This window comes from Collinsella aerofaciens, from assembly GCF_040926405.1.
Taxonomy (GTDB): Bacteria; Actinomycetota; Coriobacteriia; order Coriobacteriales; family Coriobacteriaceae; genus Collinsella.
Window position 1 is genome coordinate 49,485 of record NZ_JBCOIG010000002.1, and the last position, 115,343, is coordinate 164,827.

Here is a 115,343-nt window from a genome sequence, read left to right on the forward strand (position 1 = left end):
GGATAGAAGAGTGCTCGTCGAGCGTGCTTACCGCAAAGAGACCGCACACGTACAAGCCCAGACCGACCGCCGTGGGGCCCTCGCAGCCAACGCGGTCCGAAACCGTACCCGAAAGCGGCCCGATAAAGGCATTCACCATCGGCAGCGCCAAAAAGAGCAATCCGGAAATGTCGGAACCAAAGCCGTGGGCGTCCTGAAAATAGAACGGCAGGATAAACTCGGATGCGCCAATACCAACGAACACGATGAGCATGCAGGCAAGGTTGATGGTGAAGGCCGAATTTGCCAAGCAGCGACGAGTAGCCTCAATCAAGGACATGGGGCGCTCGCCGGCCTCCGGCTTAACATGCGGCAGCGTGTAGAGCCCCACGATAAACGAGATTATGCCAATAGGCAGGTTGATGAGGAAGATACTCTCCCAGGGAAAGCTTGCCACCAGCATGCCGCCGAGCACGGGGCCACACATCATGCCGAGGGCCACAAAGGTCGCGAGAATACCCATGGCACGGCCTCGTTCGCGCGCCGGAAACGACTCGGTGATGATACCCATGTTGTTAGCCATGGCCGCCGCGCAACCGATGCCCTGAACAATGCGTGCCAGGATAAGAACCTCGAGCGAGGCCGAAAGGCCGCACAGCAGCGAACCGACCGAAAAGACGATGACGCCCAGCTGGAACACATTCACCTTGCCACGCACGTCGCCCAGACGGCCAAACGGCAACATAGCCACGCATGTCGCAAGCAGGTACACCGAACTCACCAGCTGAATGCGATCGAGGCCCACGCCCAGCTCCTTTTGCATCACGGGCAGCGCCACGGTCACGACGGTCGAATCCAGACACACCATAAACGTCATGATGAGCACGGTAAACAGAATCGCCCACTTGTTCTTGCCATGGGTGTCGCCCTCTAGGGCAATGTGCTCGCGGCGCAGCTGCTCTGCGGTTTTCTCCATATCCATCCTTTCGAGTGGCGCAACGCAAAAACGGGGCCCCAATCGCCTGCAAACTGCCGCGATTGGGGTCCCGCCTACGGAATCGGAACGAAAGGTCGCCGAAGCTTTCTGCCAGCATCGGCGCCTTGTACGGAGCTAGCCTAGCACTGCTCGAGTGCCTGCTCAAGGTCGGCAATCAAGTCGGCCGTGTCCTCGAGGCCGCACGACAGGCGCACCATGTCGGCGGAGATGCCACAGGCGATGAGCTCCTCATCGTTCATCTGGCGATGTGTGGCATTAGCGGGATGCAGGCAGCAAGTGCGGGCGTCGGCCACGTGCGTGGCGATCTGGGCGAGCTTGAGGCTCTTCATAAAGGCCTCGGCCGCCGCGCGACCACCGTTAAAGCCAAAGCTCACAACGCCGCAGGTACCGTTGGGCATGTATTTCTGAGCGATGTCGTAGTACTTATCGCCCTCCAGGCCCGGATAGCTCACGAAGCGTACCTTGGGATGACTCTGCAGGAACTTGGCAACGGCCAGGCCGTTCTCGCAATGACGCGGCATGCGCACATGCAGGCTCTCGAGCGAGCTGTTCAAGAAGAAGGCCGCCTGAGGGTTCTGCATGGGGCCGAGGTCGCGCATGAGCTGAGCGGTTGCCTTGGTAATGAAGGCGCCCTCACGACCGAACTTCTCGGCATAGGTCACGCCGTGGTAGCTCTCGTCGGGCGTGGTGAGACCCGGGAACTTGTCCGCATGGGCCATCCAGTCAAACTGGCCGTGGTCGACGATCACGCCGCCCAGGTAGGCAGCATGTCCATCCATGTACTTGGTGGTGGAGTGCGTAACGATGTCGGCGCCCCACTCAAAGGGGCGGCACATCACGGGCGTCGGGAAGGTGTTATCGACCATCAGCGGCACGCCGTGGTCATGCGCGGCCTTGGCAAAGCGCTCAATATCGAGCACGGCAAGGGCGGGATTGGCGATCGTCTCGCCAAAGACGAGCTTGGTATTGGGCTCAAAGGCTGCCTCGAGCTCCTCGTCGGTGCAGTCGGGGGCAACGAACGTGCAGGTCAGACCCATGCGCTCCATAGTATGGGCGAGCAGGTTGTAGGTACCGCCATAGATGGCAGAGCTCGCGACCACGTGATCGCCGGCACCGGCCACGTTAAAGATCGCGAGGAAGTTCGCAGCCATGCCCGAGCTCGTGAGCATCGCAGCGGTGCCGCCCTCCATCTCGCAGATCTTGGCGGCAACCAGATCGCACGTGGGGTTCTGCAGACGGCTGTAGAAGTAACCAGACTCCTCCAGGTCAAACAGCTTGCCCATGTGCTCCGACGTGTCGTATTTCCACGTGGTGGACTGGTAAATGGGCACCTGGCGCGGCTCGGCATCTCCCGGGTGATAGCCGCCCTGAACACATGTAGTACCGATGGTCTGCTCGCTCATATCTAGCTCCCTTGCCTGGGTTACGTTTTATCCGGTTCACGATACCGCTACCCCGCACCCCTCACAACCCATCCCCAAGGTAGGTTAAGGGACAAATTGATCAGGGGTATTTATCTCAAGCCTTGGGCATTTGTTCGATAGATAAAAACGAGGCATACATGAAGCTCTCGATGATTACATGCCCCGTCACGGGTACCATAGGCGGGTACACCGTGAACAAGGAGACAACGATGAAGCAAATCGATACGGCCCAGCTCGACATCAACGCCTGTCAGGCTCAGGCTGCCGAATACCACGCCCGTGGCTTTAACTGCGCCCAGGCCGTCGCCTGCACGCTCGCACCTGCCGTCGGGCTCGACCCCCAGACCGCCTTTACCCTCACCGAGGGATTTGGCGCCGGCATGGGCGGCATGACCGAAACCTGCGGCGCCATCTCGGGCGCCGTGGCCATCATGGGCTTTGTGATGAGCGACGGCATGGAAAACCCCAAGACCAAAGGCCAGACCTACAAACTGTCGCGCGAAATCGCCAAGCGTTTTGGCGAGAAGAACACGACGACCGTCTGCGGCACGCTCAAGGGCATCGGATCGGACAAGGGTCCGCTTCGCAGCTGCCCCGGCTGCATCGACGATGCCGTCGAAATCGCCTGTGATGTACTAAAGCAGCTCGCCGAGTAAACGGCAGCACAGAAAAACGACGGCCGGCGCGCTTGGGATCCATCCAAAAGCACGCCGGCCGTCGCCGTTAGAACTCGGCAAATACGGGAGCACCGACCTCGATCTCCTCGCGCCCCGCCATAAGCTCGCGCATCCTGGCGCAAAAAGACTCCTGCTCCCCCGCCTTAAACACCAAGTGAAGTGTCACGGCATCCGCGTAATCGGCATCCGAAACCTTGGCACCCGAATCCTGCGCCAAGCGAAGCACCTGCTCATACTGCGGATAGGCCACATGCACGTCAACAGGCACGACGCTCGTCATCTCGACGATCTGCCCGGCCTCCCGAGCCGCGGCCACCGCCGCTTGCGTCGCCGCGGTATAGGCGCGTACCAAGCCACCAGGCCCCAACAGCGTGCCACCAAAATAGCGCGTCACTACGCAGCAAACATTTTTGAGCCCCGCGCCGCGCAACACCTCGAGCGTCGGCATACCGCTCGTGCGGCTCGGCTCACCGTCATCGCTTTGACGCTCGCGTCCATCGACCAAAATCCACGCGGGAACATTGTGTCGAGCGTCGTAATGACGTTTGCGAACGGTCTCGATAAAGGCATTCGCCTCATCCTCGGACTCAATATGGACCAGCTGGGCAATAAACCGGCTCTTGCGGTCCACAAATTCGCCCGAAACCTCAATATTCGATTGCAGAGTAAAATAGCTGTCCAACAAAGCCCCTCAACAAAATAAAGCGCAGCAACAAACAGCCTCAATAATACGGCAAAGACAGCACCGTTGACCTCGCCAACAAGAACGGAAACGCCAATGATACCGTCACCAACAGCGAGAACCCGTCAGCGCGAGCAAGGTGCCTTGAAAGACAAGGGCATTGACCTTATGGTCATGCCCGAAGGCTTGAAAGGCAGATTGCCGCGCTGACGGGTTCGCAGCGTCAACAAAGTGCTGAGTGGGCCGATAAGCCGGGTTCTGTCGTGAACGGTCATTTATCTTGTCTGCACGTTACCGTGCAGTTCCACGCACGCTACCCGAACGCGGACCGGGCCGGCCCATAGCGTTCCTATTCGCGCTTGCTCCGGATGGGGCTTGCCAAGCCGCCGTGTTACCACGACGCTGGTGGTCTCTTACACCACCGTTTCAGCTTTTCCCTTTACGCCTTGCGGCGCAGGTGGGAGTCTTCTTTTCTGCGGCGCTTTCCGTCGGATCACTCCGCCCGGCCGTTAGCCGGCATCCCGCCCTCTGGAGCCCGGACTTTCCTCACGCGTGCTGCAAGCAGCACATCGCGCGACCGTCTGGCCCACTCAGCAGTGCAAGAGTGTAACACACCGTTGCCGCAGGCAATGGCACAACGCAAACGCTCGACACGATAAACCAAGAACCGCCATGCGCTACAATGGTCCTGTCGATGGGCAACGTCGTCAGTCGAGACGCGACCGCGCTCCGCACCCCTCCGTCTACTCGGTGTGTTCCCGCCTCCTCCCCGAGGCGGGATGTCGGCATTTTTCATGCACTGACAACCCAATAGCCTGTGGACAGCCCGGGCAGCATCGCGCACCTCAGCAGCAAATGCAAAAAAGGGACCCGTCCATTGCGGACGGATCCCTTAAAACAAGTGATCGTCAAACCGATTTACTCGGCGTCGGTCTCCTCGTCCTTCTTCTCGGAAGGCAGCGGGGTAACCTCGATCTCGACGCCCAGAGTCTCAGCAGCGGACTTCATGGACAGGGAGATACGACGACGGTCGAGGTCGATCTCCATGACCTTGACCTGAACCTTGTCGCCCACGTGGGTGACCTGAGAAGGCTGATCGACGTGCTTGTTGGCCATCTCGGAGATGTGCACCAGGCCCTCGATGCCCTCGCCCAGATCGACGAAAGCGCCGAACGGGACAAGCTTGGTCACAGTGCCCTCGACGATAGCGCCGACGGGGTACTTCTTGACCAGTGCGCGCCACGGATCCTCGGTGGTCTGCTTGAGACCCAGGGAGATGCGCTCGCGGTTGAGATCGACGTCGAGAACCTCGACCTCGACCTCCTGGCCGACCTTGACAACCTCGGAAGGATGGTTGACGTGGTTCCAGGAGAGCTCGGAAATGTGGATGAGGCCGTCGATACCACCGAGGTCGACGAAGGCGCCGAAGTCGACGATGGAGGAAACGGTGCCCTGGAGACGCATGCCAGACTTGAGCTTGGACAGGATCTCGGAGCGCTCGGCCTTACGGGACTCCTCGAGCACGACGCGACGGGAGAGGACGACGTTGTTGCGGTTGCGGTCCATCTCGATGACGCGGGCCTCGATGCGGGTGCCCATGTAGGAGGTGAGGTCCTTGACGCGACGGAGGTCGACGAGGGAGGCGGGCAGGAAGCCACGCAGGCCGATGTCGAGGATCAGGCCGCCCTTGACAACCTCGATAACCTCGCCCTCGACGTTCTCGCCGGAGTTGAACTTCTCCTCGATGCGGTTCCAAGCACGCTCGTACTCGGCACGCTTCTTGGACAGGACCAGACGACCGTCCTTGTCCTCCTTCTGGAGTACCAGAGCCTCGATGGGATCACCGAGTGCAACGATGTCTGCAGGGTTAGCGTCCTTGCGGATGGACAGCTCGCGGACCGGGATAACGCCCTCGGACTTGAATCCGATGTCAACGAGCACCTCGTCATGCTCGATCTTAACGACAGTGCCGTTAACGAGATCGCCCTCATCAAAGTCGGTAATCGTACCGTCGATGAGGTTGTTCATCTCCTCCTCGTTGACATCGTCAAGAGAGAAAATGGACGAGTTCTGAATCTCACTCAAAGGTGGACCCCTTTCGAACTACGGGGCCCCGATTGCTAGGACCTACAGAAGGGTGCGACAAGCACACAACGTTTAGGAACACTCGGGAGCCGACAGATACTAATGTGACGCTTATGCAATCACGTTCGTATAGGTTACGGGGAAATGAGTTCGATTTCAAGCGTGAACTGCGATTTTTTACTCGTGTGGAGACTTTTTCGTAATCTTATGAACACACGTCTCCGCAACTTGACGATAACCAGCCAGGCATTCGGCTTTGGGGTAAAGTATCCGGAGCCAACGATTCTAGATCGATTTTTCGAGAAAGGTGCCCGCGTGCTCAAAGCAGTCGTTTTCGATATGGACGAAACGCTTCTCAGCATCAACCTCAACGCGTTCATCCTTCGCTATTTTAAGGATGTCTCTTCGATGCTCGCGGATATCGGGCGCCGCAGCCGCGGTGGCACGATGGCGCGCCTCGGCACCATCCTGGTCGACCTCAACGCCAATCGCCGCAGCGGCACGGACAACCGCACCAATCTTGAGTTTTACCAAGAAGAGGTCGAGCGCCGATGCGGGATCTGCCTCTCCGATCCCCTCATCTACGAGGCGTTTACCTACTATGACCGCGAAGTTCTTCCGTACAAGAACGACGATATCATTAACGCCCACGCCATGCCGGGCGCACACGCCGCGCTCCAGGCCGTACAGGACGCAGGGCTGCGCTGCGCGCTCTTTACCAACCCCAGCTTTCCCCAGGGGGCCATCGAGTGCCGCATGGGTTGGGGCGACCTGGCCGACGCCCCCTTTGAACTCGTGACGCACATGGGAAACGCCACCCGCTGCAAGCCCGATGCCACCTACTATCTAGAGCAGCTTCAGGTGATGGGGCTCGAGCCACACGAGGTCCTTATGGTGGGCAACGATCCCAAGCGCGACTTCCCCAGTCCCGCCTGCGGCATTCAAACTGCCTATGTTGGCCAGGGAAAACCCGGCCGAGCCACCTGGCGCGGAACCATGGAAGACTTCGCCCGCGACTTTAACGCCGTAATCGAAGCCTTCTACGAACACCAAGTAGCCGACGAACTGTCGTAGGACCCCTCGCTCCAAACCAAATATCGCCGCAGGTTGAGCACAAGTCAGCGAAAATGCCCCTAAGCGAGCAATGTGCCTTGAAAGAGGAGGGCATAGGCCTTCTGGCCATGCCCGACGATTGAAAGGCAGATTGCCGCTTAGGGGCATTTGCAGCGTCGACTGGTTACGCGGTTTGGTAAAACCGCGTAACTAGCACACCTGGGTTTTGCCGATCATGATGTTGAGGATCTCGATGTCGGTGTCCTTCATGCCCACGCGGCCTACGTAGCCCATACTGGCGATTGTTTGCTCAACGGTATCTTGGATCAGGCCCTCGCCGGCGCGGAAGCCGCGACCCTGCATGGCCATATCATGGCCCAGAATCGCCGCATCGACGGCAGCCGAGATCTTGGCGGCACAGCTCGCCTTGGCGCCGTCGCACACGATGCCGCCCACGTTACCGAGCGTGTTCGAGACGGTCGCGCCAATCTGTTCGCGCGTGCCACCGCACAGCCAGGTAATCGCAGCGCCGGCGCCGCACGCAGCGCAAATAGCACCGCAAAACGCCGAAAGCGCACCAATATAGCTCTTGATATGCACGGCGATAAGATCGGACAGCATCACGGCGCGCACCAGGCGCTCGTGGTCGCAACGCAGGTACTCGGCATACTCCATGACGGGCAATGCGCAGGTAATGCCCTGATTGCCCGAGCCGCACACAATGGCGACCGGCAGCGCGCAACCGTTCATGCGGGCGTCGGACCCGGCGGCCGCACGGGCACGGGCGCGGCAGGCGACGTCATCGGCACGAGCACCCAGCAGCGTACGGCCCACCTCGGCGCCCCAAGCGTGCGCGAGACCCTCGGCACTGATCGCGCCATTCAGCTCAATCTGACGCTCAACGGCAGCGCGGGCGTCCTCAATGTCACCATCCTCGATAAAGTCGATGATGGTCTCGATCGACATGGGCGTGTCGGCGTTATCTGCCGCACGCTCGGCCACCACGCGCTCGGCGCAGGCGGCGCACTCCCCCGCCGACTTACCGCATACCGGAATACCGTCGAGCGTATGGCACGTGACATTAGTGTGGTGATCGGTAATCTCGACGACCGCGGTATGGCCCCCGGCCGTCGCAGTCACCTTGATGTAGAGGTTGGGCACACCCTCGACAAGCGACACATCGCAGTAGTCCGCATCGGCAAGCAGCTCGGCCACGCGGGCGCGGTCCGCGTCATCGACGCTCTCGAGCACCTCGAGCGCGCTCTTGGCGTCGCCGCCCACGGCACCCAGCACGGCCGCGGCCTCAATACCGTGCATACCGCCCGAGTTGGGCACAGTCACGCTCTTGACGTTCTTGATGATGTTGCCCGAGCAGGCAACATCCATATGATCGGGTTCGCAACCGAGCGTCTGGCTCGCCAGCGCCGCTGCATAAGCAACGGCAATGGGCTCGGTGCAGCCGAGTGCACAAACAAGTTCGCGGTTCAAAACATCGCAAAACGCGGCATCACGAAGGGAATCGGCAGGCATAGGTATCTCCTACTTGTATAACGGGCTGGGCTCTCAATAATAATTAGCTCTTTTATTTGATAACAATGCATCAAAAACCGCAACCCAGGTTCCGGTAGACGGCATTCAGGCGCAAACTGACGGCATTCATTCATGAGAAACCGGTCTTGTTGCATGCTAAAGCGTTTGACCAAAAAACGCCCAAGCGTTTACACAAAAGTCGCGCTATCATGCAGTCGAACGCGGTAAAACCTTTAGCAATCTCGCCGCACAGACCAGAGAGGAACTATCCATGAAGATCGGTATCGGTAACGACCACGCCGCCGTCGAGCTCAAGAACATCATCTCCGAGCACCTGAAGGAGCGCGGCTGCGAGGTCGTGAACTTTGGCACCGACACCTCCGAGAGCTTTGACTACCCCATCGCCGGCTACAAGGTGGGTAAGGCCGTTGCCAACGGCGACGTCGATCTAGGCATCCTGATCTGTGGCACCGGCGTCGGTATCAGCCTGGCTGCCAACAAGGTCGAGGGCGTACGCGCCGTCGTGTGCTCCGAGCCCTTCAGCGCCAAGCTCTCCCGCATGCACAACAATACCAACGTGCTCGCTTTTGGCGCCCGCGTCGTGGGCTCCGAGCTCGCCAAGATGATCGTCGACGAGTGGCTCGACGCCGAGTTTGAGGGCGGTCGTCACGAGCGTCGCGTTAACCTCCTCAACGAGATCGATCACACGCGCGCCCTTAAGATCGTCGACGAAGCCTAAACTATTCAGTGCCACAAGCTAACAGCAGGGGCCCGCTCGGAACACATGTCCGAGCGGGCCCCTGCATAGATTTTGGAATAAAAGGGCGCCGCGGATGGAGTTCCGCGGCGCCCAAGCCACACGCTAACAGCTTTAAGGAGTCAAAGCTGGTTTAGCCAAAGAAGCGCTTGATCTCAATCTCGGCGTTCTCCAGGCAGTCGGAGCCGTGGATCACGTTGGCGTTGACATCGACGGCAAAGTCGCCGCGGATGGTACCAGGAGCAGCCTCAAGCGGGTTGGTAGCGCCCATGAGGGTGCGCATCTTAGCAACAGCGGAGAGACCGGAAACGACCATCTTGACGACCGGACCGCTCGTCATAAAGTCGCAGAGACCGCCAAAGAAGGGCTTGTCGGCCAGATGGGCGTAGTGCTCCTCGACGGTAGCGCGCTCGAGCGTGGTCATCTCCATGCGCTCGATGACAAGGCCGCTGCGCTCAATGCGAGCAACGATCTCGCCGATCTTGCGGTCGCGCACGGCGTCGGGCTTAATCATGATGAAGGTCTTCTCGATAGCCATAAAAGTAGCCTTTCAAGTAGGTTCGCGCGTGCCCAAGTCCCATTCCGGCACCCGCCTGGACTGCATCGTAACAGAGTTTTAGCTGCAGTTAAACAAAAAGCTGTTTATTGAAACGTTGCAATTTATTAAAGCGCTCCATATGTGTCACTCCTGTTTCGAAGCCCGATTAGAGTACCATCCGACCGCCCATCAACTGCGCCGAACAGAGCAGGCGGTCGGTTGCCGCCCGCGAACGTATCCCCTTCACAACCTGCCCAAAGGTCCTACAGAAGTTCTCGACAAGCCCCTCCCCCATAGCAACAAAATACGGGCTCCCACATCAGCAGGCGCCCGTAAAGCGAAAACGATTTATCAATACATGGCCAAAACGGCTTCAGCCAAACCTCTACTTTGCCCCGTGACCCATCTCGACGACCTTGGTCAGCGATCCAAACACGCCCTCGTCAGCCACGAGCTGTGCCTCGGCACGCTGCAACTGCACGGCAACGGCGGCAGGAGCGGTGCCGCCCTCGGTCGTGCGCGCGGCGACAATCGACGGGATATCGAGCGCCTCGGTAATGTCGCGCTCAAAGAGCGGGCTTGCCTCCTGGAACACCTCAAACGGCAGGTCCTCAAGATTGCAGCCGCGCTTCTCGCACATCAGGACCAGATGGCCCACCACGGCATGTGCCTCGCGGAACGGCAGGCCACGCTTGGCCAGGTAATCGGCAACATCGGTGGCGGCAAGGTGCCCCACGCCGCACTCGCGCGCCATGGCATCCTCGTTGACGGTCCAAGTCGAAATCATTCCGGCCATAACGGACAGGCACTGCATGAGCGTATGGGCGGTATCGAGCGCGCCCTCCTTGTCCTCCTGCAAGTCCTTGTTATAAGCAAGCGGCAGGCCCTTCATGGTTACCAGCAGCTGCACCAGGTTGCCGTACACGCGACCGCTCTTGCCGCGGATAAGCTCGGCAAAGTCGGGGTTCTTCTTCTGCGGCATGATGGACGAGCCAGTGGAGTACGAGTCGGAAAGCGTGATAAAGCCAAATTCGGAGCTCGACCACAGTACGATCTCCTCGGAAAGACGCGCCAGGTGCATCGCCATGACGGATCCGGCGTAATGCAGATCGAGCAGAAAATCACGGTCGGAAACGGCATCGAGCGAGTTGGGGATCACGCCCGCAAAGCCAAGTTCGGCAGCCGTCATCTGGCGATCGAGCGGATAGCTCGTACCGGCAAGCGCAGCGGCACCCAGCGGGCAGTTGTCGGCAGCATCAAAGGCGGCCTTCAAACGCGTAAAGTCGCGCGCGAACATCCAGGAATACGCCAGCAGGTGATGCGACAGCAGCACGGGCTGAGCATGTTGCATGTGCGTGTAGCCCGGCAGAATCACCTTGTCGTACTTCTTGGCCGCATCCACCAGCACATGGCGCAGCTCAAGATTGGCCTCCATGAGCTCCTTGGCCAGCGCCTTGACGCCCAGGCGCGTATCGGTCGCCACCTGGTCGTTGCGCGAACGCCCAGTATGCAAGCGCTTGCCAGCCTCGCCGATGCGACGCGTCAGCTCGCTCTCGATGGACATATGAATGTCCTCATCGTTGATGTCGAAGGTAAAGTTGCCGGCATCGATATCCTGTTCGATTCCGGTCAGGCCCTTGGCAATCGCCTGCTCGTCCTCGGCACTGATGATGCCCTGGGCGGCCAACATCTTGGCATGCGCCTTAGAGCCGGCGATATCCTGCTTATAGAGATGTTTGTCGACCGGCAGCGACGCGCCAAACTCCTGCGTGACCTCGGCCACGCCCGCCTCAAAACGACCGCCCCAAAGAGCCATGGAACCGTCTCCTTTCTCCAAATACCAAAACAAGCGTCCAAAGCAATGTGCCCTGTCGCTAAAGCGATTTATCAACCGCTAGTTTTACACACTCCCTGCCGCGCGCGGGGCCATGTGGCTAATTTGCAAAGAAGTGACGCACCATGCACTTGGCGCCCAACGTCTCCCTCCGGATGTTGCCCTGCGAACCATCGATCCAGGCCTTCAGGCTCATAGGAACGTCCTCGACCCTTACAGCATCGAACTCGGGCGCGAGGGCAAGCAAAGCATGCGCGATAGCATTGAACATAATGGATACTCCTCATATGTATAGGCACAGAGCCGCCAAATTGATAGAAGGAGCCCCGCCGGACAACCCCGGCGGGGCTCGGACTCAGCCGCAGACGCGGCATCATATATGCGGGCGGAACGTAGGGGCCACCGATGTTAAGAAGTGTCAGCAAGCATAACGAAAGGTAGGGACCCCGTGCGCCCGTTATGTATCACGCGGATGGGCCGCGCGGATACCAAGGGAAGGAGGCGCTAGGCCTGGGCAGCAGCAGAGCTGGGGCCCTGGACCTTTGCCCACGTCTTGAGCGACAGCGTATCGATCTCGATAAAGCCGGCGCTGGCCTTCTCGTCAAACGTGGTGTCGCGGTCGTAGGTAGCCAGGCCGTAGTCGTAGAGGCTGAAGGGACTCTTGCGGCCGACGACATGGCAGTTGCCCTTAAAGAACTTCAGACGGACAGTGCCGGTCACGAACTTCTGGGTATCGGCCATAAAGGCGTCGAGCGCGTTCTTGAGCGGGCTGTACCACTGGCCGTTGTACACGGCGGTGGCCCAATCCTGCTCGAGCTTGATCTTGGTCTTGAGCAGGTCGCCCTCGACGCAGATGTCCTCGAGCGCCTTGTGGGCGGTGATGAGCGTCAGGGCGCCGGGAACCTCATAGCACTCGCGGCTCTTGAGGCCCACCAGACGATCCTCGACCAGGTCAAGACGGCCAAAGCCGTTGTCGCCCGAAATCTTGTTGAGGGCGATGACGATCTCGGAGAGCTTCATCTTCTTGCCGTCGACGGCGACAGGCTTGCCGGCCTCAAACTCGATCTCGGTATAGGTCGGGGTGTCAGGCGTGTCCTCGGGGTTCTTGGTCATAACCCAAGCGTCATCGAGCGGCTCATTCCAAGGGTCCTCCAGGTGACCGCACTCGATGGCGCGACCCCACAGGTTGTCGTCGATGGAGTAGGGGTTGTCGTTGGCACCCTCGGGAACCGGCACGTTGTGGGCGTGGGCATAGGCGACCTCGTCGGGACGGCACTTCAGGTCCCACTCGCGAACCGGGGCGATAACCTTGAGCTCGGGGTCGAGGGCCTTGACGGCGGCCTCAAAACGGACCTGATCGTTACCTTTGCCAGTGCAGCCGTGGGCGACGTAGGTCGCGCCAAACTCGTGGGCGACCTCAACAAGCTTCTTGGCAAGCAGCGGGCGAGACAGGGCGGAGAGCAGCGGATACTTATTCTCGTACATGGAGTTTGCGGCGATGGCTTTGGTCAGGAACTCATCGGAGAACTCGTCGCGCAGGTCGAGCACCTGGCAATCGAGAACGCCCAGGTCGAGCGCCTTCTGCTTCTTGGCATCCAGTCCGGTCTCTTCCTGGCCCACGTTGCCGCAGACGCAAACGACATCGAGATTCTTCTCGTCCTGGAGCCACTTGACACATACGGATGTATCAAGACCACCGGAATATGCGAGAACGACTTTTTCCTTGCTCATGGCTGTTTCCTTTCGCCCTTGGTAGCTAGTTAGAACATCGGTCAGTTGCAAGTCATTTCAAGGTCATATACCGTGCAATATCAGGTTAAATAGCAAAAATCAGCACATACATGCCCTAGAAACATGCAGCAATGTCGTGCTAAAACCCAACGACCTCAAAATGACTCTGTTGAGGCAATTCGCCCCATGCGGACAGAGACGATTGTTATCGTCGTCGGGAAATTGCGCGCTGGCGTCGGATGGCATTGTCTGCAGTAGTGATGATCTTTACGAACTGCATCTGCCTCTCCTTTCACCTATCGCCGGGCGCAATTCTAATATCGTAAACGGTACCTTTTCTTCGGTAAGCGGTTGTTTTTCCGTCTCCGTTTTCGATGGTCGCTATATTACGCTAAAGTGCCCGCGACACAAGCGACAACTTCAAATTTCTGAAAAGTTTTTTCATTACTTTGTGAATGGTGATGCAAACGCGCGCCAATCCTGCGAAAATACGCCCGACTACGAGTTAATGGTTATAACGTCTGAAACAATCTCGAAACGAAAGGCTCGCTTTTATGCAAACTTACGAATCGGACGCCAATATCGGAAACATTAAGCTCATCGCCGTCGACATGGACAAGACGCTGCTGACCGACGAGCGCGTGCTGCCGCAAGGCCTTGACGAACGCCTGGACAAGCTCGCCGAAGCCGGCATCGTATTCTGCCCCGCCAGCGGACGTCCCGCCCCCAAGCTCGAAGAGATGTTCGAGGGCATCAAGAACCGCCTCGCCTTTTGTCCCGACAACGGCGCATGCGTGATCTATCGTGGCAGCTATATCTATAAGAGCGTTATCGACGTGGAGCTGTACCAGCAGGTCTTGAACCGCGCCTCGGAGGATCCTCGCGCCGTCCCCGTCCTGTGCTGCTTCGACGAGTTCTACGTGCTTGCCCGCGACCATCAATACCACGACGAGATCAGCGTCTACTACAACACAATCAACTACGTCGACAGCTTTGAGGGCATTGATATCGAGTCCAACAAGATCTCGATCTTCTTCCCCGCCTATGATGCCGAGCCCGCATTCCGCGAGGACTACAGCCCGGCATTCTCGGACCAACTCTATGTCACCAATGCGGGCCGTGAGTGGATCGACTTTATGAACCTGGGTGTCGACAAGGGCTCTGGCGTCGCGCACCTGTGCGAGCAGCTCGGGATCGATATCGCCGACGCCGCCGCCGTGGGCGACACCTACAACGATATCCCCATGCTGGAGCGTGTCGGACATAGCTTTATCGTGGACAATGCCGAGGAGCATATGAACGCGCATGCTAAGTGGCGCATTCCGAGCAACAACGACGGGGGCGTACTGACGCTCATCGACGCCATCTTGGCGGCTCGTTAATCCATCTCGTCGCCATGCCCGGGGCCGGCCGTTTGATTTTTGCTCGGTCAGGTCCTGGGCTCGCTCGAAGAGCACATTAAGTGCTCTTCGGCTCGTGCGGAATCTACAAAAATCAAACGGCCGGCCCCGGGCATGGCTACGTTGACTTACCTGCCGCCAAGATGGCGTCTTGGCGTCTAGATACTTGGCTGATTATTTGGAATGAAGGGGGCTCCTTGTTGGCAAGGAGCCCCCTTCTGGTTTTGGTTACTTTGGAGTTGTGGGTGTACCCTTACTTGGCGTCGGCCCAGGTTATGCCGGTGCTGGCTTCGGCGATTAGGGGTACGCGGAGGTCTACTACGTGCTCCATGACGTCTTGAACCATGGCGGTCAGGCGTTCGACTTCTTCGACCGGGCACTCAAAGTCCAGTTCGTCGTGTACCTGCAGGATCATGTGGGCGGCAAAGTCCTCTTCTTCCAGACGGCGGCTCACACGGGCCATCGCGATCTTGATGATGTCGGCGGCGGTGCCCTGCATGGGGTGGTTCATGGCCGTGCGCTCGCCAAAGCCGCGGAGTTGCGGGTTTTTGGCCTTGAGCTCCGGAATATGACGACGGCGGCCGTACATGGTCTCGGCGTAGCCCGTCTGCTTGGCACGTGCCACCACGTTGTCGAGGAACGTGCGCACGCCCGGGTAGGCCTCGTAGTAGCGGTCGATCATGTCGCGCGCCTCGGCCATCGAGATATGCAGCGACTGCGACAGGCCATAGGCCTGCTGACCATACACGATGCCAAAGTTCACGGCCTTGGCGCGACTGCGCAAGTCGGGCGTTACCTCGGACACCGGCACGCCAAACACGCGCGCTGCCGTCTCGGCATGGAAGTCCTCGCCCTCGTTAAAGGCGCGCACCAGGTGCTCGTCACCCGAGAGATGCGCCAGCAGACGCAGCTCGATCTGCGAGTAGTCCACCGCCAAAAAGACGCTTCCCTCGCCTGCCGAAAACGCCGTCTTGACGGTACGGCCCAGCTCAGAGCGCGTCGGGATGTTCTGCAGGTTCGGGTCGCTCGAGGACAGACGACCCGTTGCCGTGATGGTCTGGTTGTACGTGGTGTGCACGCGACCGTCACCGCGGCGCAGCGGGCCCAGCGTGTCCAGATAGGTGGACTTGATTTTGGACTTCTCACGCCAATCCAAGATCAGGCGCACGATTTCGTGGTCACGGGCAAGATCGCTCAGCACCTTGGCGTTGGTCGAATAGTAGCCGCGCTTGGTCTTTTTGAGGCCCTTGGTCGGAAGCCCCATAACGTCAAACAGCACGTGCGAGAGCTGCATAGGGCTACCGATGTTAAACGTCTCATCACCCGCCAGGTCGCGAATGCTGCGCTCGACCTCGGTAATCTGGGTCGCCAAGCCCTCGGACAGACTGTGCAGGCGGTCGGGGTCCACGAGCATGCCCGCGCGCTCCATCTTGGCAAGTACCGGAACGAGCGGCATCTCGATGCCATCGAACACGTTGACGGCATTCTCGCGGGCCATGCACTCGCGCAAAGGCGCCACGAGCGCCAGCGTCAGGGCCGCCGTACGGGCGGCAGGCGCCGGAGCGTCCTCACCGGCACCCTCTGCACCGCGCGCCGCAGGCAGCGCCATCTGCAGATAGGTATCGGCCAGATACGCCTCGTCAAACTCGGAGCGGTCGGAATCCAACAGGTAGGCGGCAACCACGGTATCGAAGATGCGCGTGGAATCGACTGCCAGCGGATCCATGAGCTCAAGCTCGGAAGAGTCGATGGGCGAAAGCTCATGCAGCAGTGCTTTCATATCCGGGCTCGCCACGCGGCCCTCCATAAACAGGCGCGCAAGCACGCCGGCGATCACGCCGTGGGCGAAGTTGAAGCCATCGACCGCGGCAGTGGTACCGCCTTCGCCCTCCTCAAGCGCAAGCAGCCCCTTGGACGTCGTCAGCCACAGCGTGCGCGTCAGGCCAAAAAGCGCGCCCTCCTCCTTGTCATCGTCCACCACGGCGGCAATCCACTCGCCTGCCTCGATCGCGCGAGCGATCTCGTCGGCAGCAGCAGCGAGCGCCTCGGCATCGCCAGCGGCAGCACGCATAACGGGGGGAATCTCAAATGTGCTGGCAGCGGCCGCAGCCCCACCCTCGCCACCGATCAATGCCAAGAAACGGTTCTGCATGGCCGTAATGCCGAGTGCGCCCAGTGCCGCGGACAGTTCATCAGCAGAAAACGCCGGGAAGGACGTCGCGTCAAAGTCGAGCTCGACAGGCGCATCGGTGCGAATGGTCGCAACCTTGCGGCTCAGCAGCGCGTCGTCGATGTGAGCACGCAGGTTCTCGCCCATCTTGCCCTTGACCTCGTCAGCATGCGCGATGACCTCGTCCAAGCTGCCGTACTGCGCAATAAGCGCACTCGCCTTTTTGGGACCGATGCCCGGTACGCCGGGAATGTTGTCCGACGTATCGCCCTTCAGGCCGTAAAAATCGGGCACGAGCGCCGGCGTAATGCCGTGATACAGGTCATCCACGCTCTCGGGCGTCATAATCGCTACGTCGGACAGGCCCTTGCGGGTCGAGACCACGTTGACGTGCTCGGTCACAAGCTGATACATGTCGCGGTCGCCGGTCACCAGCAGCATGTCGCAGCCTGCCTCCTCACCCAGGCGCGCCATGGTTCCCAGGATATCGTCGCCTTCCCAGCCCTCGGACTGCAGAATCGGCACGTTGAGCGCCGTGAGCAGCTCCTTGATCATCGGAAACTGCGCGTGCAGATCGGGATCCATGGGCGGGCGCTGCGCCTTATACTGCGGCAGCATCTCCATGCGTACGCGCGGCTTGCCCTTGTCAAACGCCACGACCACACCGTCGGGGTTAAAGGCGTCGATCATCTTGAGAAACATGTTCAGAAAGCCAAAGATCGCGTTGGTGGGGCGACCGTCCGGCGCGTTCATGGTCGGCGGCACGGCGTGGAAGGCGCGATGCATGAGCGAGTTGCCGTCGATAACGGCAAAGGTGCGGCGCTTGTCAGACATATTGAATACCTCGCTTTGGGCTGGGCACGGTTTGCTCACACCAGTTTACACGCTCCCCGCCCCGCGACCACTGTACATCAAGCTCCCCTGCCGCCGCGAGCCCGCGCGTGATACGATGGCTCACGGTACATCAACCAGCACGATCGATCCGAAAGGAGCCTGCGTCATGGAGCGTCCCTGCGCATGGAAAAAGTACACGCCACAGCAAGTCGAGGAGCTCGAGGAGCTTTGCCGCGGCTATAAGCAGTTTTTGAGCGAGAACAAGACCGAGCGCCTGTGCGTCAAGACCGGCATCAAGATGGCCGAGGAGGCGGGATACGTCGACCTGGAGACCGTGATCGCCGAGGGCCGCGAGCTCAAGGCAGGCGACAAGGTGTACGCCGCCAACCACGGCAAGGACCTTATGCTCGTCAACCTGGGCACCGCCCCGCTCGAGCAGGGCTTTAACATCCTGGGCGCCCACGTGGACTCGCCGCGCCTGGACCTTAAGCAGAATCCCGCCTTCGAGGCCGGCGACATGGCCTACCTCGACACGCACTACTACGGCGGCGTCAAGAGCTACCACTGGGTAGCCTCCCCGCTCGCACTCGTGGGCGTCATCTGCAAAAAGGACGGTACCACCGTCGACATCAATATCGGCGACAAGGCGGACGACCCGGTCTTTACCATCTCCGACCTGCTGATCCACCTCTCGAGCGAGCAGATGTCCAAGCCTGCCAAGGACGCCGTCGATGCCGAGATCCTCGACGTGATCGTGGGCGGTCGTCCCGTCAAGTTCGATGGGGACGACAAGGACGCCCCCAAGGAGCCCGTCAAGCAGATGTTCCTGGACATCCTCAAGGAGCAGTACGACGTCGAGGAGGAGGACTTCCTCTCCGCCGAGATCGAGGTCGTGCCCGCCGGCCCCGCCCGCGACATGGGCCTCGACCGCTCCATGATTTTGGGCTATGGCCACGACGATCGCGTCTGCGCCTACCCCTCCATGCTCGCCCAGATCGACGTCGCCAACGTGGAGCGCACGAGCATCACGCTCATCGTCGACAAGGAGGAGATCGGCTCCGTGGGTGCCACCGGTATGACGAGCCGCTTCTTCGAGAACACCGTCGCCGAGATCATGACGCTCGCCGGCGAGGATAGTCCGCTGGCCCTGCGCCGCGCACTCGCCCGCAGCCGCATGCTCTCCTCCGACGTGTCCGCCGGCTTCGACCCGGGCTATGCCGGCAAGTTCGAGACCAAGAACGCGGCCTTTATGGGTCGCGGCCTGTGCTTTAACAAGTACACGGGCAGCCGCGGCAAGGGCGGCTCCAACGACGCCGATGCCGAGTACGTGGCCCTCGTCCGCGACATCATGGACGAGGCCGGCGTGGACTTCCAGACCTGTGAGCTCGGTCGCGTCAACGCGGGCGGCGGCGGCACCATTGCCTACATCATGGCCAAGTATGGCATGAACGTCATCGACTCCGGCGTTGCCGTCCTGTCCATGCACGCCCTGTGGGAGGTCGCCAACAAGGCCGATATCTACGAGGCCTACCGCGGCTACAAGGCCTTCATCGAGCGAGCCTAACCAACCCTTCATCAGTTGCGGTGAAATACGGACTAAACTGGCCCATAAACGGCCAAAACAGACCGTATTCCACCGCAACTTTTTTTGGCAGAGGAGAGTTCATGCTGCAGGTCATCATTTCGCCCGCCAAGCAGATGCGCGCGGCCCAAGATGCTTTTGAAGTCCTGGGCATCCCACCCTTTGTGCGCGAGACGGCTCGCCTCCACCGCGCACTGCTAGATATCGAGCGGAATGAAGGCAGCGGCGGCCTGCAGGCGCTGTGGAACGTGAGTGACAAACTGCTGGGGCCTTGCCTCAACACCCTGCATGAGTTCGGGCCCATCCTGAAAAGCGGCGATCTCGACAATCCCGCACTCGCTCGCCACCTCTCCCCTGCCGTCATGTCCTATCACGGCATTCAATACCAGAGCATGGCACCCGAGGTGATGGATTCCGCGCAGCTCGCATGGCTGCAAGACCATCTGTGGATCCTCTCCGGCCTCTACGGGTGCGTTCGTCCCTTTCATGCCGTCGAACCGTATCGGCTGGAGATGGGCGCGAAGCTCGCCGTTGACGATGCCCGAGACCTCTACGCGTTTTGGAGCGACAAGCTCGCGCGGGCTATCGCCCCGGCAGGCTCAAACACCACGATCGTCAACCTCGCCAGCGTAGAGTATGCCAAAGCCGTTCTGCCCCACCTCGCGGGCGACGCCACGGCCGTCACATGCCTCTTTGGCGAGGGTATCCGCAACGGGAAGCCCATCCAACGGTCGACCGCCAGCAAAAAGGCGCGCGGCTCCATGGCGCGGTGGATGGCAGAAAACAAGCTCGAGGATGCAAGCGAACTTACCGCATTCAACATCGGCTATCGCCACGTCCCCGAGCTCTCATACCTAGGCACCCTCGTGTTCATCAACGAACAGATGCTCTAGAGCCGGCACCCAACACTGACCCGCTCAGCCTTCTCTATATAACTTGCGGTGGAATAATTCCTATTTGAGCCTTTTTCGCACAATCAGGAACTATTCCACCGCAACTTTTATGAATTGGCTGCTAGGCTCGACACCTATTCAGCTAGACCGTCGGCCTTTGCAATCCCGTTTGTCGAACCGTCCTGATAGACAATCTTGACGTGCTCGACCTCGGACACCGCAACACCCGACGGGGGCTCCAGGCGCCATTCCGTCAGCGCGATATCCATCGTCGTGGGCACATCCCCTTGATCTTTGAGCTTCACCGTCAACGTTTTGAACGTCGCATCATACGTCACGCGTTCGATTTCCTCACCAGGAATAGACCCACCACTCAGCTGCAACTGCACAAACTCATCGCACGGGTACCAATAATCGCCCGGAACGGCGAGCGTATTGGCATTACCGCCAGTACTCCTCACCGTCATAATCGGCAGGCCCTCGTCGGCCTCAAACTCCCAGGCGGCGCCGCCGCGACCGCCAAACGTCCAAATCCAAAAGGCAATCACCAGCACGGCAAGCACCGCAAAGCCAATCGCGACCAACCCATGGTGTGCACGGCCCTCCTCGGCCGATACGTCCCATTGTGTCTCTCGATATAGATGCTTGTCTTCCATGTACGCCTCCCCACGGGCACGCTTGTTAGGCCAATCGTACCCATTCAGGCTATACTTGAGCCCATGACATAACGGGGAGCTTGCAGGACAAGACGGCAGGCTGAGACTGGGCGCGCCCGCCCTGACCCGCAAACCTGATATGGGTAATGCCAACGAAGGGAGCCGTGCCAATGAGCACACAGACCGAGCCCAAGCTCGTCACGCAAATCGACTTCGCCCGCGCCGGGCAGATCACACCGCAGATGAAGGAAGTCGCCGAGCGCGAGCATCGCGACCCCGAGTACATTCGCGAACGCGTGGCCGACGGCCGCATCGCCATCCCCGCCAACATCGTGCATATCAAAAAGGGCATGCGTGCCTTTGGCGTCGGCGAGGGCCTGTCCACCAAGGTCAACGTGAACTTGGGCATCTCGGGCGACAAGGCCGACGCCGCTGAGGAATGGAAGAAGGTCAAGATCGCCGAGGACTTTGGCGCCGACGCCATCATGGACCTCTCCAACTCGGGCAAGACGCGCCAGTTCCGCCAGCAGCTCATCGACGAGACGCCGCTCATGGTAGGCACCGTCCCCATGTACGATGCCATCGGCTACATGGAAAAGCCGCTGGTCAAGCTGACCAAGGACGATCTGCTCGAGGTCGTGCGTGCACACGCCGAAGACGGCGTGGACTTTATGACCATCCACTGCGGCATCAATAAATCGGTCATCAAGACCTTCAAGGAGACCGGCCGCCTCATGAACATCGTCAGCCGCGGCGGCTCGCTGCTGTTTGGCTGGATGGAAGTCACCGGTAACGAGAACCCCTTCTACGAGTTCTACGACGAGGTGCTCGAAATCTGCCACGAGTACGACGTAACGATCTCGCTCGGCGACTCCTGCCGCCCGGGCTGTCTCTACGACTCCAACGACGCCACCGAGACTGCCGAGATGATCGAACTGGGCAAGCTGTGCAAGCGTGCTTGGGCCGCCGGCGTCCAGGTCATGGTCGAGGGCCCGGGTCACATGGCGCTCGACGAGATCGCCGCCAATATGAAGCTGCAGAAGCGTCTGTGCCACAACGCCCCGTTCTATGTGCTGGGGCCGCTGGTGACCGATATCGGCGTGGGCTACGACCACATCACCGCAGCCATCGGCGGCGCCATCTCCGCGAGCTCCGGCGCCGACTTCCTGTGCTACGTGACGCCGGCCGAGCACCTATGCCTGCCTAACGCCCAGGACGTGCTCGACGGCCTCATGGCCACTAAGATTGCCGCGCACGCCGCCGATATCGCCAAGAAGGTGCCGCACGCCCGCGACATGGACGACAAGATGGGCCAGGCACGCCGCAAGCTCGATTGGGACGCCATGTGGAAGTGCGCACTCGACCCGGTTACGGGCAAGAAGCGCTACGAGGAGTCCCCCGCCGCCACCGAAGGCACTTGCACCATGTGTGGCAAGATGTGTGCCGTCCGCACCGTCAACAAGATTTTCGAGGGCACCACGATCGACCTCGGCATGGAGGACTAGCCCTGTCGCCGCGGCCGCTTCTGGCAGCGAGCTGGTGCCTGTCAATTGTTGACGTGTGAACATTTGCTTGCATTTGCGTAAAGATTGCATCGCCCGCCCGGGTTCGACATAGAGTCGGCCCGGGCATCATTATAATGCTGGCTTATAGACCCATTTGATTCCGACCGAACAAGGGAGCGAACATGGATCGCAGTAAGGTACCTGCCGTTCTATCCATCGCAGGATCCGATTCCAGCGGTGGCGCCGGCATTCAGGCCGACATCAAGACCATCACGGCGCACCGCCTGTATGCCGAGACGGCCATCACCGCCATCACCGCACAGAACACCTTGGGCGTCACCGCCGTACAGGATATCTCGCCAGATATCGTAGCCGCGCAAATTGACGCCGTTTTTGACGATATCCGCCCGAACGCCGTCAAGATCGGCATGGTTTCTTCTGTCGAGATTATCGAAGTCATCGCCGACCGCTTGAGCGCCTGGAACGCAACAAACGTGGTCGTCGACCCCGTCATGGTAGCCACCTCGGGCGCACGGCTGATTGCCGAAGATGCCGCCGAGGCGCTCACCCGCCGCCTGTTCCCGCTAGCGACGGTTATCACGCCCAATATTCCCGAGGCCATGGCCCTGCTCGACTACGAGGTCGACTCCGAGCGCACGCAGCAAAATGCTGCCATGCTCCTCACCCGCCGCTTTGGTTGCGCGTCTCTCGTTAAGGGCGGGCATTTTGTCAACGAGGCCAACGATGTGCTAGCAGAGCCCGCGCCGCTCGATGACGAGGGCAACCACCTGGGCGATCCGCTCACCACGTGGTTCCGCCACAAGCGCATCGAGACCGGCAACACGCATGGCACCGGTTGCACGCTCTCGTCCGCCATCGCCTGCGCGCTGGCCCAGGGCATGGATCTTGCCGACGCCGTCAACGCCGGCAAGGCCTACCTAACCGGCGCTCTCGCCGCCGGCTTTGACATGGGCAAAGGCTCCGGCCCCGTTAACCATATGTGGCAGTATTAAGACTCGCAGTTCAAAACCACCGCAAAGGGGACAGGCACCTTTGCGGTGGTTCCCACAAACATCTCGATCTGTAACAGTTAGAGTCCATTTTTCGGCCCACCTGTTACAAATCGAGACATCCAAATTCCATTGAGAAGATAATCTCGATGTGTAACATTAACTCGGCAAAATCGACCCTAGATGTTACAGATCGAGACAAACGACCGATATCGACCTAAAATAATCTCAATCTGTAACATCTAGCCCGTTTTCGGCCTTACAACTGTTACAGATCAAGACAAATCAACGAAACAAGCCACCGCAAGGAGAACTATTGTGGTGGTTTGGGGCCGTGCTACTCACCGAGCATCTCTTGGAGCTTGGCTGCCACGGCGTGACCCAGGCTCTCATGGCTTTCGGGCATCATATGCAGATAGTCGATATCGCCCGGCTCGGCAAAGTCGGCGGCATTCAAAAAGTCGCAGCCAAACTGCTCAGCCACATGCGCGTAGTACTCACCAAAATGTTCCGAGGCTTCTACGGAATGCTCGTCAAAATCGGTCATATATACGTCGGCGATCTGCGGCTTAATCTTGATAGGCGCCATCAGCAGAATGCGCGGACAAGGCGCAGCGTCGGTCCACGGAAACGCGCGGACGGCGCGAATCAGCGCCATGGCGCCACGGGCGATATCGGAAGCTGTCACGTTAAAGACCGTCTTACAGTCGTTGGTGCCCAGCATGATCACAATGGCGTCCAGCGGCTTATGGGCCTCGAGCAGCATCGGAAGTGCGCGGATGCCGTTAAGATTGGTGTCCAGATGGCACATGTCGTCGCGTACCGTCGTGCGGCCGTTGAGGCCTTCTTCAATTACATGCCAGCCCTCGCCTAAGTCACGTTGGGCCACGCCGCACCAGCGCACATCCTGCGCATAGCGCACCGCGGTGCCGTCGCGCATGCCCGCCGGATCGTAACCATAGGTGTTGCTGTCGCCAAAGCATAGAGCGTTTTTCATCGTAAGCCCCTCGCTCAGTAAAAAGCCGACGGAAGCAGCCTCTCCCGCCGGCTCGACCTATCTGTCAGCACGTACCGATTACAGGTACTTGCGCCAATCGTCCTCGTCCTCATCATCCTCGGTAGCAGCCTGGGCCTGCTCGGCGGCGCGAGCTGCCGCAGCGCGAGCGGCAACCTGGGCATAGGACTCCTCGTTGCGCTCGGGGAAGTTTGCCAGCACGTGCTCGAACTTGGCAAAATCCTCATCCCAGCGCGTAGAAGGCACGGCAAAGAAGACTTGCTTGACCTTAAAGTCGCCCGACGCGAGCTCCTTGCGGAAGAGCTCGGCCACGGCCTCTGCGTCAAAGCCGTTGTTGTCGCAGCCCCAAGCGCCCAGCACGAGCTTCTCGCGACCTAGCTCGTCGCAGATGGCAAGCACAAAGCGAATGCGGTCGCGCAGGGCGTCCAGCAGAGCATCGTCGCTCACGCGATACTCCTGGCGGGCGCGCTTAACGTTGGGCGCGGCGGCCACGATCACGTCGGCGTATGCATGCACGTGGTTGCGGTCGAAGCGCACCGCAGGCACCACCAGCGCACGGTTGCGGTAAAGCTCGCAGTTGATGTTGCGGCGACGGTTCTCGCCGTACCATTTGCGCTGCTTATCGAGAACGTTGTACAGATACGAATCGGCGCACAGCGTGGCCTCCTGGCCCAGATAGCCCTGGATGTAGCCACCGCCCGGGTTGGTGAACGAGGCAAAGGCGAGCACGGCCATGTCGCAGAACTGCGCATAGCCACGACCGTTGTCCAGGATGGCCTGCGTGGTGGAGGCATCGAGCACGGTGACCTCAGGCAGAACCGGAGCGGGCTCCTCAGCAGGCGCGGACTCAGCTTCGGCGATTTCCTCGGCAGGCTCCTCGACGGGCTCGAGCGCTGCCTCGACCTCGGCAGCCTCCGCGCCCTCGACGTCCTCGGCAACCTGTTCTTCGGTGGCCACAGCACTCTGAACCTTGGCCTTCATCGCCGAGACAAAGCCGGCAGGCATACCGTCAAACTCGCGAACACCGGCAAGCGAACGCTCGATATCCTTGGCGCACGCTTCGGACACAGTTGCCACGTGACGCTCGGCGGCCTTGGCACGGGCCTCGCGCTTGGGATTGGGCTGACCCGCTCGGTTGGACCTGCGGTTACGGTTCCTGTTGTCGACGTCTGCCATAAGTGGTCACCTTTCTCGGTCTCTGCCGCTATCGGCTTTTCCCATCCATGATACCCCGCCGCGTACAAAAAAGACGGCCCCGAAGGACCGCCTTTCGCATCGATTTGCACGCACGGCAAGCACCGCCGCAATTCGCCACTAGTCGCGACGGCCGAGGATGTTCAGAATGCGCAGGAACACGTTGATAATATCCACGAACAGGTTAGAGGCCATAAGCACGGCGTTGGGCAGCGTAGGCGGCACCGTCGTGGCAACATAGGTGTCGTAGCCAATAAAGCCGGCGAACACCACGATCACGATCAGGTCGGTGATGGTCTGTGAGACGCCCATGAACATCAGCACGATCTCAACCAGAATAGTAGCGAGCAGAATGCCAAAACCGATGCCATATACGCGCTGGAAAAACTTGGGGAACGTCACGCCAAGCGCGCCAAAGACAAAGGTGATGGCGGCCGTGGCGATAAAGGCAGTGTTGATGGTGGGCAGGTCGTAGTTGGCAAGGCCAAACGACGCGGTCAGGCCAAAGGTGCTCGCAAAGATTACGTAGCCCACAAGGGACAGGCCCACGGACTGCTTGCTGGCGGCGGCCGACATCATGACCATGCCGACGATGGTCAAAATAAATGAGCCAAAGACCAGCGGCAAAGCGGCGCCGCTCATCATCATGCGCGCAAACGACATGGTGCTCGTAAAGTAAGCACCGACGCCCATGGCGCAAAAGCCCAAAAAGATCAGGGCAGACATGGCAAGATTATACGCACGCGGCGACATCTCCTTGGCACGGCTTGCGCCGGTTTCGATGGGGCCGTTCTGATAGCCCTGAATATCGTTCATAATTTCGTCCTTTCAAAAGCGCCGCGACAGCGCAGTAGCTGACAAGATTCCTGTCATTGTACCCGAATGCCGTACGTCCTTACCTACGGCGCTCGCCCTCAAGCGTACGATCAAAGGCCCAGACCCACCAACGCATCACGTGTGCCTGCGAGCCGTCTGCCCGCTCGCGCGTCTGGTCCTCCAGATACAACTCGGTCGCGTGCCCGCCAAAACGCACCTTATATGTTGCCGTACGGATGCCGTGGACCATCAGGCCAAACCCGGTGGTCGAGATAATTTCGTCGATCGTAAAACAACGGCCGTCGACCCAGCAGACGGTGACCGGCACGACCTGTCCGCCCGCGAGGATGCGGGCCACGACGTCCACATACTGCTTGTGCACGCGCCGAGTTTTGCCGTCTGTCTGTCGATATTCCATGCCTCCTATTATCGAACGCATGTTTGCATGCTGTAAAGCGAACAGACTGTGGTTTTGGAGTGTCGTAGCAATCGCACGTGTCCGCATGGCGTGTTAGCAAAAAGAACACCCGCGGTCAACAGGGCTAATATTCAATTTTAGTGCCAAAAAGTTCACTTCTCCCATCAGAACTCGGTAAAGAGACCCGCAGGAGGTGATACGATTTATCATGTTTTTGTAACGTGTCTGCAAACTTCGAGAAAGCCCATATATGGACGTAACGTTCTCAACCTTCCTCGGCCAAATTGTGTCGAACCCAGTCCTTGCCGTCACCGTGATCCTCGCGTTGGGCGCCATCTTCGTCAATGGATGGACCGACGCGCCCAACGCCATCGCGACCTGCGTCACTACGCGTTGCATGCCCGCCCGCGCCGCCATTCTCATGAGCGCCGCATTCAACTTCCTCGGCGTGCTCATCATGACGCACTTTAACGCGAGCGTCGCCAACACCATCTCACATATCGTCGACTTTGGCGGAAACAGCACCATGGCGCTCGCCTGCCTATGCGCGGCGCTGTTCTCCATCGTCGTCTACGGCGCCACAGCGTCGCGTTTTGGCATCCCCACCTCGCAAAGCCACAGCCTTATCGCCGGCCTGACCGGTGCCGCCATCGCCCTCGGCGGTGCGAGCAGCGTCAACGTCCACGAGTGGATGAAGGTCATCTACGGCCTGGCGCTCTCCATAGGCCTGGGCTTTGTCATGGGCTGGGTCCTGTGCAAGCTCGTCTCGATTCTTTTCGCCGCCGCCAACAGGCGACGTGCCAATGTCTTCTTTAAATACGCTCAGATCGCGAGCGCCGCGGCCATGAGCTTTATGCACGGCGCGCAGGATGGACAGAAGTTCATCGGCGTGCTCTTTTTAGGCGTGGCCTTTGCCAGCGGCCAGACGAGCGTCGGCGATGCAGGCATCCCCATCTGGATTATGCTGCTGTGCTCGGCCACTATGGGCATCGGCACCAGCGTGGGCGGCGAGCGCATCATCAAGTCCGTCGGCCAGAGCATGGTCAAGCTCGAAAAGTACCAGGGCTTCTCCGCCGACCTGGCGGGCGCCGCGAACCTGCTGCTTGCCACCCTTACCGGCATCCCCGTGTCCTCCACACACATCAAGACCTGCGCCATCATGGGCGTCGGTGCCGTCAAGCGCCTCTCGGCCATCAACTTCGGCGTCGTCAAGGACATGATGTTCACCTGGTTCTTCACCTTCCCTGCCTGCGGACTCATCAGCTTTGTCATGGCCAAGCTGTTCATGATGTTCCTCTAATCAAACCGAACGTCCATCCGGACCGCAACACTTCGCCCACCCGTCTTCGCCTCGAAAGGACCCACCCATGGCAAAGAAACCCGATTCGTTCTACTTTGACAACTACGTCGCTTGCGCCGACCTCGCCGTCCAGGCCGCAGAGCTGCTCACCAAGATTTTTGAGAACTTCGATCCCGCGCAAATTCACGACATGCTCAATAAGATGCATGCGATTGAGCATGCGGCAGACAAGAAGCACCACGAGCTCGAAGACGCCCTGCTCACCGCCTTTATCACCCCGCTCGAGCGCGAGGATCTGGATCTGATGAGCTGCGCGCTCGACACCGTGCTCGACCGCATCGAGGGCGTCGTGCAGCGCGTCTACTTCACCAACATCCAGAGCATCCATCCCGACGCCATCGTCATCGCCCACAAGGTGACTGACGCCTGCCGCGCCATGAAAGACCTGATGGTCGAGCTGCCCAACTACCGCAAGTCCAAGACCCTGCGCGAACTCGTCATCCAGATCAACACCATCGAATCCGAGGCCGACGAGCTCTACATCAACGCCATGCGCAACCTGCACGTCAATGGCAAGGATCCGCTTGAGGTCATCGCTTGGCGTGACGTGTACGCCTTCTTGGAGTACTGCGCCGACTGCTGCGAGAATGTGGCCGATGTTGTGGATTCGATTGTCATGAAGAACAGTTAATTGGGGGTACGTATCCCACCGGTCGCGGGCCCGACCACTAATACCTTTTTCACTCCGGCTGCAAGCAGAGTCGTTCAAAAGGTATTAGTGGTCGGGCCCGCTCCCTTACGTACCACCATTGGGAACTTTGGCTGAGGGGTTGAGCGTGGTGGGGCCTTTGCTGTGATGGCCCTTGATTGCTCGGGGTTTTACTTTGGTATTCGATGAGCGATTGGCTGATTGCTGCTTTGGGTACTGTTTGGGTTACTTTGGGTTTGTTTGATTTTTAATTGTTGGAGGGCTTGTATGTCTTATTTGGATCTGGCTCGGGGTCGGTATTCTTGTCGTGAATTTGAGGCTCGGGCTGTGGAGCAGGCTGTGGTGGATGCCATTGTTGAGGCTGGACGCATTGCTCCTTCTGCTTGTAATAACCATCCAGCCCGTGTGATGGTGTTGGATACGCCTGAGCTTCTGGAGAAGGCAGCTGCTTGTCAGCCTCGGTTTGCTCGTGATGGGTCTATCTTTGGCGCTCCGCTTATCTTCCTTATTTGCAGCGTTACCGATGATGCCTGGGTGCGCCCGTATGATCAGATGAACTCGAGTGCCATCGATACTTCGATCGTCTGCGATCAGATGATGATGGAGGCCACCGAGCAGGGCCTGGGAACGTGCTGGGTAGGCCATTTTAAGCCTGAGGTGGCGCAGGAGCAGTTCAATCTGCCCAAGGGCGTCTATCCCTATCACATGCTCGTCTGTGGATATCCTGCCGACCACATCGCCGATCCCGAGCATCGCGAGGCCCGTACCATTCCCCTCTCCGACTTCCTCCTCAAGTAGGTTTTGGGACATGCCTTAAAACCTACCCTTGACCGCTCACCCGTTCGCCGAGTTCTGCGCCATTATGTGCAGGGCTCGGTTTTTTATGTTACGCACTCCGGCACAGTCATAAAAAAGGACCCGCAAGCTGCGGGTCCTTTCTAGGCACTAAATTGTAGGCCGAATGTTAGTCCAGGTCGTCGGCAGCAAAGTTGTCGATCGGGGCGAAGGGATCGGCCACGGGGACAACCGGGTCAGCGACGGGCAGCGGCTCGGCGGGAACAGTCACTGCAGGAGAAGCGGCAGAACCGACCGGCGTGGAGGCCATCAGATCGGCCGGGAAGGAATTCTGGGCATCGTCCATGAAGTGCTGGATGAGCTTGAGATACTCTGCCTTGAACTCCTCACGGGAAGCCTTGAGACGATCGATCTCCTCGAGCTCGGCCTGCTTCTCGGTCAGAGCCTGGCGGATAACCTCGCGGGCCTTGGCGTCAGCCTCGTTGCGGATACGCTCAGCGTTCTCGTTGGCATCGTTGACGATGGTCTCAGCGGTCTGCTGGGCAGCGATCAGGGCAGCGGAAATCTGGCGCTCCTGAGCGGAGAAGTCAGGGGCGGGAGCAGCCACCGGGGCGGCAGGAACGGCCTGGGCGGTGGCATCCTGAGCCTGGGCAAGCTGAGCCTGCGCATCGGCAAGCTGCTGCTCGGTAGCAGTCAGGCGACCCTTAAGGTCGACGATCTTAGCGAGCATAGCGTCAACCTCGGAGGACAGCGTCTCCAAGAAGACGTCGACCTCAGCAGGATCGTAGCCACGCTTGGCCTCAGAGAAAGTCTGAGCCTGGATGTCTGCAGGGGTAATAGCCATAACAAGTCTCCTTTTTCATCGCCTCGGCGCTACACGCCCGACGTAAGTTACTAAGTCAGTTCTACACGAGTATACCTATAAGAAGCTGCAGAACCAGCCTCTGCACCAACTGCAACGCAATAATCGCAACGACCGGCGAAAAATCGATACCGCCCATCGGCGGGATGAAACGACGGAACAGGTTGAGCCACGGACCGCACACGCTATCAAGCACCGCGGCAATATCCTGAAGCAAACCACCCTGCTTCATGGGAATCCACGTCATAAAGCAGTAGACGACAATGAGCGTGGAATAGAAGTTGAACAGCGTGTTGACCAGCTGGACGATAGTGTAGATGTTGATGGGAATCTCCTCGTCTTGTCTTTACTTAAGGTAGCCGTCGGCACGAAGCTTCTTGAGATCGGAATCTTTGACCTCGCAACCGGCGGGCAGCACCATGAACACGCGGTCGCCCACCTCCTTGACCGTGGCACCCAGACCGCAGGCAAAGCCGTAAGAGAAGTCCAAGACGCGCTTGGCAACTTCGGTGCGTACGCCCACAAAAATCAGTGCGACAGGCTGCTTGGTGCGAACGCGGCGCACCACGGTCTCCACGTCGTCATAGCTCTCGGGGCGCAGGACATAGGCCGGCAGCTGCGGCGTGGCGTTGATGATATTGCTCGCATAGGCCGAGGCATCGCTCGGTGCAGGCGCGGGTGCAGCGGCGGCACGGGCGCGGGTATTCTCGGCGTAGCTCGACGGCGTGTCATAGGCACCAGGACGATAACCGCTCGCAACACTGTCCTGCGAGCGCGAAGGCGGGTTATACGTCGTGGCATGGCGGGAGTCATCGCCGACCAGCTGACCGGAGCGCGTATACACGGCAACCGACTCAGCTTCACCGCGGCGCGTCTGGCCAAGCAGGCCGTTGCTCGGCTCGTCTTGGGTGTAGAAGCCCTCGCCCGAAGCACCACTGTAGCCGTTGCCCTGATAACTATCGTCGTAGCCGTCATCGTAGCCGTAGTCGTCGTCCTGGCCATAACCCTGGTCGTAACCCTGCTGGCCGCCCAGGTGCATCTTATTTTTAATCTCGTCAAGGAAGCCCATGGTTGTGTCCTCTCGCGGTTTAGTGCAGGCGCCCCGATAATCAGTGCGCACTTCAGAGCCTTATTTTACTGCAAACTCCGGGCTAAATACTACCCTGCCCAGGCGAACGAGCGTAGAGCCCTCCTCAAGGGCAGACTCAAAGTCCTCGCTCATACCGCAGGAAAGCTCAGGCAGGTTCAAATCGGGATGCGCCGCCTCCAGCTCATCCCTCAGCTCACGAAGCCCCGCAAAGGTGCGGCGTGCCACATCCTTATTCCCCCGGGGCGCCATAGTCATAAGCCCCTGTACGCAAATTCCCTCAAGTTCTGCAAGCTCACCCGCGGCGGCGCGAATCTCATCGGGTGAAAAGCCTCCCTTCGACTCCTCACCACTCACATTGACCTCAATGAGCACACGCTGGGGGCCGACGAGCTCGCCTGCCTCAATCTTGCGAACAGCACGACTCGAGATCGCCTGCGCCAGATGCAGCGAACCCACCGAGTGAATCAGCTCGGCTGAGCCCAGCACCGCATTGATCTTATTGGTCTGCAGGTTGCCGATCATATCGAAGCGCACCTCGGGCAGCTCCGGATGCTCCGCCAGACCCGTGAGCTTGCGAACCAGCTCCTGCGGGCGGTTCTCGGCAAAATGGCGATACCCCGCCTGGATGGCGGCAACGGTCTCATCGACACCAACGGTCTTGGACACGGCAATGAGGCTCGCGGCGTCGTGGGGACGGCCCGCGCGATCGAGCGCCGCATAAAAACGTTCCAGAATCTGCTCGCGGCGAGCGCGCATCAAGTCCAAATAGTTATCCATTGCCAATCGCCTCCGCTGACAGCCAAACAAGTAGTCCCATGCTAACGCAAGAGCGCGGCCCCGCATGTGCAAGGCCGCGCTCACTTAGGTATTTACAATCTTTCGACGAACGGGGTTACTTACTCCTCGTCGTCCTCGCCATCGTCCTCATCCTCAAGATGATCGAGCAGGTAGCGAAGACCCTCGCTGACCTCGTTAACGGGCACCTTGGCAACGTAGCGTGCATCGACGGCGGGCCTCATGATAACACCCTCGCCCGAAGGCACGCGCATGCTCTCGAGCTCATCCTCATCAGTGCAGGCGATATCACCGGCAGTCATACGCTGTCCGGTCAACAGGAAGGTCAGACGGCAGGCGGCATCGATGGAAATCGAGGCGATGCGATCGAGATAGCGCGATACCATGATGGCGCGGCGCAGGTCGTCATAGTTGCTGTCGTCGTCCATAAAATCGCCCGTGTCCATGCGGTTAAAGGTGCGGAAGAACTTCTCGTAGGCGGCGTGCACTGGCTCGTCCTCGACGGCCAAGTTGCAGATGATGGACATGTCGTTGGTGACGAGCGCAGAAAGCGAAGAGCCCAGCACCTGGTAGACGGCCTCAGCCTCGGCCTCGACCGTGCCGACAAGCTCCTTGGGCAGCGAGATGTCGGCCTTGATCATATGACGCGTGGCGCGGCAAATCTGGCGAACCTTATCGGTCATGCGCTGCAGGTTAAAGTCGACGTAGATGATCGTCTGCAGCAAGCGGAAGTCGGAGGCGACCGGTGACTGCGTGGCAATCAGGTTGTAGCAGACGGCCTCCAGGTTGGCGCAGCGTGCGTCAATCGAAAGCGTGCGCTTCTTGGTCTTGGTGGCGAGCTTGCGGTCGTCGGTCACATAGGCCTTCACGGCATCGTGGAGGGCCAGATCGACGGCCTCGTAGATGCTCAGCATCTCGTGACGGGCCTCGATGAGCTGACGGGAAAACAGTTTGCGCATGGTTCACTCCAATCAGTTGGGTGCGGTCATGCCGCCCGCACAGTGAATACGCACCGGACCAGATCCGATCGGCTTGGGACTAGTCGCACCGATCAGCCAAAGCGGCCGGTGATATAGTCTTCCGTCCGCGAGTCCACCGGGCTGGTGAAGATCGCGTCGGTTTGACCATACTCGATGAGCGTAGCGGGCTCGCCGGCAACTTCCTGCAAGAAGAATGCGGTGTAGTCGCTAATGCGAGCTGCCTGCTGCATTGAATGCGTGACGATGATGATCGTCATCTCGGGCGCCAGCTCGGCCATCAGATCCTCGACCTTAGAGACGGACGTGGGGTCGATGGCGGAGCAGGGCTCGTCCATCAGAAGGACATCGGGTTGCACCGCAAGCACGCGCGCGATGCACAGACGCTGCTGCTGACCGCCCGAGAGCGCCAAACCATCCTTGTTGAGCTGATTGGATACCTCTTTCCAGAGGTTGGCGCGCTTGAGCGATTCTTCCACGATGTCATCGAGGTCACTTTTGCTAGTCACGCCCTGCAGACGAGGGCCAAAGGCGACATTCTCGTAGATGGATTTAGGAAACGGGTTGGGCTGCTGAAAGATCATGCCCACGCGACGACGGAGATCGACCGGGTCGACACCCTCGGCATAGATATCGTTGCCGTCGAGCGTCATGGTGCCCTCGACGCGCGTGCCCTCGATCAGGTCATTCATGCGGTTGATGCAGCGCAAAAACGTCGACTTGCCGCAGCCCGAAGGGCCAATGAAGGAGGTGATGGCGTTTTTGGCGATGTTGAGGTCAAGCCCCGTCAGCGCATGAAAGTCACCGTACCAAAAGTTGAAATCCTTGGCCGTAATGGCCGCTTGCTCCAACGTGGGAGCGGACTGATAAACGGACATGGGACTCCTTAACTAGCGACGCTTGCGCGACAGGAAGCGCGCAAACAGGTTGAAGGTCAGAATGATCACCATCAGCAAGAGCGCGGTGCCGTAGGCTGCGTTCATGTTGATGCCGTCGTTGGCAAGCAGATACAGGTGAACCGTCATGGGGCGGCCGGAATCGAGCGGCGAAATAGGTAGATTGATGGCCTGCCCCATGGTATAGAGCACCACCGCGGTCTCGCCAATGGCACGGCCGATGGCGAGAACGATGCCCGTGGCAATACGGCCAAAGGCAGAAGGAAGCACGATCTTGGAGACAACCTGCCACTTGGTGGCGCCCAGGCCATATGCGCCCCAGCGGATATAGCGCGGAACGGCGCGAATGGCCTCTTCGGTGGTACGCATGACGATGGGAAGCATCAAGAGCGCGAGTGCCAGGGCGGCCGAGACCATCGAAAGGCCCAGGCCCATGGCCTCGACAAACAAGGCGTAGCCAAACAGGCCCATAACGATGGAGGGCACCGAGGCCAAAGCGTCAGCAGCGTAGCGAATGAGCTCGACGACCTTGCCCTGCTTGGCGTACTCGGCCAGATAGACGGCTGCCAGCACAGCGATCGGCGTGCAGATAAGCATGGCGAGCGCCGTCACGTAGACGGTCGAGACGATCGTGGGCCAAATTCCGCCCTCGGCGTTGACGCCCTGGGGCCAACCGAAGATAAAGTCGAGCGAGATGTGTGGCAGGCCGTTGATGACCACGTAGGCGATGATAGCGACCAGCACCAGCGTGGTGATGTAGGCAGCGGCACGAAACACGCAAAGCATGATCTTGTTGGACAGGTCCTTGTTGATGCGGCCCTTCTTGCCGTGGGAAAGGGCACGCTTGATGCGCTCGCGCGACGAGGTCGTATCGACCGTCGTGTCAACGGAATCGGACATAGCCTACCCCCTCTTCTTCTTGGAAATCAGACGGACGATGCCCACCAGCGTGGCGGAGATGATAAACAGGACCACGCCCATGCCGAACAGCGCCGAGCGATGCAGACCCGAGGAATAGCTCATGTCGAGCGCGATCTGGCTCGTGAGCGTCGAGATAGGGCTCGCAATGCTGTCGGGAATAACCGGGGCGTTACCTACGACCATGAGCACGGCCATGGTCTCGCCGATGGCACGGCCCATACCCAGCACGATGGCATCAACGATACCCAGCTTCGCGGCAGGTAGCACGACCTTATAGATGGTCTGCCACTTGGTGGCGCCCATGGCATACGATGCCTCGCGAATGCCCATGGGAATGGAATTGAGAGCATCGATGGTGAGTGTGGTGATGGTAGGGACGATCATGATGGCGAGCACAAACCACGCCGTCAGCGCACCAAAACCAAGGCCGCCGGTCAGTTGTGCGATAAACGGGCGGATGATGATCATGCCAAAGAAACCATAGATGATAGAAGGGATGCCGGCCAACAGGTCAACGGCGGGGCTGATGAGCTTGCGCACGCGCTTGCTGGCAATCTCGACCAGGTAAACGGCCGTACCCACGCCCAGCGGCACGCCCATGGCGAGCGCACCGACGGTCACCAGACCCGAGCCGGCAAGCAGCGACAAGATGCCGTAGTGGCCCTCGGAAGGCGCCCACGTAAAGCTAAAGAAGTCCGCCAGACCGATGTCGGTAAAGACGGGCAGCGCCGAGTACGTGGTAAAGACAAAAATCAGGATGACGGTAACGACCGCCAAGAACGCGCAGGCAAAGAAGATCCACTGCAGCGCCTTCTCCTTGATATAGGTACTGCGCGATACGAGCGCCAGCTCGCGCTTCTTGGGCGTCTGAACATTCTGCTCAGTCTGGGAGTTTTCCTGTGCTTCCATGCTACTCACTCCCCTTCTCGTCGTTGGTGACGGGAATAAAGCCCGCCTCGCGAATCTGCTTGTCCATCTTTTCGGACGTCACATAGTCGATGTAATCCTGCGCCTGCTGCGAAGGCGCACCCTTCACAAAGAAGTAAAGGTCGCGCGAGATGGGATAACCGCCACTCGCGACCGTCTTCTCGGACGCCTCAACATGATTGACCGAGACGGCCTTGACCGAGGTCTTGGCGTTGAGGCTATCGACGAAGCCCAGCGAAATGTAGCCGATGGCCCCACGCGAACGAGATACCACGTCGCGCACCTGGCCCGTACCCGAAAGAACAGCCGAGCGGCGATCGAACGGCGTGCCATCCATCACGATGGTACGGAAGGCCTCGCGCGTACCGGACGCCTCGTCTCGGTTGATGACCTGAATCCTCAGGTCCTCGCCACCGACCTCTTTCCAATTGGTAATCTTGCCGGCGTAGATATCGCGGAGCTGCTCGGTCGAGAGGTTATCGACCGGGTTATCGTCGTTCACGATGACCGCGATACCGTCGTGGGCAATTACGATGGGGGTCAGGCCCAGATCCTGTTCGTCGGCATTGAGCCCACGGGAGGAGCTGGCGATATCGGCCGTGCCGGCGCTGACGGCCTCGATGCCAGCGGAAGAACCCAAACCGGAAACGAGCACGTCGATGCCGGTCTCCTCCTTAAAGCCCTCGGCCGCAATCTCGGCGATAGGAAGGCAGGTCGTGGAGCCAGCGACGGTAATGGAAGAGGTAGAAGATCCCGAAGAACAGGCACACAGCGTAAGTGTAAGCACAGCGGCGCTCAGGACCGATACGATCTTTCTCATAGCATCACGCCGATCGCAGCATGGCGCCCACAGGTGCCGTCCTCGTTACGGTAGGAATAAAAGCGGTCGTTCTGACGCACGGTCGAAAGCTGGGTATCCACGATATCATCCGCGTCGACACCGACATCTACCAGCGCCTCGCGAATGGCAGCGGAAAGATCGAGCATGCGAGAGGCACTCGCATCGATGCAAGAGAACTCGGCGGCAAAGCGATCCATGAGTTCCTGGGATACCTCATATTCGTCACCCAAGATATGGGGGCCGATATAGGCGGAAACGTCGCCCGCATCGCAGCCGGCAGCATCGCAAAGCGCCTGGCACGCCTTGGCAGAAATACGTGCAATCGTGCCCTTCCAACCGGAGTGCACCACGGCAAATCCGCCAGGGGCCACCAGCACCACGGGAACGCAGTCGGCAAAGCAGAGCAGCACGGGCACGTTATGCGCCGTACAGACGATGGCATCGCAGCCCGCGGCAATCTGCTCGCGGACGTCCTCAAGGTCATCGGCGCCATTCGAGGTCACCGCAACGATATGGTCACCATGGACCTGATTGGGAACGAGCAGGTTGTGCTCGCACTCCGCGGCACCCATAGCCTCGAGTGCGCGGCGACGATTTTCTTGAACAGCAAAGGGATCATCGCCAACATGCGAGCCCAAGTTGAGTGAGGAGTACGCATCTTCGGAAACGCCACCGGCGCGCTCGGTGAAGGCAAAGCGAACATCGGATGTCGCGCCCTCCACCAACGTAACTCCATCATGGTCGACACGCGAAACTTTGTCCGCACGTGCTGCCATACTAAAGCCTCCTAATAACACAAGTACCGCGGCATCGCCGCTACAGCCCGCGTTTATACGGCTGTCATACTTCTCTAAAAGGATACCTGCTGCGCTGGAGGCAATCGTAAAGGGAACGTAAAGAGATTGGAGGTTCTAGTTTACAAAGTCGAAATAAAAAGGGCGCGTCCATACGGACACGCCCCTGTGCACAACAATGCAAAGAACGACTTAGAAGCTACCGCGCTTCAGGAAGTCGGGAAGCTCGAACTGATCGTTGCCGAAGTTAGGAAGCTCGGTGCCACCGACGTTGCGGGTCGGAGCGGCCTGAGCCGGGCTGGTGGCCGGAGCGGTGCGCTGCGGCCCAGCGGAGGCAGCGGCCTTGCTCTGAGACTGCTGAGCAGCAAAGAGCTCGTCCTGACGGTTAACGTTGGAGTCGGAGAAGCCCGTAGCGATGACGGTGATACGCACCTGATCGCCCAGGGACTCGTCGACAACGGTACCGAAGATGATGTTGGCCTCGGGGTCGACGGCGTTGGCGACAACGTCGGCGGCGTCGCTGATCTCCTGGATGCCCAGGTCCTTGGAACCGGCGATGGAGAGCAGCACGCGCGTGGCGCCATCGATGGAGCTCTCGAGCAGCGGGCTGGAGATGGCCTGCTGGGCAGCGTCGACGGCACGGGTATCCCCAGAAGAGGTACCGATACCCATCATGGCGGTACCGGCCTGCTTCATGATGGTCTTAACATCGGCGAAGTCCAGGTTGATGATACCGGGGACGGTGATGAGGTCGGTGATGCCCTGGGTGCCCTGGGAAAGGACGCCATCGGCAATCGCGAAGGCCTCGAGCATGGTGGTCTTCTTCTCGGCGATGTCGAGCAGCTTATCGTTAGGGATGACGATCATGGTGTCGACGCAATCGGAGAGGGTCTTAATGCCCTCCTCGGCGCTCTTCTTGCGCTTGCGGCCCTCGAAGGTGAAGGGCTTGGTCACGACGGCGACGGTCAGCGCACCGACCTCGTTCATCGCGATATCGGCAACGATGGGAGCAGCGCCGGTACCGGTGCCACCGCCCTCGCCGCAGGTGATGAACACCATGTCGGCGCCAGCGAGCGCCTCGGCAATGTCGTCGCGGGACTCATCGGCAGCCTTGCGGCCAACCTCGGGGTTGGCGCCGGCGCCCAGGCCGCGGGTAAGGTCGGTGCCGATGTGCACCTTGATATCGGCATCAGAGATCGCGAGTGCCTGAGCATCGGTGTTGATGGCAACAAACTCGACGCCGCGGATGCCCTCTTCGATCATTCGATTGACCGCGTTGGTACCGCCGCCGCCGACGCCGACCACCTTAATGACGGCAAGGTAGTTGTTGATCTCTGTCTCGTGCATGTCGGTCCTCCGAACAAAGGTTATAGCCATAGCATGGGTCGACCCCTGCGCACATTAACCTTCAGGTTGAAAGTAAATGCAAAGGTAAACCGTATTATGTTTGCACATTATGAACGTATCAGTCAAATAATTGACCGTGAAAACCAAACAAACCAGATAAACGGCGTGGTATGGCCCCTCAACAAAGCATCAACCAGCGCTACGAGGTCGGAGCGTTCCTAAATGTATAGTTACCCGGAGAGCGCACATTGATATACGTTACGCCCTCTACCTGCGAAAGCAGCTTGGTGACTACGCGCTCCTTCTTGACGATATCGTTCGAATCGCCCAGCGACACCTCAATGCCGTTATTGAGGTTTGCCGAGATGGCTTCGACCGAAGGCGTGGAAATATCCTTGACTTGTCCCAAGAACTCGCTCGAAAAACCACGCACATAATCCAAGCCAGCCTTAACGGCCTTGGAGCTCACTGCCTGGCCGGAAACCGGAGCGACATCCGCCGAGACATCAGTCAACAACACCGCGCCATAGTGCTTAGCGAGCGCCAGCGCGGCATCGATTCCGGTCAAGGTATTTGAGCCCTGCCCTGTCGTGATGACGTTGCCCTGGTCATCCACTTCGACCGACGTCGACAGTGGGGCGATCCAGGTGTCATCATCCCCGATGGCCCAGGCAAGGTCATCGGAACTGATATAGGCAATTGCGATGACCTTGCGCTCCATCGGCGTAATGATGAGCGTATGCGGGAACTGACGCTGGACATCCACGCCCGAGACCCACGGATTCTGCTTGAGGTCCTCGGTAATCTGGTCGGGATCGACGTTAAAAAGCGACGTTCCCTCGGGCAAATCGATCAGCTGGATAGCATCGTGCTTCGTCACATGCTCGCTGCCTTGAATCTGAATATCAGTGGCGGTAAACAATCCAGAGTTGATCACCACGATGGCAACGACGACGAGCACGGCCAAGGCGGCCAGAACGCCGCCCACGATTTTGCCTTTGCCTGCAACGACAGAAGCAGCGTCTGATGTTTTATTTACCATCGCCCCAAGTGAAGACAACGGGTTGACGTTTTTTTTACCCGAAGGCTTCTTGGCGGTAGCCGGCACCGATGTCAGCGAGCGCGGTTTCGATGCGCCCAGCGTGCGACCTGGACGCGGCGCTTTAGTTCCCGTCGAGGGCTTAGGAGTTGCCATGGGACGGGCAGGTTTGGCGCCCATAACAGGCTTTGACGTCACCGAGGGACGCGAGGACTTTTTTGCGGCCGGACGATTACCGAGCTGCGAGCCGACGACCGGACGACTGGTCTGTCGAGCATGCCCGACAGACTTAGAGCGCGCGACGGTATTGCGTTGAGGTTTGGCAGGCGCGCCGGAACGCCCTCCGGCGCGGCGGAAGGTGGGTTTCGATGCTCTAGAAGCCGAGGAATTTAACTTCCGGTCTGAGCTCGATGCCATACGCCTCCCTCACCTTTCCGTGCACATGTCTGATAACCGCGGCAACGTCATCGGCCGAGGCGGTTCCGTTATTAACGATAAAATTAGCGTGAACGGGCGAAACTTCTGCGCCGCCAATCGAAAAACCCTTTAATCCACAATCCTCGATAAGCTTGCCCACACTCGCATCGGGCGGGTTGCGAAAGACCGACCCGCAGGACGCGCGACCCATGGGCTGCGTTCGCTTGCGCCTCGTCAGGTACCGCTCCATGCGCTCGCGAATGTCGGCCTTGGGCGCCGGTTTAAGCTTGAGCACACACTCGAGGATGATCTCATTGCGGGGAAGGCTACATTCGCGGTAGCCCCAAGTGATCTCGGACCCCGCATAATGCTTGATACCGGATGCCGGGTCAAACGTTACGACATCCTCAACCAGCGAGCCAATCCACTCGGTCCGTGTGCCGGCATTCATAGATATCGCACCGCCGACCGAGCCAGGGATGCCAACGGCAAACTCAAGGCCCGAGAGGCTACGCGACAGGGCATCGTTGACCAGGCGCGCAAACATCACGCCCGCACCGACCGTCAGCGTACAACCGTCATCTGCAACAACCGTGCGCTGAAACTCACGTCCGAGCGAAATGACGGCACCGCGATAACCGCCATCGGCAACCAGCAGATTGGAACCCTTGCCGATGATGACCCACGGCACCTGCTCGCGATCGAGCACCGCCACGGCGCGGCGGAGGGCATGATAGCTATGGCACGTCACAAAGAGGTCGGCCTTGCCGCCGATACGATAGCTCGTATGACGCGCAAGGCGCTCGTCCTCGATCACATCCGTGTCGATCATGCCCGAGAGCGCCATGACGGCGTTAAACAGACCCATTAGACTTAAGCGTCTTTCTTGGCAGTCAGATACTCAATGAACTCGGGACCGACGGTCGTAACGTCACCGGCACCCATAGTGAGCAGCAGGTCGCCCTCGCCCACCATCTGCTCGAGCTCCTGATTAAGCTCAAGACGGCTGGAGCAGTACACGACCTCCTTGCCAGGATGCTTGGCGCGCACGGTATCGGCGAGCATCTTAGAGGTGACACCCGGAATGGGCATCTCGCCAGCCGAGAACACATCAATCAGCAGCAGTTTATCGGCATTGGCAAATGCATCGGCAAAGTCGTCGCAAAGGGCCTGCAGACGCGAATAGCGGTGCGGCTGGAACACGACGTCGACGTGCTTGTAGCCCAGCGACGAAGCGGCAGCAAGCGTCGCCTTGATCTCAGTGGGGTGATGGCCGTAATCATCGACCACGGTGATGCCATCGATATCGCCTACGTGGGTAAAGCGACGACGGACGCCCTCAAAGCTCGAGAGCGCCTTGGCGGCGGCGTCGATGTCAAGGCCCAGGACATGGGCGACGGTGAGTACCGCCGTGGCGTTGAGCATGTTGTGGCGACCGGGATTGCTCTTGATCTCCACAGCATGCTCAGTGCCGTCCTCAAAGCGAACGATAAAGTCGCTCTGGATGCCCTTGACATCCGGGTGCATGCAGACGATGTCGTTGCTCTCGGCAAAGCCGTAGGAAAGCACGTGACGGCCCGTCGACTTGGCGAGCTCGACCAGATGCGAGTCCTCACCGCAGACGATGACGGTGCCGTCCTCGCCCACCAGGCTCATGAATTTGGCGAAAGTTGCCTCGATCTCCTCGATACCCGAGTAGTGATCGAGGTGGTCGGCCTCGACGTTGGTCACAATGACCACGTTGGGGTTCAGGAACAGGAAGGAGCTGTCGGACTCGTCGGCCTCGGCGACAAAGTAGTCGCCCGAGCCGTTCTTGCCGTTCGTGTCATAGCCCTCGACGATGCCACCGATCAAGAAGCTCGGATCCAGACCCATGCGGTCGAGCATGGTGGCGCACATCGAAGACGTGGTGGTCTTGCCATGCGTGCCGGCAACAGCGACGGTGGTGTAGCCGTGGCCCAAAGCAGAGAGCATCTTGGCACGGGGCCACACGGGAATACCAAGCTCGCGAGCACGCACGAGTTCAGGGTTGGACTCCGGAATAGCGGTGGAGACAACAACCACGTCGGGCTTGACCTCGTCGATCGTGGCGGCCTCATGGCCCACATGCACCTTCACACCAGCGCGGGTAAGCTGGCGGATATAACGTGACGTCTTAAGGTCGGAGCCGGTAACGGCATAACCGCGCTCGTGCAGAACGAGGGCGATGCCGCTCATGCCGGCGCCGCCGATACCGATAAAGTGGGCGCTCTTAAACTCGGGCGCGGAGGTTGCAGTCTGGGAATCAGCCATGTGCTCGTGTACTCCTTGCGTAAACACTGCCTGTAACCCGTTAACTGTACCGCACCTACCGCATCAGCGCGAGGGCGACCGACGATATCCCGTCTAACTAACGCAAACCCTCTACCGCATCCGCCAGAAGAGCGGCGGCCCTATCCTGAGCCAGACCACGTGCCGCCTGACGCATGGCGTCGCGCGCCGCCGCGTCATCGACCAAGTGCAGCAGCTCATCGGCAAAGGCAGAACCGTCGATATCGGCATCGGCGCAGAGCACACCGGCCCCGGCGTCGACCAGATAACGGGCATTGGTGGTTTGGTGGTCGGCCGTCGCATGCGGATACGGCACGAGCACCGAGGGCACGGCGAGCGCAGCGATCTCGGCCACGCTCGATGCGCCCGAACGCGAGAGCACCAAATCGGCAGCAGCCAGCATATCGCCCATGTTGTCGATGTAAGGCTGGACGCGGTAACGCTCCGCCTCCTCGGGCGTCAGCGCCAAAGCGCGCTCGGTCTCCTCAAAGCCGTCGGCACCCGTCGAATGCAACACATAGAGGTTCTTGCGCGAAAGCAGCTCGTTTTTGAGCGAAACCACGCGCTCGTTGAGGTGCTGGGCGCCAAGTGAACCGCCAAAGACGAGCAGCAGCGTAGCGTCCTCGGGAACGTCAAGTGCCTTGCGGCCGCGAGCGCGATCGCCTTCGATTACCGAGCGACGTACGGGGTTGCCGGTCATGAGCACGTGGTCAGGGTCACCTTCGCGCTCAAAGACCGAACGCGCTGCCGGCACCGAGATGCACACGCGGGCGGCGTGGGAGTTCATCATCTTGTTGGCCAGGCCCGGAACAGAGTTCTGCTCATGCAGCAGATACGGAACGCCTGCGCCCTTGCACCACCCCAGCAGCGGAACCTCGACATAGGCACCAAAACCTATGGCGACATCGGGCTTGCAGGCTTTTGAAAAATGGTTACCGAGCGCGCGCTTCGCCTTATAGACACGCCACAGCGAGCTCAACGCCGTCCAAGGGCGAGAACGGTCGAAGCCCGTAACCGTAATCGGCACAAAATCGAACCCAGCCTCGGGAACCAGACGACCCTCGAGCTTGTGCGACTGACCCACAAATACAACGTGGTGGCCACGGTCACGCAGCTCCTCGGCCAAGGCGAGTGCGGGGTTGATATGTCCCGCCGTGCCGCCGGCTGCGATAGCAACGGTCATCTTATCGGTCATGGTAGTCCCTTCGTACACGCGGTCCCTGGTCGTCGGTGCGCAGACGCGCCGACGGGTCCGAGTTCAAATCGATTCGATTATATCCGCCGCCCGCGTTGCGAGGGCTGGGGCGCTGAGGACGACCTTGCGGAGCCATTCGCGGGCGTGGACGAGCTGCCGGCTCGGATGGAGAACCATCAAGAACGGTAAAGCCGCTACGCGAAGGTCGTTCACCGCGCACATGGGCCACGCCAGCGGTGCTCTCGTCCATAACGGCAAAGCTCTCGCGGCGACGGTCGTACTCATCGCGACGGGCGCTCTCATACGAAACGCGCAGGATCAGACCGGCGAGCATAAGCGACACGATAATCGACGAACCGCCGTAGCTAATAAACGGCAACGGTTTGCCCGTCATGGGAAACACGTTGAGGATGCCCAGCGCGTTAATCAAAAACTGCACCGCGAGAATGACCGCGGAGCCAGACGCCATAAGCGCGCCCCGACGATCGGTCGCCTGCTCGGCAATGCGAAACGCCGAGTAGATCAGCATCGCAAACACCAAGAAGAACAGCACGGTTCCGACAAAACCGACTTCCTCGCCAATGATGGCCAGGATGTAGTCATTGTGCGCCTCGGGAAGATACGAGTACTTCATGGTTGAGTTGCCGATGCCACGGCCGAACAGACCGCCCGAGGCAAAGGCCATGATGGCAAGCGTGGCCTGATAGCCGTCACCATACTCGTCGGCCCAAGGGTTCAAGGCAACCTGAATGCGCACCATACGGTACGGCTCTGCGACAAGCGCAATCACGATCACGAGAATGCCGAAGATTAGCACGCCGATGATAAATCTGGGGTCGAGACCCGCAAACAACGCCATGCACATGAGGGTCAACAGGATGATCAGGACAGTACCGAAATCGGGCTGGATAAAGATCAGAAAGAGCGAAATGCCCAGGTAGATGCCCATCTTGCGAAGGAATTCGTTGATGTTGCCACCGGGCGAAAAGAAGCGATCAAGCATGATGGCCGAATACGCAATGGCAAATGGCTTTAAAAACTCGGAAGGCTGGAACTGAATACCGGCGATGTTGAGCCAGCGCGTGGCGCCACGGCTGCCGCTGCCCAACAAGAACACCAGAAGCAGTAGCCCTATCATGCCGATAAGGAAGATCCTGAGCACATCCTCCCCAAACCAGCTGTCCGGCAAAACGCGCACGATGGCAATCAGCGCTAGAACACCGACCACGGCAAACGCGGCCTGTCGACCCAGAAAAAACGTCGCCGAGCCATTCTCGTGCAGCGCCTCGACCGAAGACGCCGAGTACACCATCAGCAGGCCAAAGCATACCAAGGTAAACAGGCAGGCCATGAATATCAAACGGGGGCGCATGATACGGGCGGGAACGCCGGCAATATAGCGTTCGCTAAACGACTGCCCGCCGCGGCTGGAACGCGGTGTGATGCGACGTGAGGAAGCACGGTCCGAGTCGGGCCTCCTCATACCTTGTCGGGGGCTCTCCTCTCTCACCGCAACCCCTATTCCATTTGTGATTTCGCTGTAGCGGCAAGCTGAGCCACGTAGTCCTTAAACACGCGGCCGCGCTCCTCATAGCCCGAGAACTCATCGAACGAAGAGCAGGCAGGAGAAAGTAAGATCACGTCACCACGACTCGAAAGCGAACGGGCAACGTCCACGGCGTCGCGCAGATCATCCGCCTGAGCGATATCCACATCGCCATCGACATCGGCCTCGTCCATAGCGGCGGTGAAGCGCTCGCGCGCATCGCCAAAGCAGACGACCGAGCGCACGTTGTCCATAACGACGCGCGCGAAGTCCGTGAGCGGCGTGCCCTTATCGTGGCCGCCGAGCAGCAAGATCACGTCGTCATCGGGAAATGCCGTCAGCGCCTTCTCGACCGCATCGGTGTTAGTCGCCTTGGAATCGTTGACGTAGCGCACGCCGTCAATCTCGCCACACGGCTCCACGCGGTGCTCGAGCGGCTGGAACGAGGCAAGACCGCGGCAGACACCATCAACATCGGCACCGACGGCCAAAGCAGCCGTGGCAGCACATAGGGCATTGATGACATTGTGATGGCCCGAGATCTTGAGCTCGGAAGTGGCGACAAGCTGAGTCTCGACGCCCTTCAGGCGGACGACCAACTTGCCGTCGCGCACAAAGGCGGCGTCTGCACCCTCGGGCTCGTCAAAAGCGACCTTGCAGATGCGGCGGCCCGGCATGTAGATGTACTCATCGAACTCATGGATGCCGGCATCCTCAACGTCGATAACCACGAGGTCGTCGTCGACCATATTCTCGAACAACTTGATCTTGGCAAGCGCATAGTTCTTGTGGCTCTTGTGCCAGCCCAGGTGGTCGGGCGTGATGTTGAGCAGCACCGCCACGCGAGGATGAAGCTCGGCGGTCGTAGCAATCTGATAACTCGACAGCTCGGCCACAAACCACTCATTATGTGCGCGGCCGTCGATCTCGTTCACGGGCGGCTCACCGATATTGCCGACGGCCACGCTGGCTTCACCGGCGGCCTTGAGCAGATAATCAGTCAGCGACGTGGTAGTTGTCTTGCCGTTGGTGCCCGTGATGGCAATCCAATTTTGGGGAGACAAGCGATAGGCAAACTCGGGCTCGCCCATAATCTGAGCGGCATGCTCACGCCCCGCCTTAAAGAAGGACGAGAACTCCGAAATACCCGGGCATGTCACGCACACGTCATAGGCGCCCTCGACCTGTTCGGCCCCATAGACAAACGACGCACCAGCAGCCTCGAGCGCACGCGTGGCGTCATTGGGCTCAGAGGTGCCGCCGCCATACACGGTAACGGCGCTTACGCGCTCGGGATGTGCCAGCGCCCAGCGGGCGACATCGAGACCGGATTTGCCCTGACCCAAAACGAGCAGGCTAAAGACATCAGCAAGAGGCATGAAAGACCACTATCCCAACTGGAAGAACAAAGCAAGGCCAACGGCACCAAAGGCCGCAGCGATAATCCAAAAACGGATGACGACCTTGGTCTCGGCCCAGCCCTTCTTTTCGAAATGATGATGGATGGGCGCCATAAGGAAGACGCGCTTGTGCGTAAAGTGGAAGTAGACAACCTGAATCATGACCGACAGGGTCTCAACGATAAACAGGCCGCCGATGATGAGGGAGACGACCTCGGTGTTGGTCATGATGGACGTGCAGGCAAACGCGGCGCCCAGGGCAAGCGAGCCGGTATCGCCCATAAAGATGCTCGCCGGATAGCAGTTGAACCACAGAAAGCCCAAGCAGGCACCGGCACACGCGGTGCAGAAGATGGACAGGTTCACGTCTCCGTGTAAAAACGCCATGGCAGCCATGGCGAGCATGGCGATCATGGAGGTGCCGCCAGCAAGACCGTCAAGGCCATCGGTCAGGTTCACGGCATTAGAAAGACCGGCGATCATCAGCCAGCAAAAGACAACGTAGAGCCACGGGAACGAAAGGCCGCAGATGGTGGTCGAAAGAACACCGAGGTCAATCGTCAGGCCGCCGGGAAAACGAATCTCGGGGGCGACGCCGCACCAGTTGACGGCAAGTACCGTAAAGGTGACACAGATAATGGTTAGGCCGATCATCTTGGCATGAGGCGTCAGACCGAGCGAGCGCCCGTGCGTAACGGAGGTCAGGTCGTCGATCAGGCCCAGCACGCCGGTCGCCAGCGTGGCGAGCAGCACGAGCACGAGCTCGGTGGTGAGCTTGCCCATCAGCAGGCAGGTCAGCGAGATCGCGACGAGGATGACAACGCCACCCATGGTGGGCGTTCCCTGCTTAACCAAATGACGCTTGGGGCCGTCGGCACGAACCTGCTGGCCGATACCCTCGACCTTGAGCAGCTTGATCCACCACGGCATGAGCAGCAGCGCAATGGCAGCGGCGATGCCAAGCCCCAAAAAAGCCTGATACGTTGGATACGAGGGATTGCCGAACATGGGCTAGCACACACCTTCCACAAAGCGGTCGAGCTCAACAAAACGGGAACCCTTGACCAGTACAACATCATGTTTTTCAAGCGCGCCGCCCATGCGGTCGAGCACCTGCTGATAACCGGAGAACACCTGGATGCGGTCCTCGTCCATGCCCATCATGCGCGCGGCATCGGCCATAAGCTGGGCCAGCTCACCACCCACGCACGCCAGCATGTCGAGCTTCTTGGCGGCGGCATAGGCGCCCACGAGCTCATGCATGCGAGGAGCCTCATCGCCCATCTCGCCTATCTCGCCCAGGATCGCCATGCGAGACCCCGTGCACGAAAGCGAGCACAGCAGATCGAGGCCAGCAGCCATGGATTCGGCACTGGCGTTATAGGAATCGTCGATGACGCGGGCACCGCTCTTGGCGCGCTTGATCTCTTGGCGGTGACCGGTGATCGTGAGGCCCCTAAAGGCAGCATCGATCTGCTCGGGCGTCACGCCCAGGCGATAGGCAACCGCGGCGGCCTTAACGGCATTTGGGACGGACTGCACGCCGGGGATGGCAAGCATGGTATCGATTGTCTCGCCCTGACCAAAATCGAGCGTAAAGACCGGACGGCCCTCGTCATCAACTCGAACGTCGCGGGCACGGACCTCATCATCGTCCGAGACGCCGGCCAGCATCACGTCGATACCAGCAGGCTGGGCGAACGTATCGCGAATGAACGGCGTAAAGTCGTCCTCGCCGCCCAAAACCAGCAGCGGCAAGAAGTCGCCAGCGGCGCACATACCCTGGACAATCTCGGCCTTAGCGCGGGCGATGTTCTCGCGGCTACCCAAAATGCCGATATGAGAGGTACCAATCTTGCTCACGATGGCAAGGTTGGGATTGGCGGACTGGGACAGGCGCTCGATCTCGTGGAAATGGTTCATGCCCATCTCGAGCACCAGGACCTCGGTATCGGCCGGAGCGGAAAGCACCGTGAGTGGCATGCCGATCAGGTTATTGAAATTGCCCTTGGTGGCCCAGACACGATAGCGCTTGGCGAGCACAGCGGCGAGCACGTCCTTGGTCGTCGTCTTGCCGATGGAACCGGTAATACCAACGACCAGGCAGCCAAGCTCCAGACGGTACGTGTGCGCCAAACGCAGCAGAAACTCCTCGGGATCATCGGTCAGCAAGATGGCACAGCCCTTGTCCTGCGCCAGCGAGACCAGCTCGGCCTCGGGCTCACGCGTCATCACGACGGCGCCGGCACCCGACTGGACGGCACGGGAAGCAAAATCATTGCCGTCGACGTTTTCACCGGGAAAGGCGACGAAAATCGTCCCTTCCTCGACCTGGCGCGAGTCGATAACGCACCCGCGGCATACCCGATCGGCTTCTCCCGTCACGGTTCGGGCCCCTGTTGCGGCCGCGAGGTTGTTGACGGCGATCTCTATCATTGCAGCTCCCCTGTAAACCTAATAATGCTATCGGCGTATTGTATCCCAGCGCCGCGCATGCGTGGTGCAGGGCATGTGAACACCCCTCATATGGGACAACAAACCACGCCCCAAAGATTGTAACCCCCTACTTCGTGTGCGGGATACCCAGCACGTCGAGCGCGTTGGCCATAATGGACTGGAACGGCACCGCAGCGGCATCTGAGCCGCTCGGCGTTCCGTCGAGCGTGATATAGCACAGCACCTTGGGCGATTGTGCCGGTGCAAAACCCATAAAGGACGACATGTAGTTCTCCTTGAGGTAGCCGCCGTTCTCGTCGGCTCGTTCGGCCGTACCGGTCTTACCCGCCACGTCATAGCCGTCAACCGCGCCGCCAACGCCCGTTCCCTCGGACACGACCGTCTGCATGCACGATGTCACCTGCGAGGCGGCCTCCTCGGAAATCGCGCGATCCCCCTCGCCCCAATCCTTTTCATCGCCCTTGCTCGACTTATAGAAGTGCGGAGTCATCATCACGCCGCCGTTCGCGATGCCGCCCACGGCACGTGCGACCTCAATCGGCGAGACGGACAGCGCCTGGCCAAAGCTCATAGCACCCAAGGTGGCACCATCGTACTGGTCGCGCTCCTTGACGATGCCCAGACTCTCACCCGGAAAATCGACACCGGAGCTATGACCGATACCCCACTTGTCCACATAGGTGGCAAAATCATCGGCACCGATCTTGCGCCCCACCAGGACAAAACCGACATTGGACGAACGGCGCATCATCTCGCGTACGTCCATTGTCATGGTGTAGTCACGCTTGTCGGCATCGGTAACGGTATCGTCGCCCACCTTGATACTCGCGGGAACCTCAAACGATGTGCTCGGGCGCACAACGCCCAAATCAAATCCGGCGCCCGCAACCAGCGTCTTAAAGACCGAGCCGGGCTCGTAGGCATCCGTCACCAGACGAAGGTTCATGTCCTCGGTCTTGGCGTTTTCCAAATTGGTCTGGTCGTAGGTCGGATACGAGCAGGCGGCCAGGATCTCTCCAGTCGTCGGGTCGGTCACCAGGGCCGACCCGTTTTTGGCCTTCGTCTTCTCGACCGCCTCGGCCAAGGCATCTTCCGCGGCGCGCTGAATGTTGACGTCGATCGTCGTCACGATATCCACGCCATCAATCGCGGCAACCTTTTTATAGGCACCGCCCGCGATGTAGCCGCCATCTCTTGCGCGCTCGCGCACAAGAGAGCCATTCGTTCCGGTCAGAAGCTCATCGTATTGTTTTTCGAGTCCAGTCAGGCCAGCGTTGTCCACGTTCACGACGCCCAGCACCTGAGAAGCCAGGTTTCCATACGGGTAAACCCGCTTCATCGCCTGCTCAAAGAGCACGCCGGGTAGATTCTTCTTTTCCAGGGCGGCAGCGTCATCCTCGTCGACCTGGCGCTTGATATACACCCAGGAACCATCAGACAGTACCAGCTTGCGACAGGTCTTTTTATCGATACCGGTGGCCTTGACCAGCGCCGAGACCGTCTTGTCGACGTCCTCGACAAGCTGAGGGTTCACGGCGACATTGCGGCATTCGACTGACGACGTCAGCACGTTGCCGTTGCGGTCGTAGATAGTGCCACGTTTGGCATAGAGCGTCTGTGAAAGCAGACGACGCGCGTCCGCGCGCTCGCGCAGCTTGTCAGCATTCACGATCTGGTATTCGGCAAGACGGAAGACGCCCGCGGCAAGGCCAACCCCGATACAGCCCATAACGACATCGCGGCGAGGCAGCGGCGTTCCCGTAACCCATTCAGACGACGACCCCTTGCGCGCGCCCGTATTGCGCACCCGAGGTCCGCCCGAACCACGAAGACGCGACGCAGGGTCGTTGCCATAGGACGGCCCCGCGTTGTAAGATGGCCGACCCGTTCCTTGATAACCAGAACGTCCCCGCGAGGAGGGACGTCCAGACCCGTGGTCCCCGTCGGAACCGCGGCGATAGTCATTTGTCATACTCAGCTACCGTCTTATTTACTGAGCGGCCGCAGTCGAGCTAGCGCCCGCGGCTGCATCCTGCGAAAAGTCAAGCGTAACGCTCTCGCTGGGCTCCACCATGCCATAGGCGCCCGCAAGATCGCGAATACGCGTGTCGGCACCATAGACCGAATGCATGACCTCAAGGTTAGAACTCTCGTCGGTCGCCTTCTCGAGCGTGTTGGTAAGCTCTGCGTTGCCGTTGAGCACCTGGGCCGTAACACCGGCAAGCGCCACGCGCGCGACACCGATCGTCATGAAGACAGCCGCAATGATGCAAACCGTTTTAAGAACGCTCATGAAAACCGGGCTTACCGCCTGGTTTGCCTGACGGCCCGCGCCCGTGTAGACATCAAAACGCGGCGTGCGTTGCTCACGAGGGGCAACGGGCGCCTGCGGTGCCTCGCGGTAGGCGGGCATGGCGTTCATATCATAGGCGAGTGCTGCGTTTGAGGTGTTATAGCCCATGATATGCCGCCTCCCATCCCGAGTACGTTGGTAGTGTGTTTAAGCTTCGTTTATGGTGCGAGCGGGAGGTCCAATTTCGCGCGGTCGCGCCTACAGGCGCTGCGCCACGCGGATTTTGGCTGATCTCGCCCGAGGGTTGCGCGCGACCTCATCGGGTTGGGCAACCAAGGGTTTGCGGGTGATGACCTTGAGTATCGGCACGTTGCCGCACACGCACACCGGAATCTCCGGCGGACACGTGCACCCCTGGCTCATCTCCTTAAAGTGGTTCTTTACGATACGGTCCTCGAGCGAGTGATACGAGATGACGCAGATGCGTCCGCCCGGGTTGAGCCACCTGGTGGCGGCGTCAAGCCCCCTCTCGAGCACATCGAGCTCGTGGTTGACCTCGATGCGAATGGCCTGGAAGCTCTTCTTGGCCGGGTGTCCACCATGCCGACGAGCGGCAGCCGGAATGCCAGCCTTGATGATCTCGACAAATTGACCGGTGGTTTCGATCGGTTCTTGCTCGCGACGGCGCACGATCTCGCGCGCAATCTGCGAGGCGAACTTCTCTTCGCCATAGACGCGTAGAATCCGGGCGAGGTCGTGTTCGTTATAGGTGTTGATGACCTCAGCTGCGTTTAGGGTGTTGTTACCCGGATCCATCCGCATGTCCAATGGGGCATCTTCGTTATACGAAAAGCCCCTGCCAGGGATATCGAGTTGCGGTGACGAAACGCCCAAGTCAAACAGGAAGCCATCGACCCCGGGCACCTCGGCCGAGCAAAGCAGCTCGTCCAAGTCGCCGAAGTTGCCCTTCAGCAGCTGGTGCGGGACGCCGGGAACCTCGCGGTCCAGACGGGCGCCAGCGGCCTCGAGGGCCATGTCGTCCTGATCGACGCCGAGCAAAAGGCCCGTCTCCCCCACCTGCGCGGCCATCTTTACCGAATGACCGGCACCGCCAAGGGTGCAATCGCAGACAACGGAGCCGCTCTTGAGCTGCAGCGACTCAAGCACTTCGCCGAGCATGACAGGTTCATGCCGATATTCTTGTGTCAAGATCCCACGCTCCATCCGTTACCCGTGCCTTGCCCTTACGAGAAGAAGAGGTCCAGCAGGGCCTCATCGTCATCGTCCTCATCGGCCGCGGCGCGATCCCAAACCTCAAGGTGGTCGTAGTTGCCCACAACCGTGACCTCGCGGTCGAGGTTCGCCTGCTTGCGGAGAGACTCGGAAAGACCGATACGACCGGCGCTGTCCACGTCCATCGACGTGGTGCGCTTGTTGATCGCCCTCATGAGCTTCTGGTCGTTGATGTCACGCGGGTTAAAACCCTCGTGGCCCTCACGACCCGCGAAGAGTCCTTCGACCCACTTATCGAAGGCCTCGGCAGAGAACACGTACAGAGCATCGACATCCAGGGCTTTGAACACGCGAACGTGCTCTCCAAGCTCCTCGCGAAGGGGTGCAGGCAGGGATAGACGACCTTTTGCATCGAGATTGCGCTCGTATGCACCCGTCATTCCCATGTGCGCCCTCCCCTCGGTTACTCAGATGGCACGTACGCGGGGAACCACCCCGCCTGTCGACGTCATCAATAATATGGGGAACCGCCCCATTTTTCAACACCTTTCCCCACCCCTTCCCCCACCCCGCCCCACCACTCCACCCTCAATATGTTGTAAAACACCCCCGAGCATATGTTCGAAAACACAATATGTTGTGTTTGCAGCAAAGGCGTGATGCCACCTGTAGAACCACGCCCGCGAACCTCAACCTTCAAGTTGACCTTGAGGCGATTTTTACGTCCCTTTACACGCCGTTCACATCGCCCCCAAACTCCCCCACCCACGACACACACGGCCCACCACCGCGTCGGTGTCTGGCGAAAAATGGGACGGGCCCCAGATTGCCCATGCGCGCAAAAGTGCGTCTCGGCAATCTGGGGCCCGTCCCCTTTAATATTTATAAATATGCAGGTCAGCGAGGTGCTAGCGATGTGCCAGCGGGTGCGCCGCCAGATAGACCTCGGTCAGTTGCGTACGATCGACATGCGTGTAGATCTGCGTGGTCGATATATCGGCATGCCCCAAGATCTCCTGTAGCACACGGAGGTCTGCGCCGCCCGCAAGCATATGGGTGGCAAAGGAGTGACGCAGCGTATGGGGATGGAGCCCCACCAGTCCCACCTGGCGCCCGTAGCGCTCACAGATGGCATGGATGCCCTGGCGCGACAGACGGCGGCCGTTCTTATTTAAAAAGACCGCCGAGGTCTCGGTTCCGCGGGCATGGACCGCCAAGCGAGAACGCCCCTCAGTTACATAGAGCGTCAGAGCTCGCGCCGCGCTTCCCACCAGCGGTGACAGGCGTTCCTTTGAGCCCTTACCGCGAACGAGCACAAAGCCATCGTCGATATGGATATCGCCCACATCGAGCCCCACCAACTCGCTCACACGTAAGCCGCATCCGTAGAGCACTTCCAAGATGGCATGGTCGCGCAAGCCCATCTCGCCCTCGGGGAAGTCTTGATCGAGCAGCGCCGAGACATCCTCCACCGATAGATACTCCGGCAAACGCTCAGCCTTTTTAGGCAGGCGCAACGCCGCCGTTGGATTTTGGGCCACAGCCCCATCGCGCACCAAAAAGGCATGCAGGCCCTTCACGGCCGCAAGCGCACGCTCCACCGAGGCATCGGAATAGCCCCCATCGCGACGGTCGGCGACAAAGCCCTCCACGACCTGACGGGTCACCTCTTCAAAAGACACAATACCCGCCCGCTCCAGATAGGCGCAGTACGTCGTCAGGTCACGACGGTAGGCCGCAATCGTGTTGCGCGCCAAACCCCGCTCGACCGCGAGGTAATCGAGATACTCCCCCGCCGCCACGGCGAGCGACGAGGGAGTAGCTTCGGTATGTTCCTTATTCGCCGGCACCCTTAGTCCGTAGCGAGGTTCATGGGCGTCACCTGCAGACGGTCGACACCCTCGTGCTGGCCGATCGAAGCGCGCACGAACTCGCGGAACAGCGGCTGCGGGTTGGTCGGGCGGCTCTTGAACTCGGGATGAGCCTGGGTTGCCACATACCACGGATGCACGTCGCGCGGCAGCTCGACCATCTCGACCAGGCGCTCGTCGGGCGACAGACCCGAGATAACCAAGCCGGCGTCCTCGAGCTGGTCACGGAAGGCGTTGTTGAACTCAAAGCGATGACGGTGACGCTCGTAGACGAGCTCCTCGCCATATGCCTCGCGAGCAAGGGTATCGGCGGCGAGCTTGCACGGATAGGCGCCCAGGCGCATGGTGCCGCCCTTCTCGGTCACGTCCTCCTGCGAGCTCATCAGATCGATGACGCTAAACGGGCCGTCCGGATCGAACTCGGAGGAGCTGGCGCCGGCAAGGCCGACGACGTTGCGGGCGAACTCGCACACGGCCACCTGCATACCCAGGCAAATGCCCAGATACGGAATCTTGTGCTCACGGGCAAACTCGGCCGCGAGGATCTTGCCCTCCAGGGCGCGCTTGCCAAAGCCGCCGGGGACCAGGATGCCCGAGGCGTCGCCCAAAACCTCGGAGACATTCTGCTCGTCGAGGCTCTCGCCGTCGACCAGCTGGACGTCCACATGGCGATCGTAGAAGACGCCCGCATGGTGCAGGGCCTCGATAACCGACAGGTACGCATCGGGCAGCTGCGTGTACTTGCCCACGACGGCGATCTTCACCTTGTCGGCGTGATGGTTGGCGTGATTCTGTTTGCGCAGGAACTCATTCCACTCGCTCATATCGCGCTCACGCGGGTCCAGACCCAAGCGCTCGCAAATGCGCAGGTCAAAGTCCTGCTCGGCAAGCAGCTGCGGAACATCGTAAATGCTCGCGCAGTCCTCGTTGGTAAAGACACAATCGGTGTCGACGTCGCAGAAGCTTGCGATCTTTCCGCGGATAGCGTCATCGATATGGTGGTCGGAGCGCAGCACGATGATATCGGGCTGGATGCCAAAGCTGCGGAGCTCCTTGACGGAATGCTGCGTGGGCTTGGTCTTGGCCTCGTGGGCGGCGGCGATATAGGGAACGAGCGACACGTGGATGTAGCAGACGTTCTCGGGGCCGGCCTCCTTGCGGTACTGACGGATGGCCTCGACAAACGGTTGGGACTCGATGTCGCCGATCGTGCCGCCCAGCTCGGTGATGACTACATCGGAGCCGGTCTGCTCCTCGATGCGGCGGAACTTGTCCTTAATGGCATTGGTGACGTGAGGAATCACCTGCACGGTACCGCCCAAAAAGTCGCCGCGACGCTCGCGGGCGATCAAGCTCTTATAGACGGCGCCGGTCGTAAAGTTGGAATCGCGGGTCAGGTTCTCATCAATAAAGCGCTCGTAATGACCCAGGTCCAGGTCGGACTCGTAACCATCCTCGGTAACGAAGACCTCACCATGCTGGAAGGGGCTCATGGTACCGGGGTCGACGTTCAGATACGGATCGGCCTTCTGCATCGTTACTTTGTAGCCACGCGACTTGAGCAGACGGCCCAGCGAGGCCGCGGTGATACCCTTGCCCAGGGACGAAACCACGCCACCGGTTACGAACACATGCTTGGTCATATTGAGTTACCTGCGCTTCCCGTAGAAGTTGTTTATCCACATCTTACGGGTCTTCATTGTAATACTCGCGCCGCGGACCGTTCGCAATTTTTCTCGCGTGCGATTGCATTTCTCAATCTTGAAACAAAACGCCGCCCGGTTTCCCAGGCGGCGTCGCTATGGCAAGGGTTACATGCTGCTATCGATCAGCAACCTCGTCCTCAAGCATTTCTTGAACGAGCATGCCGGTACGGACGCCCTCAAGATACCACTCGCCACGTTCGGTGAGGCAAATGCCATTTGCAAGCTGACCGCCGTCGTCGCTATAACGCGAGACGACATCAATCATGCCTTCGGAATCCAAGCGATCGATTGCGGCGCGGGCACGATACGGCGAAACCCCCACGCGCTCGGCAAGCGTTTTGCGCGAGAAACCATACGGCCCGCCATTGTCTTCGGTTTGCTGGTCGATCTCCATCAACACCAGCACCTCGACACGCTTCATATCGTTGACACTCGCACGACCCTTGCCCGCCATAGCAGCCTCCTCAAACCGAGCACGAGCATCTAACGCGCCGTGCGCGACCGACACACCTCACGATGGCAGGTAATATCCATCATGCGGCATCCCGCTAAGGATGAAACAGTTACGGTTATTGTATACCGCTCAAATTGTTTCTAGGCAGGTAAACAGCTATTTTTCGCCGAAATAGGCGCTTTATTGATCAAAAAGCCGTACCGGGCGCTAACCCGATACGGCCAAAATGCAATGCAATTACCGCGGTGCTTCAAACTTAGCGATGGAAGAAACCGCGGCGCTCAAACTTGGGCTCGCAGCACACGTTGATACCCAGTTTGCGCAGTACCGTCTCGTCCGTCGGCGAGATAATCACGCTAAAGAAGGCATCGCAACCGCGCAGCTGCTCCAGGCCCGAAAGGACGCGAGCGGCCGTCTCACTCGTGGCCGAGGTGATCGACAGCGCCATAAGCGTCTCGTCGGTGTGGAGGCGCGGGTTTTTGCTGCCCAGGAAATGCGTCTTGAGCTTGCTGATGGGCTCGATCGCTTCATCGCTAATGACCTCGAGCTCAAGGTCGACGCCCGAGACATGCTTAAGTGCATTCATGATGAGCGAGCTCGCAGCGCCCAGGCGCGTGGAAGTCTTGCCGGTCACCACGGAGCCATCGGGCATAACCATGGCACCCACGGGACCACCCGTCAGCTGCTCCCTGGTGAGGGCCGCCGAGCGCGCCGGTGAGTAGTTCTTATCGATGCCGGCTTTCTTCATAATGATCTTGAGACGGTCGACTTGCTCATCGCCCACGCCGGTACGGCGCACATTTTCGACCGCGGTAAAGTAGCGGCGGACGATCTCCATCTTGGAAGCGTCGCGGCAGGCATCGTCATCGGTGATGGCAAAGCCGACCATATTGACGCCCATGTCCGTAGGACTCTGGTAGGGGCTCTTGCCCAGGATCTTTTCCATCAGAGCACGGACCACCGGGAAGGCCTCGACGTCGCGGTTGTAGTTGACCGTGGTCTTGTTATAGGCCTCAAGGTGGAAGGAGTCGATGATATTGGCATCGTCGAGGTCCGCCGTGGCCGCCTCGTAGGCGATGTTGACCGGATGCGTGAGGGGAAGGTTCCAGACCGGGAAGGTCTCGAACTTGGCATAGCCGGCGGCCGTGCCATGCTTGTGCTCGTGATAGAGCTGAGACAGGCAGGTGGCAAGCTTGCCCGAGCCAGGACCGGGGGCAGTGACCACGACGAGCGGTCGGGTGGTCTCGACAAACTCATTCTTGCCGTAGCCATCGTCGGACACGATCAGATCGACATCGTGCGGATACCCCTCGATGGGATAGTGCAGCTTGGCGGGAATACCGAGCGCGTTCAGGCGGTTGCGGAACACATCGGCAGCAGGCTGGCCGGCGTACTGGGTGATGACCACAGCCGCGACAGCAAAGCCGTTGCCGCGGAACAGGTCAACCAGGCGCAGCACATCCTCGTCATAGGTAATGCCGAGGTCACCACGAGCCTTGTTTTTCTCGATGTGGTTTGCGTTGATCGCGATGATAACCTCGACATCGTCGGCGATGCTCTTGAGCATGCGGAACTTGCTGTCCGGTTCAAAACCCGGCAGCACGCGGCTCGCATGATAGTCATCGAACAGCTTACCGCCAAACTCCAAATAGAGCTTGCCACCAAACTGCGAGATGCGCTCCTTAATGTGAGCAGCCTGCAGCTCGATATACTTCGCGTTGTCGAAACCCTGGCGCATATATGGCTCCCGTCCCGTTTCCATTTAATGTTCTAGGCGATTATAACGGAGCCCGCCCTCCCCGATACCCAGACCATCAACAGGCACCAACCAAACACGCTCACCACAACCACCGGGGACCCGGGGCAGCTCGTTTAGAACGGGGAACAAGTCACTCAGCACCAACAACAAAAACGTCGCAGGCAGAGCTGAAGCCAGCGAACGGGCACCAGAGCGAGCAAGCTTCCCCCTGCACCAACAAGGGGAACGTCGCAGGTTGAGCATAAGTCAGCGAGCGACGTCCAGAACGTACAAGTTGGCATGAAAAAGGCAAGGCATAGACCTTCTGGTCATGCCTTGCCTTTTGAATGACAAATTGTCGTTCTGGGCGGTGCGCAGCGTCGACTGGTTGCGCGGTTCGTAGAACCGCGCAACATGAGAGCGCCCCCTCCCGCGCACGGAACGGGAGGGGGCTAAAGGTAGGAGTCTACCGGTGGGTTGACCCCACCGGACAGACGATGACCAGGTGATCCTTTACAGGATCGTCAAGGTTTCCGTGGGGTACCCGTTGGGTACTTAGAGCATCACGCAAGCGACGGTCAGGATGATGGCGCAGACGACGGAGAGAGCGACGATGAGCTTAAGGGCAAACTTGAGCCAGGTCGTCCACTCGATCTTGGCCAGGGCGAGACCGCCCATGATGGCGCCGGAGGTCGGGGTGAACAGGTTCACAACGCCGATGGCAGAGGAGAAGATCATGACCATGACCTCGGGCGAGAAGCCGAGCTTAACAGCCAGCGGTCCCATGATAGGCATGGAGACGGTAGCCATACCAGAGGTCGAGGGGATCAGGAAGGACAGGCCGAAGTAGACCAGGAAGCTCATGGGAGCGAAGATCACGCCGGACAGGCCAGCCAGAGCATTGGCGGCAGCGTCGAGGACGTAGACGTCGAGGCCGGTGTTAGCCATGAGGACGGAGATACCACGGGCGAGGGCGATGACGAGAACAACGGACATCATGTCGGCAGCGCCGGTGATGAAGGTGTTAACGATCTGCTTCTCGGACAGGCCACCGATGATACCGATCAGGACGGCCATGAGGAAGAACCAGGTGGAAGCCTCGTCGAAGTACCACTGACCAATGGGCAGGCCGGTGATCAGGGCAGACCAGCCCTGGACGACGGCGTTACCGTCGGCGTCGTAGACAGCGCCAGCGTCGAAGAAGTTGGCGACGCCCTCGTTGAGGTCGGCCAGCGGAATGAAGCCGACGATCATGACGACGAAGGTGAAGGCAAAGGCGATCAGAACACCCTTCTGACGACCGGTGAGCTTGACCTCATTGTGAACCTCGGAAGCAGCCTTGCCGTGAGCCTCTTCAGCGTCCTTGAGCTCCTGCATCGACAGGATGGTGGAACCCTTGTCAGCCTTGACCTTCTTGGCATAGCTCATGACGAAGAAGATGGACATGGCAGTGGTAACAATCCACAGGACGGCACCGAGGCCGATGATGATGGACTGGTTGACCTCAATGCCAACGCCGGTCAGAGCGTCGACGGCAGCGCCGACGGCGAACGGGTTAACCGTGGAGCCCAGGCAGCCGCAGCCAGCGCCGAGCAGGACGGTGGCGGCACCGACCATCGGGTCGAAGCCAGCGGCCATCATGGTAGCGGCAAGCAGGGCGTAGAAGGGAACGGTCTCCTCGCACATACCATAGGTGGTACCACCGAGGGAGAAGATGAGCATCAGCACGGGAATGAGCATGATCTCGTTGCCCTTAAGCTTCTGCACCAGGACGGCGATGCCGTTGTCCAGGGCGCCGGTCTCGGTCATCATGCCGAGGAAGCCGCCCAGGATCATAACGAAGAGGCAGACGGGCAGAGCGTCAGCGAAGCCCTTAATCGGGGCGGTGCAGAAATCGCTCAGACGGGCGGCAGTAACCGCGCCGCCGGACGTGCCGGAGACGATAACGGTAATCACTGCAACAATTGCCAGCAGAGCAAGAAGAATGGTGAACGATGAAGGCATACCGCGCTTTTTCTTAGCGGTCTCAGTCATAGTTCTCATCCCCCCTTCATAAATCATTTACTGATCTCGCCCGAAGCGGCTCTTCCGTGCCGTGCCTGCCGCTCGATGCGAGATTTTTACCAGATAAAGCCGCTCGGGGTGTTCAACAATACACCCCGAGCGAGATGCTAGATGCACTTACTTGAGCGTGGCGTACATGACGGCCTTGATGGTGTGCATGCGGTTCTCGGCCTCGTCGAAGACCTTGGAAGCGGGGCTCTCGAAGACCTCGTCGGTGACCTCCTGCTCGGTGATGCCGAACTGCTCGCACTTCTCGGCGCCAATCGTGGTGTTGGTGTCGTGGAAGCTGGGCAGGCAGTGCAGGAAGATGGCACCCGGGTTGGCCATAGCCATGACCTCGGAGGTGACACGATACGGGGTGAGCTGAGCGATGCGCTCGGCCCAGACCTCGTCAGGCTCGCCCATGGAGACCCACACGTCGGTGTAGATAACGTCGGCACCGGTGACGCCGTCCTTGACGTCGGTGGTCAGCTTGATGGTGCAGCCGTTGGCCTCGGCGATGGGCTTGCAGGCCTCGATGACGTCGTCAGCGGGCATGCACTCCTCGGGGCCGCAGGCCACGAAGTTCATGCCAAGCTTGGAGCAGACAACCATGAGGGAGCGAGCAACGTTGTTCTTGCAGTCGCCCATGAAGACGAGGGTCTTGCCCTTGATGTCGTAGTTGAAGTTCTCCTGGACGGTCAGGATGTCGGCGAGCATCTGGGTGGGATGCCACTCAGTGGTCAGGCCGTTCCACACGGGCACGCCGGACTTAGCAGCGAGCTCCTCGACATCGTCCTGGGCAAAGCCACGGAACTCGATGCCGTCATACATGCGGCCGAGAACGCGGGCAGTGTCCTCGATGGACTCCTTCTTGCCCATCTGCGACGAACCCGGATCGAGGTAGGTGACGCCCATGCCCAGATCCATGCCGCCGACCTCGAAGGCGCAGCGGGTACGAGTAGAGGTCTTCTGGAAGAGCAGAACGATGTTCTTGCCCTCGAGATAGCGGTGCGGAACGCCAGCGCGCTTCATATCCTTGAAGTTCTTGGAGAGCTTGAGCAGGTACTCGATCTCCTCGGTGGTGAGGTCGAGAAGCTTGAGGAAGCTACGGCCGGAAAGGTTAACACCCATGGTTTGATTCCTTTCGAAGAAATGAATTACGTAAGTATTAGTGGTGCCCGTTTAACGGGCGAAGCCGGTGCGGTTGTAGGGGGACCGCACCGGAAACGGAAAGACTTAGAGGTCCTCGCGCCAGAAGGGCATGCTCATGCAGCGCGGGCCGCCGCGGCCGCGGGAGAGCTCGGCGGAGGGCACGACGAGAAGGTCCAGGCCCTCCTTGTACAGCACGTCGTTGGTGACGGTGTTGCGGGCGTAGACGCAGATCTTGCCGGGCTCGACGCACAGGGTGTTGGAGCCGTCGTTCCACTGCTCGCGGGAGGCCGCGATCGGGTCGCCGCCGCCGCAGGGGATCAGCTTGACCTGGTCGACGCCGGTGGCGTCCTCCAGGACGTGCTCGAGGGTGTCCTCGATCAGGCGGATGTTCACGTCGCCCGGGTTCTTGCCGGCGGTCAGCTCGTAGACGCGCAGGGTGCCCATGATGGCGGGGTGGATCGTGAACTTATCGACGTCGATCTGGGTGAAGACCGTGTCGAGGTGCATGAAGGCGCGCGAGACCGGGATGTCGAAGGCCAGGATGCGCTCGACCTTGGAGTCGGAGTTCCAGAAGATGTTCTGGGCCATGACGTCGATCGCGGCGGCCTGGGTGCGCTGGGAGATGCCGACGGCGAGGGTCTTCTCGTTGATGTTCAGCACGTCGCCGCCCTCGGTGTGGAACTGGCAGTCGCGGCGGAAGTACAGCGAGACGTCCTTGTAGTCGGGGTGGTACTTGAAGATGTACTTGCCGTACAGGGTCTCGCGGTTGCGGGTGACCGAGTACATGCGGTTGAGGTTGACGCCCTCGCCGATGACCGCGAACGTGTCGCGGGTGAAGTAGAGGTTGGGCATCGGGTCGATGATCAGGTCGGACTCGGACTCGGAGTTGACCAGGGAGTCGAGGGTCGTGGACGCCGTGAGGGGCATGTCGATCTCGGACTTGGTCATGCCGGCCATGGTCTTCTTGACGAACTCGAGGTTGTCCTCGATGGAGTCCAGCTTCTCGCGGACGATCTGCGGCATGTGCTGGCCGCGGATGCCGGCCTCGGCGATGTACTGGTCGGTGAACTCGGCGCGGGCGCCGGGGACCTGGTCGAACACCTCGGCGACGAGGTTCTCGAGGTAGAGCACCTCCACGCCCTGGTCCCTCAGGATCTGGGCGAAGGTGTCGTGCTCCTGCTGCGCGACCTCCAGGAACGGGACGTCGTCGAACAGGAGTCGCTCGAGCTCGTCGGGCGGCAGGTTGAGGAGCTCGTCGCCGGGACGGTGCAGGCAGACCTTCCTGAGCTTGCCGATCTCGGAAGGCACGTGCAGACCTTTCGTCATGGCCTCCTACCTTTCTTTCGGGCCCTTGTCAGGGCCGATTCGTTAGCGCCCCTCCGTGTGAGGCGTTATTGCTGACGACATATTTATATCCAAAATCAGCCCATACTTCCACCTTGCCCCCGAACGGTTTTTTATAGGGAGTGAACGGCATACACATATACTTCACGCATGGCACACTTCATCTTAATAAAGCGTATTTACGTGCTTAAACGCGTTTTCAATCCTAAAATCAAATGGAACTTAACTTTGTTAAATCATCCTCAAATTGCATATTTCCACTAAAGCTATGAATAGAATTAGCGGTTCATACCGCGTCTCAACCATTTTCATTTTTATTCAGAAAAAAGATTGTCCTATTCATTTCTGGTAAATAAATTACCGTTTACCAGACGCTTGATACCGTTCACCGGAAACTCAGTATAAGGCCCAGCGGATACCGGCTCGCTTTACGGCCCCATTTGTAACAACTTGACTTCTCGGTATAGAAAAACGGACCCGCTTCACTAGGGAAACGGGTCCGTTTTCGATTATCTTCGGCCAATTTAGATAACGCCCTCGAAGATCATCGGAATCCTAGCGATCAAACTCCGCCAGCGCCTCGCCCAAAAGCCTCAGGCCCTCGCGCAGAACGTCCTCGCTCGCGCAGTAGCCCAGGCGTGCGCCACAGGGAAGCTCAAAGCGGCTGCCGGGTACCAGCAGCACTCCCCTCTCGGACAGCAGGCGCTTGCAGAACTCCTCGTCGTCCTCGGGAATATCCAGCTGGATAAACGAGGTAGACACGCCCTGTGGGGCCGTCCAGGAAACGCGATGCTGCGTATCGATCCAAGCCTGCGCGATATCGCGGTTGCCAAACACGATCTTGCGATTGCGCTCGAGGATCTTGTCCTTGTGCTCAAGCACATAGGTCGCCAAGGCGTCGTTGAACACACCGCCGCAGATCATGGTGTAATCGCGATAGGTACGGATGCGGTTGGACACCTCTTCGTCGGCCACGACCCAGCCCACGCGGGCCGCAGGCGTCGAATAGGTCTTCGACAACGAGTTGGTGACAATGGCCCTCTCGTACACGTCGACCATCGACATAAAGGACTCAGTGTTTTCGAGCGGCAGATACACCTCGTCGCACAGCACGTAGGCGCCCACCGAACGGGCGATCTCGGCAATCTGGCCGAGCATATCGGTATCGAGCACCGTACCGATGGGGTTCGATGCGTTGTTTATGCAGATAAGCTTGGTGTTGGGGCGCACCAAGCGCTTGAGTTCCTCGATATCGGGCTTCCAGCCGAGTTCCTCGCGAAGCTCCCAATACTCGACCTCGGCGCCCAGCGTGCGCGGAATCTCGTAGAGCGGTGCGTAGGTGGGCCACTCGGCGATAACGTGGTCGCCGGGCTCGACCACGGCCATGATGGCGTTGAGGTTCGCACCCGTGCAGCCATTGGTCTGCAGAATGTGGTCGGGATTGACCTCCCGACGATACAGCTTGGCAACCACGGCCTTAAACTCCGGCGAGCCCTCGATCCAGCCGTAGTTCATCTTCTCGCGGTCCAAGCGCTCGTAGAACGTGGCGCCGTCCTGCTCATCGAGCGCGCGCAGCTCGCCCATGGTGAGCGACGAGATCGTCGACTGGGCGATGTCCCACGTGGCACTTTTCTCCCAAACGTTGAGCCATTCCTCAACGCCAATCGTCTTGATGTCCATGGCCAAGCTCCTTACAAAAGCAGTCATCCAATCGTGTTGACGTCCCTCATACAAGATTGGGGCGGTGCGAAAACCCGCACCGCCCCAATGGGAGACATCTAATTGCAGCTAGATGTATGTATTATGACCTGTACGGGTCCTGAAAGACCTTAGAGGTCCTCGCGCCAGAAGGGCATGCTCATGCAGCGCGGGCCGCCGCGGCCGCGGGAGAGCTCGGCGGAGGGCACGACGAGAAGGTCCAGGCCCTCCTTGTACAGCACGTCGTTGGTGACGGTGTTGCGGGCGTAGACGCAGATCTTGCCGGGCTCGACGCACAGGGTGTTGGAGCCGTCGTTCCACTGCTCGCGGGAGGCCGCGATCGGGTCGCCGCCGCCGCAGGGGATCAGCTTGACCTGGTCGACGCCGGTGGCGTCCTCCAGGACGTGCTCGAGGGTGTCCTCGATCAGGCGGATGTTCACGTCGCCCGGGTTCTTGCCGGCGGTCAGCTCGTAGACGCGCAGGGTGCCCATGATGGCGGGGTGGATCGTGAACTTATCGACGTCGATCTGGGTGAAGACCGTGTCGAGGTGCATGAAGGCGCGCGAGACCGGGATGTCGAAGGCCAGGATGCGCTCGACCTTGGAGTCGGAGTTCCAGAAGATGTTCTGGGCCATGACGTCGATCGCGGCGGCCTGGGTGCGCTGGGAGATGCCGACGGCGAGGGTCTTCTCGTTGATGTTCAGCACGTCGCCGCCCTCGGTGTGGAACTGGCAGTCGCGGCGGAAGTACAGCGAGACGTCCTTGTAGTCGGGGTGGTACTTGAAGATGTACTTGCCGTACAGGGTCTCGCGGTTGCGGGTGACCGAGTACATGCGGTTGAGGTTGACGCCCTCGCCGATGACCGCGAACGGGTCGCGGGTGAAGTAGAGGTTGGGCATCGGGTCGATGATCAGGTCGGACTCGGACTCGGAGTTGACCAGGGAGTCGAGGGTCGTGGACGCCGTGAGGGGCATGTCGATCTCGGACTTGGTCATGCCGGCCATGGTCTTCTTGACGAACTCGAGGTTGTCCTCGATGGAGTCCAGCTTCTCGCGGACGATCTGCGGCATGTGCTGGCCGCGGATGCCGGCCTCGGCGATGTACTGGTCGGTGAACTCGGCGCGGGCGCCGGGGACCTGGTCGAACACCTCGGCGACGAGGTTCTCGAGGTAGAGCACCTCCACGCCCTGGTCCCTCAGGATCTGGGCGAAGGTGTCGTGCTCCTGCTGCGCGACCTCCAGGAACGGGACGTCGTCGAACAGGAGTCGCTCGAGCTCGTCGGGCGGCAGGTTGAGGAGCTCGTCGCCGGGACGGTGCAGGCAGACCTTCCTGAGCTTGCCGATCTCGGAAGGCACGTGCAGACCTTTCGTCATGGCCTCCTACCTTTCTTTCGGGCCTTACTGGCCGAATGTATCAGCGCCCCTCCGTATGGGACGCTGCTTGCTGACAGCTCTAGTTATATCCAAAAACCACCTGCAATTCCACCTCGCCCCCGAACGGTCAGCAAAGTGCGATGAACGGTATATCTCATATGATTCCCCCATGATGCACTTCGGTTCTCTAAAGCAGGTTTTCAAAGGTAAATGTTCTTTTTTCTAAGGAATTAAGCTAGATTGCACAAATATTTTCATGTTTAGGAATTGCATAGCTAAAACGGTTTTCTGCATATATATGTCGTTTGTTCATGATTCAATTTGGATTCGATTGTATTCAGCTCTCAATCATTCTTATTCATACATCCTCACCAATTGAGTATGGATATAGATTGTTTCTAAACGAGTTGGGCAGTTAGTTGCATGCCTTGGCAGCGTAAGAAGTAGGTAAAGATACCGTTCGTGCGATGCGTCCGTGCCACAGGTCGACTAAATTGAGACAATAGTGATTAGTGTTAGGCTACCGTCCCTTGTGGGGACTGAACGGACAGATGCATATGCCGAGCAAAATCGAAAAGAAGCAAGCCGCCGCAAAGCTGCGCAAACCGCCGCGCGACTTCTCGTACACGCAAAACCGAGAGCTCAGCTGGCTACGCTTTGACAACCGCGTGCTCGACGAAGCCTTCGACGAAACCGTTCCGTTATTCGAGCGACTAAAGTTCGTCTCGATCTTCGAGTCCAACCTCGACGAGTTCCTTATGGTGCGCGTGGGCGGCCTGTCCGATCTGGCGGAGCTCAAAAAACAACCTGTCGACAACAAGAGCAATATGACCGCCTCCGAACAGGTCGATGCTGTCATGGCCGAAATGCCCGGGCTCCTTACCCGTTGGGAGTCCATCTTTAAGAGCATCGAGGGCAAGCTCGACACCTTGGGCGTTCACCGCGCCCACATCGATTCGCTTACGCCCGAGGAGCGCACCTTTGTAACCCGCTACTTCCAGGCCTACGTGTCGCCGGTCATCTCGCCGCTGGTCATCGATCCTCGCCACCCCTTCCCCAACCTGCGCAACGGCGCGCTCTATCTGGCCTGTGGTCTGGACGGCGCCACCGACGAGGAGAGCCTGCTGGGCCTTATCGAGATTCCCGCCTCGATGAACCGCGTGGTCGAGATCCCCTCGCCCACCGGCACCTACTCCTACATCTTGCTCGAGGACGTCATCCTCGCCTGCCTGGACAGCTGCTTTGGCTCCTACAAGCCACTCGACCGCGCGCTCATCCGAGTCACCCGCAACGCCGACATCGATCCGGACGGCGAGGGCGTCGAAGAGGAAGAGGACTACCGCCAGCACATGAAGCGCATTCTCAAGAAGCGCCTGCGTCTGCAGCCGGTAGTGCTCGCGGTCTCGGGGTCGCTCGAGAAGGCGACGCTCAAGACCATCCGCAAGGCGCTCGAGCTTTCGCGCCGCTCGGTCTTTACCTGCGATATCCCGCTCGACCTGGGCTACGTCTTTGGCATTGAGGGCAAGATTCCCGAGCACCTGCGCAACGAGCTCCTCTTTACGCCGTTTAAGCCGCAGCCCAACCCCACCATCGATATGACCCGCTCCATCCGCGAACAGGTGCTGCAGCACGACAAGCTGCTCTTTTATCCCTACGAGGCCATGAACCCCTTCCTGGATCTGGTGCACGAGGCCGCCTACGACCCCGAGTGCATCTCGCTGCGCATCACACTCTACCGCGTGGCCAAGCAGAGCCGCCTGTGCGAGTCGCTGATCGATGCTGCCGAGAACGGCAAAGAGGTCACGGTGCTCATGGAACTTCGTGCCCGCTTTGACGAGCAGAACAACATCGAGTGGGCCGAGCGTCTGGAAGAGGCGGGCTGCACCGTCATCTATGGTTCCGAGGGCTTTAAATGCCACTCAAAGATCTGCCAGCTCACCTATCGCGAGGGCATGGCGCTCACCCGCCTCACGCTTTTGGGCACCGGCAACTTTAACGAGAAGACGGCCAAACTCTACAGCGACTTTATGCTCATGACAGCCCATCCCGGCATCGGTGAAGACGCCAACCTGTTCTTCCGCAATCTGTCGCTGGGCAACCTGCGCGGCGACTACCGCTTCCTGGGTGTGGCGCCCGTCGGACTGAAACCGCTCATCATGCGCGGGCTTGACCGCGAGATTCAGCGCGCCCTTGCCGGCGAGCCCGCCCGCGTGTTCTTTAAGCTCAACTCGCTGACCGACCGCGAGGTCATCGACAAGATCGCCGAGGCATCGTGTGCCGGCGTGCGCGTAGACATGATCATCCGCGGCATCTCGTGCCTCAAGCCCGGTGTTTCGGGCAAGACCGAGAACGTGCATGTCCGCTCCATCGTCGGACGCTTTTTGGAGCACGCGCGTGTTTACGCTTTTGGCGTGGACTCGGACATGGTTTACCTGAGCTCAGCAGACATGATGACACGCAACACCGAGCACCGCGTGGAGATCGCCTTCCCCGTGCTCGACCCCACCTGCCGCGCCCTGGTACACGAGTACATGGGCATGCAGCTGCAGGACAACGTGAAGGCCCGCAGCCTCACGAGCGACGGCACCTGGGTCCCCGTGGAGTGTGCAGAGGGTGAGAAACCCTTCAACTCGCAGGAAGCTCTACTGGAGCGTGCCTATCGCAACGCCGAGGCCGCCGCGCAGCAGCGCGCACAGGAGAAGGAACGTGTGGCCGAAGAAGCTATTCAGGACGAGGTTGAACATGGGGCAGCCGCCAAACCGGAAGCGGTTGCCGCTCCCCCGGTGAATGAGCCCGAGGCTGCCGCAGAGCCCGCCATGGAGAAAGCGCCCGAGCCCGCTACCGCGACTCCGGAGCCCGCCGCCGAGGCAAAGCCCGCCTCAGCTCCTGATCCGCAGCCGACCACACCCAAGGTCCAAGAGTTCCAGGCGACCGTCATTGAGCCCGAGCCTGCACCTGCACCTGCACCTCAGCCCGAGCCGCAGGTCACCAAGCCCGTATCCGAGACGAGCGCCCGTCGCGATAAGCCCGCCGGCAAGACCAAGGCCATCGAGCGCCATCGCCCCGGTCGCGTGCGCATAGGCCTGGGCCTGATCGGCCTGGGTCTTAAGACGCTCATTACCGGCAAGACGAAATAGTCGTTTGTAGAGGCAGTTTGTAGAAGCGCCCCGCATTTGAGGAAAGCCTCGGATGCGGGGCGCTTTTCCCTGCTACCATGGTGCGAACAACAACGCGAATGACAGGCAGGAATATGAAGCTCACTATAGAATCGATGACCTACGGCGCCGACGGGCTGGCACACGCCGACAACGGCAAGGCCGTCTTTGTGCAGGGCGCCGTGGCAGGCGACACCGTCGAGGCCGAGGTCGTACAGGACGGCAAGTCGTTCATGCGTGCCCGCACCACCGAGATTCTGGAGCCAAGCCCCGATCGCATTCAGTCTCCCTGCCCCTTCGTGGGCATCTGCGGCGGCTGCTCGTGGGGCAATCTCTCACGCACGGCACAGCTCGCCGCCAAGGAGCAAAATCTGCGCTCCACGCTCGAGCGTATCGGCAAGTTCAGCCCCGATCAAGTCGATGAACTGGTGCAACCCATCCGCCACACCAAGGATGATTGGGGCTACCGCAATAAAATCGAACTCGAGCCGACCGTTGTAAACGGCCGCGTGCGTCTTGGCATGCACGGTGTCGATCCTCGCAAGATCGTGACCGTCGATTCGTGCCCGTTGTTCGACAAACGCTTCCCCAAGGCACTCAAATCGGTCGTCGGCGCGCTCAATTATCTGAGCGGCAGCCACGACCTGGGCCTTGAGCGCGTGGGCATTCGCGCCTCGCGTCGCACCAAGGCACTCGAGGTGGCGCTCTGGACGCCTACGGGCTCTTTCCCGCGCTCGCAAGTCTCGCGCGTGTTGGCAGACGCCGCGCACCCCACAAGTGTCGTACGCGTGATGAGCAAGGGCGAAAAGAAGGCCCGCCGTGTTTCCAAGGTCGAAATGCTCGCCGGAGAGGGCTCATGGACCGAGAATATCGCCGAGGGTCAGATGCGCTTGTCTGCCCCGTCTTTTTTCCAGGTCAACACCAAGGGTGCCGAGATTTTGATCGAGCTTGTCATGGAAACGCTCGATCCGCAGGAAGACGAGCTTGCCGTGGACCTGTACTGCGGTGCCGGCACCTTTACCCTGCCGCTCGCCCGCCGCTGCGACTTTGTCGCCGCCGTCGAGGCCTACGGCCCCGCCGTGCGCGACCTGCGCCGTAACCTGGAGATCAACAAGCTTGATAACGTCGACGTCATTGGCGGAGACGCGGTGCGCGAGTTCCCCGACCAGGATGCCGACGTCTTGGTGGTCGACCCGCCGCGCGCAGGCCTCGCCCCCGAAGCGATCGACCTTATCGCCAGCACGAGTGCCCACGATGTCGCCTACGTGAGCTGCGACCCGGCCACCCTGGCGCGCGATCTCAAACGCTTTGTCGAAGAAGGCACCTTCTCCCCCGTAAAGATCACGCCAGTCGACCTGTTCCCACAAACCTTCCACTGCGAGACCGTCGTCCACCTTAGGCGCAACTAGCCACTTAATCATTGCTCAGAAAAATCATTGGGAAATCGAGCGTGGCAAGCGGAGGTCTTCGGGGTATAAGACGGCTAATTGTATGCCGCCTATGAAAGGAACCCTCATGCCCAGCGTTGCCGTTCTCGCCGCCGATGGCTTTGAAACTATTGAATGCTTGACCATGGTCGATGTCATGCGTCGCGGCGGCGTGCGTGCCACGCTCGTCTCGATTATGCCCACGCGTGAGGTCGTAAGCTCGCTGCAGATCCCCGTGACCTGCGATGCGCTCTTTGATGAGATCAACTTTGACGAGTACGACTGCGTCGTGCTGCCCGGCGGCCTGCCCGGTGCCACCAACCTGCGCGCCGATCAGCGTGTCTGCGACGTGGTCTGCGAGTTCGCCGCGACCAAGCACGTCGCCGCCATCTGCGCCGCCCCGTTTATCCTGGGCGAGCTCGACCTACTCGAGGGGCGCCACGCCACGTGCTTCCCTGGCTTTGAGAAAAGCTTCCCCGAAGGCGCCTATACTGGCGAGAAGGTCACGCAAGACGGCAACATCATCACTGCCAGCGGCATGGCACAGTCACTCCCCTTTGCATTGGAGCTGCTGCGCACGCTCGCCGGCGACAAGGCCGTCGAGAAGGTCGCCGAGGGCATCCAACTATGATTTTGGCTTCCCAATCGCCGCGCCGCATAGAGCTGATGCGCGAGGCAGGCTACAACATTCGCGTGATTCCCGCGGATATCGACGAAACGCCCTTTGATGGCGAGCCCCCGCTCACGCTTGTCGAGCGCTTGGCACGCGCCAAGGCGGCTGCCGTTGCTGCCGAGTATGCCGAGCCCAATGAGTTGACCGTCGCGGCCGACACCATCGTCACCTTCGACGGCAAGATTTTGGGCAAGCCGGCAACCGAGGACGAGGCGCGCACCATGCTCCGTGAGCTTTCGGGCCGCACGCACCAGGTCGCAACCGGCGTCTGCATCGTTAAGGCAGGCGATACGGCCGCCCCGCATGCCGCCGAGAGCCTGTCGTTTGTCGATGTGACCGACGTGACGTTCTACGAGCTCACCGACGAGCAGATCGAGCACTACGTTGCCTCGGGTGAGCCCATGGATAAGGCAGGCGCCTACGGCATCCAGGGCACAGGCGGCCGCATGCTCGTGCACGATATTTCGGGCGACTTCTATAACGTAGTGGGCCTACCCATCGCCCGCGTCGCGCGCGCGATTCAAAAACTCTCGTAATTGCATCTGGCGCTGGGTATTCCCCAGCGCCTACAATTTTGGCGTACCGTACGGATCCCGACCGGGCACAAGGCGCGGCGGAAAACCGATAGGAGTTAAACATGGATACACTGCTCGAGGCCATTGACGTCTGCGATGTCGATGGCTTTTGCTATGGCAACTATACGGACGAGGAGGCCGGCACCGGTTGCACCGTAATCGTGGCACCCGAGGGCGCCACCGGCGGCGTTGACGTACGCGGTGGCGCTCCCGCTTCGCGCGAGACCGACCTGCTACGACCCGAGAACACCGTCGACAAGGTCCACGCCGTCTGCCTTTCGGGCGGATCGGCCTTTGGCCTCGAAGCTGCAAGCGGCGTCGCTCGCGAGCTTGAGAGCCGCGGCATCGGCCTTCCCGTCGGCCCCACGCAGGTGCCTATCGTGTGCTCCAGCTGTATCTTCGACCTTGCCTTTGGTAACCCCACCGTGCGCCCCGACATTGAGGCCGGCATCGCCGCCGTGCGCGAAGCACTCGACCACACCCCCACCAAGCTCGAACAGGGCAACGTAGGCGCCGGCACGGGCGCTACCGTGGGTAAGCTCATGGGGCCTGCCACCTGCATGAAGGCCGGCCTTGGAGCTGCCGCCGTGGCACTCGGCCCCATCAAGGTGGGCGCCGTGGTCTCGGTCAACGCCTGCGGCAACGTTGTCGACCCCTTCACCGGCGAGTGGGTCTCCGGCATGCGCGCCGCAGCCGATAGCGACCAGATCGTCGACATGGAACTCGCAGCCTTTGCCGCCGCCGGATCCATGCAGATGCCGCTCGACCGCACCAACACCACCATCAGCTGCATCGTCACCAACGTGGAACTCACTAAGGCACAAGCCACCAAGGTCTCCCAGATGGCCGCAGACGCCTACGCACACGCCATCCGTCCCACGCACACCACCAACGACGGCGACACTATCTACACCCTCGCCAGCGGCAAACTGGGCGCCCAGGCAAGCGCCACCGTTCCCCTAGACCTGCTGGGCATGCTCGCAGTAAGGGCCCTGGAAACTGCCATCGTAAACGGAGCCAAAACCGCCAAAACCTCCCACGGCATCCCCGGTGCCGCAAAGTAAACTAGCTCGTCCGGTTGCCCGGTGGGCCTTGGTTATGTTTGCTGCTCTACAGTCCTGGCTCGCACGAAGAGCACATTAAGTGCTCTTCGGCTCGTGCGGAACTCGCGACAAACATAACCAAGCCCCACCGGGCAACCTACCAACCAGATTCTTTTCAGCCCAGGCCCCTGTGTACCGCGCGTCGAAGATCTTCAAATTCAAATAACCTGACAATCGATTCTTATAGCAGAGGCCCCTTGGCCTTTAGTTTGATACAAGTTCCGCACGAGCCGGAAAGCACTTAATGTGCTTTCCGTGCGAGCAGGACTGTTCGCAGTAGCAAACTAAAGGCCAAGGGGCCCAGTCAACCTATCAGCAGCGATTACTCAGCAGCTAGTTGAATTTGAAGATCTTTGAGGCAAGACGGTATAGGCCGAGTGTGGTTTTGTCACCGGCACGACCGCGCAGATTGGTGAAGAACCCGACCACGCCGTAGCGGGCACGACGATACATGCGCTCGTCATAGGCCTTCAAATCATTCCACAGCGTCTTTAGGCGCTCGTCGGCGCAATCTTCCTCGGAAAGCTTGGTGAGCACCGAGCAAATCGCCATCATCATGGTGAAGTACCCCATCATGTACGAACGCAAGCGCGACGACTCAACATCGCTGTACAGATGGTACGACTCCATCATGATACGTGTAACACGGAACTGCTGGTCCAGACGCTTGACCATCGTTGCCTCGTTGACGCTCTGGCCTTCGCGACCGATAAAGTAGCGGTAGAGGTCGATGTCGGCGTAGTACATGGTCTTGCAACGCGGTAGCGGCACGTAGGCGTAGATGTTGTCCACATAGAACGTGTGCGGCGGCATGGGAAGGTTGGACTCGCGCAGCACATCCGTGCGATAGCACAGGCTGTGCATGAGTAGGTTCTGGTCCAGGCGGAAATGACCGATCTGATCCCAGGAAAAGATCTTTTTGCGCGGCAGGGCAAATTTGTAGCCAATAGCGGTATGCGTGCCCTCGTAAACCTTCTCGTACACGTAGTTCGAGATAAACAGGTCAACGCGCTGGTCACGCTCTTCAAAGCCACGCAGAATCGACAGTATAGTCGAAAGAGCCGCAGCATCGAGCCAGTCATCCGAGTCGACGACCTTGTAGTAGGTGCCCTGTGCCTCGCGCAGACCCGAAAGGACGGCAATACCGTGGCCGCCGTTCTCCTGGTGCACCGCGCGAATGATACCGGGATAACGTGCCTCCCACTCGTCGGCCTTATCGGCCGTCTCGTCCTTGGAGCCGTCGTCCACTACGATAATCTCGATATCGGTGGCGTAATTGCTCCCCTCCAAGATAGAGGTGATGCAATGGTCCATGTCCTTGGCGGCGTTATACGAGGGAATACCGAATGTTATGACTTTATGCATGGCAGGCGATAATCTCATCCGAAAGATCGAGGGCGGAATTGGTCACAGCGTCCATATCGTAGTAACGATACTCGGCCAGACGACCCACCGGGTGGAAGTTCGTCAGGTTCTGGACGCGCTCAAGATAGCGCTCATAGAGCTCACGGTTCTCGGGCTCAAGAATGGCGTAGTACGGCGTCTCACCCGAGCCGGGCGTATAGGCCTTGGAGTATTCCTTCATGATGGTGGTCTTGCCGGGCAGGACCTGGCCAGTCATATTCTTGAACTCAGTGATGCGCGTGTAATCCTCGCTCGTGGTGTAGTTGACGGTGCCCACGGGCTGGAACTGATCCATATCGAGCGTCTCGAACTTCATGTCGAGCGTACGGTACGGCAGGGCGCCCAGGTCGAGATTGAACAGCTCGTCGAGCGGACCGGTGTAGACGATCTCGCCGCCATAGACCTTACCGTCGATCTTGACGGTGGTCTCGTCGATCTCGAAGAGGTCGCGGGCGTCCACGTCGCAGAACACATCAATCAGATCGTGGTCGAGCATATGCTCAAACAGCGCGGTATAGCCGTCCTGCGGCATGCCCTGGAAGGGAGCCTGCGGGAAGTAGCGGTCATCATCGCCCACAAAGACGGGAACACGGCCGGTGATCGAGGGATCAATCTGGTCGGGCGTCTGGCCCCACTGCTTCATGGTGTAATGCAAAAAGACGTTCTCGTAGACGTAATCAGCGACCTCGGCCAAGTCGGGGTCGTTCTTCTTACGCAGCTCCATAATGGGCACCTTGACATCCTTGCCAAAGGTCTCCACGAGCTTCTGATACAGCTCCTCGCCGCGCTCGTCACCAAAGGCGAGCTTGAGACTCGCGTGGTTGAAGGGCACGGGCATAAGGGTGCCGTTGATGTTGGCGAGCACCTTGTGCTGATAATCCGTCCACTTGGTAAAGCGCGACAGGAAATTGTGCACGCGCTCGTTAAAGGTGTGATAGATATGCGGACCGTACTCGTGGATCAGGATTCCGGCCTCGTCAGTGCAGTCATAGGCATTGCCCGCAATGTGGCTACGGCGCTCCAAAACGGCAACACGATAGCCGATGGTCTCGGCAAGACGGCGGGCGCAAACGGCACCGGCATATCCAGCACCGACGACAATCATGTCGTACGCGCCGGCGTTAAAGCCTTCAGGCAGGCCTGAGGTAATCTGCATCGATACTCCTTGTCAAAAGCCACGGGCTCGTTAGCTGGGCTTTTCTCGAACATTCTTCGAGACATATTTATCAGAGCGATTATAGCGCTAATGCGTCCTATAATGAGCTTGCCACACAAGGAAAGCTCAAGCACCGCGGCGTACATAATTGAAAGGTAAACCCGCTAGCAGCGGGTTTATTCGTGAACAGCCGGGCGCCTGGAGCTTAGTGAAACGCTTGTAAGGAGTAACATGAGCGATTTCCTTAACCGTATGAAGTCTGCCGCCAAGGCCGACCTTAAGACGATCGTCCTGCCCGAGGGCGAGGATCCGCGCACCATCGTCGCGGCCACCAAGATCATCGAGGAGGGCCTGGCAAAGATCGTCATCCTGGGCAACCCCGACGAGATCAACGTTCCCGGCGCCACCGTCATCGATCCGCGCAATGCCGAGAAGCACGAGGAGTACGCGCAGAAGTTTGCCGAGCTCCGCGCCAAGAAGGGCGTCACCATCGAGCAGGCTCGCGCCCAGGTGATGGACGCCACCTACTTTGGCACCATGATGGTCAAGATGGGTGACGCCGACGGCCTGGTCTCCGGCGCCTGCCACTCCACCGCCGACACCCTGCGCCCCGCGCTGCAGATCCTTAAGACCGCCCCGGGTACCAAGCTGGTCTCGGCCTTCTTCGTGATGTGCACCGACACCCCGCAGTTCGGCACCGACGGTACGCTGATCTTCGCCGACTGCGGCCTCAACATCAACCCGTCCTCCGACGAGCTCTCCGAGATCGCCATCGCCTCCGCTCACTCCTGGTCCACCTTTATGGGCAGCGTCGAGCCGCACGTGGCCATGCTCTCCTACTCCACCATGGGCTCCGCCGGCGGCGAGGTCGCCAAGAAGGTCCAGGAGGCCGTTAAGTTCTGCAAGGAGAAGGCTCCCGAGCTCGCCATCGATGGCGACCTGCAGCTCGACGCCGCCATCGTTCCCACCGTCGCCCAGCTCAAGGCCCCCGGCTCCTCCGTTGCCGGCAAGGCCAACGTGCTTGTGTTCCCCGATCTCGAGGCCGGCAACATCGGCTACAAGCTGGTCCAGCGCTTCGCCGGCGCCGACGCTTACGGCCCCATCCTGCAGGGCATCGCCAAGCCGGTCAACGACCTTTCGCGCGGCTGCTCTGCCGACGACATCGTGGGTGTCGTAGCCATCACCGCCGTCCAGGCTCAGATGGCTGAGTAGCGTACGCATCGCCCGAAGGCCGTACGGGCTAACCCCTGAAAACGTCCTCGACCAATGAAACGCCCCCGTTCTGCTCCTTCGGAGCTACGAACGGGGGCGTTTCTGGTCTGCGGAGTGTTTTCAGGGGTTAGCCCGTACGGCCTTCTACCGCCACGTAGCAATCAGGGTATCTGGGGTGGACGGCGGCTTGGCTACGAGCTGGCGCTGAAAAACTGAATGGATGAGTGCCGTTGCTGGAGGGTCAAACGATGCAGATATGGTCACTTTGGGACCGAAATGTTGGCTGCGGTCTGATGTCTGGCCCACCGGAAAGTGTGTCCCGGTTTGAAGGCGGATTGTGGGATGCAGCTTCCGCTTGGGGCCTGTTTGGGAAACCGTGGGACGGAATTATGCTTTATTGTGGGTCGCACTTTCCGCAACGTGCCTCAACCGGAAAGCGTGTCCCAGTATTTGCGCTCGAAATGGGATGGGGTTTCCGCCGTCCGCCTGCTAGTAAAAAAGGCCTCCGGAGCTGTTGCTCTGGAGGCCTTTCGTTTACTTGCAAATGCGTGCGTTAGTTGTTCTTGGTCAGACGCTCGACGTCGTGGGCGATCATGTATTCCTCGTCGGTGGGGATGACCATGACCGTGACGGCGGAACCGGCGGCGCTGATGACCTGCGGGCCGTTGCCCACGGCCTCGCGGTTCTTGTTGTTGTCGATGCGTACGCCCAGCCACTCAAAGCAGTCGCAGAAGGCCTTGCGGATCGACCAGTCGTTCTCGCCGATGCCGGCGGTAAAGGTGATGGTGTCCACGCCCGCCATGGAAGCGATCATGGAGCCGGCCTGCTGCATGGCCTTGTAGGCGAACATATCGAAGGCGAGCAGGCAGCGCTCGTCGCCCTCGGAGGCGCGTGTACGGATGTCGCGGGCGTCGTTGGAGATGCCCGAGATGGCAAGCAGACCAGACTGCTTGTTCATCATGTCATCAACTTCCTGATAGCTGTAGCCTCCCTCGCGCTGGAGGTAGCACACGGTGGCCGGGTCAATGGAACCACAGCGAGTGCCCATCATCAGGCCGTCGAGCGGCGTGAGGCCCATCGTGGTGTCGCGGCACACGCCGTCCTCGATAGCAGCGAGCGAAGCACCGTTACCCAAATGGCACGAAAGCAGACGGTGGCAGCGCGAGCCCAGGATCTCCTTGGCCATCATCCACTCGTAACGATGACTCGTTCCGTGGGCGCCATATTTGCGCACATGATACTTGTCGCACACGTCCTTGGGCAGGGCGTAAGTGTAGGCAACCTCGGGCATGGTCATGTGGAACGAGGTGTCGAAGACCGCCACGTTGGGCAGCTCCGGATACTTCTCACGGCAATACTCAATCGCTGCGGCCTCGCCGTAGTTGTGCAGCGGAGCAAGCGGTGCCACCTCAAGAATCTTGGCCATAACCTCGTCGTCGACAACTGCGGAATCATCGAAGTGCCAGCCGCCCTGAACGATACGATGCCCAATGCCATCGATCGTAAAGTCGGTCTTCTCGAGCTCCTCGAGCACGCAAGCGATAGCAGAGCGATGATCGGGGAAGGGAACCTCCTCGGTCTGCTTGGCGCCACCGTTCTCGGAATGACCAAAGATACCCATGTCCGAGCCGATACGCTCGCAGTTGCCCTTGGCGAAAACCTCGCGGGTATCGGTATCCAGAAGCTGATATTTAAGGCTTGAGCTGCCGGCGTTGACAACAAGTACGTTCATGAGACTCCTTTGCAGTGCAATACGGTCGACGCAGACCTCTTAAGGCGACCGCATTTTAATAAGAAGTTATCACATCTTAATAAATAGCTATCAGGCATATCGCCCAACGAGCGCAAAAGAGGGGCTGAACGGCACTTGGTCGTCCAGCCCCTCCCCTCTTGCAATTACTTGCCGTTGACGATGCGCTCGACGTCGGAAGCGATCATGAACTCCTCGTCCGTGGGGATGACGAAAATCTTGACCTTGGAATCCTTGGCAGACAGGCACCAAGCGCCATCGCCACGCAGGGCGTTACGGGCATGGTCCATCTTGACGCCCATAAAGGCCAGACGGTCGGCCACGCCAGCGCGGACAGCCGGAGCGTGCTCGCCGATGCCGGCGGTGAAGACGAGCGTGTCCATACCGCACATAGAAGTAGCCATCTCGGCAGCCTTGGCGGCAATCTTGTAGACGAACATATCGAAGGCGAGCTGAGCCTCGGGGTCACCAGCAGCGGCGAGCTCCTCGACGTTACGGCAGTCGTTGGTCTTGCCGCCGGTCACGGCCAAAAGGCCGGACTTCTTGTTCATCATCTCATCGACCTCATCGAAGGTGTAGCCGCCCTCGCGCTGCAGGTAGCACACGGTAGCCGGGTCGATGGAGCCACAGCGGGTGCCCATCATGACGCCGTCGAGCGGGGTGAGACCCATGGTGGTGTCCATGCACTTGCCATCCTCGATGGCGCACAGGGAAGCGCCGGAGCCGATATGGCACACGACGACCTTGCGGGCCTCGCCGTTGGTCATCTCGGCGACCTTCTTGGAGATGTAGCGGTAGCTGGTGCCGTGGGCGCCGTACTTACGGATGTGCAGCTTGTCGCAAACATCCTTGGGAAGGGCGTAGGTCTTGGCGACCTCGGGCATGTTGAAGTGGAAAGCGGTGTCGTAGACCGTAACGTTGGGCAGATCGGGATACTGCTCCAGGCAGTACTCGATAACGTTGGCCTCGGGGTTGTTGTGCAGCGGCGCCAGCGGGGCGACCTCGCGGATCTTGGCGAGGACGTCCTCGTCGACGAGGGAGGAATCACCAAAGTACCAGCCACCCTGAACGATACGGTGACCAATGCCCTCGATCTTGACGCCGTTGGCCTCGAGGTCCTTCAGAACGACCTCGATGGCGACCTTGTGGTCGGGGAACTCGATGTTCTCGGTCACCTTCTTGGAACCGTTGGCAGCGTGGGTGAAGGTACCGCCGGTAAAGCAGACGCGCTCGCAGGAGCCCTTTGCGGACACCTTGTGGGACTTGGTATCGATGACCTGATACTTAAGGGTCGAAGATCCTGCGTTGACGACCAGAACGTTCATGTGTCTCCCTACTAACAGGCGGTGTGGCGCCGCCAGGTTACATACGCTTCAATAATAAACCCAAACGCCCTCGCGCTCGGGTTTATTGCGTTGATATATAAGTTATCGGTGCTTGAGCTCCCGTTTCATTGCAAGGAAGAAGCGCCCTCAGATGAGGTTCTCGCCCAGGTTTTTGCCGCCGAGGACGTGCATATGGAAGTGCATGACGGTCTGGCCGGCGTTGACGCCCTTGTTGGAGATGACGCGGAAACCGTCCGCCAAGCCCTTGGCCTTAGCGACCTCCTGGATGGCGTGAGCCATTGCACCCATGGTCTCGGCCGGCACGTTATCGGCGATATCGCTGTAGTGCTTTTTGGGGATCACGAGCGTATGGACCGGCGCCTGGGGATTGAGGTCGTCGAAGGCGATGACCTGGTCGTCCTCATAGACAACGGTCGAGGGGATCTCGTGGTTGGCAATTTTGCAGAAGATGCAATCGCACATGGTTGGTTCCTTTCTCACAGACCAAGGTAATTATATTTGGTCGGGATGGTTAGAACGAGAGGTTGTCGTCGGTGTTGGCGGCTTCGCCGTCGGCGAGCACGTCGTTGCCGTCGACGTCCTTAAGAAGCACCGAGACCTTCTGCTCGGCATCGGACAGGCGGGTGCGCAGGCTCTTGAGGAGCTCGACGCCGCGGGTATAGCTCTCGAGCGACTCCTCGAGCTCCATATCGCCCGACTCCAAGCTGCGGATGATGAGCTCCAACTCCTGCGAAGCCTGCTTGTACGTAAGCTGCTCGACCGGGGTTTTCTCTGCCATATCTGTTTCCTTTCCTAAAGGTTTATCGCTATGAAACGCGGCCTACTCGACCGTATCGACCGTTGCCGTCACGTTGCCGTCTGCCATGCGCACGCGGATGGCGTCACCGGCCTTAAAGGTCTTGGCGCTCGTGGCCACCCCATCATCGCTGTACGCGATGGAATAACCACGGGCAAGCACCTTGAGCGGCGACAGGGCATCTAGCGAGGCTGCCGCACGGCCCAGGTCGGACGCGGGCTTGTTGAGCATCGTGCGCCCCTGATGCTCCAGACGGGAACTCGCAAGCGCGAGCGCATGGCGCTTGCCATCGAGCCCCGAGGTGCTTGCAACCAGACGCTCGGGCAGGCGCTCAAAGTTGGAGCGGAATGTCCCGACCGAGCGTACTATGGCGCCCGACAGGCGATCGGCCGTCAGGGCAAGCTCAGACTCGCGACGCTCGACCATAAACGTTGGGTCGTTGAGGCACGGGCGGCACGCAGCCGCATCGAGCGCATCGCCCAAGCGGGCCGTATAGGTATCCCAGGCGCGGCGACCGCGCTGGTCGAGCATCTCCAGATCAACCTGATTCGACCCAATCATCGATGCCATCGCGGCACCCAGACGCTGATGGCGCGCCTCGAGCACATCGGCCAACTCCGTCATAGCCGGCGCCACCGATTCTGCCGCCGCCGTGGGCGTGGAGGCGCGGCGGTCGCTCACCATGTCGCAAATCGAGGTATCGGGCTCATGGCCAATGCCGGTCACCACGGGCACAGGACAAGCCGCCACCGCACGGGCAAGCTCCTCGTCGTTGAAGGTCATGAGGTCCTCGAAGGAGCTGCCGCCGCGCACCAGCAAGATGCAGTCGGGCGCTGGCGTGATGGCGGCGGCACGGCGCAGGCCCTCAATAAGCTCGGCCGGCGCACCCTCGCCTTGAACCTTAGCGCCCACGCAGACGAGCTCGACGAGCGGGTTGCGACGACGCAATGTGCGCTTGACGTCGTCGATTACGGCACCCGAAAGCGAGGTAACGACCGCCACGCGGGAGCAAAACACCGGGATGCGGCGCTTACGCGCTTCGTCCATCAGGCCCTCGCGGCGTAGCTTTTCGGCCAGTTGCGCCACTTGTTGACGCAGCAGACCCTCCCCCGCCAGCGAAAACGAGCGAGCGACAAAGCTCATGCGGCCCGTGGCCTTATAGAGATTGAAGCTGCCCTTAAAGCTCACCTGCATGCCGTCGCGCAGATCGAACGTGCGCTTGAGATAGGCGCCCTTCCAGATGATGCAGTCGACGGCCGCCGAGTCGTCCTTGATCTGAAAGTAGCAGTGGCCGCTTCGGGCGTTGGGACCACGAAAACCCGTGACCTCGCCCAAAACGCTCAGCTGCGGAATGGCATCGAGCGCGCCGGCGGCGATCTCCACCGCCTGGCTCACGCTGAGCTCCTTGCGCTCCTGATCGTCCGAACCGTCGAACTCGGCGGAAACGGCATTGCCGGTTAGATTCCAGCCCGCCACGCAGCCTCCTTTCGTCATCGTGCACATGGGCTCCGGCCCTGCGCAAATTCAAGTCCAACACATAGTACAGCGCCGCGGGGACACGAATCCCCGCGGCGCCTGCCTGTCCCATTTGTTATCGGTTGGAGTTTCTGTTGTAGCGAGCCATAAGATAGAGCAGCTGAATAATCGAGGTGAGCGCCGCAGCCACATAGGTAAGCGCGGCGGCCGTCAGCACCTTCTTGGCACCGTTGACCTGCTTGGAGCTCATACCCGACTGCTCAATATACGCCACGGCACGCCGGCTGGCATCAATCTCAACCGGCAGCGTAACCAGTTGGAACAGCACGCTAAACGAGAAGAAGATCAGTGCGAGGGTCGTGAGTCCCGCGATGTTCATAAACAGGCCCAAGAGTAACACGATGGTCCAGGTGTTCTGGGTAAAGTTGACGACCGGCACGAGGGCGGTACGCACCTTCATCATGGCATAGCCGCTTTGACGCTGGGCGGCATGGCCCGCCTCGTGGCAGGCGACGGCAACGCTTGCGACCGAACCGCCCGAACGGTTGGCATCCGACAGATACAGGTTGTTGTCCTGCGGGTTGTAATGGTCGGTGAGCTCGCCAGCGACACCCTTGATACCCACGGCGCTACAACCGTTGGCATCGAGCATGCGGCGAGCGACTGTGGCACCCGTATCGCCGTCCGAGCGAACCTTGGACCAGGTTTTGTACGTCGAGTTGATATAGTTCTGTGCGGCAAGGCCAAGCACCGTGCAGACAAGAACAACCAGCAGGTACAGCGGGTCGATGCCAAAGCCGTATCCATAGTAATAAGGCATGCGAATTCCTCCGAGTCGAGTTACACGTTGGAGGCATTTTACCCACTCAACCGGCTAGGCTTCCCTACAGGAGCTCGATTTTGCCGTCCTTCACCGTCAACCCCATATTGCCGGAAAGCAGATCGTCTAGGCGCGAGCCCACAAGCTCAAAGCGCCAACCTTCGCGCAGGCGGCTCTGCTCGGGATGCTCAATGTAGTCGGCCAGGTCATCGCGCGAGGCAATGACCGAGGTCGCAACGCCTGAGCGCTCGGCAACCAGGCGGATAAGCGCATACATAAGGTCAGTCACGCTCTCCAGCTCCGGCGAAATCTGACGATGTCCGCGCACCAAGAGCGGCAGGCGATCGTGCGGACAGCTCGCACCGCGCTTGATGGCCATGAGCGCACCGTCCACGTCGCGCTCCCCCAATTGATCGGTACCGCGAATGCTACGGAACTCCTCAACGCGCACGGGATTGCGCTTAACGAGCGCTAGCAGCGTGTCGTCGGACATGACCCACTTGCGCGGGATGTTACGGCGCTCGGCGCGGTCCTCGCGCCAGGCGGCGAGCTCGCGCGCGATACCCAGCTGATGACGGCTGCACGAATTGATGCGCTTGACCTTGCGGAACGCCTCGTGGCGATCGGCGCGATAGTGCGACTCGTCAGCCAGCGGGCGCAGCTCGTCGAGCACCCAGTCCACACGGCCCAGCTCGCGCAGGCGGCTCATCATCTCGGTATAGGCGACGATCAGGTACTTGACGTCATCGATCGCATACTCAATCTGCTTATCGGTCAGCGGGCGGCGCGACCAGTCGGTCAGTGACTCGGTCTTGGGCAGCGATACGCCGCAGAACGTCTGAACAAGCGCGCCATACGAAATCTGCTGGCGCTCGCCCAAAAAGGCGGCGGCGACCTGCGTATCGAAAATCGGTCGTGGCAGCACGCCCACGGTATGGAGCATGACCTCCATATCCTGCGAGCACGCGTGGAAGACCTTGGTCACGCTCTCGTCGGCCATAAGCTCGGCCAGCGGCGATAGGTCGTCGATTACCAGGGGATCGACCGCGACGCTCTCAGCAGGGGTGGCAATCTGAACCAAACATAGACGCGGATGGAACGTGCGCTCGCGCAAAAACTCGGTATCGACGGCAATCGCGTCGAACTCACGGGCGCGCTGGCAAAAGTCGAGTAGAGCCTGATGTGTGGAAATGTACATATCAACCCATCGAATAAGGTTAGGCCCGAAAAACACGGGTAGGATATCGGCATTGCCTTACAACTATACTCGGTTAGTCACAGAACGGGAACGTAAGTATGCGCTGCCTTATCATCCACAACCCGGCATCGGGCCCCAGCTCAGATGAAATCTACGCATTCACGCACGCCCTCGCGCAGGGCGGCGACGAGGTCGTGATGCGTTTTATCGGCGATGGCATGGAGCCCGAGGATGCCGTGGCAGACGTGCGCGAGTTTGACCGCGTGGTCGTTTCGGGCGGCGACGGCACCGTCTCCAACGTGCTCGACCAGATGCGCGGGTGCGGTGTCCCCACGCTCGTCTTCCCCTCCGGCACAGCCTGCCTGTTCTTCAACAACATCGGCAATGCCCCCGAGGCAGCGGCGCTCGCCAAGGCCTGCCGTGCCGGTCGCACGGTCAAAGTCGACATGGGTGAGCTCTTTTGGCTCGACGAGAACGGCAACGAGAAGCGCCACGGCTTTATCATCATCGCCGGCTCGGGCTTCGACGCCGAGATCATGATGAAGGCCGCCCCCACCAAAAACGACATCGGCGAGATCGCCTACTTCCTCTCCGCGCTCGCCACGCCCAATCCCACGGTGGCGCACTTTACGATTGAGCATGACGGCATTGTCGAGGAGCTCGACGGCATCTGCTGCATGGCCGGCAACACCTCGGTCATCCAAAACGACATCAACCTGTTCCCCGACTGCCGTATGAACGATGGCATGGTCGACATTGCGGTCATCGAACCCGTGCGCACCGTGCAGCTGCTACCTACCGTGATCACCGCCGCACTCGACCCCGCCGGCAAGGTACTCGGGCGCCCGCAGTTCAAGATCATCCAGACCAAGGAAGCCAAGATCACCTGCACCCCGTCGCTGGGCATGCAGTTCGATGGCGAGATTATCTCCAGCAATTCGGGCGTCTTTGGAGCCCGCGCGCTTCCACAATGCCTCGACCTCATCGTCGACGAATTCTCCCCGCTCGGAAAATAGGAGGACCCTATGAACGACAATCCCCTGCTCGGCTTTATCATCATCGTTTTGGCCATGCTCGTCGGCTATGCGATCAACGTGATTCACCGCCGGAAGAAGTAATTCCACATTGGTATGATATTCATCCAATTATCGTCTCCCCTGCTGTTTATGCATTTGCCAAACAGCAGGGGATTTTCATTTCAGGCATTCCCAGCTACTTTATTCGGCTACAGTAATTACAGGGCGTCTTTATTAAAGTAAAGCTACAAACTGAGTACAATTAACCGCTCGTCGCATATTTCATCACGCTTATCGAGTAAGTGTCTTTCATAGATGAATATTGTTTCCAGTTCGTTACGCTAATGGGGTGTCTTTATTGGCTGAAGCCCTCTGGCGACAGAGGGCTTTCGCACGCTGGGAGGGAAAATGAGGAAAACTCACCCCGTCAACGCGCTCAAGAAGCTAGGCATAGGCCTCGCCTTTGGAGCTGCAACCATCATGTCCATGCCGACATCTGCGCTCGCCTGCACGCAGATGTACATGGGCAAAAACTATACGGCCGACGGCAATACGTACTACGGCCGCGCCGAGGACTTTGGCAAGCGCTATCTTAAGCACTACGGCATCGAACCTGCCCGCGAACCTGGCTTTAAGTACAGCTCTATTGAATCTGCTTTTGAATACACTTCGAACAAGCCTACCTATCGTTACAGCTATGTACGCGACCACCCCTCCAACTGGATGGGTCGCACCGACGCCTATTCCGAAGCCGGAATCAACGAGAAGGGCGTCTCCTGCTCTGCCACGCTAAGCACTTCCTATAACGAGGAGGCCGATGCAGCAGACCACATCGATGAGAAAGTGGGTCTGGGCGAGTACAGTTACGGCAGCATCATCCTGGGCGAGAGCGCCACGGCCCGCGAGGGCGTCGAGCTTCTCGGCAGACTGATCGATGATCAAGGCGTCTGCACCAACGACCAGATCATCATCGCCGACAACAACGAGACCTGGCTGTTCGCCACACTTTCCGCCCATCAGTGGATCGCCATGAAGCTCGCTGACGACGTCGCGTCGCTCAACCCTAATATCGGGAGCCTCAACTACGATGTCGACCTTGATGACCCCGAGAACTGCCTACACTCCGAGGGCATCGAGTCCATGCCCGTGGAGAAGGGCTTCGCCAAATACTCCGCTGACGGCAAATTCGATGTCGCCCAAACGTATGGCGAGAGCCTCGCCGATTCCGGCGTAAACCAGTGGTCCCGCTATGTGCAAGGCCGCGATTATTTTGGTAGTCAGCTGACCGAAGGCACAGATTACGACATTATCACAGTAAAGAAGGATGGAAAACCTGACCAAAAGGGAGCCATGGTCAGCGAAATCCAGCCCCTGTTCTTCAGGCCTGGCAAGTCTGGCTGGAGCACCTTTGAGCTGATTCGTGCCTTTGGCAACCGCGGCGAGAACGTCCCTGGCCTCAACGCGAACACTGATGGTGTTTATTGCATCGGCAGCGAGCGCAACACCGAGATCAACCTCTTCCAGATTCGTCGCGGGTATGACCCCGAAGTCGCTACCATCCAGTGGGAAATGCTCTCCCGCGCCGCGTACTCCGTCGCCATCCCGTTGTACTCCGCTCTGATAACTGAGGTCAGCCCGTACTTCAGCGATCAGACCGTCTCCTTCGATCACTGCAACCAGACTGACGTCGTGTACAACGAGGAGCCCGAGAACTCAATCAACTACGTCCTCATGGACATCAGCTCGCTCTGCTTCGAGAACCCTGACACCCTTGGTGTCAGCGTCCGTGCCTACCTCGATGCGCTCCAGAACGAGCTTATCGAGCAGAACAAGGAAGTTGACGCCGCCATGCTGGCCGAGACGACCACCGAGGGCCGCACTGCCCTGGCCAACAAGGCCGGCAAGGCTGCTACCGAGAACACCTACAAGAAGTGCAAGGCACTGCTCCAGGAGATGCGCGCCTATCAGAAGGCCGAAAACTTCGACCAGCCCTTTACCCCAAGCGACCTGAACACCGAGACCAACGGCCTCAAGGTGTCCATCACCTACGCCAAGGATGCTCTTGCCACCGATCCGGTCACCCCGGATCAGCCCGGCACTCCTGAGCAGCCTGGCACTCCCGAGCAGCCCGCTAAGCCCGAGCAGCCGGCCGCCAAGCCTGAGAAGCCTGGCAAGTCCGACACCACGACCACGGTAACCACTAACAAGACGAACACCAAGGGCGGCCTGCCCACCACTGGCGATCGTTTTGATGGCCGCATGGTGGCCGCATTCGCCATCGCTGGCGTTGCCGTCATCTCCGCGGGCGGTTACTTCCTCTACCGTCGCAATAAGGAGTAACGTCTTAGCTGAGCGGGCAAGGCAGCAATGGCAGCCTCTCGCCCGCTCAGCCCACTCTTTTGACCGGCGGGAAACCCGCCTGAAATCTTTTCAAAAAAGATTTCCCCGCACACACTTTGCTGTGCTATAGTGCAGCGCAACAGCAACTAGGTGCGACCGCGCCATGGCATCACGAAAGGAGCCACCGACATGAAGAACACGATGAAGTCTCTTAACAACTGGTGGTGGCGTGATGCGAATACGATCGGTCGACAGTGAGTCCCTCACGCCTGTTTTTGCGCTCTAGGTGATTGAAAGGCCTCCGGTTTCGACCGGGGGCCTTTTTCTATCTCGAGCCCGATCGCATTCGCATCACGCGCCTCCGCTTTTCTCTTGCACTCCCATTCCAAAAGGATTTTCACCATGTCTCAGAACACCACCGCCACCCAGCCCCGCACCGTCCAGACCGCCGACCGTGGCAAACTCGATGTCCGCGCCCTCGTCCTGCTTGCCATCCTGCTCGCCGCCGGCTTCATCCTCAACTTCACCGTCGGCAAGGCCATCTCGGGCATCTCGGGCGGCATGATCAGCCCCGAGTTCATCATCTCGGCCTTCTGCCTCACCATCCTGGTCGTTCGCCCCAACATCGGCCAGGCGCTCGTCATCGGCCTCATCTCGGCTGCCGTGATCCAGATCACCACCACTTCGCCGTTCGTCGATTTTGCCGCCGAGGGCATCGCCGCCATGCTCATGGCCGGCATCGTCAACGCCGCCGGCAAGAACGGTCAAATCAAGCCCGCCATCGCCATTGTCGCAACCTTCCTGACCACATTTGCCTCCGGCGTCATCTTCATGGTCATCAAGATGGCCATGCTCGGCGTGGTAGGCGAGCTCGCCGCCGCCATGCTGCCCGTCGTTGCCATGACCGCCGTCTTTAACGCCATTCTGGTCGGCGCCCTCTACCTGCCCATCCAGAAGGCCCTTAGGCTCAACTAACCCGCTCGGCTTTACGAGCCACCCCATCTTGGCGTTAATTCGTCGCTCGCGTACCCAAGTACGCTTCGCTCCTCTTTCGCGCCAACCTGGGGCCCCTCGTAAAGCCGTCTCCGTGCTTCACCACCAAAGACTGTCCCAAACAACGAGCTTTTGGGGACGTTCTTAAACGACTGGTCATTTAAGAACGTCCCCAATGACTATGAAAGGTATCCATGGAAACGATCATCAACGTCGACGATGTCTCGTTCTCCTATGGCACGCAGACCGAGCAGACGCTCAGCCACATTTCGCTCAGCGTGAACAAGGGAGATTTCATCGGCATCATCGGGCCCTCGGGCGCCGGCAAGTCCACGCTTGCCGCCTGCCTGTCAGGTGCCGTGCCCCACCACTACACCGGCACGTTCTTTGGGTCCGTCATGGTTGACGGCCACGACACCTGCGAGGTCTCGCTGACCGACGTGTCGCAAATCGTCGGCAGCGTGCTGCAGGATATCGACACGCAGATGGTCGCTTCGATCGTCGAGGACGAGATGCTCTTTGGCCTCGAGAACTTTGGCGTTCCCCACGACAAGATCGAGCAGCGCTTGAGCGAAACGCTCGAGACCGTCGGCATCAGCGACCAGCGTGACCGCGAGATCGCCACCCTCTCGGGCGGACAGAAGCAAAAGGTGGCCATCGCCGCCATCCTCGCCATGCGTCCGCGCGTCTTGGTTCTCGACGAGCCCACCGCGGCACTCGACCCCGCCAGCTCCACGCTGGTCTTCGAGACGCTGCGTGAGGCAAACCGCACACTTGGAATCACCATCGTCGTCGTTGAGCAAAAGGTCGCCCTACTCTCGGAGTACTGCAACCGCGTGCTCGTGCTCAACCATGGCGAAATCGCGCTGCAGGGCGAGCCACACGAGGTCTTCGCGCATACCGACGAGCTCCGTGCCATCGGCGTCGACTGCCCTCGCGTCACGCGTATCTTCAATAGCCTCGAGGCCGATGGCCTGGTAAGCGGTACCCCCTGCTTGGATGTCGATGAGGCCGAGCGCCTGATTTCGGGCATCGTCGACCCCGCACACGCGGCCATCGAAGCCCAAGCGCCTGCCGGTTCCCCGCATGCGCCGTCGTTGCGCCCTCATGCCAAGGACGCAGAACCCGTACTCACCTTCGACCATGTTGAGTTTGCCTATCCCAATGGCGGCGCCGCCGTACACGACCTTAGCCTGACGCTCTATCCCGGCGAGCTCGTGGGCATCGTCGGCCAGAACGGTGCCGGCAAGACCACGCTCACCAAGCTGCTCACGGGTCTGCTCAAGCCCGCCTCGGGCAGCGTGCGCGTCACGGGACTGGATACTGCAACCGTCCCCACGAGCCGCATTGCCCGCGAGGTCGCAACCCTCTTCCAAAACCCCGACCGCCAGATCTGCAAGGACACCGTGCTCGACGAGGTCGCCTTTGGCCTGGAGCTTGCCGGCATCGACCGTGCCGAGGCGCTGCGTCGCGCCCAGCTCGTCATCGACCGCTTTGGCTTGCCGGCCGACGAGGCGCCCTTCTCGCTCTCGCGCGGTCAGCGACAAATGGTGGCGCTTGCCTCCGTCGTAGTGGTTGAGCCCAAGATCGTCGTGCTCGACGAGCCCACGAGCGGCCTTGATTACCGCGAGTGCATGACCGTCATGGAAACGGTGCGCACCATGGCCGAGCGCGGTTGCGCCGTTATCATGGTCTGCCACGATATGGAAGTCGTCTCGGATTTTGCCGAGCGCATTGTGGTAATGGCCGACGGTCGCATCCTCGACCGCGGCCGCACGCACGAGCTATTCTCGAACATCGATCTCATGCGGCGTGCCTACGTGGAGCCTCCCCAGGTTATTGAGCTCTCGCGCCGTCTGGCATCTTCCGTCTCGACCGCTTTTGCGCAGGTGAGCGAGGTCTCCGATGTCGTTCGAATTACCAAGGAGATGGTCCACCGTGGTTAACGTCATCGACTACATGCCGGGTGACACGCTGCTGCATCGCCTGAACCCCGTCGTCAAACTGGGCCTCGCCGCCGCCATCATCGTCGGCATCTTCTTGTCCGACACCTACGTGGCGCTGCTGGGCTTTTTGGCGCTCACCCTTGCCCTGGGTGCCTATGCGGGCGTCGTCAACCGCCTGTTCTCGCTGCTCAAGTTGCTGATTCCGCTCGCGCTTATCATGCTGGTGCTCCAGCTGGCCTTTATGCGCGATGGCAACGTGGTGTGGAGCTTTATCACCGACACGGGCCTCATCACGGGATCGAAGGCCTGTCTGCGCCTGCTGGGTGTGGCGTTACCACTCATCCTCATGCTCACGGTGACCAAGCTCAACGACCTTGCCAACGCCTGCGTCGAGGTGCTGCACGTGCCGTATCGCTATGCTTTCACTTTTACCACGGCGCTGCGCTTCGTGCCGGTGTTTGGTCAAGAGATGAACGCCATCATGGAGGCGCAGACCGCACGCGGCGTCGAGTACGACACCAAGAACCCCATCAAGAAGCTTAAGCTCATGCTGCCACTGTGCGTGCCACTGCTCATCTCGAGCGTGGGCAAGACCGATGCCACAGCCTTGGCGGCAGAACAGCGCGGCTTCTACCTGCGTACGCGCGCCAGCTCGTACAAGCGCTACCCCATCAAGGGCCTGGACATCGCCGTGCTCATCGTCAGCATCGCCCTCATCGCCATCGGCTTCCTGTTCTAGTTCACCACTGACAGCAACCGCCCAACGCAAAAGGCCTCGGCTCGCACCAAACGAGCCGAGGCCTTACTGTTTCACCAGATAAAACCTACCAAAATTAACCTGTCCCTTTTGACAGGTCGGAAGCTAGAGGCGGTAGGGAGCGCCGCTACGGATGATGGATTCGCGCACCAGGACATCCATGGCGTCGAGGGTGATCTCGGGCATCTCTCGGTACTTTTGCAACACCGAGAGCTCGGTGCAGGCCAGAATGACGCGGTCGCAGCCGCTACGGGCGAACTCCCACATCACGCGGTCGAACTTATCCATATCGGGCTCACGTCCGGCCTTCACATCATCGTAGATAAGCGACATCACATCGTTCTGACGTTTCTCGCTGGGATAGACGACCTCAACACCCGCAGCCTTACATTCGCGGCCGTAGACGCCCGCGCCCACGGTGCCATCGGTGCCCATGATGCCGATCTTATGCACCGGCTCGGCCGGCATACTCAGGTTGGGGTCGAACTCACACTCCCCCATCACCGCACCGGCCAGAGCATAGCGCACCGACTCACGCGGCATGTGGATAATCGGCACCTTCGTAAACGACTGGATCTGGTCATAGAAGTAGTGTGACGTGTTGCAGGGAATGGCAATGTGTGCACAGCCCAGCGACTCGAGTGCCTGGGCGCACTCTTTCATGGTCGCCAGCAGTTTGGCATGCTCGCCGGTCTTAATGGCCAGCGTGCGGTCGGGCATGGTCGACTTGGAGAGTACCACCATGTCGATATGTTCCTGATCGCAGGCAGCAGCCGTATGACGCACCACCTGGTCGTAGTAATACGACGTGGCCTCGGCGCCCATGCCGCCGATAACTCCCAGCTTTTCCATCGCCGCCTCCTTGGTGACGCTTGCGCAATTGCGCGTATCATACCCGCGCCCGCCCGATGCAAACCGGACGGGCGCCGCGCTCATCTACTTGTAATACGTCTTGAACAGCTTAAAGTGGCGCAGCTTGGTGTGCCACATGCGCAGCCAGCGGTTAAAGACAAAGTCGCCCTTCATAAACGAAGGGTCGGCGCCCTTGCCTTCCTTGTCCAGGCGATGCACCTTAGCGCGCAGCTCGGGATCCTTGACGTACTTGTCGACGACGCCCATGGGGACGACCATCCACAGGGCCTCGTCCTGAGCCGTCACAAACTCCGGCTCAAACGGACGGTTGAACACATACTCGTCCACCACATACTTGGCAACGTTAAAGCCGCTGTTGGTAACGTAGTAGTTGCTGCGGCCCTGGCGCGTGTTGAAATCGAAGAACTTAAACGAGCCGTCGCGCTCGTCGTACTTTACGTCAAAGTTGGAATAGCCCACAAAGTGAAGGTCCTCGAGCAACTTACGCACGCCGCCCATGAGCTCGTCGTTGGGCTCGGTAATGATACAGGCATGGTTGCCGACACCGTGGGGCTGATGCTCCTCGAGTAGCACATGGCCCAGGCACATCATGCGGACCTTACCGTTGCGGTCGGAATAGCTGGTGAGCACGCGCATGTACTCGTCGTTGCCGGGCACGCGATCCTGCAAGATCAGGTCGTCGGTGTAGCCGCTGGCATACGAGTCGCGAATGACCTGTTCCAGCTCGGCGCGGTCGGCAATCTCATAGGCCTTCTTCTGGCCCTCGAACTCATGCTGCCACCACATGATGCCGTCAGAAGGCTTCAGAATCATCGGGTAAGGAAAATCAATCTGGTCGAGCACTTCGGCAGGCGCCTCACCCTGGGCATTGAGCATCGCCTTGGTAAAGGTAAACGTGTGCGGATAGGGCACGCCATGCTTCTCGCACAGCTCGTAGAAGATCTCCTTCTTCTGGCACTGCTCGAGCATGCTGTAGGGCGCGTAGGGAGCGACGATGTTATCCGCCAGCTCATGAGCATCCTTGGCTTGAGCCACGAGAGCGACATAGTTGTCGCCGCAGCCCACAAGGACAATAGTCTTGTCGGCATGCGCTTGGGCAATGCCGTTGACGGTTTTGAGCATCACGGGCATGGTGTCGATATCCACGTTGGGCGTGTAGTCGATAATCTGGCTGCGGTACGCGGGACCCGTCTGATACTTGCCAAAGACCAGACTCTTGACCTGGTACTCCTCGTAGAAGGCGCGCGCCACCGAATAGGCGTTGATGTCGCCACCAAGCAGCACGGGAATGAACTCGCGCTCTGTAAATTGCAATGCCATGGAAACTTCCTATCATGAACTGCCCACACAACGGGCGGTCTTTGCGCAACTGATTTATTCTAGCGCGCCAAGCCGCCGGCGCCCAAAGCTCCACCGTATCTATGGCAATCGACGTAATCGTCCAGCACGAAGACGGCGCCCACCGTTGTATGACAATGGGCAATGAACCTACCGTTGTTGTAGGATTCAGCGTATTGACATCTTCGAGCGAAAGGTGCACACGTGCCCCAAGACCATCCGACCGATAATCCCATCCTCAATGCCGCGAGGCGCGAGCTGGCGGAACGTGCGAAAGCGACCGCTCCCCTGTGCACGGCAAACGACGCCTACAACGGACCCGCCCGCATCGTCTCGATCAACACGTCGGCACACAAGGGCACGCGCAAGTCGCCCGTCGCCGACGGGCACGACACCGTTATAGAGCAATTTGGCCTCGCCTCCGACGCACACGCCGGGCATTGGCACCGCCAGGTTTCCTTTTTAGCTGCAGAGTCTATCCAGACGGCGCAGGCGCGCGGGCTCGATGTGCACGAGGGCGACTTCGGAGAGAACTTCACAACCCGGGGCATCAACCTGCTCTCGCTCCCCTTGGGCACACAGCTCAAGCTTGGCAGCGAGGTGCTTGTCGAAATCAGCCAAATCGGCAAGGTCTGCCACACACGCTGTGCCATCTACTATCTCGCCGGCGACTGCATCTTTCCCCACGAGGGCGTTTTTGGCGTGGCACTAAAGGGCGGAGAGGTCTACGCCGGCGACGATATCCAGGTAATCAAACTCGGCGACGGCACCTGTTCGTTCACCCCCGCCGAGGCCCTCGAAGAGATTGAGCAGGCTCGCCAGAAGGGCACGCTGTAGTTATAAAACCCCACGTTGAGATGGCTTTTACAGCCCAAAACTCCTCTCAAACAGAGCTCTGTAACGTTAAAGTTGAACTCTATGGTTTCTCAACAATTCATCATAACTGCAGGTCAAAGCCAAAGCCTCAAGTTCAACTTGACCCTTTGGAACCTTTAAGGTTCAAGTTGAGGTCGAAAGCAGTAGTAGAATACCGTTCGAACCATAACCTACGATTGATTGCAGAGGGACTGGATGCAGCATTCGAATCATCGCACCGCAGCGCTCATTGCGTCGAAGCCGGCTCGCATCATCACGAGTGCCGCGCTCGCCGTTGCGCTGACGGCCACGCCGATGCTCTCCCCCGTTGCGGCGTATGCCGCCTCGCAGGCAACGCAGGACCAGCTTTCCGCAGCCCAGCAGAAGATCGAAGCCGCCACGAGCGCCTACAACGACGCCCGCACCAAACTCGATGACCTGCAAAAGCAGATTGACTCCAATGAGGCAAGCATCGAGGAAATCGAGGCCAAGCTTCCCGAGCAGCAGGCCAAGGCAAGCTCCGCCATGCGCGATCTGTACAAGTATCAGAAGGGCACCAATCCCATCGTGAGCTTCCTGGTCAACGCGCAGAGCCTGGGTGAGTTCATCACGACCTGCAAATACACCAACCAGATCACGAGCTCGAGCGTCGACGAGATCGAACAGCTCAATAACATGCAAACCGAACTCGAGCAGAACAAGGCTGAGCTCCAGCAGGCCAAGTCTCAGCTTGAGGCAGAGCAGAAAAACGCCGAGGATGCGCTGGCGCAGGCCCAGCAGCTCCGTAGCGAGGCACAGGCAAAAGCCGAGCAGGAAAATGCCGCCGAGCTTGCCAAGCTTGAGGCCGATAAGGCCGCTGCCGCCGAGAAGCTCTCGGGCGAGGGCGTAAGCGGCAGCAATTCCAGCAGCCAGGCCACCAACACCAACACCACCATCGACACCACGGTGAACAACGCCAATACCGGTAGCTCCGATTACGATTCGTTCATTAATGAGTGGACGAGCCGCATCGACAATTATCTCGCCGGCTCCCCCATGGCAGGCCAGGGCTATAACTTTGCCGTCGCCGCTTGGAATACCGGTGTCGATCCCCGTTGGTCCCCCGCCATCGCCTGCATCGAGAGCACCAAGGGCGCTTATTGCGCCAATTCTTACAACGCCTGGGGCTGGAGTGCACGTGGCGGCGGTTGGCGCAGCTTTGGCAGCTGGAGCGAGGGCATCTCCGCTCACGTTGCCTATCTGGGCGCCAACTACGGCTCCACCCTTACCCCGGCTGCGGCCAAAAAGTACTGCCCGCCCACGTGGCAGGACTGGTACAACAAAGTCGCCGCTCAGATGAACCGCATCTAAGTGCAACTGCAAAGGGCCCCAATAGGGCCCTTTTCTTTTAGGTAGCGGAGGTATCGACGACGCCGGTCGCATTGGCAACCGCGACTATGACGATCATGCACAGGAGCAGCACACCCAATGCCTTGAGCCAGAGTTTCGCGAGTTTCTTGCCGCGATAGCTGTCGAGCAGTGCGAATCGCCGACGAAGACGGCGCTTATCGAGCAGCGCAAAATGCATAAGCACCATAAGACCATCGACAAAGAAAAAATACTCGATTATGAGAAGCCACGTCGGGTAACTTTGGTTTGCTCCGGTGGGGTGAAAGACGGCAAAGTGACTTCCGGCAAAGAACACAAGCAGCGAGAAGCAGATGAGCGTATTCCAAATGCGCCCCAGAGACTCCGGAACGCGAGAGAGCAGACCACATGCAGCGGAGGCGGCAGGTCTAGGAAGCACTGTGGGGTTCTGGAGCCCTTGGGGCGTCAACACCGTCTCCGAGGCCGGAGTACGGACAAGCACAGGCGCAGGAGGCCGCACGGGGCGACTTAGATCGTATGCCGCGCGCGTCGCCCGTCCCAACGCTTCCGCGCTCGCAAAACGCTTGGCCGGGTCGAGCGCCATCGACATGCAGACGGCATCGGCAAGTGGAGTGGGAATGCCGCATGCCTCACATTGCTCGCGCATGTCGAGCCCTGGTTTAGGGTCGACTCCCGTCAAGCAAAAGAACAACAGGGCCCCAAGTGCGTAGACATCGCTGCGCACACTCGTCTGCCCAAACCCATACTGCTCGGGCGGCGCATAGGGTCGCGTGCCAAACTTGACGGTGTCAGCATCGGCGCCATCGCGCCATACGCGCGCGATCCCCAGGTCGATAATCACCAGCGATGAAAATGTCAGGCCGTCATCAGGCGTATAGTTGGCACCTGTCACGATGATATTCGACGGCTTGAGGTCGCGATGGATCACCGGCGCCGACGTCTCCCCCACCATTGCAAAACCGGCATGGAGCTCGCCCACGGCATCGCATAGGGCAGGATACAATTCACGCGCATAATCGGGGGTGGCTCCCAGACGGTCCACCAGCGCCCCGAGTGTCTCCCCTTCGATGTATTCCATAACCACGTTGAGCTCGTCGCCCACACGACGACAATCGACGATTCTGGGCAGGTGCTCAAAACGCCTGACTGCCCGCTGAGCGGCAAACAGACGCTCGTATGCCCCGCCGATTTGAGCCGAAGCATCGATGCGTTTACGAACAAAGGGACCGAGCGAACCACCGCCGGTTCCTTCAAAGTACACGAGCTCGGTTGTTTCAACGGACGAGCGCTTAAGTACACGCTCCACGCGATAGCTGTCGTCGCAATCGAGCGACGCCAGGTGCTCGGCAAGCGCTGCGGTCAGCTCGTCATCGGAATATGTTGGGGTCTGAGTATCCATAGCCTCCGTCATAGCGCAGGGCGCAGACACCCCATGGCATCCGCGCCCCGTTCGTTTGCATCGTTGTTCGGCAGCTCCGCCGGCTCAGATATCAGCCGCTAACTCACCGTCTCCTCGCCAAAGCGATACAGCTCTTCATTGACCTTTTGGAGGCTACAGCCACGGTCGATGCAAAAGATGACAATCGCATCGCGACGGTCTTTACAGTTGAGGACGCTTGCCCCGGCAGCCGTCAAGGCGCGGTTGGTCTCCTTGAGCGTCAACGCCATCGCAAAGGCAATCTGCAGCACCTTATTGCGGCTCGGATGCCGCGCACCGGTAAAAATCTGATAACCAAAAGTCTCATTGAGGTCGGCCATGCGCACCACGCGCGAGCGCTCTAAGCCCTTTTCCTGCAGCAGCTGCTTAAGGTAGTCCGAAAGCGACGGGGCGGCAAAGTCGTGTTCTTTGATATAGCCATCGATGTTTGGCGCGTCGAGAAGCTCATTGAGCAACTCCTCGGTCAGCTTTTTATCGGGCATACGACTTCACCTCCCCCAGTGCATACAACATGCTAGAAACCGCTTACGTCCGAACGCTCCCAGCTAGCAACCTGGTCGGGAGACACCGTACCCAGCGCCTCGAACTTCCAAGAGCCGCCCGCCTTCAGATGATTGGTGTTTGCAAGAGCCGTTCCAACCTGGTTGCCATCGGCATCATACAGAACATATTCGATCTGAATGTAGCTCTTTTCCTTGTCCGTGTTATTGGTCAGCGTGCCCGTGATCTTATAGGCAAACTGATTGGAGGTGTCTTCAGCCTCGTCAGCAATGGTATACGGTTCTTGCGGTTCTTTTTGCTCCTCAGCCTGCTGTGTCGCCTCGGCAGGCTTTGCCGAATCGCTCGCAGACGAATCGGTTGAATTGCCACCCATAGAGCCCACGGCACCGACAATAACCAGCACCACGATGACGCCTAGGACAATCTTGCCGATCGGCTTCTTTCCCTCTTTTGCCATTATTCATCCTTCCTACGATCCGGCTACCGTGCCGGTACACAGCACATCGTAGGAAGGATTGAACTTGAATTCATTAGCTGAGAGCTAAGGCTGCGGTAAACGACCAATGCAGTTATCCAAACGCCGAGCAAACGCACTGCGCGCGACCGTCTGCTGGCAGTGCATCAACCCACCGTGACGGATTCCCCGGTAAAGGCACTGATCATCAACAGGACAAAGAAAACAAGGTAGCTGGCACTCAGCAGGTACGCAATGATCAGAAAGACGACCCAGCCGACATTGGTTTTACCGTCGGCACGGCGTTGCTCGCGATTGCGGCAGAGCCAAATCGTCACGCCGATGGCAGTGATAAACAGCACGAGCGCCGCCGCGACAAGCCCGGCAAGCGCAAACATCACGCCAATGCTCACAGCAATAACCGGAAGCAGCAGCAAACCGCACCCGCATCCACCCGGACTATATACGGCAGACTGTCGGCGTCGTTCCATCGTCACTCCATCACAAGCAATCGTTTATAGACATCGAGGCCTTTGAGTAGGATTTCCTCGTCAAAGAGCATGCTATCGGTATGCAGAGCGCTTGTGGCATAGGCGGGGCAGCCATCCGAATCACTCGGGTTGTCTTGGTCCTCTGGCATACCCGTGCCCAGCAGGAAAAACACGCCCGGCAGATAGCGTTGATAGAACGCGAAATCCTCGGCGATCAGCAGCGGCTCATCCACGAGCTGTAGCTCGGGCAAGGCAGGCGCGACATTGGCAAATAGCTCGGGGTCGTTGTCGACCGGCGGATAGCCCTCGGCAAAGTCGAGATCATACGTGCAGCCCGTTGCGGCACAGGCATCGTCCAGCACGCGGCGCACGCCTTCGCGCGCCCGGTCGAACATGTCGTCCGTAAACACACGCAGGCTTCCGGCCACATGGGCCTCCCCCGCCACCGCGTTGCAAACGGTGCCAGCCTGCAGCAGGCCAAACTTGCCGATACAGGGTTCGTCGGTGCCCAGCTCGTCCATCAGTTCGCGCTCGGCAACCAAGAACTTGGCAGCCGCCAGCGCCGCATCGTGCGATTCCTCGACCGGAACGCCATAGGTCTTAGCGATATGGATGCTCGTCCCGTGAATATGAATGTGTGTCTCACTCGAACGCGCCAGCAGCGGACCGGAACAACTCGCCAACGTGCCGGCAGGCAGATCGGGCCACACATGGAAGCCAAAAATGCGGTCAGCCCCATAGCGCTCGAACACACCGCTCTCGCATACCGTCTTGGCACCACCGGTCGTTTCCTCGGCCGGCTGGAACACAAAGAGAACGTTGCGCCTAATGGCGCCCGGCTGCTCGCGAATCGTACGGTCGACATACGTCGCGGCGGCAAGTGCCATGGCCATGTGTCCGTCATGTCCGCAAGCGTGCATCTTGCCGGGATGGATCGAGGCAAAGGCCGCTCCCGTCGCCTCCGCGATGGGCAGCGCATCCATATCGGCGCGAATCGCCGTGGCACGCGCGGCACCAACGCCAGCGTCGAAGAAAGCGCAGACGCAGCTGGGACACGGATGGGTCACCTCGCAAGCGAGCGGCGCCAACACGCCCTCGATATAGGCGATAGTCTGCGGAAGATCGAAATCGAGCTCCGGAATGCGATGGAGATCGCGGCGATAGCGACGGAGTTCTTGGAGCTCGGTCATAGAGAATCCCTTCGTGAGGCACATCTGTTGCAACTTATTGTGATACAGGATTGTGGCACACATGTTTCCAGCATATTGCTGCATTTTTTAAACGTTATATACGAATACTCTTGTTTGGTAAAGTGCAACGTGATAGGGTCTTTACCACTTGATAGAGGCGCGGGCACGAAGAGCCGCGGGCGAGCCGGCAGGCTTTGACCCCGTGGGGAGGCGAAACCCGCCGAACTGGGTTTTTCGGGCACGAACAACCTGGTGGGCCTGTGGGAAACACCCACAGGACTGTCTGCAGCAATGCGGGAGCGCTATCCGGACATTGGGTCCACGCTATGCGGATTCGATGCGCAGATGGCGCCGTCTGGATAGCGAGGTTTACGGGACATGGCATTGACCCCCAACGAGGCATATGCGGCCAAGCAGCCGTTTGTGGACAAGGAGACACTCGAGCATATCGTCGAGCAGTTCCCCACGCCGTTTCATCTATACGACGAGGCGGGCATCCGCCGCAACATGCAAGAAGTGCGCGACGCCTTTGCATGGAACCCGGGCTTTAAGGAATACTTTGCCGTCAAGGCCAACCCCAACCCGGCGCTCATCTCCATTCTCAACGAATACGGCTGCGGCTGCGATTGCTCGAGCTATACCGAGCTCATGATCGCCCGCTCACTGGGTATCACGGGACACGACATCATGTTCTCGTCCAACGACACACCGGCTGCCGACTTTGAGCTCGCCGACAAGCTGGGTGCCATCGTCAACTTTGACGACATCAGCCACATCGGGTTCTTTGAGCGCGTTGCGGGGCCCATCCCCAAGACGGTCAGCTGCCGCTTTAATCCAGGCGGCCTGTTCCAGCTCTCCAACGGCATCATGGACAACCCGGGCGACTCCAAATATGGCATGACCACCGAGCAGCTCTTCGAGGCCTTCCGCATGCTCAAGGCCAAGGGCGCCGAGGACTTTGGCATCCACGCATTCCTTGCCAGCAACACTGTCACCAACGACTACTACCCCAAGCTCGCGCGCATCCTCTTTGAGCTTGCCGTACGCCTGGAGCGCGAGACCGGCGCACACGTCGCCTTCATCAATCTGTCCGGCGGCGTCGGCATCCCCTACCTGCCCGAGCAGCAGACCAACGACATTCGCGCCATCGGCGAGGGAGTACACGCGGCATACGACGAGATCCTGGTTCCCGCCGGCATGGGCGATGTGGCGATCTGCACCGAGATGGGCCGCTTTATGATGGGCCCCTACGGCTGCCTGGTCACCAAGGCCATCCACGAGAAGCAGATCTACAAGGACTATATCGGTGTCGATGCAAGCGCCGTCGATTTGATTCGCCCTGCCATGTATGGCGCCTACCACCACATTACGGTAATGGGTCAGCCGGGCGGCGCCGACAAGGCCACAGCGTCCGTCACGAACACCTATGACATCACGGGCAACCTATGCGAGAACAACGACAAGTTCGCTATCGATCGCGAGCTGCCGCATATCGACATGGGTGACCTGCTTGTAATCCACGATACCGGTGCGCATGGCTACTCCATGGGCTACAACTACAACGGACGGCTGCGCTCGGCCGAGGTCCTGCTGCGCCCCGATGGCGCGGCCGACCTCATCCGCCGCGCCGAGCGCCCGGGCGATTACTTTGCCACGCTCGACGTGCTGCCGTGCGGCCGAGAGCTGCTGGCCAAGTCGCGCGCCGAAAGTGCACGCCGTCGCGCCAAAGACGAGCGCTTGGCAGTCGCAGCTCAATGGAACAAACGCATCCAGATCGCAGAGGCGAAGGGGAAGAACATGGACATCCGCAATCTCGAGGGCTCAACCGTCGCCCTAGTTACGCCGTTTAAAAAGGACGGCAGTGTCGACTTTGACGCGCTTGGGCGCCTTATCGATTTCCACCTGCAAAACGGCACCGACGCCATCCTCACCCTAGGCACCACCGGCGAGAGCGCCACGATGACCGACGACGAGGACAACTCCGTTGTCGCCGCGGTGGTCAAGCAAGTTGCAGGACGCGTCCCCGTCATCGCCGGCTCGGGCTCCAACTCCACGCAGACCATGCTCACCAAGTCGCTTACTTACCAGGGCTTGGGAGCCGACGGCCTGCTGCTCATTACCCCCTACTACAACAAGTCTAACGAAGAGGGTATCTATCAGCACTTTAAGACCGTAGCCGATGCCGTGGACATTCCCTGCATCCTGTACAACATCCCCGGTCGTTGCGGCTGCGGTATCAGCGAGCACAACGTAGAGCGCCTGGCCGCACATCCCAACATCATGGGTATTAAGGAAGCCTCGGGCGACGTCGCCTACGCGGCCAAGATCGCTCACCTGCTGTCAGACGACTTCCGCATGTACTCGGGCGAGGACGCGCTTACCGTGCCGCTCATGAGCCTGGGCGCCTCGGGCACCATCAGCGTGTGGGCCGATGTTCAGCCGCAGCTCGTGCACGACATGTGCCACGCCTATTTGGACGGCGACGTGGAGCGCGCCCGCGATATCCAGATTGCCGGTCAGCCGCTCATCAATGCCCTCTTTAGCGAGGTCAACCCCATCCCCGTTAAGGAAGCGCTCGCCCAGATGGGCATGATCGAGGCAAACTACCGTATGCCGCTGTGCCCCATGGCAGACGACACGCGATCCGCACTTACCGATGCTCTGAAGGGAGCTGGTCTGCTTGATTAAGACCGTCATTATGGGAACGGGCCGCATGGGCTCGCTCATCCGCACCACCGCCGAAAGCATTGTCGATGCCGCCGGGCAGCCCGTTTTTGATATCGTGGCCCAGATTGGCTTCGATTTGAGCGAGCTCGAGAACGCACCGGCTGCCGATGTGATTATCGACTTCTCGAACGTCGCGACCTTCGACGCTGTCGTCGCCTATGTCGAGCGCACGGGCGCGGCGTTGGTCTCAGGCACCACAGGCTACACCCCCGAGCAGATGGACCGCCTGCGTGAGCTGGGCCAGAACACCCGCGTTATGCACTCGGGCAATTACTCCATCGGTATCGCAGCCCTGCGCCATCTGGTAGCGCAGGCTACACGCGAGCTGCCCGGCTTTGACTGCGAAATCGTCGAGACGCACCATAACCAAAAGGTCGACGCCCCCAGCGGCACTGCCAAGTTGTTGCTCGACGCCGTCGTCGAAGCCGAGCCCGAGGCAGGCTACCACCCCGTCTATGGCCGCGAGGGCATGTGCGGAGCACGCGATCCCAAGGAGATCGGCATGCACTCGCTGCGCGGTGGCACTGTCGCCGGCGTCCACGAAGTGAGTTTCTTTGGCCAGGACGAGGAGGTCACGCTCACCCACCGCGCCACGAGCCGTCAGATCTTTGTCAACGGCGCCCTGGCAGCCGCGCAGAAGCTCGTCGCCCGCGAACCCGGCTTCTATACGTTCGACCAGGTCATGTTTGCCTAACCAGGTATCAACCGAATCCACCCAAAGGAGAGATAGCGAATGAGCAACGCAGCCGAGATGGATGCCCAGGAGATTATCAATTACATCGCCACCGCGCCTAAAAAGACGCCTGTCAAGCTGTATGTGCGCGAGAAACCCGGCATGAAGGTTGCCTGGGGCGACGCACATGTCTACGGCGGCCGTCGCGGCAAGACCGTCTTTGGCGACTGGGACGAGCTCAAAGCCATCCTGGACGCCAACGCCGATTCCATCGATTACTACGACGTCGAGAATGACTGCCGCAACTCCGCCGTCCCCATGCTCGACCTTAAGGGCATCAACGCCCGCATCGAGCCGGGCGCGATCATCCGCGACCGCGTCGAGATTGGCGACCGTGCCGTCATCATGATGGGCGCCATCATCAACATCGGCTCCGTTATCGGCGAGGGTTCCATGATCGATATGGGCGCCGTGCTGGGCGGTCGCGCCACCGTGGGCAAGAACTGCCACATCGGCGCCGGCACCGTGCTGGCAGGCGTTGTGGAGCCCGCCAGCGCCACGCCCGTCATCATCGAGGACGATGTCATGATCGGCGCAAACGCCGTGGTCCTGGAAGGCGTGCACGTGGGCAAGGGTGCTGTAGTTGCCGCCGGCGCCGTGTGCGTCGAGGACGTCCCCGCCGGCGCCGTCGTGGCCGGTGTCCCCGCCCGCGCCATCAAGATGCGCGACGAGAAGACCGACAGCAAGACCGGCCTGGAAGAGGGCCTGCGCCAGCTTTAATAGTTACGGCGTTTTACCAAACGCCGTAACGGCCCGACGCTGCAAACGCCCCTAAGCGGCAATCTGACGTTCAATCGTCGGTCGCGTACCGAAGTACGCTTCCCTCCTCTTTCACGTCACCTTGCTCGCTTAGGGGCGTTTTCGCTGACGTATGCTCGACCTGCAACGTAATTCAGCCCCAAGTAAAAAGGCCGAAGCCCTCATCCGGGGCTTCGGCCTTTATTTTTGCAGCGTCCAAGCGCAGTTTATCGATTCTCAATTGACCCGATATTCTTGAGCTCGATGGAGATGAGGCCGTTGGGCTCATTGACGAACTCGATGTACTCGGAGTTCGAACCCATCTCGGCCGGGAAGCTGATCTCGATGCCCGTGTCGGTACGGATCTTGTGATTGCGCACGGCCGCGCGCTCAACTTGCTTGCGCTCCACGGGAACGCGCTCAGGCACCTTCTCCTCAGTCAGTGCCGCGCGCACGCTCTCCTTGATAACTGGTTCGTCCTCAAAGACCTCATCGACGATATCCCAAGGCGGCAGCTCCTCGTCATCCTCGACTTTCTCGGCAACGGCAGCCTTAACCTTGGCGAGCGCCACGGCCGTGTTGGCACCGTGCTCCTCGGCGACTTCCTCGACCACACGCGTCACGGTGTCGATGACCTCCTTGCCCGATACCCCCGTGTCGCACTGCAGCAGGCCATCGGGAATGAGCATGCGATCCTCGCCGGCAATCTTGCGCTTCTTATCCACATAGCCGATCTCCATGGTGCTTGCACGCACGATTGCATAGCTCGGCACCTTTTGCGAGGGGTTCGGCAGAATGGCGTAGTGACGCGCGATGTCGTTGCGCACCTCCCCCTCTTCGCGGCCCACTTCGTGCATAAAAGCCTGCTTGGAGCCCAGCAGCATCACGGCAAACCAGCGGGCATCCTCATCGTCGTCAAAATCAGCCACGAGCACGTCGGTGGACTCGGCTTTCTCGGCTTTGGTGAGCTCGGAGGAGATAAACTCCGCAATCTGCTGCGACAGGTCCACGAACTCGCGCTCGCCAAAGAAATAGCCCTTGAGCTCACCACCAAACGCAGAGTTCTCGGCAAACGTGGCGCGTTTGTTGTCGGCCGAGGTACGAGCGCGCCGCAGGTGCGTGGTTACGAAATTACGCACGGTGCGGCTCTCGATATCCAACTCGCGCTGGCTCATAACGTTGACGGCAGAGTCAAAGTCCAGGATATGCAGAATCGCGTGATTGATTTTCATATACGGCATTCCGTTCTAGATCGATTTCGGCACGAACCAGTATAGCGGTCGAGCCCGCCCCAGGCGCATCGAAGATTGGCGCATCGGGGACAGGTTGCTTTGTATCAATGGCTAGCGCAGGAGCTCGGACTGCCAAGCCTCGAGCTGTTCTGCCAAACTCTTGCCGGCAGCGGGCACGTCGATCTGGGGTCGTTTGGGCAACAGTGCGCATTTAAGGATCGCCACGATGGTCTGCGAGATAAAGCGTCGCGTATCTTTGTCAAAGCCTTGCGCAGCCTGGAGCATCACGGGCAGACTCTCACGCAGATTTCCTGCGATATCCGCAAACCGTTCGGCGTCCGTAGCCTCAAACACGGAGAACAACGCATCTACAAAACGCTCGCGCTCGCTAGGTGACACTGCAAGCAGCATCTCGCGAATGGAGCCATCAACGTATCGAGCACCGGCGGACAGGCGCTCACAGTATACGAAGTCGCAACCATCAACCACCCAGCTAAAGGGATTGTGCTGCAGCAGGCTGAACTCGGTGCTCTCAACGATGGCATAGTCCTCTTGTGTCTCGAACATCATGCCGAAGATCGACGACCGAGGTAGCGTCTTGTCGATTCGACCGGAAAGATCGGCAAAGGCGTTGCCGTTCAGAAACTCCTCGACGAACCCTGGACCATCATGGGAATACGCCCGTTCGATTCGCTCACGGGCGACATCGGAGCACATCGCCGCACCGTACACCGCAAGGTTTCCGCCCTTGGAATGACCTCCGCACAAAAGCGGCCCGTCGATCGCATCCGCCGCCTCGTCCACATAACGCGCCGCGGATTCCTGGGCCGGCACAGGACACCGGAACGCCATGTTAAAGTCCTCTTTCCAGCCCACAATCGTGCTGTCGGTCCCCCGGAAGGAAAGATAGCTAAACCCCGCCGGAAACCGGAACGCCATGGCTGCAAACTGCTCCGTCGCCACCACATCGCTCACGGCACGATAGCCGCAAACGTGCACGCCGCGGTATCTGGGATTTGCTGCCACGGCCTCCAACAAGGCCCTGCTTCCCTCTGGGTCCCACAAGTCGTCAATCATGTCCCGGTAGCACTCGGCACGCAGCAGTTCGCGTACGTCTAGGCCCTGCCAGTTCGTCAGCCCCGCCATATCACCCGGCAAGCGCAAATAGGACAACCACGCAAAGACCAGGCTATCCACCGCGCAGAACGGCCGCTCCTCAAAGGGATCAAACGCCGTCTGGACATAGGTCAAAAAATTAGGCGAATCCGACATGGCCCTCCCATCAACTATGGTGCATTGGAGTCAGGTTACTTTGCACCAAAAAGGCGCCCGGGCCGTGTGGACCCGGACGCCTTCATTGTAGCTTTTCGCTCTAGCGAGCTTGATTTAGCAGGAGAAGTCGACGCTGTCGATGATGTCCTTGAGGGCCTTGGCGGAGACGGTGAGCTCATGCTGCTCGTCGTCGTTCAGCGGCACGGGGACGCGGCAGACGACGCCGTCGCGGCCAACGACCGTCGGCATGGAGATGGCCAGATCGGACAGGCCATACTCGCCCACCATGAGCGAGGAAACGGGCAGAACGGTCTGCTCATCACGCATAACAGCGGTGCAGATGCGCTTAACGGCCATGGCGACGCCGTAGTAGGTGGCGTGCTTCTTCTCGATGATGGTGTAGGCGGAGTTCTTAACGTCCTCGGCGATGCGCTTCTCGGCAGCCTCATGCTCCAGGTGGCCGTGAAGCTCGCAGAAGGTGTTCAGCGGCACGCCGGCAACCTGGGCGCTGGACCAAGCGACAAACTCGGAGTCGCCGTGCTCACCCATGACATAGGCCTGAACGTCGCGCGGGTCAACCTCGACGTGGGCACCAAGCATCTGCTGCAGACGGCCAGTGTCGAGCACGGTGCCGGAGCCGATGACGTGGCCCTCGGGCAGGCCGGACATCTTGATGGCGGCGTAGGTCAGAACATCGACCGGGTTGGAGACGATGAGCAGAATGCCATCGAAGCCGGACTTCTTAATCTCGGGGATAATGGACTTAAAGATGCTGACGTTCTTGTTGACCAGGTCCAGGCGGGTCTCACCGGGCTTCTGGGCAGCGCCAGCGGTGACGACGATCATGGCGGCGTCGGCGACATCGGAATAATCGCCGGCGTAGATCTTCATCGGCTCGGCAAACGTCATGCCGTGCGCGATATCCAGGGCCTCACCCTCGGCGCGGTTCTTGTCCACGTCGATGAGGACCATCTCGGAGAACAGACCGCTCTGCATCAGCGCGAACGCCGAAGACGAACCGACGAAACCGCAGCCGACAATAGCGACCTTCTTCTCGTTAACCATTAGAAACTCCCATCTCACTCCACAAACAAGCCGCCCGGGAACGACCCGAGCGGCTTGTCGTAATCCCAATACATCCAATCGGGACTTTGATTATGCTCCTATTCGCAGCCAAAAATCGACCGTTTACCGAAATTGTTTGCAGAATTCGTAAAATAACTGCACGAAATCGGTTTCGATATATTGACGAGCCAAAATAGCTTTCTAATACAGGCCCGCCTCGCGAATGGCCTCGACAGCCAAAGCGATCTGGTCGGGCGGCAAGACCAGCGCCATGCGCACGTGCCCCTCGCCCGAAGGACCAAAGCTCGCGCCCGGCGTCACCACAACGCCGGCCTTCTCCATAAGCTCCTCGCAAAACGCCATGGAATCGGTGCGGCCACCGGGAAGCTTGGCCCACACAAACATAGAGCCATGCGCGTTGGGGCGCTCCCAGCCCAAGCCCTCAAGACCGTCGCACAGGGCATCGCGGCGCTCCTGGTACTTCAGACGCTGCGCCTCGACCTCATCGCGCGGACCGTTCAGGCAGGCGATGGCGGCCTTCTGGATCGGGAAGAACATGCCAAAGTCGATCTGGCCGCGCAGCTTGGCAAAGGCCGAGACCACGTCCTCTCGGCCGACCAAAAAGCCGATGCGGGCACCGGTGACGTTAAACGACTTGGAGAGCGAGAAGAACTCAACGCCCACCTCGAGCGCGCCGGGGTACTGCAAGAAGCTGCCGCCCGGCTCGCCGTTGAACACGATGTCGGAGTATGCGTTGTCGTGAACGATCAGCAGGTCGTGCTCGCGGGCAAAAGCGATGATCTCCTCGTAGATCTCGGGCGTGCCCACCGAGCCCACCGGGTTGGCGGGCAGCGACACGATCATGTACTTGGCACGATCGGCCACCTCGGGATCGATGCCCGCCACATAGGGCAGGTAATTGTGCTCCGCCACCAGCGGATAATACTCGAGTTTGGCGTCGGCGATCTTGGCCCCCGCCTCAAAAACCGGGTAGCACGGATCGGGAACCAAAATGGTGTCACCCGGATCGAGCAGGGCCAGGCCCAAATGGCCCACGCCCTCCTGCGTGCCGTTGCACGACTGCACCATGGACGGCGTAATGCCCGAAACGCCAAAGCGACGCTCATAGTAATCGCACACAGCTTGCTTGAGTTCGGGCAGGTCGCGCAGGGCATACTTCCACATCTCGGGATCTTGGGCTGCCTGCGTGAGCGCCTCGACCACGTGGTCGTACGGCTTAAAGTCGGGCGTGCCCACGCTCATGTTGTAAATGGTCTTGCCCTGAGCCTTCAGCGCAAGCAGTTTGTTGTTGAGCGAGGCGAAGACCTCCGCGCTAAAGCGGTCGAGACGCTGCGATGCCTGCATGGTGCCACCTTTCGATATGAAAAACGCGGCGCTCCGACAAGAGCGCCGCGCGATACGGGCCATCAGATTGCAAAAGTGTAACGCTTGCAACCCCCGTATTGGTTCAATTTAGCCAACCTTAGTCAATCGGATCGAGCGCATCGATCTGCGCAAGCCACAGACGTGAGCTGGCGTCACTCGGCATACGCCAATCGCCGCGCGGACTGAGCGTCACCGAGCCCACCTTGGGACCATCGGGCAGGCAGCTGCGCTTAAACTGCTGGGCAAAGAAGCGACGATAGAACGTACGCAACCACGTGTGGACGGTCTTGACGTCGTAGACGCCCTCGAAGCTCTTGAGCGCCATGCGGTAGATCTTGCCCGGCTCAAAGCCAAAACGCAGCAGGTAGTAGAGGAAGTAGTCGTGCAACTCGTACGGGCCCACCAAATCCTCGGTCTTCTGCGCAATCTCGCCGTCGCCCGTGGGCGGCAGAAGCTCGGGGGACACCGGCGTATCGAGGATATCGAGCAAGACCTCGGCAATGCGCCCGCCAAAGACATCGGCGGCATAGCGTACCAGATGGCGCACAAGCGTCTTGGGCACGCTCGCGTTGACGGCGTACATGCTCATGTGGTCGCCGTTATAGGTAGCCCAGCCGAGCGCCAGCTCCGACAGGTCGCCCGTGCCAATGACAAAACCGCCAGCCTGGTTGGCCAGATCCATCAGAATCTGCGTACGCTCGCGCGCCTGGCTGTTCTCGTAGGTCACGTCCTGCACAGCTGGATCATGCTCAATGTCCTTGAAGTGCTGCTCCACAGCCGCGTGGATCGAAACCTCGCGGAAGCTCACACCCAGGTCGCGGGCGAGCGACTCGGCATTCGACTTGGTGCGATGCGTCGTGCCGAAGCCGGGCATGGACACGGCTGTGATACCAGTGCGCGGCAGCCCCAGTGCATCGAAGGCACGCACGGTCACAAGCAGCGCTAGCGTGGAGTCCAAGCCGCCCGAAAGGCCGATAACCGCAGCCTTGGTACCCGTGTGGGCAAGGCGGGTCTTGAGGCCCGCAGTCTGCAGATCGAGGATCGTCTCGCAGCGCTCGGCCAAGTCGCCGTGGTCGGCCGGCACAAAGGGCGCGCGCGGGAAAACGCGGTCGATATCGCAGGCATCGCGCAGGACGGGCTCTTTGGCCAGCACGCCCTCAAATGAAAACTCAACAGTCGTGGCCTCAGGCGCATCGTCCGCGCGCGTCCACGTCGTCGAGCGACGGCGCTCGGCAACCAGACGGTCGAGGTCAACATCGGCGATGGCCATATCGCAGGTAAGCAGTTTGGTCGCGGCGAGCTTGGAGCCGTTTTCGTAGACGAGGTTCTCGCCCGCAAAGACCATGTCGGTCGTGGACTCGCCCTCGCTCGCATCTGCATAGGCATAGGCACAGTACAGGCGCGCGCTCTGGTTGGATATGAGGCTGCGTCGGTAATCTGCCTTGCCGATAATCTCGTCCGAGGCCGACGGGTTGAGGATCACCGTCGCACCGGCAAGCGCCATCTCGGTCGAAGGGGGCGCCGGCACCCACAGGTCCTCGCAGACCTCAACGCCCAGCACCATATCCTCGGCACCCTCGTCACAGCAGCGGTAGACAAGCTCCGAACCCAGCGGAACCGGACCCTGACCGGCAAACTCGACCCACACGGGATCTGCGGGCGCCGGAGCAAACCAGCGGCGCTCGTAGAACTCGCCATAGTTGGGCAGATACTTCTTGGCCGTGAGGCCCAAAAGCTCGCCCGCGCAGCACACGGCGGCGCAGTTGTAGATATTCTCGGCAACTGCAACGGGAAGACCGATAGTAAAGACAATCGGCAGCTCACGAGTCTCATCGAGGATATGCACCAAAGCAGCCTCGCAGGCATGCAGTAATGTGCGGTTATGGAACAGATCGGCCGCGGTATAGCCGCACAAGTTGAGCTCGGGCAGTACCAGCGCGCGAACGCCGCGCTCAACAGCCGCGCGAACAGCCGCTAACGCAACCTCGGCATTGCCCTCGACATCGGCCACGCGAATCTGCGGCGACGCCGCCGCCACACGCAAAAAGCCATCGTTCTTATTAGCCGAAACGCAGCATTGCCTTGTTGATCTGGACACTGGAGGCCCCTTCTACCCTGAGATTCAGTCTAACGGACGTTCACATATCTCTAACTAGCCAAAGCAACCTCCCAGTTTACTGAGAGGCCAACCTGTGCTAAAAGCATGTATTTCAAAAATATCTTTAATTAAAAAAGGAGAAATCGATAATCGACTTCTCCTTTAAGCGAGGCGAGTAAATTCCGAAACTAATGGCAGAATTTATCCATGTAGTCCTCAAAGTCGAACACTTCCACCACGACGCCCTCTTCCTGAAACTCTTTCAGTTGCTCCAAGAGATCTTTGTTAATAACGTCCATGCAGAAACCTCCTCTATCTAATCAATTGTAGTATATCTGCTTTCATGCAATTATCAACCAACTTGTTTAATTGCTCCTCGTTTGCCGATAGTCCCTCTTTTTTCAAAATGTCGCGCACCTCGTTCTTAGTAATCGGCTTTTCAAACAACGAAAGCAAAGCGAACGAAAAATCATTAACCGCACACATTCTATGGGTGGCACAACTCAGCAGTACTCTTAACCCCTCTTTTGAGCGTCCGACTTCTTTCACAAACGAACTTTTAACCAATTGAAAACCATTATCGTGCATTACATAATCGGCATCGATATTTGTATTCAGCAATCCATAATGCAACAGTTCTTCTATCGCCCTTGTCAGCTCGAGGTCGCCCTGATCAAGGATAAGAGAAATGCTACAATCGGCCTCCAATAAACGGGCCAACTTAAGGTATACCAACTGGGAAACAGCATAGACATGATGGTATTCAGAATTATAGAAGTAGGCAAATGGCTCAACGAGCACGACAGAGGTCTTGGAATCCAGCCAGATTCGATCAGCTGGATTTAGACTAGTTAGCCGTCGCTTTACTTTGGTCAAATGTCCCTTATACCTGACAGCGTGAATAGAATCTAGGATCCAGGTCACCTCTGAAATATGAAGCCGCTGGGGCAAGTCAATTGTGTCGCTACCGTTTATGACCTCTTGCATATAAAAATCAATATGATGCTCATCAGATAAGGATTTTGCTTCATTTAAAGTTAAACCAGTGCCTGAAACATAATCCACTTCGAGGCGCAAATCCTCATATTGGGACTTCGGCATTACAGAGACACTATACTTATCGGGATGATTCCAAACATCCGACCCCATAACGAGACCAAAATTCGTAAATCCTCTCGTGGAATATGGAACACCACATACCTGTTTTGAATAATTCAAAACATTCTCTGTATAAGCTAAGGTGTTCAGAGCCTCTTCTTTAGTTTCGGTCGGGAAGCCAATCATAAAGAATAGATGAACAGGAATACCCGCATTGAGACAATCATGGATATTGCGATCAATCCAATCAACTCTCGTGTTCTTCTTCATTAGATCAAGAACTCTTTGGTTGTATGACTCGAGGCCAAACTGAATCTGCCTACATCCACTTTGGTATATCTTGTTGAAAACGTCTGTACTTAGGGTTGGAGAGAACCTCGTTTCTCCATGCCAGAAAAACGTTTTTCCCGATGCGTTTATTTCATCCGCGAGTTGCTCCATTCTTTTGCCTTCGAATGTTTCATCCACAAAAGAGAAAACTCTCGTGCCGTATTTTTCATTTAACCGACACATTATTTCAAATACTCTCGATATAGGCATCTTTCGGTAACAACCACCGGTAGCACCGGGAATGGTGCAGAAGGCGCAATGATTAAAACACTGCCTAGAGGAATAAACCGGCAATATTAACTCAGGCATGAAGTATTTAGAAAGGGCGAAGCCATCGAAATCGGGAACTGTATCGTTGATAAATGTTTGCTCAATCCGATGGTTTTTATATATCTTTCCACCTTTAGCATGGCAAAGGTTTGGAACACAGTCGAGATTGTCATCACCGGAGTCAAGAGCCTCAAGAAGACGTGCAAGCGGCTCTTCGCCGTCATACATCATTATCGAATCAATGTATTCAAAAAAGGGATGCCATTCTTTCATGCAGTCATCTGCTAAACGAGTAATGTAATTGCCGCCCAATGAGACGTGTTTAACAGATGGACATTCTTCTTTAATCAGTTTCGCTAACGTAACTGCAGAAATCAATTGGAAACAGCCGCTCACCGAAATCCCAATAAACTCAATTTTTCCCTCTGAATACGCTTAAGAAAGGCAGTTTCATAGAAGGAAATAAACGGATTATGCAAGGTATCCGCAAGCGATTTCATTATTTCTGGTGTCGAATAATAATCATAGGGCAGATCTATGGAGTTGAACGTGTATTTAACTCCATACGAGACGTGATTTATGATATAGAGTGCATTTCTAAAAATGTTTTCAGCATATTGTCTTTCTTTTAGATTAAAGTATCTCTTCGATCTGAAAATATCTTTTGCCTCGTCAACATTAAGTGCTGACTTTTGTATCAACTCGATTGTTAATTGAACATTCGAACTAAACGAATCCTTTGATTCCCGATACCTTTTACAGCACTCTTCGACATGTCTAAAAGATAGGAGGTCATCGTAAAATTCCACGTTTAAGTCAACAATGTCAACTTTATATTGTTCAACCTCTTGAAGATATGACTTCAAAACAGGCAAGGCAAGATACGGCCCCACTGGACTCCATCCTGGGGGAAATACTAAAAGCGTTTTAGGCATATCAACGTCACATCTTTCGCAAATAATTCAATTGAAACGCAGCTACCATCATAATTGAAAATACACCAAGTCCTGTAACGAGAATTGAGAACATCGCGGTGCTCGTGAACAGCGAAACAAGGAGTGTTGAAATAACAACAGCAACCGATTGCAAAGACTCCCTAATTGAAAACAGGCTTATCGATTCAGATTCGTCTCTCGCCAAATCCTGCAGCGATGTTATGAGAAGCACATCTTGAATGGCGTTTCCGGCACCGACGATAAAAAGGAAAATAAACGATATCCCAGACGCATAACGATAGCCAAACGCCAGATACGCACCGAGCGCAAGATACGTCACAAAACAATATGATTTAACGCAATCGGAACCACTAATTAAACGACCATATATTGTATTTCCGAACAACAGTCCGATTGTAAGACTACTCTGAAGGAATCCATATTGTATCGATGACGAGTCAAATTGCAATTGCGCTATAGCTGGCAAAAGAGAATTCAGAGAGCCGAATGCCACGCCACTAGAAATATCGATTAATAGGAAACCAATTGCCAAGTGCTTCGCGCTAAGATCACTAAATGCAGTCCTGTTTTTTTCATTTTTGCTTATCCCCTCTTTATCATTAACCTCGATAACCGACGGAACATCTCGCAGCAACCAGAACGACGCGGCAAAAGAAAGCGCGTCTAATGCAAGAACAGCCTCCGCCCCAAATTGAGCGACAACAAAACCGCCGGCAACTGGCCCCAGAACCATCATCAAATTCTGCAGAAACCCAAACGAATTATTAATTACGTCGCGATTGATACTATTCGTATTGGCTCTTAACAACGAGTAAAAGCAGGGCATTTCAACCGTTCGGCAAAGCGATACCGCGCACGTAATAGCAAACATACTCCATTTACTATCAACAAAAATATAGCAAACGAATAATCCCGCGCGAATTAAGTCTGCCAATCTCATGGCCTGCAGTGTCCCGATACCCATCTTCTGAGGCAGCTGCGCGAGCGAAACTGAAAACAGAGAGGGGGCAAATCTGCAGCAGACCATCAAAGCAGTTGCAGAAACATCGTGAGTTACCTCGTAAATCAGCATTGGCAAAGCAATATTCGCACACCAATTGCCTATTTCGCTTATCCCTCTAGCAATATATAGGACCCGAACCGGATGGCTAGCTCTCAATACCGTGAACATCACGATTAACCTCGTATTTCAGGCCTCGTTCATCCCTTAATAGGAATCCATAATCAACCAAGTACCGCCTCAACACGGCATAATCAGGATAGAGCTGTGACAGCACACGATTAACCTGAAGCTCCGTATAACTTGTATTTAATTCAAAGAAAGAGACAGCCCATAGCAGCATGATTCTTTTATAGCTTTCCTTTTTTGGAATTGAAACCAGCTCGCCATTCTTGAGAAATCGTTTTTTAAAGTCTATTAGCTCATCCATTCACATCCTCCATTTCATACGCATCTAATACTAAAAATGCATACGCTTTAG

Annotated in this window: 99 protein-coding genes, 1 other RNA gene and 1 riboswitch; of the genes, 27 read left to right on the forward strand and 73 right to left on the reverse strand. The window is 59.1% G+C overall.

Annotated features, from left to right (window positions below):
• Together AB5758_RS01170 and AB5758_RS01175 are read right to left on the reverse strand one after the other, a co-directional pair.
• The coding region (locus AB5758_RS01170; RefSeq protein ID WP_368155325.1) for an MFS transporter at positions 1-955 on the reverse strand (955 nt) is incomplete at its 3' end.
• A 140-nt stretch (positions 956-1,095) separates the two neighbouring features.
• The gene (locus tag AB5758_RS01175; RefSeq protein WP_368141188.1) at positions 1,096-2,379 is read right to left on the reverse strand and encodes an O-acetylhomoserine aminocarboxypropyltransferase/cysteine synthase family protein; all 1,284 of its coding nucleotides are present in this window, start codon (positions 2,377-2,379) and stop codon (positions 1,096-1,098) included.
• A gap of 230 nt (positions 2,380-2,609) precedes the next feature.
• On the opposite strand from AB5758_RS01175, the gene AB5758_RS01180 reads away from it, so the two are divergent.
• Positions 2,610-3,056: a C-GCAxxG-C-C family protein gene (locus tag AB5758_RS01180; protein ID WP_229090749.1), complete on the forward strand. Its 447-nt coding sequence runs from the start codon at positions 2,610-2,612 to the stop codon at positions 3,054-3,056.
• Between the two features lie 67 nt (positions 3,057-3,123).
• On the opposite strand, the gene AB5758_RS01185 is transcribed toward AB5758_RS01180, so the two are convergent.
• The 3 genes from AB5758_RS01185 to rpsA all read right to left on the reverse strand — a co-directional run bounded on the left by AB5758_RS01185 (position 3,124) and on the right by rpsA (position 5,844).
• Positions 3,124-3,762, reverse strand: a complete 639-nt coding sequence (locus AB5758_RS01185) for a YigZ family protein (RefSeq protein WP_438265951.1) — start codon at positions 3,760-3,762, stop codon at positions 3,124-3,126.
• Between the two features lie 228 nt (positions 3,763-3,990).
• Positions 3,991-4,352, reverse strand: an RNA gene (rnpB, locus tag AB5758_RS01190) — RNase P RNA component class A.
• 325 nt (positions 4,353-4,677) lie between these two features.
• Positions 4,678-5,844, reverse strand: coding sequence for a 30S ribosomal protein S1 (gene rpsA / locus AB5758_RS01195; protein ID WP_022095232.1), 1,167 nt, complete (start codon positions 5,842-5,844; stop codon positions 4,678-4,680).
• A gap of 207 nt (positions 5,845-6,051) precedes the next feature.
• Here rpsA and AB5758_RS01200 point away from each other — a divergent pair, with 207 nt between their 5' ends.
• The gene (locus tag AB5758_RS01200) at positions 6,052-6,918 is read left to right on the forward strand and encodes an HAD family hydrolase (protein WP_171021484.1); all 867 of its coding nucleotides are present in this window, start codon (positions 6,052-6,054) and stop codon (positions 6,916-6,918) included.
• 189 nt (positions 6,919-7,107) lie between these two features.
• Here AB5758_RS01200 and AB5758_RS01205 read toward each other — a convergent pair whose 3' ends face one another.
• A complete protein-coding gene (locus AB5758_RS01205) occupies positions 7,108-8,427 on the reverse strand; it encodes an L-cysteine desulfidase family protein (protein ID WP_138374464.1) in 1,320 nt (439 codons plus the stop codon).
• 271 nt (positions 8,428-8,698) lie between these two features.
• Between AB5758_RS01205 and rpiB the strand changes: the two genes are divergently transcribed.
• The gene (gene rpiB, locus AB5758_RS01210) at positions 8,699-9,166 is read left to right on the forward strand and encodes a ribose 5-phosphate isomerase B (protein ID WP_117762860.1); all 468 of its coding nucleotides are present in this window, start codon (positions 8,699-8,701) and stop codon (positions 9,164-9,166) included.
• 151 nt (positions 9,167-9,317) lie between these two features.
• Here the strand turns inward: rpiB and ndk are convergent, their stop codons facing one another.
• The 4 genes from ndk to AB5758_RS01230 form a co-directional block, all read right to left on the reverse strand.
• Positions 9,318-9,722: a nucleoside-diphosphate kinase gene (ndk, locus tag AB5758_RS01215; protein WP_035138006.1), complete on the reverse strand. Its 405-nt coding sequence runs from the start codon at positions 9,720-9,722 to the stop codon at positions 9,318-9,320.
• 385 nt (positions 9,723-10,107) lie between these two features.
• Entirely contained in the window at positions 10,108-11,538 is a 1,431-nt protein-coding gene (argH, locus tag AB5758_RS01220) for an argininosuccinate lyase (protein WP_161144720.1), read from the reverse strand.
• Between the two features lie 118 nt (positions 11,539-11,656).
• Entirely contained in the window at positions 11,657-11,827 is a 171-nt protein-coding gene (locus tag AB5758_RS01225; RefSeq protein WP_161144721.1) for a hypothetical protein, read from the reverse strand.
• Between the two features lie 233 nt (positions 11,828-12,060).
• Positions 12,061-13,287 carry an argininosuccinate synthase gene (locus AB5758_RS01230; RefSeq protein ID WP_035138001.1) on the reverse strand — a complete coding sequence of 409 codons (1,227 nt, stop codon included), beginning with the start codon at positions 13,285-13,287 and terminating at the stop codon, positions 12,061-12,063.
• A 554-nt stretch (positions 13,288-13,841) separates the two neighbouring features.
• On the opposite strand from AB5758_RS01230, the gene AB5758_RS01235 reads away from it, so the two are divergent.
• On the forward strand, positions 13,842-14,669 hold the full coding sequence (locus tag AB5758_RS01235; protein ID WP_368141185.1) for a Cof-type HAD-IIB family hydrolase: 828 nt from the start codon (positions 13,842-13,844) through the stop codon (positions 14,667-14,669).
• A 271-nt stretch (positions 14,670-14,940) separates the two neighbouring features.
• Here AB5758_RS01235 and polA read toward each other — a convergent pair whose 3' ends face one another.
• Positions 14,941-17,691 (reverse strand): DNA polymerase I, encoded by a 2,751-nt coding sequence (gene polA, locus AB5758_RS01240; protein WP_368152379.1) that lies wholly within the window; start codon positions 17,689-17,691, stop codon positions 14,941-14,943.
• 166 nt (positions 17,692-17,857) lie between these two features.
• On the opposite strand from polA, the gene AB5758_RS01245 reads away from it, so the two are divergent.
• Positions 17,858-19,255, forward strand: a complete 1,398-nt coding sequence (locus AB5758_RS01245) for an aminopeptidase (RefSeq protein ID WP_195247018.1) — start codon at positions 17,858-17,860, stop codon at positions 19,253-19,255.
• Between the two features lie 101 nt (positions 19,256-19,356).
• Positions 19,357-20,166 carry a YaaA family protein gene (locus AB5758_RS01250; RefSeq protein WP_368141262.1) on the forward strand — a complete coding sequence of 270 codons (810 nt, stop codon included), beginning with the start codon at positions 19,357-19,359 and terminating at the stop codon, positions 20,164-20,166.
• 134 nt (positions 20,167-20,300) lie between these two features.
• Here AB5758_RS01250 and AB5758_RS01255 read toward each other — a convergent pair whose 3' ends face one another.
• The gene (locus AB5758_RS01255) at positions 20,301-20,822 is read right to left on the reverse strand and encodes a hypothetical protein (protein ID WP_368141263.1); all 522 of its coding nucleotides are present in this window, start codon (positions 20,820-20,822) and stop codon (positions 20,301-20,303) included.
• Positions 20,823-20,992: 170 nt separating this feature from the next.
• On the opposite strand from AB5758_RS01255, the gene thiC reads away from it, so the two are divergent.
• Together thiC and thiD are read left to right on the forward strand one after the other, a co-directional pair.
• The gene (gene thiC / locus AB5758_RS01260) at positions 20,993-22,327 is read left to right on the forward strand and encodes a phosphomethylpyrimidine synthase ThiC (RefSeq protein WP_195192436.1); all 1,335 of its coding nucleotides are present in this window, start codon (positions 20,993-20,995) and stop codon (positions 22,325-22,327) included.
• A gap of 182 nt (positions 22,328-22,509) precedes the next feature.
• Positions 22,510-23,340: a bifunctional hydroxymethylpyrimidine kinase/phosphomethylpyrimidine kinase gene (thiD, locus tag AB5758_RS01265; protein ID WP_225093440.1), complete on the forward strand. Its 831-nt coding sequence runs from the start codon at positions 22,510-22,512 to the stop codon at positions 23,338-23,340.
• 334 nt (positions 23,341-23,674) lie between these two features.
• Here thiD and AB5758_RS01270 read toward each other — a convergent pair whose 3' ends face one another.
• The 4 genes from AB5758_RS01270 to AB5758_RS01285 all read right to left on the reverse strand — a co-directional run bounded on the left by AB5758_RS01270 (position 23,675) and on the right by AB5758_RS01285 (position 26,780).
• Positions 23,675-24,334, reverse strand: coding sequence for a GDSL-type esterase/lipase family protein (locus AB5758_RS01270; RefSeq protein WP_225093439.1), 660 nt, complete (start codon positions 24,332-24,334; stop codon positions 23,675-23,677).
• 78 nt (positions 24,335-24,412) lie between these two features.
• Positions 24,413-25,528 carry a TIGR02452 family protein gene (locus tag AB5758_RS01275; RefSeq protein WP_225093438.1) on the reverse strand — a complete coding sequence of 372 codons (1,116 nt, stop codon included), beginning with the start codon at positions 25,526-25,528 and terminating at the stop codon, positions 24,413-24,415.
• 138 nt (positions 25,529-25,666) lie between these two features.
• Entirely contained in the window at positions 25,667-26,362 is a 696-nt protein-coding gene (locus AB5758_RS01280) for a Bax inhibitor-1 family protein (protein ID WP_117746759.1), read from the reverse strand.
• Between the two features lie 79 nt (positions 26,363-26,441).
• Positions 26,442-26,780, reverse strand: coding sequence for a hypothetical protein (locus tag AB5758_RS01285; protein WP_117746758.1), 339 nt, complete (start codon positions 26,778-26,780; stop codon positions 26,442-26,444).
• A 250-nt stretch (positions 26,781-27,030) separates the two neighbouring features.
• On the opposite strand from AB5758_RS01285, the gene AB5758_RS01290 reads away from it, so the two are divergent.
• From AB5758_RS01290 to AB5758_RS01300, 3 genes are all read left to right on the forward strand, one after another.
• Complete coding sequence (locus tag AB5758_RS01290) at positions 27,031-28,080, forward strand: inorganic phosphate transporter (protein WP_006234237.1); 1,050 nt, start codon at positions 27,031-27,033, stop codon at positions 28,078-28,080.
• Positions 28,081-28,147: 67 nt separating this feature from the next.
• A complete protein-coding gene (locus AB5758_RS01295; RefSeq protein WP_138112201.1) occupies positions 28,148-28,771 on the forward strand; it encodes a DUF47 domain-containing protein in 624 nt (207 codons plus the stop codon).
• A 285-nt stretch (positions 28,772-29,056) separates the two neighbouring features.
• Entirely contained in the window at positions 29,057-29,587 is a 531-nt protein-coding gene (locus AB5758_RS01300) for a nitroreductase family protein (protein WP_368141264.1), read from the forward strand.
• Positions 29,588-29,753: 166 nt separating this feature from the next.
• Here AB5758_RS01300 and AB5758_RS01305 read toward each other — a convergent pair whose 3' ends face one another.
• From AB5758_RS01305 to arcA (AB5758_RS01460), 32 genes are all read right to left on the reverse strand, one after another.
• On the reverse strand, positions 29,754-30,428 hold the full coding sequence (locus AB5758_RS01305; RefSeq protein ID WP_006234242.1) for a DivIVA domain-containing protein: 675 nt from the start codon (positions 30,426-30,428) through the stop codon (positions 29,754-29,756).
• A 61-nt stretch (positions 30,429-30,489) separates the two neighbouring features.
• On the reverse strand, positions 30,490-30,777 hold the full coding sequence (locus AB5758_RS01310) for a YggT family protein (protein ID WP_040358293.1): 288 nt from the start codon (positions 30,775-30,777) through the stop codon (positions 30,490-30,492).
• Between the two features lie 15 nt (positions 30,778-30,792).
• Entirely contained in the window at positions 30,793-31,515 is a 723-nt protein-coding gene (locus tag AB5758_RS01315; RefSeq protein ID WP_055251691.1) for a cell division protein SepF, read from the reverse strand.
• Positions 31,516-31,575: 60 nt separating this feature from the next.
• The gene (locus AB5758_RS01320) at positions 31,576-32,313 is read right to left on the reverse strand and encodes a YggS family pyridoxal phosphate-dependent enzyme (protein ID WP_117746754.1); all 738 of its coding nucleotides are present in this window, start codon (positions 32,311-32,313) and stop codon (positions 31,576-31,578) included.
• A 119-nt stretch (positions 32,314-32,432) separates the two neighbouring features.
• Positions 32,433-33,290 carry a phosphate signaling complex PhoU family protein gene (locus AB5758_RS01325; RefSeq protein ID WP_006234247.1) on the reverse strand — a complete coding sequence of 286 codons (858 nt, stop codon included), beginning with the start codon at positions 33,288-33,290 and terminating at the stop codon, positions 32,433-32,435.
• Between the two features lie 92 nt (positions 33,291-33,382).
• A complete protein-coding gene (gene pstB, locus AB5758_RS01330) occupies positions 33,383-34,186 on the reverse strand; it encodes a phosphate ABC transporter ATP-binding protein PstB (RefSeq protein WP_089571588.1) in 804 nt (267 codons plus the stop codon).
• Positions 34,187-34,198: 12 nt separating this feature from the next.
• On the reverse strand, positions 34,199-35,104 hold the full coding sequence (pstA, locus tag AB5758_RS01335; RefSeq protein ID WP_225093434.1) for a phosphate ABC transporter permease PstA: 906 nt from the start codon (positions 35,102-35,104) through the stop codon (positions 34,199-34,201).
• A gap of 3 nt (positions 35,105-35,107) precedes the next feature.
• Positions 35,108-36,034, reverse strand: coding sequence for a phosphate ABC transporter permease subunit PstC (pstC, locus tag AB5758_RS01340; protein ID WP_006234251.1), 927 nt, complete (start codon positions 36,032-36,034; stop codon positions 35,108-35,110).
• 1 nt (position 36,035) lies between these two features.
• Positions 36,036-36,872, reverse strand: coding sequence for a phosphate ABC transporter substrate-binding protein (locus tag AB5758_RS01345; RefSeq protein ID WP_055251678.1), 837 nt, complete (start codon positions 36,870-36,872; stop codon positions 36,036-36,038).
• On the reverse strand, positions 36,869-37,669 hold the full coding sequence (locus AB5758_RS01350; RefSeq protein WP_368141265.1) for a purine nucleoside phosphorylase YfiH/LACC1 family protein: 801 nt from the start codon (positions 37,667-37,669) through the stop codon (positions 36,869-36,871). Before AB5758_RS01350 ends, AB5758_RS01345 begins: the two co-directional genes overlap by 4 nt.
• Before the next feature lie 210 nt (positions 37,670-37,879).
• Positions 37,880-39,034, reverse strand: coding sequence for a cell division protein FtsZ (ftsZ, locus tag AB5758_RS01355; RefSeq protein WP_368141266.1), 1,155 nt, complete (start codon positions 39,032-39,034; stop codon positions 37,880-37,882).
• 199 nt (positions 39,035-39,233) lie between these two features.
• Complete coding sequence (locus AB5758_RS01360; RefSeq protein ID WP_227790121.1) at positions 39,234-40,022, reverse strand: cell division protein FtsQ/DivIB; 789 nt, start codon at positions 40,020-40,022, stop codon at positions 39,234-39,236.
• A 424-nt stretch (positions 40,023-40,446) separates the two neighbouring features.
• The gene (gene murB / locus AB5758_RS01365) at positions 40,447-41,358 is read right to left on the reverse strand and encodes a UDP-N-acetylmuramate dehydrogenase (RefSeq protein WP_006234257.1); all 912 of its coding nucleotides are present in this window, start codon (positions 41,356-41,358) and stop codon (positions 40,447-40,449) included.
• A 5-nt stretch (positions 41,359-41,363) separates the two neighbouring features.
• A complete protein-coding gene (gene murC / locus AB5758_RS01370) occupies positions 41,364-42,782 on the reverse strand; it encodes a UDP-N-acetylmuramate--L-alanine ligase (RefSeq protein ID WP_138339766.1) in 1,419 nt (472 codons plus the stop codon).
• A 97-nt stretch (positions 42,783-42,879) separates the two neighbouring features.
• Positions 42,880-43,995 (reverse strand): undecaprenyldiphospho-muramoylpentapeptide beta-N-acetylglucosaminyltransferase, encoded by a 1,116-nt coding sequence (gene murG, locus AB5758_RS01375; protein ID WP_238057237.1) that lies wholly within the window; start codon positions 43,993-43,995, stop codon positions 42,880-42,882.
• Positions 43,985-45,478, reverse strand: a complete 1,494-nt coding sequence (gene ftsW, locus AB5758_RS01380; protein ID WP_368141267.1) for a putative lipid II flippase FtsW — start codon at positions 45,476-45,478, stop codon at positions 43,985-43,987. Before ftsW ends, murG begins: the two co-directional genes overlap by 11 nt.
• 35 nt (positions 45,479-45,513) lie before the next feature.
• A complete protein-coding gene (gene murD, locus AB5758_RS01385) occupies positions 45,514-46,920 on the reverse strand; it encodes a UDP-N-acetylmuramoyl-L-alanine--D-glutamate ligase (RefSeq protein WP_368141268.1) in 1,407 nt (468 codons plus the stop codon).
• Between the two features lie 9 nt (positions 46,921-46,929).
• Positions 46,930-47,949: a phospho-N-acetylmuramoyl-pentapeptide-transferase gene (gene mraY, locus AB5758_RS01390; RefSeq protein WP_161144736.1), complete on the reverse strand. Its 1,020-nt coding sequence runs from the start codon at positions 47,947-47,949 to the stop codon at positions 46,930-46,932.
• A 3-nt stretch (positions 47,950-47,952) separates the two neighbouring features.
• Entirely contained in the window at positions 47,953-49,377 is a 1,425-nt protein-coding gene (locus tag AB5758_RS01395; protein ID WP_368141270.1) for a UDP-N-acetylmuramoyl-tripeptide--D-alanyl-D-alanine ligase, read from the reverse strand.
• 127 nt (positions 49,378-49,504) lie between these two features.
• Positions 49,505-51,127, reverse strand: a complete 1,623-nt coding sequence (locus AB5758_RS01400) for a peptidoglycan D,D-transpeptidase FtsI family protein (protein WP_368141271.1) — start codon at positions 51,125-51,127, stop codon at positions 49,505-49,507.
• A gap of 261 nt (positions 51,128-51,388) precedes the next feature.
• Positions 51,389-51,859: a hypothetical protein gene (locus tag AB5758_RS01405; RefSeq protein WP_118080330.1), complete on the reverse strand. Its 471-nt coding sequence runs from the start codon at positions 51,857-51,859 to the stop codon at positions 51,389-51,391.
• Between the two features lie 90 nt (positions 51,860-51,949).
• Positions 51,950-52,915 carry a 16S rRNA (cytosine(1402)-N(4))-methyltransferase RsmH gene (gene rsmH / locus AB5758_RS01410; protein ID WP_117840379.1) on the reverse strand — a complete coding sequence of 322 codons (966 nt, stop codon included), beginning with the start codon at positions 52,913-52,915 and terminating at the stop codon, positions 51,950-51,952.
• 20 nt (positions 52,916-52,935) lie between these two features.
• Positions 52,936-53,370, reverse strand: coding sequence for a division/cell wall cluster transcriptional repressor MraZ (locus AB5758_RS01415; RefSeq protein ID WP_006234269.1), 435 nt, complete (start codon positions 53,368-53,370; stop codon positions 52,936-52,938).
• Positions 53,371-53,832: 462 nt separating this feature from the next.
• Positions 53,833-54,774, reverse strand: a complete 942-nt coding sequence (gene xerD, locus AB5758_RS01420) for a site-specific tyrosine recombinase XerD (protein WP_271731827.1) — start codon at positions 54,772-54,774, stop codon at positions 53,833-53,835.
• Positions 54,775-54,776: 2 nt separating this feature from the next.
• A complete protein-coding gene (gene pyrG / locus AB5758_RS01425; RefSeq protein WP_368141272.1) occupies positions 54,777-56,438 on the reverse strand; it encodes a CTP synthase in 1,662 nt (553 codons plus the stop codon).
• A 178-nt stretch (positions 56,439-56,616) separates the two neighbouring features.
• Positions 56,617-56,955 (reverse strand): helix-turn-helix domain-containing protein, encoded by a 339-nt coding sequence (locus AB5758_RS01430; protein WP_040358312.1) that lies wholly within the window; start codon positions 56,953-56,955, stop codon positions 56,617-56,619.
• A 256-nt stretch (positions 56,956-57,211) separates the two neighbouring features.
• Positions 57,212-58,693: a DUF1846 domain-containing protein gene (locus AB5758_RS01435; RefSeq protein WP_006234276.1), complete on the reverse strand. Its 1,482-nt coding sequence runs from the start codon at positions 58,691-58,693 to the stop codon at positions 57,212-57,214.
• 555 nt (positions 58,694-59,248) lie between these two features.
• Positions 59,249-60,736, reverse strand: a complete 1,488-nt coding sequence (locus tag AB5758_RS01440; protein ID WP_369831688.1) for a YfcC family protein — start codon at positions 60,734-60,736, stop codon at positions 59,249-59,251.
• 138 nt (positions 60,737-60,874) lie between these two features.
• A complete protein-coding gene (gene argF, locus AB5758_RS01445; RefSeq protein ID WP_006234279.1) occupies positions 60,875-61,870 on the reverse strand; it encodes an ornithine carbamoyltransferase in 996 nt (331 codons plus the stop codon).
• 105 nt (positions 61,871-61,975) lie between these two features.
• A complete protein-coding gene (arcA, locus tag AB5758_RS01450; RefSeq protein WP_368155327.1) occupies positions 61,976-63,217 on the reverse strand; it encodes an arginine deiminase in 1,242 nt (413 codons plus the stop codon).
• Between the two features lie 573 nt (positions 63,218-63,790).
• Complete coding sequence (locus tag AB5758_RS01455; protein ID WP_346965444.1) at positions 63,791-64,915, reverse strand: aminotransferase; 1,125 nt, start codon at positions 64,913-64,915, stop codon at positions 63,791-63,793.
• 149 nt (positions 64,916-65,064) lie between these two features.
• Positions 65,065-66,306: an arginine deiminase gene (arcA, locus tag AB5758_RS01460; protein WP_055309804.1), complete on the reverse strand. Its 1,242-nt coding sequence runs from the start codon at positions 66,304-66,306 to the stop codon at positions 65,065-65,067.
• Positions 66,307-66,863: 557 nt separating this feature from the next.
• Between arcA (AB5758_RS01460) and ppk1 the strand changes: the two genes are divergently transcribed.
• From ppk1 to AB5758_RS01485, 5 genes are all read left to right on the forward strand, one after another.
• A complete protein-coding gene (gene ppk1 / locus AB5758_RS01465) occupies positions 66,864-69,443 on the forward strand; it encodes a polyphosphate kinase 1 (protein ID WP_346965167.1) in 2,580 nt (859 codons plus the stop codon).
• A gap of 98 nt (positions 69,444-69,541) precedes the next feature.
• The gene (rlmD, locus tag AB5758_RS01470; RefSeq protein WP_117770114.1) at positions 69,542-70,870 is read left to right on the forward strand and encodes a 23S rRNA (uracil(1939)-C(5))-methyltransferase RlmD; all 1,329 of its coding nucleotides are present in this window, start codon (positions 69,542-69,544) and stop codon (positions 70,868-70,870) included.
• Positions 70,871-70,976: 106 nt separating this feature from the next.
• Positions 70,977-71,519, forward strand: a complete 543-nt coding sequence (locus AB5758_RS01475; RefSeq protein ID WP_055287259.1) for a DJ-1 family glyoxalase III — start codon at positions 70,977-70,979, stop codon at positions 71,517-71,519.
• Positions 71,516-72,097: a Maf family protein gene (locus AB5758_RS01480; RefSeq protein WP_117770115.1), complete on the forward strand. Its 582-nt coding sequence runs from the start codon at positions 71,516-71,518 to the stop codon at positions 72,095-72,097. Before AB5758_RS01475 ends, AB5758_RS01480 begins: the two co-directional genes overlap by 4 nt.
• 101 nt (positions 72,098-72,198) lie before the next feature.
• Complete coding sequence (locus tag AB5758_RS01485) at positions 72,199-73,200, forward strand: P1 family peptidase (RefSeq protein WP_368141646.1); 1,002 nt, start codon at positions 72,199-72,201, stop codon at positions 73,198-73,200.
• A gap of 372 nt (positions 73,201-73,572) precedes the next feature.
• Here AB5758_RS01485 and AB5758_RS01490 read toward each other — a convergent pair whose 3' ends face one another.
• Together AB5758_RS01490 and glf are read right to left on the reverse strand one after the other, a co-directional pair.
• Complete coding sequence (locus AB5758_RS01490; RefSeq protein WP_346965172.1) at positions 73,573-74,604, reverse strand: glycosyltransferase family 2 protein; 1,032 nt, start codon at positions 74,602-74,604, stop codon at positions 73,573-73,575.
• On the reverse strand, positions 74,597-75,799 hold the full coding sequence (gene glf, locus AB5758_RS01495; RefSeq protein WP_022094097.1) for a UDP-galactopyranose mutase: 1,203 nt from the start codon (positions 75,797-75,799) through the stop codon (positions 74,597-74,599). Before glf ends, AB5758_RS01490 begins: the two co-directional genes overlap by 8 nt.
• Positions 75,800-76,030: 231 nt before the next feature.
• On the opposite strand from glf, the gene pta reads away from it, so the two are divergent.
• Entirely contained in the window at positions 76,031-77,011 is a 981-nt protein-coding gene (gene pta, locus AB5758_RS01500; protein ID WP_117655322.1) for a phosphate acetyltransferase, read from the forward strand.
• A gap of 553 nt (positions 77,012-77,564) precedes the next feature.
• Here pta and AB5758_RS01505 read toward each other — a convergent pair.
• The 7 genes from AB5758_RS01505 to rnd form a co-directional block, all read right to left on the reverse strand.
• Positions 77,565-78,743, reverse strand: a complete 1,179-nt coding sequence (locus tag AB5758_RS01505; protein WP_117745913.1) for an acetate/propionate family kinase — start codon at positions 78,741-78,743, stop codon at positions 77,565-77,567.
• A 164-nt stretch (positions 78,744-78,907) separates the two neighbouring features.
• Positions 78,908-80,086 (reverse strand): acetate/propionate family kinase, encoded by a 1,179-nt coding sequence (locus AB5758_RS01510; RefSeq protein ID WP_006234305.1) that lies wholly within the window; start codon positions 80,084-80,086, stop codon positions 78,908-78,910.
• A 147-nt stretch (positions 80,087-80,233) separates the two neighbouring features.
• Entirely contained in the window at positions 80,234-80,569 is a 336-nt protein-coding gene (locus tag AB5758_RS01515) for a histidine triad nucleotide-binding protein (protein ID WP_195363649.1), read from the reverse strand.
• 49 nt (positions 80,570-80,618) lie between these two features.
• Complete coding sequence (xseB, locus tag AB5758_RS01520) at positions 80,619-80,885, reverse strand: exodeoxyribonuclease VII small subunit (RefSeq protein ID WP_006234311.1); 267 nt, start codon at positions 80,883-80,885, stop codon at positions 80,619-80,621.
• 42 nt (positions 80,886-80,927) lie between these two features.
• Positions 80,928-82,379: an exodeoxyribonuclease VII large subunit gene (xseA, locus tag AB5758_RS01525; protein ID WP_368141644.1), complete on the reverse strand. Its 1,452-nt coding sequence runs from the start codon at positions 82,377-82,379 to the stop codon at positions 80,928-80,930.
• Between the two features lie 115 nt (positions 82,380-82,494).
• Positions 82,495-83,199 carry a zinc metallopeptidase gene (locus AB5758_RS01530; protein ID WP_006234314.1) on the reverse strand — a complete coding sequence of 235 codons (705 nt, stop codon included), beginning with the start codon at positions 83,197-83,199 and terminating at the stop codon, positions 82,495-82,497.
• A 64-nt stretch (positions 83,200-83,263) separates the two neighbouring features.
• Positions 83,264-84,397 carry a ribonuclease D gene (gene rnd / locus AB5758_RS01535; RefSeq protein WP_148345575.1) on the reverse strand — a complete coding sequence of 378 codons (1,134 nt, stop codon included), beginning with the start codon at positions 84,395-84,397 and terminating at the stop codon, positions 83,264-83,266.
• A 98-nt stretch (positions 84,398-84,495) separates the two neighbouring features.
• On the opposite strand from rnd, the gene AB5758_RS01540 reads away from it, so the two are divergent.
• The 5 genes from AB5758_RS01540 to AB5758_RS01560 all read left to right on the forward strand — a co-directional run bounded on the left by AB5758_RS01540 (position 84,496) and on the right by AB5758_RS01560 (position 91,431).
• Entirely contained in the window at positions 84,496-85,413 is a 918-nt protein-coding gene (locus tag AB5758_RS01540) for a diacylglycerol/lipid kinase family protein (protein ID WP_055309791.1), read from the forward strand.
• 408 nt (positions 85,414-85,821) lie between these two features.
• Positions 85,822-87,753 carry a C69 family dipeptidase gene (locus tag AB5758_RS01545; RefSeq protein ID WP_368141642.1) on the forward strand — a complete coding sequence of 644 codons (1,932 nt, stop codon included), beginning with the start codon at positions 85,822-85,824 and terminating at the stop codon, positions 87,751-87,753.
• A gap of 402 nt (positions 87,754-88,155) precedes the next feature.
• On the forward strand, positions 88,156-88,728 hold the full coding sequence (locus tag AB5758_RS01550) for a hypothetical protein (protein WP_161144754.1): 573 nt from the start codon (positions 88,156-88,158) through the stop codon (positions 88,726-88,728).
• 212 nt (positions 88,729-88,940) lie between these two features.
• Complete coding sequence (locus AB5758_RS01555) at positions 88,941-90,692, forward strand: ABC transporter ATP-binding protein (RefSeq protein ID WP_346965177.1); 1,752 nt, start codon at positions 88,941-88,943, stop codon at positions 90,690-90,692.
• Positions 90,685-91,431 carry an energy-coupling factor transporter transmembrane component T family protein gene (locus tag AB5758_RS01560; RefSeq protein ID WP_346965178.1) on the forward strand — a complete coding sequence of 249 codons (747 nt, stop codon included), beginning with the start codon at positions 90,685-90,687 and terminating at the stop codon, positions 91,429-91,431. The genes AB5758_RS01555 and AB5758_RS01560 overlap by 8 nt, the downstream gene beginning before the upstream one ends.
• 123 nt (positions 91,432-91,554) lie before the next feature.
• Here AB5758_RS01560 and AB5758_RS01565 read toward each other — a convergent pair whose 3' ends face one another.
• Both AB5758_RS01565 and AB5758_RS01570 read right to left on the reverse strand, forming a co-directional pair.
• Complete coding sequence (locus tag AB5758_RS01565; protein ID WP_040358337.1) at positions 91,555-92,301, reverse strand: aspartate/glutamate racemase family protein; 747 nt, start codon at positions 92,299-92,301, stop codon at positions 91,555-91,557.
• Between the two features lie 84 nt (positions 92,302-92,385).
• The gene (locus AB5758_RS01570; protein ID WP_035137907.1) at positions 92,386-93,642 is read right to left on the reverse strand and encodes a carboxylate--amine ligase; all 1,257 of its coding nucleotides are present in this window, start codon (positions 93,640-93,642) and stop codon (positions 92,386-92,388) included.
• A gap of 222 nt (positions 93,643-93,864) precedes the next feature.
• Between AB5758_RS01570 and AB5758_RS01575 the strand changes: the two genes are divergently transcribed.
• Both AB5758_RS01575 and AB5758_RS01580 read left to right on the forward strand, forming a co-directional pair.
• Positions 93,865-94,497, forward strand: a complete 633-nt coding sequence (locus tag AB5758_RS01575; protein ID WP_271760189.1) for an MOSC domain-containing protein — start codon at positions 93,865-93,867, stop codon at positions 94,495-94,497.
• Positions 94,498-94,731: 234 nt separating this feature from the next.
• Positions 94,732-95,865 (forward strand): coiled-coil domain-containing protein, encoded by a 1,134-nt coding sequence (locus AB5758_RS01580; protein WP_006234328.1) that lies wholly within the window; start codon positions 94,732-94,734, stop codon positions 95,863-95,865.
• A 37-nt stretch (positions 95,866-95,902) separates the two neighbouring features.
• Here the strand turns inward: AB5758_RS01580 and AB5758_RS01585 are convergent, their stop codons facing one another.
• From AB5758_RS01585 to AB5758_RS01605, 5 genes are all read right to left on the reverse strand, one after another.
• Complete coding sequence (locus AB5758_RS01585) at positions 95,903-97,282, reverse strand: serine/threonine protein kinase (RefSeq protein ID WP_368141417.1); 1,380 nt, start codon at positions 97,280-97,282, stop codon at positions 95,903-95,905.
• A gap of 98 nt (positions 97,283-97,380) precedes the next feature.
• On the reverse strand, positions 97,381-97,803 hold the full coding sequence (locus AB5758_RS01590) for an XRE family transcriptional regulator (RefSeq protein ID WP_368141418.1): 423 nt from the start codon (positions 97,801-97,803) through the stop codon (positions 97,381-97,383).
• Between the two features lie 32 nt (positions 97,804-97,835).
• Positions 97,836-98,279 (reverse strand): FxLYD domain-containing protein, encoded by a 444-nt coding sequence (locus tag AB5758_RS01595; protein ID WP_055309781.1) that lies wholly within the window; start codon positions 98,277-98,279, stop codon positions 97,836-97,838.
• A 164-nt stretch (positions 98,280-98,443) separates the two neighbouring features.
• Positions 98,444-98,713 (reverse strand): hypothetical protein, encoded by a 270-nt coding sequence (locus tag AB5758_RS01600; protein ID WP_368155329.1) that lies wholly within the window; start codon positions 98,711-98,713, stop codon positions 98,444-98,446.
• A 56-nt stretch (positions 98,714-98,769) separates the two neighbouring features.
• A complete protein-coding gene (locus AB5758_RS01605) occupies positions 98,770-99,957 on the reverse strand; it encodes an N-acetyldiaminopimelate deacetylase (RefSeq protein ID WP_368141420.1) in 1,188 nt (395 codons plus the stop codon).
• A 144-nt stretch (positions 99,958-100,101) separates the two neighbouring features.
• Positions 100,102-100,270, forward strand: a riboswitch (Lysine riboswitch).
• A 65-nt stretch (positions 100,271-100,335) separates the two neighbouring features.
• On the opposite strand from AB5758_RS01605, the gene dapA reads away from it, so the two are divergent.
• Genes dapA through dapD form a run of 3 tightly spaced genes read left to right on the forward strand, consistent with a single transcriptional unit; the run spans position 100,336 to position 104,137 of the window.
• Positions 100,336-102,645 (forward strand): 4-hydroxy-tetrahydrodipicolinate synthase, encoded by a 2,310-nt coding sequence (gene dapA / locus AB5758_RS01610; protein ID WP_368141421.1) that lies wholly within the window; start codon positions 100,336-100,338, stop codon positions 102,643-102,645.
• A complete protein-coding gene (gene dapB / locus AB5758_RS01615) occupies positions 102,638-103,378 on the forward strand; it encodes a 4-hydroxy-tetrahydrodipicolinate reductase (protein ID WP_195569093.1) in 741 nt (246 codons plus the stop codon). Before dapA ends, dapB begins: the two co-directional genes overlap by 8 nt.
• Positions 103,379-103,417: 39 nt before the next feature.
• Positions 103,418-104,137, forward strand: coding sequence for a 2,3,4,5-tetrahydropyridine-2,6-dicarboxylate N-acetyltransferase (dapD, locus tag AB5758_RS01620; protein WP_229065262.1), 720 nt, complete (start codon positions 103,418-103,420; stop codon positions 104,135-104,137).
• A 245-nt stretch (positions 104,138-104,382) separates the two neighbouring features.
• Here the strand turns inward: dapD and AB5758_RS01625 are convergent, their stop codons facing one another.
• From AB5758_RS01625 to AB5758_RS01665, 9 genes are all read right to left on the reverse strand, one after another.
• Positions 104,383-105,387, reverse strand: a complete 1,005-nt coding sequence (locus AB5758_RS01625; protein ID WP_022094136.1) for a nucleoid-associated protein — start codon at positions 105,385-105,387, stop codon at positions 104,383-104,385.
• A gap of 111 nt (positions 105,388-105,498) precedes the next feature.
• Positions 105,499-106,659: an Mbeg1-like protein gene (locus AB5758_RS01630; RefSeq protein ID WP_195624772.1), complete on the reverse strand. Its 1,161-nt coding sequence runs from the start codon at positions 106,657-106,659 to the stop codon at positions 105,499-105,501.
• Between the two features lie 114 nt (positions 106,660-106,773).
• Positions 106,774-107,724: an L-lactate dehydrogenase gene (locus tag AB5758_RS01635; protein ID WP_022094138.1), complete on the reverse strand. Its 951-nt coding sequence runs from the start codon at positions 107,722-107,724 to the stop codon at positions 106,774-106,776.
• 201 nt (positions 107,725-107,925) lie between these two features.
• Positions 107,926-109,089: a pyridoxal phosphate-dependent aminotransferase gene (locus AB5758_RS01640; protein WP_195245731.1), complete on the reverse strand. Its 1,164-nt coding sequence runs from the start codon at positions 109,087-109,089 to the stop codon at positions 107,926-107,928.
• A gap of 118 nt (positions 109,090-109,207) precedes the next feature.
• Entirely contained in the window at positions 109,208-111,208 is a 2,001-nt protein-coding gene (locus tag AB5758_RS01645; RefSeq protein ID WP_161145565.1) for an NAD(+) synthase, read from the reverse strand.
• Between the two features lie 312 nt (positions 111,209-111,520).
• The gene (locus AB5758_RS01650) at positions 111,521-113,284 is read right to left on the reverse strand and encodes a B12-binding domain-containing radical SAM protein (RefSeq protein WP_368155331.1); all 1,764 of its coding nucleotides are present in this window, start codon (positions 113,282-113,284) and stop codon (positions 111,521-111,523) included.
• 14 nt (positions 113,285-113,298) lie between these two features.
• Entirely contained in the window at positions 113,299-113,841 is a 543-nt protein-coding gene (locus tag AB5758_RS01655) for a hypothetical protein (RefSeq protein ID WP_368141423.1), read from the reverse strand.
• A gap of 7 nt (positions 113,842-113,848) precedes the next feature.
• Positions 113,849-115,033 (reverse strand): MFS transporter, encoded by a 1,185-nt coding sequence (locus tag AB5758_RS01660; protein WP_195503308.1) that lies wholly within the window; start codon positions 115,031-115,033, stop codon positions 113,849-113,851.
• Positions 115,011-115,292, reverse strand: a complete 282-nt coding sequence (locus tag AB5758_RS01665) for a DUF2087 domain-containing protein (protein ID WP_055251466.1) — start codon at positions 115,290-115,292, stop codon at positions 115,011-115,013. Before AB5758_RS01665 ends, AB5758_RS01660 begins: the two co-directional genes overlap by 23 nt.
• Positions 115,293-115,343: the final 51 nt, after the last annotated feature.

What these genes read in the sequence shown, in the direction of transcription:
- AB5758_RS01175 (WP_368141188.1), bottom strand. Translation starts at nt 2,379, where the DNA reads ATGAGCGAGCAGACCATCGGTACTACATGTGTTCAGGGCGGCTATCAC.
- AB5758_RS01180 (WP_229090749.1), top strand. Translation starts at nt 2,610, where the DNA reads ATGAAGCAAATCGATACGGCCCAGCTCGACATCAACGCCTGTCAGGCT.
- AB5758_RS01200 (WP_171021484.1), top strand. Translation starts at nt 6,052, where the DNA reads ATGAACACACGTCTCCGCAACTTGACGATAACCAGCCAGGCATTCGGC.
- AB5758_RS01205 (WP_138374464.1), bottom strand. Translation starts at nt 8,427, where the DNA reads ATGCCTGCCGATTCCCTTCGTGATGCCGCGTTTTGCGATGTTTTGAAC.
- rpiB (WP_117762860.1), top strand. Translation starts at nt 8,699, where the DNA reads ATGAAGATCGGTATCGGTAACGACCACGCCGCCGTCGAGCTCAAGAAC.
- ndk (WP_035138006.1), bottom strand. Translation starts at nt 9,722, where the DNA reads ATGGCTATCGAGAAGACCTTCATCATGATTAAGCCCGACGCCGTGCGC.
- argH (WP_161144720.1), bottom strand. Translation starts at nt 11,538, where the DNA reads ATGGCTCTTTGGGGCGGTCGTTTTGAGGCGGGCGTGGCCGAGGTCACG.
- AB5758_RS01225 (WP_161144721.1), bottom strand. Translation starts at nt 11,827, where the DNA reads ATGTTCAATGCTATCGCGCATGCTTTGCTTGCCCTCGCGCCCGAGTTC.
- AB5758_RS01230 (WP_035138001.1), bottom strand. Translation starts at nt 13,287, where the DNA reads ATGAGCAAGGAAAAAGTCGTTCTCGCATATTCCGGTGGTCTTGATACA.
- AB5758_RS01235 (WP_368141185.1), top strand. Translation starts at nt 13,842, where the DNA reads ATGCAAACTTACGAATCGGACGCCAATATCGGAAACATTAAGCTCATC.
- polA (WP_368152379.1), bottom strand. Translation starts at nt 17,691, where the DNA reads ATGTCTGACAAGCGCCGCACCTTTGCCGTTATCGACGGCAACTCGCTC.
- AB5758_RS01245 (WP_195247018.1), top strand. Translation starts at nt 17,858, where the DNA reads ATGGAGCGTCCCTGCGCATGGAAAAAGTACACGCCACAGCAAGTCGAG.
- AB5758_RS01250 (WP_368141262.1), top strand. Translation starts at nt 19,357, where the DNA reads ATGCTGCAGGTCATCATTTCGCCCGCCAAGCAGATGCGCGCGGCCCAA.
- AB5758_RS01255 (WP_368141263.1), bottom strand. Translation starts at nt 20,822, where the DNA reads ATGGAAGACAAGCATCTATATCGAGAGACACAATGGGACGTATCGGCC.
- thiC (WP_195192436.1), top strand. Translation starts at nt 20,993, where the DNA reads ATGAGCACACAGACCGAGCCCAAGCTCGTCACGCAAATCGACTTCGCC.
- thiD (WP_225093440.1), top strand. Translation starts at nt 22,510, where the DNA reads ATGGATCGCAGTAAGGTACCTGCCGTTCTATCCATCGCAGGATCCGAT.
- AB5758_RS01270 (WP_225093439.1), bottom strand. Translation starts at nt 24,334, where the DNA reads ATGAAAAACGCTCTATGCTTTGGCGACAGCAACACCTATGGTTACGAT.
- AB5758_RS01275 (WP_225093438.1), bottom strand. Translation starts at nt 25,528, where the DNA reads ATGGCAGACGTCGACAACAGGAACCGTAACCGCAGGTCCAACCGAGCG.
- AB5758_RS01280 (WP_117746759.1), bottom strand. Translation starts at nt 26,362, where the DNA reads ATGAACGATATTCAGGGCTATCAGAACGGCCCCATCGAAACCGGCGCA.
- AB5758_RS01285 (WP_117746758.1), bottom strand. Translation starts at nt 26,780, where the DNA reads ATGGAATATCGACAGACAGACGGCAAAACTCGGCGCGTGCACAAGCAG.
- AB5758_RS01290 (WP_006234237.1), top strand. Translation starts at nt 27,031, where the DNA reads ATGGACGTAACGTTCTCAACCTTCCTCGGCCAAATTGTGTCGAACCCA.
- AB5758_RS01295 (WP_138112201.1), top strand. Translation starts at nt 28,148, where the DNA reads ATGGCAAAGAAACCCGATTCGTTCTACTTTGACAACTACGTCGCTTGC.
- AB5758_RS01300 (WP_368141264.1), top strand. Translation starts at nt 29,057, where the DNA reads ATGTCTTATTTGGATCTGGCTCGGGGTCGGTATTCTTGTCGTGAATTT.
- AB5758_RS01305 (WP_006234242.1), bottom strand. Translation starts at nt 30,428, where the DNA reads ATGGCTATTACCCCTGCAGACATCCAGGCTCAGACTTTCTCTGAGGCC.
- AB5758_RS01315 (WP_055251691.1), bottom strand. Translation starts at nt 31,515, where the DNA reads ATGGGCTTCCTTGACGAGATTAAAAATAAGATGCACCTGGGCGGCCAG.
- AB5758_RS01320 (WP_117746754.1), bottom strand. Translation starts at nt 32,313, where the DNA reads ATGGATAACTATTTGGACTTGATGCGCGCTCGCCGCGAGCAGATTCTG.
- AB5758_RS01325 (WP_006234247.1), bottom strand. Translation starts at nt 33,290, where the DNA reads ATGCGCAAACTGTTTTCCCGTCAGCTCATCGAGGCCCGTCACGAGATG.
- pstB (WP_089571588.1), bottom strand. Translation starts at nt 34,186, where the DNA reads ATGTCCGTTTATCAGTCCGCTCCCACGTTGGAGCAAGCGGCCATTACG.
- pstA (WP_225093434.1), bottom strand. Translation starts at nt 35,104, where the DNA reads ATGTCCGATTCCGTTGACACGACGGTCGATACGACCTCGTCGCGCGAG.
- pstC (WP_006234251.1), bottom strand. Translation starts at nt 36,034, where the DNA reads ATGGAAGCACAGGAAAACTCCCAGACTGAGCAGAATGTTCAGACGCCC.
- AB5758_RS01345 (WP_055251678.1), bottom strand. Translation starts at nt 36,872, where the DNA reads ATGAGAAAGATCGTATCGGTCCTGAGCGCCGCTGTGCTTACACTTACG.
- AB5758_RS01350 (WP_368141265.1), bottom strand. Translation starts at nt 37,669, where the DNA reads ATGGCAGCACGTGCGGACAAAGTTTCGCGTGTCGACCATGATGGAGTT.
- ftsZ (WP_368141266.1), bottom strand. Translation starts at nt 39,034, where the DNA reads ATGCACGAGACAGAGATCAACAACTACCTTGCCGTCATTAAGGTGGTC.
- murB (WP_006234257.1), bottom strand. Translation starts at nt 41,358, where the DNA reads ATGGGTCTGTTTAACGCCGTCATGGCGCTCTCGGGCATGATCGACACG.
- murC (WP_138339766.1), bottom strand. Translation starts at nt 42,782, where the DNA reads ATGGCTGATTCCCAGACTGCAACCTCCGCGCCCGAGTTTAAGAGCGCC.
- murG (WP_238057237.1), bottom strand. Translation starts at nt 43,995, where the DNA reads ATGACCGATAAGATGACCGTTGCTATCGCAGCCGGCGGCACGGCGGGA.
- ftsW (WP_368141267.1), bottom strand. Translation starts at nt 45,478, where the DNA reads ATGAGGAGGCCCGACTCGGACCGTGCTTCCTCACGTCGCATCACACCG.
- murD (WP_368141268.1), bottom strand. Translation starts at nt 46,920, where the DNA reads ATGCCTCTTGCTGATGTCTTTAGCCTGCTCGTTTTGGGTCAGGGCAAA.
- mraY (WP_161144736.1), bottom strand. Translation starts at nt 47,949, where the DNA reads ATGTTCGGCAATCCCTCGTATCCAACGTATCAGGCTTTTTTGGGGCTT.
- AB5758_RS01395 (WP_368141270.1), bottom strand. Translation starts at nt 49,377, where the DNA reads ATGATAGAGATCGCCGTCAACAACCTCGCGGCCGCAACAGGGGCCCGA.
- AB5758_RS01400 (WP_368141271.1), bottom strand. Translation starts at nt 51,127, where the DNA reads ATGGGCTGTATCGGGGTTGGCCTTGCCGCGGGCGTCTTCCGTCTTGCC.
- AB5758_RS01405 (WP_118080330.1), bottom strand. Translation starts at nt 51,859, where the DNA reads ATGGGCTATAACACCTCAAACGCAGCACTCGCCTATGATATGAACGCC.
- rsmH (WP_117840379.1), bottom strand. Translation starts at nt 52,915, where the DNA reads ATGGAGCGTGGGATCTTGACACAAGAATATCGGCATGAACCTGTCATG.
- AB5758_RS01415 (WP_006234269.1), bottom strand. Translation starts at nt 53,370, where the DNA reads ATGGGAATGACGGGTGCATACGAGCGCAATCTCGATGCAAAAGGTCGT.
- pyrG (WP_368141272.1), bottom strand. Translation starts at nt 56,438, where the DNA reads ATGACCAAGCATGTGTTCGTAACCGGTGGCGTGGTTTCGTCCCTGGGC.
- AB5758_RS01430 (WP_040358312.1), bottom strand. Translation starts at nt 56,955, where the DNA reads ATGGCGGGCAAGGGTCGTGCGAGTGTCAACGATATGAAGCGTGTCGAG.
- AB5758_RS01435 (WP_006234276.1), bottom strand. Translation starts at nt 58,693, where the DNA reads ATGCGCCAGGGTTTCGACAACGCGAAGTATATCGAGCTGCAGGCTGCT.
- AB5758_RS01440 (WP_369831688.1), bottom strand. Translation starts at nt 60,736, where the DNA reads ATGAGAACTATGACTGAGACCGCTAAGAAAAAGCGCGGTATGCCTTCA.
- argF (WP_006234279.1), bottom strand. Translation starts at nt 61,870, where the DNA reads ATGGGTGTTAACCTTTCCGGCCGTAGCTTCCTCAAGCTTCTCGACCTC.
- arcA (WP_368155327.1), bottom strand. Translation starts at nt 63,217, where the DNA reads ATGACGAAAGGTCTGCACGTGCCTTCCGAGATCGGCAAGCTCAGGAAG.
- AB5758_RS01455 (WP_346965444.1), bottom strand. Translation starts at nt 64,915, where the DNA reads ATGGACATCAAGACGATTGGCGTTGAGGAATGGCTCAACGTTTGGGAG.
- arcA (WP_055309804.1), bottom strand. Translation starts at nt 66,306, where the DNA reads ATGACGAAAGGTCTGCACGTGCCTTCCGAGATCGGCAAGCTCAGGAAG.
- ppk1 (WP_346965167.1), top strand. Translation starts at nt 66,864, where the DNA reads ATGCCGAGCAAAATCGAAAAGAAGCAAGCCGCCGCAAAGCTGCGCAAA.
- rlmD (WP_117770114.1), top strand. Translation starts at nt 69,542, where the DNA reads ATGACAGGCAGGAATATGAAGCTCACTATAGAATCGATGACCTACGGC.
- AB5758_RS01475 (WP_055287259.1), top strand. Translation starts at nt 70,977, where the DNA reads ATGCCCAGCGTTGCCGTTCTCGCCGCCGATGGCTTTGAAACTATTGAA.
- AB5758_RS01480 (WP_117770115.1), top strand. Translation starts at nt 71,516, where the DNA reads ATGATTTTGGCTTCCCAATCGCCGCGCCGCATAGAGCTGATGCGCGAG.
- AB5758_RS01485 (WP_368141646.1), top strand. Translation starts at nt 72,199, where the DNA reads ATGGATACACTGCTCGAGGCCATTGACGTCTGCGATGTCGATGGCTTT.
- AB5758_RS01490 (WP_346965172.1), bottom strand. Translation starts at nt 74,604, where the DNA reads ATGCATAAAGTCATAACATTCGGTATTCCCTCGTATAACGCCGCCAAG.
- glf (WP_022094097.1), bottom strand. Translation starts at nt 75,799, where the DNA reads ATGCAGATTACCTCAGGCCTGCCTGAAGGCTTTAACGCCGGCGCGTAC.
- pta (WP_117655322.1), top strand. Translation starts at nt 76,031, where the DNA reads ATGAGCGATTTCCTTAACCGTATGAAGTCTGCCGCCAAGGCCGACCTT.
- AB5758_RS01505 (WP_117745913.1), bottom strand. Translation starts at nt 78,743, where the DNA reads ATGAACGTACTTGTTGTCAACGCCGGCAGCTCAAGCCTTAAATATCAG.
- AB5758_RS01510 (WP_006234305.1), bottom strand. Translation starts at nt 80,086, where the DNA reads ATGAACGTTCTGGTCGTCAACGCAGGATCTTCGACCCTTAAGTATCAG.
- AB5758_RS01515 (WP_195363649.1), bottom strand. Translation starts at nt 80,569, where the DNA reads ATGTGCGATTGCATCTTCTGCAAAATTGCCAACCACGAGATCCCCTCG.
- xseB (WP_006234311.1), bottom strand. Translation starts at nt 80,885, where the DNA reads ATGGCAGAGAAAACCCCGGTCGAGCAGCTTACGTACAAGCAGGCTTCG.
- AB5758_RS01530 (WP_006234314.1), bottom strand. Translation starts at nt 83,199, where the DNA reads ATGCCTTATTACTATGGATACGGCTTTGGCATCGACCCGCTGTACCTG.
- rnd (WP_148345575.1), bottom strand. Translation starts at nt 84,397, where the DNA reads ATGTACATTTCCACACATCAGGCTCTACTCGACTTTTGCCAGCGCGCC.
- AB5758_RS01540 (WP_055309791.1), top strand. Translation starts at nt 84,496, where the DNA reads ATGCGCTGCCTTATCATCCACAACCCGGCATCGGGCCCCAGCTCAGAT.
- AB5758_RS01545 (WP_368141642.1), top strand. Translation starts at nt 85,822, where the DNA reads ATGAGGAAAACTCACCCCGTCAACGCGCTCAAGAAGCTAGGCATAGGC.
- AB5758_RS01550 (WP_161144754.1), top strand. Translation starts at nt 88,156, where the DNA reads ATGTCTCAGAACACCACCGCCACCCAGCCCCGCACCGTCCAGACCGCC.
- AB5758_RS01555 (WP_346965177.1), top strand. Translation starts at nt 88,941, where the DNA reads ATGGAAACGATCATCAACGTCGACGATGTCTCGTTCTCCTATGGCACG.
- AB5758_RS01565 (WP_040358337.1), bottom strand. Translation starts at nt 92,301, where the DNA reads ATGGAAAAGCTGGGAGTTATCGGCGGCATGGGCGCCGAGGCCACGTCG.
- AB5758_RS01570 (WP_035137907.1), bottom strand. Translation starts at nt 93,642, where the DNA reads ATGGCATTGCAATTTACAGAGCGCGAGTTCATTCCCGTGCTGCTTGGT.
- AB5758_RS01580 (WP_006234328.1), top strand. Translation starts at nt 94,732, where the DNA reads ATGCAGCATTCGAATCATCGCACCGCAGCGCTCATTGCGTCGAAGCCG.
- AB5758_RS01585 (WP_368141417.1), bottom strand. Translation starts at nt 97,282, where the DNA reads ATGGATACTCAGACCCCAACATATTCCGATGACGAGCTGACCGCAGCG.
- AB5758_RS01590 (WP_368141418.1), bottom strand. Translation starts at nt 97,803, where the DNA reads ATGCCCGATAAAAAGCTGACCGAGGAGTTGCTCAATGAGCTTCTCGAC.
- AB5758_RS01595 (WP_055309781.1), bottom strand. Translation starts at nt 98,279, where the DNA reads ATGGCAAAAGAGGGAAAGAAGCCGATCGGCAAGATTGTCCTAGGCGTC.
- AB5758_RS01605 (WP_368141420.1), bottom strand. Translation starts at nt 99,957, where the DNA reads ATGACCGAGCTCCAAGAACTCCGTCGCTATCGCCGCGATCTCCATCGC.
- dapA (WP_368141421.1), top strand. Translation starts at nt 100,336, where the DNA reads ATGGCATTGACCCCCAACGAGGCATATGCGGCCAAGCAGCCGTTTGTG.
- dapD (WP_229065262.1), top strand. Translation starts at nt 103,418, where the DNA reads ATGAGCAACGCAGCCGAGATGGATGCCCAGGAGATTATCAATTACATC.
- AB5758_RS01625 (WP_022094136.1), bottom strand. Translation starts at nt 105,387, where the DNA reads ATGAAAATCAATCACGCGATTCTGCATATCCTGGACTTTGACTCTGCC.
- AB5758_RS01630 (WP_195624772.1), bottom strand. Translation starts at nt 106,659, where the DNA reads ATGTCGGATTCGCCTAATTTTTTGACCTATGTCCAGACGGCGTTTGAT.
- AB5758_RS01635 (WP_022094138.1), bottom strand. Translation starts at nt 107,724, where the DNA reads ATGGTTAACGAGAAGAAGGTCGCTATTGTCGGCTGCGGTTTCGTCGGT.
- AB5758_RS01640 (WP_195245731.1), bottom strand. Translation starts at nt 109,089, where the DNA reads ATGCAGGCATCGCAGCGTCTCGACCGCTTTAGCGCGGAGGTCTTCGCC.
- AB5758_RS01655 (WP_368141423.1), bottom strand. Translation starts at nt 113,841, where the DNA reads ATGCCTAAAACGCTTTTAGTATTTCCCCCAGGATGGAGTCCAGTGGGG.
- AB5758_RS01660 (WP_195503308.1), bottom strand. Translation starts at nt 115,033, where the DNA reads ATGTTCACGGTATTGAGAGCTAGCCATCCGGTTCGGGTCCTATATATT.
- AB5758_RS01665 (WP_055251466.1), bottom strand. Translation starts at nt 115,292, where the DNA reads ATGGATGAGCTAATAGACTTTAAAAAACGATTTCTCAAGAATGGCGAG.